General features: G+C 64.7%; 117 protein-coding genes (2 of these 117 only partly in view). 64 read left to right on the top strand and 53 right to left on the bottom strand.

All coding sequences use genetic code 11. The features are described from left to right. A protein-coding gene (locus SE92_RS08915) for a sigma 54-interacting transcriptional regulator (protein ID WP_063195366.1) crosses the window boundary here: on the bottom strand, nucleotides 1–1804 show its 5' portion. The gene continues 131 nt to the left of window position 1, outside the view; only the first 1804 of its 1935 coding nucleotides appear in the window; its start codon is at nucleotides 1802–1804; its stop codon lies beyond the left edge, outside the window. Nucleotides 1805–1961: 157 nt separating this feature from the next. On the opposite strand from SE92_RS08915, the gene SE92_RS08910 reads away from it, so the two are divergent. From SE92_RS08910 to cynS, 4 genes are all read left to right on the top strand, one after another. Then, a complete protein-coding gene (locus tag SE92_RS08910) occupies nucleotides 1962–3341 on the top strand; it encodes a CmpA/NrtA family ABC transporter substrate-binding protein (RefSeq protein WP_063195365.1) in 1380 nt (459 codons plus the stop codon). A 154-nt stretch (nucleotides 3342–3495) separates the two neighbouring features. After that, complete coding sequence (gene ntrB / locus SE92_RS08905) at nucleotides 3496–4338, top strand: nitrate ABC transporter permease (protein ID WP_063195364.1); 843 nt, start codon at nucleotides 3496–3498, stop codon at nucleotides 4336–4338. A gap of 5 nt (nucleotides 4339–4343) precedes the next feature. Then, complete coding sequence (locus SE92_RS08900; RefSeq protein WP_063195363.1) at nucleotides 4344–5267, top strand: ABC transporter ATP-binding protein; 924 nt, start codon at nucleotides 4344–4346, stop codon at nucleotides 5265–5267. 15 nt (nucleotides 5268–5282) lie between these two features. After that, a complete protein-coding gene (gene cynS / locus SE92_RS08895; RefSeq protein ID WP_050991028.1) occupies nucleotides 5283–5765 on the top strand; it encodes a cyanase in 483 nt (160 codons plus the stop codon). A 120-nt stretch (nucleotides 5766–5885) separates the two neighbouring features. On the opposite strand, the gene SE92_RS08890 is transcribed toward cynS, so the two are convergent. Continuing rightward, nucleotides 5886–6209: a DUF1476 domain-containing protein gene (locus tag SE92_RS08890; RefSeq protein ID WP_063195362.1), complete on the bottom strand. Its 324-nt coding sequence runs from the start codon at nucleotides 6207–6209 to the stop codon at nucleotides 5886–5888. 322 nt (nucleotides 6210–6531) lie between these two features. On the opposite strand from SE92_RS08890, the gene purC reads away from it, so the two are divergent. Both purC and purS read left to right on the top strand, forming a co-directional pair. After that, complete coding sequence (gene purC / locus SE92_RS08885) at nucleotides 6532–7299, top strand: phosphoribosylaminoimidazolesuccinocarboxamide synthase (RefSeq protein ID WP_173015815.1); 768 nt, start codon at nucleotides 6532–6534, stop codon at nucleotides 7297–7299. 11 nt (nucleotides 7300–7310) lie between these two features. Beyond that, nucleotides 7311–7553 carry a phosphoribosylformylglycinamidine synthase subunit PurS gene (gene purS / locus SE92_RS08880; protein ID WP_063195361.1) on the top strand — a complete coding sequence of 81 codons (243 nt, stop codon included), beginning with the start codon at nucleotides 7311–7313 and terminating at the stop codon, nucleotides 7551–7553. Nucleotides 7554–7662: 109 nt separating this feature from the next. Here purS and SE92_RS08875 read toward each other — a convergent pair whose 3' ends face one another. Continuing rightward, entirely contained in the window at nucleotides 7663–8679 is a 1017-nt protein-coding gene (locus tag SE92_RS08875) for a magnesium and cobalt transport protein CorA (protein ID WP_063195360.1), read from the bottom strand. Nucleotides 8680–8845: 166 nt separating this feature from the next. Between SE92_RS08875 and purQ the strand changes: the two genes are divergently transcribed. From purQ to SE92_RS08860, 3 genes are all read left to right on the top strand, one after another. After that, on the top strand, nucleotides 8846–9547 hold the full coding sequence (gene purQ / locus SE92_RS08870; RefSeq protein ID WP_063195359.1) for a phosphoribosylformylglycinamidine synthase subunit PurQ: 702 nt from the start codon (nucleotides 8846–8848) through the stop codon (nucleotides 9545–9547). Next, nucleotides 9544–10515, top strand: a complete 972-nt coding sequence (locus tag SE92_RS08865) for a tripartite tricarboxylate transporter substrate binding protein BugD (protein WP_063195358.1) — start codon at nucleotides 9544–9546, stop codon at nucleotides 10513–10515. Before purQ ends, SE92_RS08865 begins: the two co-directional genes overlap by 4 nt. A gap of 184 nt (nucleotides 10516–10699) precedes the next feature. Further along, nucleotides 10700–11437 (top strand): tetratricopeptide repeat protein, encoded by a 738-nt coding sequence (locus SE92_RS08860; RefSeq protein ID WP_063195357.1) that lies wholly within the window; start codon nucleotides 10700–10702, stop codon nucleotides 11435–11437. 94 nt (nucleotides 11438–11531) lie between these two features. Here the strand turns inward: SE92_RS08860 and SE92_RS08855 are convergent, their stop codons facing one another. Both SE92_RS08855 and SE92_RS08850 read right to left on the bottom strand, forming a co-directional pair. Then, entirely contained in the window at nucleotides 11532–12497 is a 966-nt protein-coding gene (locus SE92_RS08855) for a DMT family transporter (RefSeq protein ID WP_063195356.1), read from the bottom strand. Nucleotides 12498–12573: 76 nt separating this feature from the next. After that, nucleotides 12574–13053, bottom strand: coding sequence for a PaaI family thioesterase (locus tag SE92_RS08850; protein ID WP_063195355.1), 480 nt, complete (start codon nucleotides 13051–13053; stop codon nucleotides 12574–12576). Between the two features lie 186 nt (nucleotides 13054–13239). Between SE92_RS08850 and purL the strand changes: the two genes are divergently transcribed. Continuing rightward, complete coding sequence (gene purL / locus SE92_RS08845) at nucleotides 13240–15450, top strand: phosphoribosylformylglycinamidine synthase subunit PurL (RefSeq protein WP_063195354.1); 2211 nt, start codon at nucleotides 13240–13242, stop codon at nucleotides 15448–15450. A gap of 159 nt (nucleotides 15451–15609) precedes the next feature. Here the strand turns inward: purL and SE92_RS08840 are convergent, their stop codons facing one another. Beyond that, entirely contained in the window at nucleotides 15610–16797 is a 1188-nt protein-coding gene (locus SE92_RS08840) for an acyltransferase family protein (protein ID WP_063195353.1), read from the bottom strand. Between the two features lie 180 nt (nucleotides 16798–16977). Between SE92_RS08840 and SE92_RS34865 the strand changes: the two genes are divergently transcribed. Beyond that, a complete protein-coding gene (locus SE92_RS34865; protein WP_084251776.1) occupies nucleotides 16978–17151 on the top strand; it encodes a DUF1328 domain-containing protein in 174 nt (57 codons plus the stop codon). 30 nt (nucleotides 17152–17181) lie between these two features. Here the strand turns inward: SE92_RS34865 and SE92_RS08835 are convergent, their stop codons facing one another. Both SE92_RS08835 and SE92_RS08830 read right to left on the bottom strand, forming a co-directional pair. Continuing rightward, nucleotides 17182–18285 carry an alpha/beta fold hydrolase gene (locus SE92_RS08835; protein WP_063195352.1) on the bottom strand — a complete coding sequence of 368 codons (1104 nt, stop codon included), beginning with the start codon at nucleotides 18283–18285 and terminating at the stop codon, nucleotides 17182–17184. A gap of 63 nt (nucleotides 18286–18348) precedes the next feature. Continuing rightward, complete coding sequence (locus SE92_RS08830) at nucleotides 18349–18708, bottom strand: DUF427 domain-containing protein (protein ID WP_063195351.1); 360 nt, start codon at nucleotides 18706–18708, stop codon at nucleotides 18349–18351. Nucleotides 18709–18885: 177 nt separating this feature from the next. On the opposite strand from SE92_RS08830, the gene SE92_RS08825 reads away from it, so the two are divergent. Then, nucleotides 18886–19122 (top strand): BolA family protein, encoded by a 237-nt coding sequence (locus SE92_RS08825; RefSeq protein WP_018316584.1) that lies wholly within the window; start codon nucleotides 18886–18888, stop codon nucleotides 19120–19122. A gap of 43 nt (nucleotides 19123–19165) precedes the next feature. Then, nucleotides 19166–20347, top strand: a complete 1182-nt coding sequence (locus SE92_RS08820) for a low temperature requirement protein A (protein ID WP_063203411.1) — start codon at nucleotides 19166–19168, stop codon at nucleotides 20345–20347. A gap of 11 nt (nucleotides 20348–20358) precedes the next feature. Here the strand turns inward: SE92_RS08820 and egtD are convergent, their stop codons facing one another. Next, nucleotides 20359–21330 (bottom strand): L-histidine N(alpha)-methyltransferase, encoded by a 972-nt coding sequence (gene egtD / locus SE92_RS08815; RefSeq protein ID WP_063203410.1) that lies wholly within the window; start codon nucleotides 21328–21330, stop codon nucleotides 20359–20361. Between the two features lie 51 nt (nucleotides 21331–21381). Then, the gene (egtB, locus tag SE92_RS08810) at nucleotides 21382–22677 is read right to left on the bottom strand and encodes an ergothioneine biosynthesis protein EgtB (protein WP_063195350.1); all 1296 of its coding nucleotides are present in this window, start codon (nucleotides 22675–22677) and stop codon (nucleotides 21382–21384) included. Between the two features lie 239 nt (nucleotides 22678–22916). On the opposite strand from egtB, the gene grxD reads away from it, so the two are divergent. From grxD to SE92_RS08790, 4 genes are read left to right on the top strand one after another with little or no spacing between them, the layout of a single operon-like run. Continuing rightward, nucleotides 22917–23243, top strand: coding sequence for a Grx4 family monothiol glutaredoxin (grxD, locus tag SE92_RS08805; RefSeq protein WP_018316580.1), 327 nt, complete (start codon nucleotides 22917–22919; stop codon nucleotides 23241–23243). 3 nt (nucleotides 23244–23246) lie between these two features. Next, complete coding sequence (locus SE92_RS08800) at nucleotides 23247–23798, top strand: O-acetyl-ADP-ribose deacetylase (protein ID WP_063195349.1); 552 nt, start codon at nucleotides 23247–23249, stop codon at nucleotides 23796–23798. Between the two features lie 46 nt (nucleotides 23799–23844). Next, on the top strand, nucleotides 23845–25131 hold the full coding sequence (locus SE92_RS08795) for a serine hydrolase domain-containing protein (RefSeq protein WP_063195348.1): 1287 nt from the start codon (nucleotides 23845–23847) through the stop codon (nucleotides 25129–25131). A 1-nt stretch (nucleotide 25132) separates the two neighbouring features. Continuing rightward, entirely contained in the window at nucleotides 25133–26395 is a 1263-nt protein-coding gene (locus tag SE92_RS08790; RefSeq protein WP_063195347.1) for a serine hydrolase domain-containing protein, read from the top strand. Between the two features lie 110 nt (nucleotides 26396–26505). Here SE92_RS08790 and SE92_RS08785 read toward each other — a convergent pair whose 3' ends face one another. The 6 genes from SE92_RS08785 to murI form a co-directional block, all read right to left on the bottom strand. After that, entirely contained in the window at nucleotides 26506–27573 is a 1068-nt protein-coding gene (locus SE92_RS08785; RefSeq protein ID WP_063195346.1) for a threonine aldolase family protein, read from the bottom strand. Nucleotides 27574–27661: 88 nt separating this feature from the next. Further along, entirely contained in the window at nucleotides 27662–28279 is a 618-nt protein-coding gene (gene rpsD / locus SE92_RS08780) for a 30S ribosomal protein S4 (RefSeq protein WP_063195345.1), read from the bottom strand. Between the two features lie 209 nt (nucleotides 28280–28488). Next, on the bottom strand, nucleotides 28489–29256 hold the full coding sequence (locus SE92_RS08775; protein ID WP_063195344.1) for a hypothetical protein: 768 nt from the start codon (nucleotides 29254–29256) through the stop codon (nucleotides 28489–28491). Between the two features lie 105 nt (nucleotides 29257–29361). After that, nucleotides 29362–29745 carry a cupin domain-containing protein gene (locus tag SE92_RS08770; protein ID WP_063195343.1) on the bottom strand — a complete coding sequence of 128 codons (384 nt, stop codon included), beginning with the start codon at nucleotides 29743–29745 and terminating at the stop codon, nucleotides 29362–29364. Between the two features lie 65 nt (nucleotides 29746–29810). Next, nucleotides 29811–30584 (bottom strand): HpcH/HpaI aldolase family protein, encoded by a 774-nt coding sequence (locus tag SE92_RS08765; protein ID WP_063195342.1) that lies wholly within the window; start codon nucleotides 30582–30584, stop codon nucleotides 29811–29813. 62 nt (nucleotides 30585–30646) lie between these two features. Beyond that, nucleotides 30647–31444: a glutamate racemase gene (gene murI, locus SE92_RS08760; RefSeq protein WP_063195341.1), complete on the bottom strand. Its 798-nt coding sequence runs from the start codon at nucleotides 31442–31444 to the stop codon at nucleotides 30647–30649. 209 nt (nucleotides 31445–31653) lie between these two features. On the opposite strand from murI, the gene SE92_RS08755 reads away from it, so the two are divergent. Next, nucleotides 31654–32295: a glutathione S-transferase family protein gene (locus SE92_RS08755; protein ID WP_063203409.1), complete on the top strand. Its 642-nt coding sequence runs from the start codon at nucleotides 31654–31656 to the stop codon at nucleotides 32293–32295. Nucleotides 32296–32303: 8 nt separating this feature from the next. On the opposite strand, the gene SE92_RS08750 is transcribed toward SE92_RS08755, so the two are convergent. Both SE92_RS08750 and SE92_RS08745 read right to left on the bottom strand, forming a co-directional pair. Further along, a complete protein-coding gene (locus tag SE92_RS08750; RefSeq protein WP_063195340.1) occupies nucleotides 32304–33110 on the bottom strand; it encodes a Crp/Fnr family transcriptional regulator in 807 nt (268 codons plus the stop codon). 246 nt (nucleotides 33111–33356) lie between these two features. Beyond that, nucleotides 33357–34436 carry a SecDF P1 head subdomain-containing protein gene (locus SE92_RS08745; protein WP_063195339.1) on the bottom strand — a complete coding sequence of 360 codons (1080 nt, stop codon included), beginning with the start codon at nucleotides 34434–34436 and terminating at the stop codon, nucleotides 33357–33359. 236 nt (nucleotides 34437–34672) lie between these two features. Between SE92_RS08745 and SE92_RS08740 the strand changes: the two genes are divergently transcribed. The 3 genes from SE92_RS08740 (at nucleotide 34673) to SE92_RS08730 (ending at nucleotide 40414) form a co-directional block, all read left to right on the top strand. Beyond that, on the top strand, nucleotides 34673–36580 hold the full coding sequence (locus SE92_RS08740) for an acyl-CoA synthetase (protein WP_063195338.1): 1908 nt from the start codon (nucleotides 34673–34675) through the stop codon (nucleotides 36578–36580). Nucleotides 36581–36755: 175 nt separating this feature from the next. Further along, entirely contained in the window at nucleotides 36756–38594 is a 1839-nt protein-coding gene (locus tag SE92_RS08735) for a caspase family protein (protein WP_063195337.1), read from the top strand. After that, nucleotides 38594–40414 carry a caspase family protein gene (locus SE92_RS08730; RefSeq protein WP_084251774.1) on the top strand — a complete coding sequence of 607 codons (1821 nt, stop codon included), beginning with the start codon at nucleotides 38594–38596 and terminating at the stop codon, nucleotides 40412–40414. The genes SE92_RS08735 and SE92_RS08730 overlap by 1 nt, the downstream gene beginning before the upstream one ends. A 105-nt stretch (nucleotides 40415–40519) precedes the next feature. On the opposite strand, the gene SE92_RS08725 is transcribed toward SE92_RS08730, so the two are convergent. Continuing rightward, entirely contained in the window at nucleotides 40520–41692 is a 1173-nt protein-coding gene (locus SE92_RS08725) for a M20 aminoacylase family protein (protein ID WP_063195336.1), read from the bottom strand. A gap of 150 nt (nucleotides 41693–41842) precedes the next feature. Between SE92_RS08725 and SE92_RS08720 the strand changes: the two genes are divergently transcribed. Beyond that, a complete protein-coding gene (locus SE92_RS08720) occupies nucleotides 41843–42337 on the top strand; it encodes a hypothetical protein (protein ID WP_063195335.1) in 495 nt (164 codons plus the stop codon). A gap of 116 nt (nucleotides 42338–42453) precedes the next feature. On the opposite strand, the gene purB is transcribed toward SE92_RS08720, so the two are convergent. Then, nucleotides 42454–43761: an adenylosuccinate lyase gene (gene purB / locus SE92_RS08715; protein ID WP_063195334.1), complete on the bottom strand. Its 1308-nt coding sequence runs from the start codon at nucleotides 43759–43761 to the stop codon at nucleotides 42454–42456. Nucleotides 43762–44321: 560 nt separating this feature from the next. Between purB and SE92_RS08710 the strand changes: the two genes are divergently transcribed. Next, nucleotides 44322–44909: a TetR/AcrR family transcriptional regulator gene (locus SE92_RS08710; RefSeq protein ID WP_063195333.1), complete on the top strand. Its 588-nt coding sequence runs from the start codon at nucleotides 44322–44324 to the stop codon at nucleotides 44907–44909. A 32-nt stretch (nucleotides 44910–44941) separates the two neighbouring features. Here the strand turns inward: SE92_RS08710 and SE92_RS08705 are convergent, their stop codons facing one another. The 3 genes from SE92_RS08705 to SE92_RS08695 form a co-directional block, all read right to left on the bottom strand. After that, nucleotides 44942–45238, bottom strand: a complete 297-nt coding sequence (locus tag SE92_RS08705; protein WP_063195332.1) for a hypothetical protein — start codon at nucleotides 45236–45238, stop codon at nucleotides 44942–44944. 112 nt (nucleotides 45239–45350) lie between these two features. Further along, a complete protein-coding gene (locus SE92_RS08700; protein WP_063195331.1) occupies nucleotides 45351–46001 on the bottom strand; it encodes a response regulator in 651 nt (216 codons plus the stop codon). Between the two features lie 7 nt (nucleotides 46002–46008). Continuing rightward, the gene (locus tag SE92_RS08695; protein WP_063195330.1) at nucleotides 46009–47379 is read right to left on the bottom strand and encodes a sensor histidine kinase; all 1371 of its coding nucleotides are present in this window, start codon (nucleotides 47377–47379) and stop codon (nucleotides 46009–46011) included. Between the two features lie 199 nt (nucleotides 47380–47578). Between SE92_RS08695 and SE92_RS08690 the strand changes: the two genes are divergently transcribed. From SE92_RS08690 to SE92_RS08670, 5 genes are all read left to right on the top strand, one after another. Continuing rightward, the gene (locus tag SE92_RS08690) at nucleotides 47579–48349 is read left to right on the top strand and encodes a MotA/TolQ/ExbB proton channel family protein (protein ID WP_063195329.1); all 771 of its coding nucleotides are present in this window, start codon (nucleotides 47579–47581) and stop codon (nucleotides 48347–48349) included. Continuing rightward, complete coding sequence (locus SE92_RS08685; protein ID WP_063195328.1) at nucleotides 48346–49032, top strand: DUF2135 domain-containing protein; 687 nt, start codon at nucleotides 48346–48348, stop codon at nucleotides 49030–49032. The genes SE92_RS08690 and SE92_RS08685 overlap by 4 nt, the downstream gene beginning before the upstream one ends. After that, a complete protein-coding gene (locus SE92_RS08680; RefSeq protein ID WP_063195327.1) occupies nucleotides 49025–49630 on the top strand; it encodes a hypothetical protein in 606 nt (201 codons plus the stop codon). The genes SE92_RS08685 and SE92_RS08680 overlap by 8 nt, the downstream gene beginning before the upstream one ends. Before the next feature lie 115 nt (nucleotides 49631–49745). Continuing rightward, entirely contained in the window at nucleotides 49746–50486 is a 741-nt protein-coding gene (locus SE92_RS08675) for a metallophosphoesterase family protein (protein ID WP_063195326.1), read from the top strand. A 5-nt stretch (nucleotides 50487–50491) separates the two neighbouring features. Continuing rightward, nucleotides 50492–51931 (top strand): serine/threonine protein kinase, encoded by a 1440-nt coding sequence (locus SE92_RS08670; RefSeq protein ID WP_063195325.1) that lies wholly within the window; start codon nucleotides 50492–50494, stop codon nucleotides 51929–51931. 21 nt (nucleotides 51932–51952) lie between these two features. On the opposite strand, the gene SE92_RS08665 is transcribed toward SE92_RS08670, so the two are convergent. The 5 genes from SE92_RS08665 to rpe all read right to left on the bottom strand — a co-directional run bounded on the left by SE92_RS08665 (nucleotide 51953) and on the right by rpe (nucleotide 53934). After that, nucleotides 51953–52111: a hypothetical protein gene (locus tag SE92_RS08665; protein ID WP_245324506.1), complete on the bottom strand. Its 159-nt coding sequence runs from the start codon at nucleotides 52109–52111 to the stop codon at nucleotides 51953–51955. Between the two features lie 53 nt (nucleotides 52112–52164). Beyond that, nucleotides 52165–52344: a hypothetical protein gene (locus SE92_RS08660; protein ID WP_063195323.1), complete on the bottom strand. Its 180-nt coding sequence runs from the start codon at nucleotides 52342–52344 to the stop codon at nucleotides 52165–52167. 5 nt (nucleotides 52345–52349) lie between these two features. Then, complete coding sequence (locus SE92_RS36555) at nucleotides 52350–52493, bottom strand: hypothetical protein (RefSeq protein WP_198172586.1); 144 nt, start codon at nucleotides 52491–52493, stop codon at nucleotides 52350–52352. 91 nt (nucleotides 52494–52584) lie between these two features. Next, nucleotides 52585–53022, bottom strand: coding sequence for a hypothetical protein (locus tag SE92_RS08655; RefSeq protein ID WP_245324505.1), 438 nt, complete (start codon nucleotides 53020–53022; stop codon nucleotides 52585–52587). A 210-nt stretch (nucleotides 53023–53232) separates the two neighbouring features. Next, on the bottom strand, nucleotides 53233–53934 hold the full coding sequence (rpe, locus tag SE92_RS08650) for a ribulose-phosphate 3-epimerase (RefSeq protein ID WP_063195321.1): 702 nt from the start codon (nucleotides 53932–53934) through the stop codon (nucleotides 53233–53235). Between the two features lie 253 nt (nucleotides 53935–54187). Here rpe and SE92_RS08645 point away from each other — a divergent pair, with 253 nt between their 5' ends. Continuing rightward, on the top strand, nucleotides 54188–54973 hold the full coding sequence (locus tag SE92_RS08645) for an EF-hand domain-containing protein (RefSeq protein WP_063195320.1): 786 nt from the start codon (nucleotides 54188–54190) through the stop codon (nucleotides 54971–54973). Nucleotides 54974–54985: 12 nt separating this feature from the next. Here the strand turns inward: SE92_RS08645 and SE92_RS08640 are convergent, their stop codons facing one another. From SE92_RS08640 to SE92_RS08630, 3 genes are read right to left on the bottom strand one after another with little or no spacing between them, the layout of a single operon-like run. Continuing rightward, a complete protein-coding gene (locus SE92_RS08640; RefSeq protein ID WP_063195319.1) occupies nucleotides 54986–55198 on the bottom strand; it encodes a KTSC domain-containing protein in 213 nt (70 codons plus the stop codon). Between the two features lie 50 nt (nucleotides 55199–55248). Further along, a complete protein-coding gene (locus SE92_RS08635) occupies nucleotides 55249–56244 on the bottom strand; it encodes a P1 family peptidase (protein WP_063195318.1) in 996 nt (331 codons plus the stop codon). A gap of 58 nt (nucleotides 56245–56302) precedes the next feature. Continuing rightward, nucleotides 56303–59110 (bottom strand): PAS domain S-box protein, encoded by a 2808-nt coding sequence (locus SE92_RS08630; RefSeq protein ID WP_063195317.1) that lies wholly within the window; start codon nucleotides 59108–59110, stop codon nucleotides 56303–56305. A 243-nt stretch (nucleotides 59111–59353) separates the two neighbouring features. On the opposite strand from SE92_RS08630, the gene SE92_RS08625 reads away from it, so the two are divergent. Next, nucleotides 59354–59740 carry a response regulator gene (locus SE92_RS08625; protein ID WP_063195316.1) on the top strand — a complete coding sequence of 129 codons (387 nt, stop codon included), beginning with the start codon at nucleotides 59354–59356 and terminating at the stop codon, nucleotides 59738–59740. Nucleotides 59741–59825: 85 nt separating this feature from the next. On the opposite strand, the gene SE92_RS08620 is transcribed toward SE92_RS08625, so the two are convergent. The 5 genes from SE92_RS08620 to SE92_RS08600 form a co-directional block, all read right to left on the bottom strand. Next, nucleotides 59826–60944, bottom strand: coding sequence for a branched-chain amino acid ABC transporter substrate-binding protein (locus SE92_RS08620; protein ID WP_063195315.1), 1119 nt, complete (start codon nucleotides 60942–60944; stop codon nucleotides 59826–59828). Nucleotides 60945–61104: 160 nt separating this feature from the next. Further along, complete coding sequence (locus tag SE92_RS08615; RefSeq protein ID WP_063195314.1) at nucleotides 61105–61848, bottom strand: ABC transporter ATP-binding protein; 744 nt, start codon at nucleotides 61846–61848, stop codon at nucleotides 61105–61107. Beyond that, nucleotides 61845–62678 (bottom strand): ABC transporter ATP-binding protein, encoded by an 834-nt coding sequence (locus SE92_RS08610; RefSeq protein WP_063195313.1) that lies wholly within the window; start codon nucleotides 62676–62678, stop codon nucleotides 61845–61847. Before SE92_RS08610 ends, SE92_RS08615 begins: the two co-directional genes overlap by 4 nt. Then, nucleotides 62675–63970: a high-affinity branched-chain amino acid ABC transporter permease LivM gene (gene livM / locus SE92_RS08605; protein ID WP_063195312.1), complete on the bottom strand. Its 1296-nt coding sequence runs from the start codon at nucleotides 63968–63970 to the stop codon at nucleotides 62675–62677. Before livM ends, SE92_RS08610 begins: the two co-directional genes overlap by 4 nt. Nucleotides 63971–63997: 27 nt before the next feature. After that, entirely contained in the window at nucleotides 63998–64915 is a 918-nt protein-coding gene (locus SE92_RS08600; RefSeq protein WP_063195311.1) for an ABC transporter permease subunit, read from the bottom strand. Nucleotides 64916–65195: 280 nt separating this feature from the next. Here SE92_RS08600 and SE92_RS36550 point away from each other — a divergent pair, with 280 nt between their 5' ends. Both SE92_RS36550 and SE92_RS08590 read left to right on the top strand, forming a co-directional pair. Next, nucleotides 65196–65381, top strand: coding sequence for a hypothetical protein (locus SE92_RS36550; protein WP_063195310.1), 186 nt, complete (start codon nucleotides 65196–65198; stop codon nucleotides 65379–65381). A gap of 230 nt (nucleotides 65382–65611) precedes the next feature. Continuing rightward, complete coding sequence (locus SE92_RS08590; RefSeq protein ID WP_063195309.1) at nucleotides 65612–66172, top strand: hypothetical protein; 561 nt, start codon at nucleotides 65612–65614, stop codon at nucleotides 66170–66172. On the opposite strand, the gene SE92_RS08585 is transcribed toward SE92_RS08590, so the two are convergent. From SE92_RS08585 to SE92_RS08575, 3 genes are all read right to left on the bottom strand, one after another. Further along, nucleotides 66134–66526, bottom strand: a complete 393-nt coding sequence (locus SE92_RS08585; RefSeq protein WP_028142897.1) for a carboxymuconolactone decarboxylase family protein — start codon at nucleotides 66524–66526, stop codon at nucleotides 66134–66136. The two genes, SE92_RS08590 and SE92_RS08585, sit on opposite strands and share 39 nt — an antisense overlap. Before the next feature lie 29 nt (nucleotides 66527–66555). After that, entirely contained in the window at nucleotides 66556–67338 is a 783-nt protein-coding gene (gene pcaD, locus SE92_RS08580; RefSeq protein WP_063203407.1) for a 3-oxoadipate enol-lactonase, read from the bottom strand. Between the two features lie 96 nt (nucleotides 67339–67434). Next, nucleotides 67435–68790: a 3-carboxy-cis,cis-muconate cycloisomerase gene (locus SE92_RS08575; protein WP_063195308.1), complete on the bottom strand. Its 1356-nt coding sequence runs from the start codon at nucleotides 68788–68790 to the stop codon at nucleotides 67435–67437. Between the two features lie 171 nt (nucleotides 68791–68961). Here SE92_RS08575 and SE92_RS08570 point away from each other — a divergent pair, with 171 nt between their 5' ends. The 8 genes from SE92_RS08570 (at nucleotide 68962) to SE92_RS08535 (ending at nucleotide 75815) form a co-directional block, all read left to right on the top strand. Then, nucleotides 68962–69408 (top strand): SRPBCC family protein, encoded by a 447-nt coding sequence (locus tag SE92_RS08570; RefSeq protein WP_063195307.1) that lies wholly within the window; start codon nucleotides 68962–68964, stop codon nucleotides 69406–69408. Nucleotides 69409–69543: 135 nt separating this feature from the next. Then, the gene (locus tag SE92_RS08565; RefSeq protein WP_063195306.1) at nucleotides 69544–70029 is read left to right on the top strand and encodes a (2Fe-2S)-binding protein; all 486 of its coding nucleotides are present in this window, start codon (nucleotides 69544–69546) and stop codon (nucleotides 70027–70029) included. A 27-nt stretch (nucleotides 70030–70056) separates the two neighbouring features. Further along, a complete protein-coding gene (locus SE92_RS08560) occupies nucleotides 70057–70863 on the top strand; it encodes an FAD binding domain-containing protein (protein ID WP_063195305.1) in 807 nt (268 codons plus the stop codon). 60 nt (nucleotides 70864–70923) lie between these two features. Further along, nucleotides 70924–71832: an AAA family ATPase gene (locus SE92_RS08555; protein WP_063195304.1), complete on the top strand. Its 909-nt coding sequence runs from the start codon at nucleotides 70924–70926 to the stop codon at nucleotides 71830–71832. A gap of 141 nt (nucleotides 71833–71973) precedes the next feature. After that, a complete protein-coding gene (locus SE92_RS08550; protein WP_063195303.1) occupies nucleotides 71974–73176 on the top strand; it encodes a vWA domain-containing protein in 1203 nt (400 codons plus the stop codon). Between the two features lie 10 nt (nucleotides 73177–73186). Beyond that, the gene (locus tag SE92_RS08545) at nucleotides 73187–73510 is read left to right on the top strand and encodes an XdhC family protein (RefSeq protein ID WP_008564652.1); all 324 of its coding nucleotides are present in this window, start codon (nucleotides 73187–73189) and stop codon (nucleotides 73508–73510) included. 2 nt (nucleotides 73511–73512) lie between these two features. Continuing rightward, entirely contained in the window at nucleotides 73513–74214 is a 702-nt protein-coding gene (locus SE92_RS08540) for an XdhC family protein (protein WP_063195302.1), read from the top strand. Then, nucleotides 74211–75815 (top strand): NTP transferase domain-containing protein, encoded by a 1605-nt coding sequence (locus SE92_RS08535; RefSeq protein ID WP_063195301.1) that lies wholly within the window; start codon nucleotides 74211–74213, stop codon nucleotides 75813–75815. The genes SE92_RS08540 and SE92_RS08535 overlap by 4 nt, the downstream gene beginning before the upstream one ends. A 63-nt stretch (nucleotides 75816–75878) precedes the next feature. On the opposite strand, the gene SE92_RS08530 is transcribed toward SE92_RS08535, so the two are convergent. After that, nucleotides 75879–76373 (bottom strand): avidin/streptavidin family protein, encoded by a 495-nt coding sequence (locus SE92_RS08530; RefSeq protein WP_063195300.1) that lies wholly within the window; start codon nucleotides 76371–76373, stop codon nucleotides 75879–75881. A gap of 188 nt (nucleotides 76374–76561) precedes the next feature. Between SE92_RS08530 and SE92_RS08525 the strand changes: the two genes are divergently transcribed. The 3 genes from SE92_RS08525 to adhP all read left to right on the top strand — a co-directional run bounded on the left by SE92_RS08525 (nucleotide 76562) and on the right by adhP (nucleotide 78590). Then, nucleotides 76562–76951, top strand: coding sequence for a DUF4189 domain-containing protein (locus tag SE92_RS08525; RefSeq protein ID WP_063195299.1), 390 nt, complete (start codon nucleotides 76562–76564; stop codon nucleotides 76949–76951). 65 nt (nucleotides 76952–77016) lie between these two features. Beyond that, nucleotides 77017–77427, top strand: coding sequence for a DUF2000 family protein (locus SE92_RS08520; RefSeq protein WP_063195298.1), 411 nt, complete (start codon nucleotides 77017–77019; stop codon nucleotides 77425–77427). 137 nt (nucleotides 77428–77564) lie between these two features. Next, the gene (gene adhP, locus SE92_RS08515; protein ID WP_063195297.1) at nucleotides 77565–78590 is read left to right on the top strand and encodes an alcohol dehydrogenase AdhP; all 1026 of its coding nucleotides are present in this window, start codon (nucleotides 77565–77567) and stop codon (nucleotides 78588–78590) included. Between the two features lie 4 nt (nucleotides 78591–78594). Here adhP and SE92_RS08510 read toward each other — a convergent pair whose 3' ends face one another. From SE92_RS08510 to SE92_RS08500, 3 genes are read right to left on the bottom strand one after another with little or no spacing between them, the layout of a single operon-like run. Further along, nucleotides 78595–79008, bottom strand: coding sequence for a GFA family protein (locus tag SE92_RS08510; protein ID WP_063195296.1), 414 nt, complete (start codon nucleotides 79006–79008; stop codon nucleotides 78595–78597). A gap of 12 nt (nucleotides 79009–79020) precedes the next feature. Next, nucleotides 79021–79485 (bottom strand): SRPBCC family protein, encoded by a 465-nt coding sequence (locus SE92_RS08505; RefSeq protein WP_063195295.1) that lies wholly within the window; start codon nucleotides 79483–79485, stop codon nucleotides 79021–79023. Next, nucleotides 79482–79817, bottom strand: a complete 336-nt coding sequence (locus SE92_RS08500) for an ArsR/SmtB family transcription factor (protein WP_063195294.1) — start codon at nucleotides 79815–79817, stop codon at nucleotides 79482–79484. The genes SE92_RS08505 and SE92_RS08500 overlap by 4 nt, the downstream gene beginning before the upstream one ends. 96 nt (nucleotides 79818–79913) lie before the next feature. Here SE92_RS08500 and SE92_RS08495 point away from each other — a divergent pair, with 96 nt between their 5' ends. From SE92_RS08495 to SE92_RS08470, 7 genes are all read left to right on the top strand, one after another. Then, complete coding sequence (locus SE92_RS08495; RefSeq protein WP_157095212.1) at nucleotides 79914–80600, top strand: TetR/AcrR family transcriptional regulator; 687 nt, start codon at nucleotides 79914–79916, stop codon at nucleotides 80598–80600. Further along, nucleotides 80597–81385, top strand: a complete 789-nt coding sequence (locus SE92_RS08490) for an HlyD family secretion protein (protein ID WP_063195292.1) — start codon at nucleotides 80597–80599, stop codon at nucleotides 81383–81385. The genes SE92_RS08495 and SE92_RS08490 overlap by 4 nt, the downstream gene beginning before the upstream one ends. Next, nucleotides 81382–82314 carry an ABC transporter ATP-binding protein gene (locus SE92_RS08485; protein ID WP_063195291.1) on the top strand — a complete coding sequence of 311 codons (933 nt, stop codon included), beginning with the start codon at nucleotides 81382–81384 and terminating at the stop codon, nucleotides 82312–82314. The genes SE92_RS08490 and SE92_RS08485 overlap by 4 nt, the downstream gene beginning before the upstream one ends. Further along, nucleotides 82311–83474: an ABC transporter permease gene (locus tag SE92_RS08480; protein ID WP_063195290.1), complete on the top strand. Its 1164-nt coding sequence runs from the start codon at nucleotides 82311–82313 to the stop codon at nucleotides 83472–83474. Before SE92_RS08485 ends, SE92_RS08480 begins: the two co-directional genes overlap by 4 nt. A 29-nt stretch (nucleotides 83475–83503) precedes the next feature. After that, nucleotides 83504–84811, top strand: a complete 1308-nt coding sequence (locus tag SE92_RS08475; protein ID WP_063195289.1) for an adenylate/guanylate cyclase domain-containing protein — start codon at nucleotides 83504–83506, stop codon at nucleotides 84809–84811. 142 nt (nucleotides 84812–84953) lie between these two features. Then, nucleotides 84954–85169: a hypothetical protein gene (locus SE92_RS34860; protein ID WP_084251773.1), complete on the top strand. Its 216-nt coding sequence runs from the start codon at nucleotides 84954–84956 to the stop codon at nucleotides 85167–85169. 189 nt (nucleotides 85170–85358) lie between these two features. Then, nucleotides 85359–86273, top strand: coding sequence for a PhzF family phenazine biosynthesis protein (locus SE92_RS08470; RefSeq protein WP_063195288.1), 915 nt, complete (start codon nucleotides 85359–85361; stop codon nucleotides 86271–86273). Nucleotides 86274–86388: 115 nt separating this feature from the next. Here SE92_RS08470 and SE92_RS08465 read toward each other — a convergent pair whose 3' ends face one another. Continuing rightward, on the bottom strand, nucleotides 86389–86850 hold the full coding sequence (locus SE92_RS08465; RefSeq protein WP_063195287.1) for a DUF488 domain-containing protein: 462 nt from the start codon (nucleotides 86848–86850) through the stop codon (nucleotides 86389–86391). 8 nt (nucleotides 86851–86858) lie between these two features. Continuing rightward, nucleotides 86859–87680: a DUF72 domain-containing protein gene (locus SE92_RS08460; protein WP_063195286.1), complete on the bottom strand. Its 822-nt coding sequence runs from the start codon at nucleotides 87678–87680 to the stop codon at nucleotides 86859–86861. A gap of 119 nt (nucleotides 87681–87799) precedes the next feature. On the opposite strand from SE92_RS08460, the gene SE92_RS08455 reads away from it, so the two are divergent. From SE92_RS08455 to SE92_RS08440, 4 genes are all read left to right on the top strand, one after another. Next, a complete protein-coding gene (locus SE92_RS08455) occupies nucleotides 87800–88180 on the top strand; it encodes a hypothetical protein (protein ID WP_063195285.1) in 381 nt (126 codons plus the stop codon). 116 nt (nucleotides 88181–88296) lie between these two features. After that, nucleotides 88297–88500: a hypothetical protein gene (locus tag SE92_RS08450; protein WP_063195284.1), complete on the top strand. Its 204-nt coding sequence runs from the start codon at nucleotides 88297–88299 to the stop codon at nucleotides 88498–88500. Nucleotides 88501–88805: 305 nt separating this feature from the next. Next, nucleotides 88806–89939: a glycosyltransferase family 2 protein gene (locus tag SE92_RS08445; RefSeq protein WP_063195283.1), complete on the top strand. Its 1134-nt coding sequence runs from the start codon at nucleotides 88806–88808 to the stop codon at nucleotides 89937–89939. A 7-nt stretch (nucleotides 89940–89946) separates the two neighbouring features. Beyond that, nucleotides 89947–91449 (top strand): glycosyltransferase family 39 protein, encoded by a 1503-nt coding sequence (locus tag SE92_RS08440; protein ID WP_063195282.1) that lies wholly within the window; start codon nucleotides 89947–89949, stop codon nucleotides 91447–91449. 188 nt (nucleotides 91450–91637) lie between these two features. On the opposite strand, the gene SE92_RS08435 is transcribed toward SE92_RS08440, so the two are convergent. Further along, nucleotides 91638–93524, bottom strand: a complete 1887-nt coding sequence (locus SE92_RS08435; RefSeq protein ID WP_063195281.1) for a CHASE2 domain-containing protein — start codon at nucleotides 93522–93524, stop codon at nucleotides 91638–91640. Between the two features lie 60 nt (nucleotides 93525–93584). Continuing rightward, nucleotides 93585–94109: a FecR domain-containing protein gene (locus SE92_RS08430; RefSeq protein WP_063195280.1), complete on the bottom strand. Its 525-nt coding sequence runs from the start codon at nucleotides 94107–94109 to the stop codon at nucleotides 93585–93587. Between the two features lie 601 nt (nucleotides 94110–94710). Here SE92_RS08430 and SE92_RS08425 point away from each other — a divergent pair. After that, on the top strand, nucleotides 94711–95808 hold the full coding sequence (locus SE92_RS08425) for a DUF2778 domain-containing protein (RefSeq protein ID WP_063195279.1): 1098 nt from the start codon (nucleotides 94711–94713) through the stop codon (nucleotides 95806–95808). 61 nt (nucleotides 95809–95869) lie between these two features. Here the strand turns inward: SE92_RS08425 and SE92_RS08420 are convergent, their stop codons facing one another. Both SE92_RS08420 and SE92_RS08415 read right to left on the bottom strand, forming a co-directional pair. Further along, nucleotides 95870–96691 carry an SDR family NAD(P)-dependent oxidoreductase gene (locus SE92_RS08420; RefSeq protein WP_063195278.1) on the bottom strand — a complete coding sequence of 274 codons (822 nt, stop codon included), beginning with the start codon at nucleotides 96689–96691 and terminating at the stop codon, nucleotides 95870–95872. A 21-nt stretch (nucleotides 96692–96712) separates the two neighbouring features. Beyond that, the gene (locus tag SE92_RS08415) at nucleotides 96713–97546 is read right to left on the bottom strand and encodes a MurR/RpiR family transcriptional regulator (protein WP_063195277.1); all 834 of its coding nucleotides are present in this window, start codon (nucleotides 97544–97546) and stop codon (nucleotides 96713–96715) included. 137 nt (nucleotides 97547–97683) lie between these two features. On the opposite strand from SE92_RS08415, the gene SE92_RS08410 reads away from it, so the two are divergent. The 7 genes from SE92_RS08410 to SE92_RS08380 all read left to right on the top strand — a co-directional run bounded on the left by SE92_RS08410 (nucleotide 97684) and on the right by SE92_RS08380 (nucleotide 104579). Next, entirely contained in the window at nucleotides 97684–98973 is a 1290-nt protein-coding gene (locus SE92_RS08410) for an ABC transporter substrate-binding protein (protein ID WP_245324504.1), read from the top strand. 106 nt (nucleotides 98974–99079) lie between these two features. After that, nucleotides 99080–100000 (top strand): branched-chain amino acid ABC transporter permease, encoded by a 921-nt coding sequence (locus tag SE92_RS08405; RefSeq protein WP_063195275.1) that lies wholly within the window; start codon nucleotides 99080–99082, stop codon nucleotides 99998–100000. A 3-nt stretch (nucleotides 100001–100003) separates the two neighbouring features. Next, nucleotides 100004–101047, top strand: a complete 1044-nt coding sequence (locus tag SE92_RS08400; RefSeq protein WP_063195274.1) for a branched-chain amino acid ABC transporter permease — start codon at nucleotides 100004–100006, stop codon at nucleotides 101045–101047. Continuing rightward, entirely contained in the window at nucleotides 101044–101787 is a 744-nt protein-coding gene (locus SE92_RS08395) for an ABC transporter ATP-binding protein (RefSeq protein WP_063195273.1), read from the top strand. Before SE92_RS08400 ends, SE92_RS08395 begins: the two co-directional genes overlap by 4 nt. Continuing rightward, a complete protein-coding gene (locus tag SE92_RS08390; protein WP_063195272.1) occupies nucleotides 101784–102485 on the top strand; it encodes an ABC transporter ATP-binding protein in 702 nt (233 codons plus the stop codon). Before SE92_RS08395 ends, SE92_RS08390 begins: the two co-directional genes overlap by 4 nt. Further along, on the top strand, nucleotides 102486–103130 hold the full coding sequence (locus tag SE92_RS08385) for an ATP-binding cassette domain-containing protein (RefSeq protein WP_063195271.1): 645 nt from the start codon (nucleotides 102486–102488) through the stop codon (nucleotides 103128–103130). 12 nt (nucleotides 103131–103142) lie between these two features. Beyond that, nucleotides 103143–104579 carry an NAD-dependent succinate-semialdehyde dehydrogenase gene (locus SE92_RS08380; protein ID WP_063195270.1) on the top strand — a complete coding sequence of 479 codons (1437 nt, stop codon included), beginning with the start codon at nucleotides 103143–103145 and terminating at the stop codon, nucleotides 104577–104579. Between the two features lie 6 nt (nucleotides 104580–104585). Here SE92_RS08380 and SE92_RS08375 read toward each other — a convergent pair whose 3' ends face one another. From SE92_RS08375 to SE92_RS08365, 3 genes are all read right to left on the bottom strand, one after another. Continuing rightward, nucleotides 104586–105932: a caspase family protein gene (locus SE92_RS08375; protein WP_063195269.1), complete on the bottom strand. Its 1347-nt coding sequence runs from the start codon at nucleotides 105930–105932 to the stop codon at nucleotides 104586–104588. A gap of 110 nt (nucleotides 105933–106042) precedes the next feature. After that, entirely contained in the window at nucleotides 106043–106672 is a 630-nt protein-coding gene (locus SE92_RS08370; RefSeq protein WP_063195268.1) for a glutathione S-transferase N-terminal domain-containing protein, read from the bottom strand. Between the two features lie 11 nt (nucleotides 106673–106683). Next, nucleotides 106684–107277, bottom strand: a complete 594-nt coding sequence (locus SE92_RS08365; protein ID WP_063203406.1) for a cysteine hydrolase family protein — start codon at nucleotides 107275–107277, stop codon at nucleotides 106684–106686. Between the two features lie 130 nt (nucleotides 107278–107407). Here SE92_RS08365 and SE92_RS08360 point away from each other — a divergent pair, with 130 nt between their 5' ends. Together SE92_RS08360 and lepB are read left to right on the top strand one after the other, a co-directional pair. Then, entirely contained in the window at nucleotides 107408–108247 is an 840-nt protein-coding gene (locus tag SE92_RS08360; RefSeq protein WP_063195267.1) for a LysR family transcriptional regulator, read from the top strand. Nucleotides 108248–108374: 127 nt separating this feature from the next. Next, complete coding sequence (lepB, locus tag SE92_RS08355; protein ID WP_063195266.1) at nucleotides 108375–109124, top strand: signal peptidase I; 750 nt, start codon at nucleotides 108375–108377, stop codon at nucleotides 109122–109124. 196 nt (nucleotides 109125–109320) lie between these two features. Here lepB and groL read toward each other — a convergent pair whose 3' ends face one another. After that, on the bottom strand, nucleotides 109321–110000 hold the end of the coding sequence (groL, locus tag SE92_RS08350) for a chaperonin GroEL (protein ID WP_063195265.1). Its footprint extends 961 nt past the window's final position; 680 of the gene's 1641 nt are visible here — the last part of the coding sequence; the start codon falls outside the window, past its right edge; it ends in the stop codon at nucleotides 109321–109323.

The following is a 110000-nucleotide window of genomic DNA, read 5'->3' as shown; positions in this document are numbered from 1 at the left end:
CGAGTGCGGCCAGGATGTTGGTGCGCTCGTGGTCGCGCATTTCCGCTGACGTCATGACCGCTGGGCGTGCGTCGTTCTTCTGGCGCGCGGCGCTAGCTATGGGCTGTGTGCCTGATGGATCCGGCAGGTCGATCCGCAGGCGACCGTTCTGCGACAGGATCGCGGCGCGTTCGATCACGTTCTGCAATTCGCGGACATTGCCGGGCCAGTCATAGCGGGTCAGCCGGCGCGCATCGCCTTCCGACAAGCGCAAATTCGACTTCAGCGCCTTGCTCTCGCGTGTCAAAAAATGCTGGGCAAGAAGGGGAATGTCCTCGCGGCGTTCGCGCAAGGGCACTGTCTCGATCGGAAACACGTTGAGACGGAAGTAGAGGTCCTCGCGAAAACGGCCGCGCTGCACCTCCTGCTTGAGATCGCGATTGGTCGCGGCGATGACGCGCACGTCCACGGTGCGCGTGCGCTCCTGGCCGACGCGTTCGAAATTGCCTTCCTGCAACACGCGCAGCAGCTTGCCCTGGAGCTCGAGCGGGATCTCGCCGACCTCGTCGAGGAACAGCGTACCGCCGTCGGCGAGCTCGAAGCGGCCGATGCGGTCGCGCATCGCGCCGGTGAAGGCGCCGCGGACGTGGCCGAAGAACTCGCTTTCGAACAATTCGCGCGGGATCGCCGCGCAGTTGACGCGGATCAGCGGCCGGTCGCTGCGACTTGAAGCCTCGTGGATGGCACGCGCGATCAGCTCCTTGCCGGTGCCGGACTCGCCGGTGATCATGACTGCCGCCGTCGTCGGCGCCACCAGCTTGACCTGGCGCAGCGTCTTCTGGATCGCCTCGCTTCCCCCGATGATGCCGCGCGGATTGGTCTCGATGCGGATTTCCTCCTGGAGATAGGCGTTTTCGAGCTCCAGCCGCTCGCGCAGGCGGTCGACTTCGGCGAGCGCTGCATGCAGCTTCTCGTCGGCATCGCGCCGCTGGCTGACGTCGCGAAACACGACGACGGCGCCGACCACCACGCCGCGGTCGCGGATCGGAGTGGAGGTGTATTCGACCCAGGCCGGCGAGCCGTCCTTGCGCCAGAACACCTCGCCATCGACCTGGTGCACCGCGCCGTCGCGGAACGCCGCGTAGATCGGGCAATCGTGGTCGGGATAGTGGCTGCCGTCGTGATGGGTGTGGTGGACGATCGGGTGGATCTCCTTGCCGACCAGCTCTTCGGCGGTCCAGCCCAGCATGCGCTCGGCCGCCGGGTTCACGAAGGTGGTCTTGCCCTCGGCATTGACGCCATAGATGCCTTCGCCGGCGGCGCGCAGGATCAGCTGGTTCTCACGCTCGATGTCCTGAAACACGCGCTCGACCCGCTGCCAGGTGGAGATGCCGCCGCGCATATGGTCTTCGGCGGCGGCGTCGACATTGCGCCTGCGCCGCGCTTCGAGATCGGTCAGCGTCAGCAGCAGCAGCGTGCGGCCGTCATGCGGCAGCAGGCAGCCGGCATATTCGAGCTGGAGATCTTGCCCGGTGGCGTGGCGGGGATTGAGTGCCGTGGTCCAATAGGCGCCCTTGTGCAGCACGGCCTGGGTGAAGACGGTGAGGGCGGCAAGCTCGCCGGCGTGGAGTGTGCTGGCCCTGGTCTGCCGCAGCAGGGCGCGGTCATAGCCGAGCAGGGCGCAGGCGGCAGGATTGGCATCGACGATCTGATCGCCATAGGGATCGACCAGCAGTGTCGCCTCGACCGAGGATTCGAAGGCGGCGATGCGCGGGTCGATGGGGGGAGCCACATCGTCGTGGACGGGCATTGGCGTCGTTGCCATTGCGAGATCTCGTAATTGAGCTACGAAATCTCGTTTATCACGAGTTTTCGTAGCGGCCAAGCGGGGGCGAAAGTGCTGCGTCATCAAGGCACTGGCAGCTGAAGAGGCGTGGCATGCTCCTTGCGTAATTCTTCACTGCAATGACGCAGGAGGGCCGATGTCCACGTTCGACAATCCGTTTGATCCCGATCGCAATCTTCGAGCCCGCTGTGTTTGCGGCCAGCACCAATCGGCGGCGGAGCATGAGCGGGCCACCGCGCTGGCTTGCGAGCCGGTCGAGAGCGAGGAGAAGCGTTACGAGGGCGTCGTCGCCTCGGCCGTCATGCGCGCGATGTTTCCGCAGGACGTGGCGCGGCGCGCGTTCCTGAAATCGGTCGGCGCCTCGACGGCGCTCGCAGCTCTCTCGCAGTTTTTCCCGCTCCAGACCGCGACGGAAGTGTTCGCGCAAGCCGGCGCGCCCGAGAAGAAGGACCTCAAGGTCGGGTTCATCCCGATCACTTGCGCGACGCCGATCATCATGGCGGCGCCGATGGGTTTCTATTCCAAGCACGGCCTCAATGTCGAAGTGGTCAAGACCGCCGGCTGGGCGGTGATCCGCGACAAGACCATCAACAAGGAATACGACGCCGCACACATGCTGGCGCCGATGCCGCTCGCGATCTCGCTGGGCCTGGGTGCCAACGCCATCCCGTTCGCCGTTCCCGCGATCGAGAACATCAACGGGCAGGGCATCACGCTTGCGATGAAGCACAAGGACAAGCGGGATCCGAAGGATTGGAAGGGAATGAAGTTCGCAATTCCCTTCGACTATTCCATGCACAATTACCTGCTGCGATACTATCTCGCCGAGCACGGCATCGACCCCGACACCGACGTGCAGCTGCGCTCGGTGCCGCCGCCGGAGATGGTCGCGAATTTGCGCGCCGACAACATCGACGGCTTCCTCGCGCCCGACAACATCTGCCAGCGCGCTATCTACGATGGGGTCGGCTTCATGCACATCCTGTCCAAGGAAATCTGGGACGGCCATCCCTGCTGCAGCTTCGCCGCCAGCCGCGAGTTCATCACGACCGCGCCGAACAGTTTTGCGGCGCTGACGCGGGCCATCGTCGATGCCACCGCCTATGCCTCGAAAGCGGAGAACCGCAAGCAGATCGCGGAAGCCATTGCGCCCGCCAATTACATCAACGCGCCCGTCACGGTGCTCGAGCAGGTGTTGACCGGCACCTATGCCGACGGGCTCGGCGGCGTGAAGACCGACGCCAAGCGCGTCGATTTCGATCCGTTCCCCTGGCAGTCCTTTGCGGTGTGGATGCTGACGCAGATGAAGCGCTGGGGCCAGATCAAGGGCGACGTCGATTACAAGGCGGTCGCCGAGCAAGTCTATCTCGCCACCGACACCAAGAAGCTGATGACGGAGATGGGCCTGTCGCCGCCTGCGACTGCCTACAAGTCGTTCGCGGTGATGGGCAAGACTTTCGATCCGGCCAAGCCGGAGGATTATGTGGCCAGCTTCAAGATCAAGAAGGCGTCGTGATGAGGTGGGCTCTTTCTTTACCTCGCCCCGCTTGCGGGGAGTGGTCGATCGCGAAGCGATCGGGTGAGGGGGACTCTCCGCGAGTCCAATTCTCACCTCTCTTGCGGAGAGTCCCCCTCACCCCAACCCTCTCCCCGCAAGCGGGGAGAGGGAGATGACTTCATCTTCCCTCCGCCTCCGTGCCGGCCTCGTTTCCATCGTGCTGCTCGCCGCGTTCCTCGGCATCTGGCATCTGGCCACGCGCTCGACCGGCGCCACCACGACGATGAGCCCGGAATACGCCAAGCTGATGGGCCTGACGGCGACGCAGGGCAAGTCGGCGATGCCGGGCCCGGTCGACGTCGGCGCCAAGCTCTGGGAGCATGTGCGGCGGCCGTTCTACGACAACGGACCGAACGACAAGGGCCTCGGCATCCAGCTCGGCTATTCCATCGCGCGCGTCGGCACCGGCTATCTGCTCGCCGTGCTGGTCGCGATCCCGCTCGGTTTCCTGATCGGCATGTCGCCGCTGCTCAGCAAGGCGCTGGATCCCTTCATCCAGGTGCTGAAGCCGATCTCGCCGCTGGCCTGGATGCCGCTCGCGCTCTACACCATCAAGGATTCCTCGATCTCCGCGATCTTCGTCATCTTCATCTGCTCGATCTGGCCGATGCTGCTCAACACGGTGTTCGGCGTCGCCAGCGTGCGCAAGGAATGGATCAACGTCGCGCGCACGCTCGAGGTCGGCACCGTCAGGCGCGCCTTCACCGTGATCCTTCCCGCGGCAGCACCGACGATCCTGACCGGCATGCGCATTTCCATCGGCATCGCCTGGCTCGTCATCGTCGCTGCCGAGATGCTCGTCGGCGGCACCGGCATCGGCTATTTCGTCTGGAACGAGTGGAATAACCTCTCGATCACCAACGTCATCATCGCGATCCTGCTGATCGGGGTCGTCGGCATGCTGCTCGACCAGATCCTGGCGCGCTTCACGCGCATGGTCACCTTTCCGGAGTAGGAGCGATGACCGACAAGTTCATCTCCATCGAGGGCATCGCAAAGCGCTATCCCGGCGCCAGCGGCGCGACGACCACCATCTTCGAGAATTTGTGGCTGTCGATGGCGCGCGGCGAGTTTGCCTGCGTGATCGGCCATTCCGGCTGCGGCAAGACCACCGTGCTCAACATCCTCGCCGGCCTCGATGCGCCGAGCGAAGGCGCCGTCATCGTCGACGGGCAGGCGATCTCCGGCACCAGCCTCGACCGCGCGGTGATCTTCCAGAGCCATGCGCTGCTGCCCTGGCGCACCGTGCTTGGCAACGTCGGCTATGCCGTCAGCTCGAAATGGCGGAGCTGGGACCGCGCCAAGGTGAGGGCGCATGCGCAAACCTTCATCGATCTCGTCGGTCTCACCGGCTCCGAGCACAAGCGGCCATCGGAACTGTCGGGCGGCATGAAGCAGCGTGTCGGCATCGCGCGGGCGCTGTCGATCACGCCGAAGATGATGCTGATGGACGAGCCGTTCTCGGCGCTGGATGCATTGACGCGCGGCACGCTGCAGGACGAAGTCCGCCGCATCTGCCTGGAGACCGGGCAGACCGCGTTCATGATCACGCACGACGTGGATGAAGCGATCTACCTTGCCGACAAGATCTTCCTGATGACCAACGGACCCGGCGCGGTACTGGCGGAGGTCGTCGAGAACCCGTTGCCGCGGGATCGCGGCCGCATCGATCTGCATCGCCACCCGCTCTACTACGCGCTGCGCAACCACATCATCGATTTCCTGGTGACACGCAGCAAGACCTTCACGACCGAGACTCCCCACCATGACCCGCGCGACGTGCCGCTGGTGCAGATCGGCAAGCCGGGACTGACGCTCGCGGCGGGCAGCGACGAGCTACGGCAAACGTGGATGCCCGAGACCAACCCCGGATTGAGTGCCTAACCAAGGAGACCCGACATGAAACGCGAAGACCTCACCGAAAAGCTGCTCGACATCAAGCGCGAGAAGGGATGGAGCTGGAAGCACATCTGCGAAAAGATCGGCGGCTATTCCGAGGTGCTCATCGTCGGCGCGATCCTCGGCCAGATGAAGCTGACGAAGCCGCAGGCCGCCAATGCCGGCGAGCTGTTCGGCCTGTCGAAGGCGGAAGTCGCCATGCTCAACGAGACACCGATGCGCGGCATGCCGATGCCCCCGACCGACCCCCTGATCTATCGCTTCTACGAGCTTGTGATGGTGAACGGCCCGGCCTGGAAGGCCTTGATCGAGGAGGAGTACGGCGACGGCATCATGTCCGCGATCGATTTCGATATGGTGATGGAGCGTCTACCCAACCCGAAGGGCGACCGCGTCAAGATCACCATGAGCGGCAAGTTCCTGCCGTATAAATATTACGGCGCCAGCGGCAACGTGCCGGAATACGGTTTCAAGGAGGAGTGACGACCCCTCCGTCGTTCCGGGTGCGGCTCGCAGAGCCGGACCCGGAATCTCGAGATTCTCAGGTGCGCAAGCGCGCACCATAGTTCGATGCTTCGCATCGCCCCGGAATGATACTTCGTCTCACTTCCCCGCCTTCACCTCGGCGGCGGCCACCGCGAGCAGCTCGCTCATCTTGGCGCGAATCGCCTGTTCGGTGACGGCGACGTTCTTGGCGGCGAAATCGGCCGTTAGCTTGCGCACGACGTCGGCATCGCCGGCCTCCTCGAAATCGGCCGCGACCACTTCCTTGGCATAGGCGGTGGCGGCATCGCCCGATATGCCGAGCTTTTCGGCCGCCCACAGCCCGAGCAGCCGGTTGCGGCGGGCCTCTGCCTTGAATTTCTGCTCCTCGTCGAGGGCAAACTTCTTCTCAAAGCCTTCCTCGCGCTTGTTGATCTCGCTCATACCTTGTTCCAAATCCCCTGCTGAATGGAGCGGGAGCCTTCCGTTGCGGCGACCCGGCTGCATGCCTACATAGATAGCACGAATCGGCAAAACAACGGGCCGTTAAGCCGCAGGCGAGACGGTATAAGTTGGTGCCGGACGGCCGGATCGATTGTGCTCGGACAGCCAATCGGATAGGTTGCCTAAAGGCTTGGTTCCTGTTCTGTTTCCAAGGGTTCCAGACGGGTACCGGGCCGTTCACGGCAGCTCCGCTGTGGGTCTCAAATCCTAGTAATCGGAGCACACCAAATACATGGATTTCAACAAAACACGGTACATCCCCATGAGCCGTCGGCGTCGTATTTATGAAGGCAAGGCAAAGGTTCTGTATGAAGGCCCGGAGCCCGGTACCCTGATCCAGCACTTCAAGGACGACGCCACCGCGTTCAATGCGAAAAAGCATCAGGTGATCGAGGGCAAGGGTGTCCTCAACAACCGGATCTCGGAGTACCTGTTTCAGCACCTCAACGACATCGGGGTGCCGACCCACTTCATTCGCCGCCTCAACATGCGCGAGCAGTTGATTCGCGAGGTCGAGATCGTGCCGCTGGAAGTGGTGGTGCGGAACGTTGCCGCCGGCTCGCTGTCGCAGCGCCTCGGCATCGAGGAGGGCACCCAGCTGCCCCGTTCGATCATCGAGTTCTATTACAAGAACGACCAGCTCAACGACCCCATGGTGTCGGAAGAGCACATCACGGCCTTCGGCTGGGCGACGCCGCAGGAGATCGACGACATCATGGCGCTCGCCATCCGTGTCAACGACTTCCTCACCGGCCTCTTCCTGGGCATCGGCATCCGCCTCGTCGACTTCAAGATGGAATGCGGGCGCCTGTTCGAGAACGAGATGATGCGCATCATCGTCGCCGACGAGATTTCGCCGGACTCTTGCCGTCTGTGGGACATCAAGTCGAACGAGAAGCTCGACAAGGATCGTTTCCGCAGGGACCTCGGCGGCCTGCTCGAGGCCTATACCGAAGTTGCAAAGCGCCTCGGCATCCTCATGGAGAACGAGCGTCCGCAGGGCTCCGGCCCGGTGCTGGTGAAGAGCTGAGGGGATTTGACGTGAAGGCACGTGTCACCGTTACCTTGAAGACGGGTATCCTCGATCCGCAAGGCAAGGCCATCGAAGGCGCCCTGAAATCGCTCGGCGTCGACGGCGTCGCCAGCGTCCGCCAGGGCAAGGTGTTCGACATCGAGCTCGCCGGCGCCGACAAGGCCAAGGCGGAGGCGGCGTTGAAGGACGCCGCCGACAAGCTGCTGGCGAACACCGTGATCGAGAATTACCGGGTCGAACTGCTGAGCTAGGTCAGCCCGTCCGCGCAACCTTGTAGCCCGGATGGAGCGCAGCGAAATCCGGGTTTTGTCTGCGGATTGCGCTGCGCTCCATCCGGGCTATTAAGCCGGAGGCATTCGCTCACAACCACCCCGCCCGGCGAAACCGCCAGTACAGCGCGGTGCATGCCGTCAGCATCACGCCGAGCAGCATGTAATAGCCGTAGTCCCATTCCAGCTCCGGCATGTGCTTGAAGTTCATGCCGTAGATGCCGGCGAGCGCGGTTGGGATGGCGATGATCGCAAGCCAGGAGGCGAGCTTCTTGGAGACCGCCGTCTCCTGCGCCTGGCCGACCAACAGGCTCGCCTCGAAGGCGAAGGCCAGCACCTCGCGCATGGAATCGATCCGCTCCTGGATGTTGCGGACGTGGTCGGTAACGTCGCGGAACAGCGGCTGCATGGCCTGCCGCACCATCGCCAGCTCGTCGTGCTCCAGCCGGCGGCAGACCTCCACCAGCGGCCCGATCGCATTGCGCAGCCGGAGCAGGTCGCGGCGCAGCATGTAGAGCCGCTCGATCTGCGTCTTGCTGATCGGCTTGGACAGCACGTCGTCTTCGATGCCCTCGACCTCGTCGTGAATGCTCTCGAGCACGGGCGAGTAATTGTCGACGATGAAATCGAGGATCGCATAGAGGATGTAATCCTCGCCGCGGGCGAGCGCCCGCGGGCAGCTTTCGCAGCGTTCGCGCACCGGCGTGTAGGACGTCGAGGCGCCGTGGCGCACCGAGACCAGATAGCCTTCGCCGACGAAGATGTGGGTCTCGCCGAAGGCGATGCGGCCCTCGATCAATTGCGCGGTGCGCGCCACGATGAACAGGGCCTCACCATATTGCTCGATCTTGGGCCGCTGGTGGGCGTGGTTGGCGTCCTCGATCGCGAGCTCGTGCAGGTCAAACTGCTTCTGCACCGCGCTGAGCAGCGCCATGTCGGGCTCGTGCAGGCCGATCCACACCACGTGGCCGGGCTTGGCCCGCCAGCTCGAGGCCTCGCTGATCGCGATATTGGCAACACGCCGGCCGTCGACATAGGCACCGGCCGCGACGACGCCCTCGGCGGATACCGGCTCGGCAAGGGAGGTGGGCAGCGACGGGACGTTCATGGCTCCAATCCCGGGCTAGATCGCCGGGCAAAAGTGCTCGGCTATGGCCTGTGTACAAGGCGGTCCAGCAAGGCTAGCACTGGTAAAATTCCCGTCAAATGGCTATGTCTCTTCACGAATTGGCCTCTCTGGCCAGCCCGATTCCCGTCACCGCCGGAACCTTGACATGAAAGCCGCCATCCTCGTCTTTCCCGGAATCAACCGTGAGCGCGACATGGCGCGCGCCTTGAGGCTGATCTCCGGCAGCGAGCCGGCGATGGTCTGGCATGCCGAGACCTCGTTGCCCGCGGGCACCGACCTCGTCGTGGTGCCCGGCGGCTTCTCCTACGGCGATTACCTGCGCTGCGGCGCAATCGCCGCGCGTGCGCCGGTGATGGACGCAGTGCGCGACTATGCGGCCAAGGGCGGCTTCGTGCTCGGCGTCTGCAACGGGTTTCAGATCCTCTGCGAGTCCGGCCTGCTGCCGGGCGTTTTGATGCGCAACGCGCGGCTGAAATTCATCTGTCACGACGTGCATCTGCGCGTCGAGCGTTCCGACACCCCGTTCACCCGCGGCTACAATGCCGGCCAGGTGATCCGCGTGCCGGTCGCCCATGGCGAAGGCAATTACGAGGCGGATGAAGAGACCATCAAGCGGCTCGAAGGCGAGGGGCGGGTGCTCTATCGCTATTGCTCCGCCGAGGGCCTCGTGGACGAAGCCCACAACATCAATGGCGCGGCGCATTCGATCGCCGGCATCGTCAACGACAAGGGCAACGTGCTCGGCATGATGCCGCATCCGGAAAACCACGTCGAAGACATCATGGGCTGCACCGACGGCCGCGGCCTGTTCGCCGGCCTCGTCCAGCATCTGGAAAAAGCCGCGTGATTTCGTTTGTGTTGAAGCGGCTGTCGATCGCGGTCGCCGCAATTGCTTTCGCGACGGCCGCGTTCGGCCAAGACTATCCCAAGCGTCCGATCACCATGATCGTGCCGTTCGCGGCCGGCGGCACCTCGGACGTGATCGCGCGTGCGGTCGCCGAGCAGATGGGCATCGCGCTCGGCCAGACCATCGTGATCGAGAACGTTGCCGGTGCCGGCGGCTCGACCGCGCTGGCGCGCGCCTCCCGTGCCGAGCCCGACGGCTACACCATCGCGATCGGCAATGCCGGCACCAATGCGGCGACCTACACGATCTATCCGAAACTGCCGTTCACGCCTGAGTCCTTCGTGCCGATCGCCATGGTGGCGAAGACGTTCGGCATCATCGCGCTGCGCAAGGATTTTCCGGCCAAGGACCTGAAAGAGTTCATCGCCTACGCCAAGGCCAATCCGGGCAAGATCAATCTCGGCCATGCCGGCGTCGGCTCGTCGAACTATCTGATCTGCAAGAGCTTCGTCACCGCTGCCGGCATCGACGCGACGCTGGTCGGCTACCGCGGTGCTGCGCCTGCGCTGACCGATGCGGTCGGCAGCCAGATCGACGGCGTCTGCGATGCGGCGGCCTCGGTCTCGCAGTCGATCAACGAGAAGCTGGTGAAGGGACTCGTGGTCGGCTCAACCGTGCGCCTCGCCACGCTGCCCGATCTGCCGACGTCCGCGGAAGCCGGCCTGCCGGAATTCGAGGCACAGGGCTGGAACGGCCTGTTCGCGCCCAAGGGCACGCCGCCCGCCGTGATCGCCAAGCTCAACGCCGCGGCGCGCACGGCGGTCGAGACCGATGCCGTGAAGAAGCGTTTTGCCGATCTCTCGACCGTCGCGCCCGATGCCGACGAGCATGCACCGGAAGTGCTGCAAAAGCTCGTGACGCGCGACGTGGAAAAATACCGGAAGATGCTGGCGGACGACGCCAAGTAACCGCAGCATTTGGCTGCGGCTTCATGAACCTCCATCCAATTTGAAGCGACTGAATCCTCGTCGCCATCAAAGATGAGCGTCCCGGGTCGCCGATTCCATCCGGAGGCGGGCAACTCAAAGTTGTTTCATCGCTTCGGTTGCGATATCAGGAAGCCTGTGCTGTCGTTGTTCTCCCGGATGTCACATGCCCGTTGCTTTGGTCGTTCTGCTGCTCGATATCACTCTGATCTATCATGCATCGCGAACAGGGCGGTTGCAGCCCTGGGCCTTCATCATCCTGATGGTGCCGCTGATCGGCGCGCTCGCCTATATCGCGGTAGAGCTTATGCCGGAATGGTTTTCCAGTCCCGGCGCGCGTCAGGCCCGTCAGCGCGTCGCCAACCGGCTCGATCCCGAGAAGCGCTATCGTGAGCTGTCCGACCATTTGGCTGGCGCCGATACCATCGCCAACCGGGCCGCGCTTGCCGAAGAGTGCGCAAATATCGGCCGGTTCGGCGAAGCGGAAGCGCACTACGATCACATTCTGAAACTGCCTATGGGCCACGATCCCGCCTATGCGCTGCGCAAGGCGCAGGCGGAGTTTGCCGCCAAACGCCCCACCGACGCGCTCACGACGCTGGACGATCTCCAGAAACAATGGCCGGACTTTGATTCCGCCGACGCGCATCTGCTCTATGCCCGCGCACTTACGGAGGTCGGCCGGCTCGACGAGGCGCTCGAGGAATATCACGCGCTCGCCAGCTACTTCCCCGGCGCCGAGGCCCGCGTGCGCTACGGCATGCTGCTGCAAACGGTCGGCCGCAGCGCCGAAGCGCGCATGGTCTTCAACGAGCTCCTGATCCAGATGCGGCGCGCGCCGAAATATCTGCGCAAGGCGCAAGCCGAATGGCTGTCGATCGCGGAGAAGCAGATTTCGGCGTGAGCGGCGGCAGCGGGATTCGGCCCCCTCCCGCAAGCGGGAGAGGTGATTCGAGTGCCGGGCCAGCATCGATTCAATTAAAGCGCATCTGCGCTCGTTAGCGCAGCTTCAGCCGCTCCGCCGGCACCGTCATCGCCGCAACACCCGCCATCACCAGCAGCAGGCCGAGCGCGAGGTTCGACGGCACGCTCTCGCCGAGCAGCAGCACGGAGAGGCCGACGCCGATCGGGATGCGCAAATAGCCTTGCGCATTCGTGGTCAGCGTGCCGAGCCGGCCGAGGCAGACGTAGAACAGCATCAGGCCCAGCGCACTCGACACGATGCCCATGACGATGGTGGCGACGATCGCGGTCGATGTCGGCTGCAGCGTCCAGGGCTGGTCGATGATCAGCGAGGGCGGCAGCAGGATGAGGCCGCCGAACAGCAGCGAGCCGGCCGCCACCACCATCGGATCGTATTCGGACAGGCGCAGGCCGAAGATGGTCGCGCAGGCAAAGGAGATGGTAGCGAGCAGGATCGCGATCTCCGCGACGATCTCGCTGCCAAAGCCGTGCAGCGCATCGAGGCCGACGATGAGAACCGTGCCCGCAAGGCCGAGAATGGCACCGGCGAGCTTGAGCAGCGTGGCCGGCTCGTGACGCGTGATCAGCGAGGTGATCAGGAAGGCGAAGATCGGCGTGGTCGAGGCCAGCACCACCGTGTTCGACGCCGGCACATATTGCTGCGACCAGGTGATGATCAGGAAGGGGAAAGTCGAGTTGATCAGCTGCTGGGTCGCGAACAGCTTCCAGGCCTTTGCGTCCGTCGGCACCCTGATGCCGCGCATCCACAGGATCGCGAACAGGAAGGCGGCCGCGATCAGCGAGCGCGCCGAGATGAAGGTGATCGGCGGGATGGTGGGAAGAGCCAGCTTGGCCAGCGGGTAGGTCGAGCTCCAGCAGCAGGCGAGCGCGAGCAGCAGCGCATAGTCGCGCCAGTTGCGCGCACCGGTGGCGATGGATGGCAACGGCGATGATGCGGCCGCCGCCGTCGCGCGACCCGCCTCCGATGTGCTCTGCGGCACCTTGTTCCTGCTCCCCGGCGCGACAGCGCTTGCCGGGAAGTCTGGGCGAGGGCGCGCGAAAAGGGAAGGCGCCGAGCTATGCGTTTGGCTGAGGGAGCGCCTTCCGCTTCATCCGCTTGATCGTGCCGGAAAAGGTCAGCAGCACCCGGTCCGCGGACATCATCTTGCCGCGCAGGAAGATCAGCGAGCCGCCGGCGCGGGTCACCTCGCCGGTGCATTCGATCAGCTCGCCTTCCCGTGCCGCGTCGAGGAATTCGCATGCGAAATTGGTCGTCACCGCCCGGCTGTCCAGGACATGGGTGGCGATCGCGAACAGGGAGTAGTCGGCGAAGGCCATGTAGCAGCCGCCATGGACGTTGCCGGAGCCGTTGAGGTGCTTTTTCTCGACCCGGAAGGCGCTGCGGACACCGCCATCGGGCTCGATCCGGTGCCAGAAGGGGCCGACATGGGCCTCAAAACTGTCGCGAATCCAGGTCCGCCAGCCCACGAATTCGCCTTCCGTGGCGACGTGGAGGTCGGGACGGCGGGGCGGGGGCGCTTTGGTCAATTCGTGCAAGGAGATGGGCCTTCAATTGCGGGTCTTCCGACCTTAAATCCGATCTGTCCGCGCCGTGCAATTCCTGTTCCCGCAGGCGGCCTGCCGCAAAATGTGGGACAGCGGGAAAATGCGCCATAAAGGGCTTTTCGCGAGGCCCGGATGTTCCTAAGAACGGCCAAACCGCCGCCGAAAGCCCCTGAAGCCATGAAGAACGAACCCAAGATCACCCCCGAACTGGTTGCCGCCCATGGGCTCAAGCCCGACGAATATGAGCGCATCCTGAAGCTGATCGGGCGGGAGCCGACCTTCACCGAGCTCGGCATCTTCTCGGCGATGTGGAACGAGCACTGCTCGTACAAATCCTCCCGCATCCATCTGAAGGGCCTGCCGACCAAGGCACCCTGGGTGATCCAGGGTCCGGGCGAGAATGCCGGTGTGATCGACATCGGCGACGGCCAGGCCGTGGTCTTCAAGATGGAGAGCCACAATCACCCGAGCTATATCGAGCCGTATCAGGGGGCGACCACCGGCGTCGGCGGCATCTTGCGCGACGTCTTCACCATGGGTGCGCGCCCGATCGCCTGTCTCAATGCGCTGAGCTTCGGCGCGCCCGAGCACGCCAAGACCCGGCACCTCGTCTCCGGCGTCGTGGCCGGCGTCGGCGGCTACGGCAATTCCTTCGGCGTGCCGACGGTCGGCGGCCAGGTGCGCTTCCACACCCGCTATGACGGCAACATCCTGGTCAACGCGATGGCGGTCGGCCTCGCCGATGCCGACAAGATCTTCTATGCGGCGGCCTCCGGCGTGAACATGCCGATCGTCTATTTGGGCTCCAAGACCGGCCGCGACGGCATCCACGGCGCCTCGATGGCCTCGGCCGAGTTCGACGACAAGTCCGAAGAGAAGCGCCCCACGGTGCAGGTCGGCGATCCCTTCGCCGAGAAGCTGCTGCTGGAAGCCTGCCTCGAGATCATGGAGAAGGGCTGCGTCATCGCGATCCAGGACATGGGCGCGGCCGGCCTGACCTGCTCGGCGGTGGAGATGGGCGCCAAGGGTGATCTCGGCGTCGACCTCGATCTCGACGCGGTGCCGACGCGCGAGACCGGCATGAGCGCCTACGAGATGATGCTCTCGGAGAGCCAGGAGCGCATGCTTATGGTGCTCAAGCCCGAGAAGGAAAAGGAAGCCGAGGCGATCTTTGGGAAGTGGGGCCTCGACTTCGCCGTGGTCGGCTACACCACGCCGAGCAAGCGCTTCGTGGTCAAGCATGGCGGCGACGTCATGGCCGACTTGCCGATCAAGGAGCTCGGCGACGAGGCGCCGCTCTATGACCGCCCGCACGTGCCCTCCGCGGCACTGCCAGTCGTGCACGCCCGCGACGTGCCGGCTCCGATGGCGCTCGGCGCTGCGTTGGAGAAGCTGATCGGCACGCCCGACATGTGCAGCAAGCGCTGGGTCTGGGAGCAGTACGACCACGTCATTCTCGGCAACACCATGCAGCGCCCCGGCGGCGATGCTGCCGTCGTGCGCGTCGAGGACGGGCCGAAGGGGCTGGCGCTGACCGTCGACGTGACGCCGCGCTATTGCGAGGCCGATCCGTTCGAGGGCGGCAAGCAGGCGGTGGCCGAAGCCTGGCGCAACATCACCGCGGTCGGCGGCAAGCCGCTCGCGATCACCGACAATCTCAATTTCGGCAACCCTGAGCGGCCCGAAATCATGGGTCAATTCGTCGGCTGCCTGAAGGGTATCTCGGAAGCCTGCCGCACGCTCGACTTCCCAGTCGTCTCCGGCAACGTCTCGCTCTACAACGAGACCAATGGCCGGGCGATCCTGCCGACCCCCTCGATCGGCGGCGTCGGCCTGCTCGACGATTTCACCAAATCCGCTTCGCTCGCCTTCAAGGCCGAGGGCGAGGCGATCCTCCTGGTCGGTGAGACCCATGGCTGGCTCGGCCAGTCGGTCTACCTGCGCGACATCTGCGGTCGCGAGGAGGGCGCGCCGCCGCCGGTCGATCTCGCTGCTGAGAAGCGCAATGGCGATTGCGTGCGCGGCATGATCCACGCGGGCACCGCGACAGCCGTGCACGACCTCTCCGACGGCGGTCTCTTGATCGCGCTTGCCGAGATGGCCATGGCGGGCGGCATCGGCGCCAAGCTGCTGGCCGCGCCGACCTCGCTGGTTGCGCAGGCCTATTGGTTCGGCGAGGACCAGGCGCGCTATCTCGTCACCGTGCCGGAAACCGAAGCCGGCCGCGTGCTCGCCAAGATGCGCGGTTGCGAGGTGCCCTGCGTGCGGATCGGCACCACCGGCGGCGACGCGATTGCGATTGCCGGCGAAGCGCCTGTCACGATCGACAGCTTGCGGATCTCGCACGAGCGCTGGCTGCCGGACTATATGGGCGGCAAGGCGGCGTAAGGCGCTTCCACAAACTCAGAGCCGTAGCCCGGATGGAGCGAAAGCGTAATCCGGGACCGCTATCGCGTGTGGCAACACTCTCGGATTGCGCTGCGCTCCATCCGGGCTACGATTCCGTCGTCGCAAGGGCTCCTTGACGAGCCGAGAGACCGCGCGCTCTCACAACACCGACGACGCCCCCGGGATCTTTCGCAACGCCGCCGTCAGGCCCCAGCTCAGGATCACCGTGAGCACGAATCCGACCGCCGCTTTCACGATCGCGGGCAGCTCGTAGTCGAACAGCGCGTACTGGATCCACAGCGCGATCGGGTAGTGCACCAGGAAGATGCCGTAGGCGTCCGCCTGCATGCGGTCGAGCAGGGTGGGCCCCGGTGCTTTCGAATGCAGGAAGAAGGCGAGGATCGCGAGCAGGATCGAGGCCGAGAACAGCACCAGGAAGGTGCCGTAGAACACGTGGTACCAGTGCGGCAGCGGATCGGGATTCCCGAGGATCTCGCGCTTGATGTAGATCATGCCCCACATCAGGCAGTACGGCACTAGCGTGATGAACACCCATAGCCATCGCTGCTTCGGTAACTGGCCGTCGGCGCTGAGGATGCCGCGATCGAAGTTCGCCGAGCCGACGCTGGCGCCGATGAAGAAATAGCTGAAGTAGAGCAGGATGCGGCTCGCCTGCACCGAGAACGGCCCGAACTCGAACCATTTGTTGGCGCCGAAATAGATCAGCGCGGGCACGTAGACCAACACGCTGATGCCTGCGAGCATCAGCCAGAACACGGCCGGCTGCTCGAAGCCGCGCAGCGAGACGCGGTTGCCGGGATCGACCAGATGCGCCGAGACCCGGTAGAGCAGGCTCGCGGTGAGATCGAAGGCGAGCAGCACCCAGACGAACCAGATCGGGCCGCTCGGCCACGGACCCGCCGTGACCGTCTTCCACCAGAACGCGCCGAAGGTCAGCTCGGGCTCGGCCCGCAGCGCGATCGCATAGTAGGCGAGCGGGATGACGGTGAAGGCCGCGATCGCGAACGGCAGCCCGAGCCGCAGCAGGCGGTCGCGCACAAAGACCTGTGGCGCCTTGCGCGCGATGCCGGGCCAGGTGAACAGGCCCGACAGGAAGAAGAACATCGCCATGAAGAAGCTGTCGGTGGCGAGCACGATCATGTCGAAGCCGGCAAAGGAGGCCGGATCGGTGTGACCGAAATGCGTATAGGGGATCACCGCGTGATGCAGCAGTACCACCAGCGTCAGGAAGGTACGGGCACGATCGAGCGAGAGATTGCGCGCCTTGCTCTTCGGCGCGGCGTGCGCCTGCGCGCCCATCGTCGCTGAATGTGACATCGTGGTCATGGTCGCCCCGCGTTCCTATCCCGCCGGGACTGTGCCGCTGGGAACGGGATTCAGCAAGCGCCGTCTGGGCAGGTTTTCCGGCCGAGCACGACTAGGAACCAGTTCCACGGAGCGAAGTTAGCATCCGCGAAAAGGGGCGTGTGAGGGCCGTGGGCAAGCCGAACGGTTGCGGAGCTGGCGATGACGATCTTGAAATGGGCGCTAATTTTCCTGCTGATCTCGATCGTGGCCGGCGTGCTCGGCTTCACCGGCATTTCGGCCGCCTCCGCCGATATCGCCCGCTTCCTGTTCTACGTGTTCGTGGTGATCTTCCTGGTGCTGCTGATATTGGGCCTCACGATCTTCAAGGCGTAGGCCCTGCCGGCCGCTCGGCGCCAGCCGCCATCAATCGCGCGCGAAGGGCATGACGCGGGCCATCAGCTCCGCCAAGAACTCATCGGGACGATCGAACGGAATAAAATGATCGCCGCCGGGCACCTGAACAAATTCCTTGTGCGGGGCGGTGATCTCTTTGAAGTACTGGGCGGCGGGCTCGCTCGGCGTCACCCCATCCGCATCGCCCTCGATGAAGAACATCGGGACGGAAAATTCGAATCCGATTGAGGCCATGTCGCTCTGGAACATCGGCCCGTTCCGTCCAGTCAGATACTGTGCGGAAAAGGCGGCGCCCTTGCGCCAATTGTAGAGATCCAGGAGCGAGACATCCGGCATGAAGAGCGGCTGGATGGGGCCGGCGAGCTGAAAGCCGTCGGCGGGCGGCAGACCCAACGTCTTGCTCCATCTGTCCGCAATCAGGCGATTTTCGGGGGTAAGGGCCGGCTGCAAAGCCATCGGCTCCAGTTCTGCCAATGCCTCGTTGTTGCCAGCGGATGTCGCAAGCCGATGCAGGCGCGCGATCGTGAGCGCGAATGCCTTCTCGAAGGTCGCCCTGCCGACCACCTGGCCAGTGCCGACGTAGGCCGAGAACAGGTCTGGACGTTGTTTGACCATGTGAATTCCCAGGAACGACCCCCAGGAATGTCCGACCAGAACGATCTTTTTCTTGTGCAAATGCGTGCGCAGATACTCGGCCAGCTCGATGCCGTCCTGCGTCATACGCGCGAGTGTCATTGTGGGGGCGAGTGCGTCTCCAGCAGCGCCATAAGTGCGGCCGGTGCCGCGCTGGTCCCACTGCACGACAACGAAATGCTTTTCCCAGGGGCGCCATCCCGACGAGATCGGCAAAGTCGTCCCGCCGGGGCCGCCGTGGACGAACAGGAGAACCGGATTATTCCGATCTTCACCGCGGATCTGAATCCACTGCTTGATGCCGCCGATCTCGATGAACTCTCCCTCCTGCACACCCGCAGGAGAACGGATCGCCAGAGTTTGGGCAGCAAGGCTCTGGCGATAGGCACGAAAACCCAGTGCGGCAGCGGCCACGACAACGAGGACGCCGACCAATCCCAGCAACGAGATTCCGATCCGTCTTGCGGCCTTGCGCGGCATCTCGTGCCTGTGGACTGGATTGGGCGATCCTGGATCGCCGCGGCGTCAGATTTGCTGGTGAGCCTATCCCACTTCTTCGATCTTCACCTTGTCCGGGTAGAAGGCGAGATGACCGGAAATCTCGGCCATCGCGGGGAAAGGCGTCTCATAGGTCCAGATCGCGTTGTCCAGGGTCTTGCCCTCGGCCTTGACACTGAAATAGCTGGCGTCGCCCTTATACGGGCAGTGGGTGGTGCGCTCGGTGCGCTCCAGCAGGGCCATGTTGGTGTCCTCCCGCGGCACATATTGCACCGCCGGGTATTTGGCCTCCTTCAGGGTCAGCGCCTTGCTGGTCTCGGCAATCACGATGTCGCCCGCGGTCACGCGGACGCGCCGGGGATTTGGGGTGATGGTGATGGGGTGGTCGGGCCCTGGAAGCTTCATGATTTCACGCCTTTTCGATCGATCTGCCATGCGCGGCACTTTGCCGTGCCTTTATCCCGATAGGATCACGGATATAATGCCGGAAAGCGTGACGCAGAAGGCCGTTCACGCTAAGTTTGAGCCTGCCGGCGAGGGGACCTCCGGCACCGATTCGAGACCAGAAGGAGCGAGACCCGAATGCCCATGGACGCCCACGATATCGAGGCGATGATCAAGGCGGCGATCCCCGATGCCGAGGTGACCATCCGTGACCTCGCCGGTGACGGCGACCACTATGCCGCGACCGTGATCTCCGAATCCTTCCGCGGCAAGTCCCGCGTCCAGCAGCACCAGATCGTCTATCAGTCCCTGCGCGGCCAGATGGGCGGCGTCTTGCACGCCCTGGCGCTGCAAACCGGCGTACCGGGCGCTTGATCTGACCGGCCACCTGATCTGATCGCGTGACGGGGGAAGGATGATGGCTGCGGACAATCCTCGCGGCGCGATGTTTCGTGTCATCGTGCCGAACCAGCACAGCCGCGTCACCAATGTCGAGCTGTTCTTCGACCTTGTATTCGTCTTCGCGGTCACGCAGGTCTCGCACACGCTGCTGCACCATTTCACGGCGCTCGGCGCGGTGCACGTCACGGTGCTGTTTCTCGCGGTGTGGTGGGTGTGGGTCTACACCGCCTGGGTCACCAACTGGCTCAATCCCGAGCTGACGCCTGTTCGCGTCATGCTCTTCCTGATGATGCTGGGCGGCCTCGTGCTGTCGACGACGATCCCGACCGCCTTCGAAGGCCGGGGCCTGTGGTTTGCAATCGCCTATGCGGCGATGCAGCTCGGGCGAACCTCGTTCTGGCTGTTCGCAACCCCGCGGCACCGGACGGCGGTGCGGCACAACGCGATCCGCATTCTGACTTGGCTCGCGATTTCCGCGGTGTTGTGGATCGCAGGCGGCCTGTCCGAGGGCGAGACGCGGCTATGGCTATGGATTGCGGCCGTCGCCTGGGAGTACATCTCGCCGGCGGCGCGGTTCTGGGTCCCGAAGCTCGGTTTCTCCTCGGTCGAGGCCTGGGCTGTCGAAGGCGGCCACATGGCCGAGCGCTGCTCGCTCTTTGTGATCATCGCGCTGGGCGAGGCCGTCGTCGTCAATGGCGCGACCTTTGCCGAGCTGGAATGGACCTCGGCCAACATCCTTGCCTTCGTCTCCGCGCTGGTTGGCGCCATCGCCATGTGGTGGATCTATTTCCACAAGGGAGCCGAGGCTGGCGCCGAGCGGATCTCGAAGTCCGCCGAATCCGGCCGGCTGGCGCGGCTCGCCTATACCTATCTGCACATGCCGATCATTGCCGGCATCATCCTGACCGCGGTGTCGGATGAGCTGGTGCTGAAGCATCCGACCGGCCATTCCGACTTCAGGACCATCGTGAGCACGATTGGCGGGCCTTTGGTGTTCCTGATCGGCACCATCCTGTTCAAGCACGCGATCCGCGGCTTCCTCCAGCTTTCGCACGGCATCGGCATCATCCTGCTGCTCGTGCTGTGGTGGTTCGCCGCCGATCTCTCGCCACTCTGGCTGTCGGTCGCGACGACAATGATCATGATCGTCGTTGCGGTGTGGGAGTCGGTGTCGCTGGGGTCGGCGCCGGAGGAGTAGGCGCGGGACGCCTACTCCGCGACCTCCAGCGCGTGCACCGAGAACATCTTCGCGGCATCCGTCCAGCTTTCGCGCACGCGCCAGCCAGCGCCTTGCGCCAGCGCGGCAAAACGCTCGATGCTGTATTTGTAGCTGTTCTCGGTGTGGATGCTCTCGCCGGTCCGGAACGAGAAGGTCGTACCCAGGAGGCGCACTGTCTGGTTCTTCTTGCTGAACAGATGCATCTCGATCCGGTGCCGCTCGCGGTTGTAGATCGCGCGATGGGTGAAGGCGGATAGGTCGAAATTGCCGCCCAGCTCGCGGTTGATGCGCACGAGAACATTGAGATTGAAGCGCGCGGTGACGCCGGCGGCATCGTTGTAGGCGTCATGGAGCACGCGCTCGTCCTTCTCGAGGTCGGCACCGATGATCATCTGCGCGCCCCGACCTAGGATCTCGCGCGCACTCTTCAGGAAGGCCTGGGCTTCATGCGGCTCGAAATTGCCGATGGTAGAGCCCGGGAAGAAGCCGACCTTGGGCATGGAGGCGACCTGCCTGGGCAGCTCGAACGGCGTGGTGAAGTCGGCCGCGACCGGATAGATGCCAAGCGAGGGGAAGTCCCGCTTCAGGCCATTCGCCTGCGCTTTCAGGAAATCGCCGGAGATGTCGACGGGGACATAGGCGGCGAACTTGCAATGGCTCAGCAGCAGGCGAACCTTCGTGGTCGCGCCGGCGCCGAACTCGACCAGTGCGGCGTGCTCGGGGATGATCTTTGCAATCTCGCTGCCGCGCTCCTTCAGGATCGATAGCTCGGTGCGTGTCGGATAATATTCCGGCAGCTTGGTGATCGCCTCGAACAGCTCCGAGCCGGTCGCGTCGTAAAAATATTTCGGCGACAGCTTTTTCGGCTGCTGCGAGAGGTCCTCGATCGCCTCGCGGGCGAAGGCGGTGGTCTGCTCGTCGGGAAGATGGGCTTCGGCCAAAGCGCTGGCGTGCACATTCATGATACTCTCCTGAACGCGCTGTCCGGCGCGCATCTGTCGTCGGATAAGAATTTACTCGTAGTCGGCGAGCCGCAGCCCCGTGAATTGCCAGCGGTGGTGCGGATAGAAGAAGTTCCGATAGGTGATACGGCTGTGGCCTTCCGGAGTTGCAAGCGAGGAGCCGCGCAGCACCAATTGGTTGACCATGAACTTGCCGTTGTATTCGCCGAGCGCGCCTTCGACGGCGCGGTAGCCGGGATAGGGTGAGTAGGAGCTGCGGGTCCACTGCCAGACGATGCCGAAGGCGTCGTTGAGCTGGCCGGCGCGGGCTGCGACCTCCCATTCCATTTCGGTCGGCAGGTGCTTGCCGGCCCAGCGCGCATAGGCGTCGGCCTCGTAATAGCTGACATGGCAGACCGGCGCGTCGGGATCGACCGGCTTGAGGCCGGCCAGCGTCATCACGTGCCAGGCGCCCTCGACCTCGCGCCAATAGCCGGGAGCCTGCCAGTCGTCCTTGCTGGCGGCGGCAAAGCCGTCCATCAGCCACAGCGTCGCGGTCCGGTAGCCGCCGTCGCGCATGAAGGCGAGCCATTCGGCGTTGGTGACCAGATTGCGGGCGACCTTGACCGGGCCGACCAGGGCACGATGCGCCGGCCTCTCGTTGTCGAAATGGAAGCTGTCCTCGACATGGCCGACGGTGTGGATGCCTTCGTTAAGCGTCAGCCAATCCTCGCCGGCGCGCGTTGTCGGTGGGAAGCACCAGTCCGGGTCGTAGGCCGGATAGACCGGGTTCTGCGCAAAAGCGTGCAGGATGTCGGTGAACATCAATTCCTGATGCTGCTGCTCGTGGTTGAGCCCGACCTCGACCAGCGGCGCGATCTCGCGCAGCTTGTTCGCATCGGCCTCGCGGAAGAATTTGACGACGGCCGCATCGACGTGTCTGCGATAGGTACCGACCTCATCGGCGCTGGGACGGGTGATGTCGCCGCGATGGTTGCGGGCATGGCGCGGGCCGGCGCTGACGTAATAGGAATTGAACAGGAACGCGAAATCGGGGTGGAAGAGCTGGTAGCCGGCCGCGTGCTCGCCGAGCAAAAATTGCTCCCAGAACCATGTGGTGTGGGCCCGGTGCCATTTCGTCGGGCTCGCATCGGGCATGGACTGGATCTGCTGGTCTTCGGGCGAGAGCGACGCGGCCCGGCGCTCGGTCTCATTGCGGACGGTGATGAACGCGTCCTGAAGCCTCTGGGCGAGGCCGCCCTGACCGGACGGTGACGAAAGCGAGGCGGTGGCCGTAGCGGAGGCTTGTTTCGTCACGTTTTTCTCCAGACAGGACAAGAGAACGTTGTTGGCGTTGCCCGGTTCCAAAACCAGGGTTCGTCCTAGATAGGGGCTCCGTTACGGTATGAAAGTCCTCTCCGGCGATGATATTGATGTCATCAGCCTATGGACCGGCTGGGATCAAACCGGCTGCCGGGGGCTCCGTCGCCGCCATTTTACTTTGGATGCACAACGGTTTGGGCTACATATATAGGCAGGTATCGGGTTAGATCGGCTGAGCCGGCCCGAGATGATCGGTGAGGGCTCTGCCCCAGAAGGACATGGATATGAGCATCGAGGAATTCATCGCCAACGAAGTGAAGTCGAACGACGTGGTTCTGTTCATGAAGGGCACGCCGCAATTTCCGCAGTGCGGTTTCTCCGGCCAGGTCGTCCAGATCCTCGACCATATCGGCGTCGGCTATAAGGGCCTCAACGTCCTGGAATCCGCCGAACTGCGCAACGGCATCAAGACCTTCTCCAACTGGCCGACCATCCCGCAGCTCTACGTGAAGGGTGAGTTCGTCGGCGGCTGCGACATCGTCCGCGAGATGTTCCAGGCTGGCGAATTGCAGCAGCTCTTCACCGAGAAGGGCGTCGTCGTCGCCGCTTGACCCGTGACCCGGCTGTCGCGCCGGATCGGCAATGTCGAGCTCGAGATCATCGTTGCCGACATCACCACTCTGAGCGTTGACGCCATCGTCAACGCGGCCAACACGTCGCTCCTTGGCGGGGGCGGCGTGGACGGTGCGATCCATCGGGCCGCCGGGCCCGATCTGGTCGCCGAATGTCGTATGCTTCACGGCTGCCAAACCGGCGATGCCAAGATCACCAAAGGTTACCGGCTCAAGGCCGGCCATGTGATCCACACCGTCGGGCCGGTCTGGAACGGCGGTGCGCTGGGCGAGGACGATCTGCTCGCCTCTTGTTATCGCCGCGCGATGGAGCTGTGTGGAAAGCACGGGCTGACCTCGGTGGCGTTTCCTGCGATCTCGACCGGCATTTTTCGCTTTCCCGCCGACCGGGCCGCCGACATCGCCGTGCGCATGACGATCGAAGGGCTCCCTGCCGCGCCGTCCGTGACCCGGGTCGTGTTCTGCTGCTTCGCCGAACCCAGCGCGAAGCTGCATGCCGAGGCGCTCGAGCGACACAGCGGCCCTTGTGCCTGATCATGTGGTCGGTACACTCCGCCGGACCATGTTCCGGGGAGGGGATATGATTTTACAGTCTGGACTGCGTGCGCTGCTCTGCGGCGCGCTGGTGTCACTCGGCGCAGTATCGCTGGCGCGTGCCGAAGGCACCTACGAGATTCCGGCCGGTGCGCATTTCAATCCGGACAAGCTCGCCAAGGTGAGCGAGTTCTTCAAGAACGAGGTCGCGACCGGAAAGATCGCCGGTGCGACCGTTCTGATCAAGCAGCACGGCAAGCCAGTCTATCACGAAGCCTTCGGCGTGCAGGACGTCGTCAGCAAGGCACCGATCACGGACAAGACGATCTTCCGCCTGTTCTCGATGAGCAAGGCGATCACCTCGGTGGTCGCGGTGCGGATGATCGAGGACGGCAAGATCAAACTGGATGATCCCGTCTCGAAATACATTCCGTCGTTCGCCAATGTAAAGGTCGGCGTCGAGAAGAAAGCCGAGGACGGCACCAAATCGCTCGAACTGGTGCCGCCGAACCGGCCGATGACGGTGCACGATCTGATGACGCACACCTCGGGCATCACCTATGGCTTCTATGGCGACAGCCTGGTGCGCAAAGCCTATCGCGAGGCCAACATCTATGCTGGCGATTTCGACCTCGCCGAGTTTGCCGAGCGCATCGCGAAACTGCCGCTGCACAACCAGCCGGGTGCGCTCTGGCAATACGGCCATTCCACCGACGTCCTGGCGCGCGTGATGGAGATCGCGGCCGGCAAGCCGCTGATCGACATCATGCGCGAGAAGCTGCTCGATCCGCTCGGCATGGTCGATACCGGCTTCTTCGTCACCGCCCCGGAAAAACAGAAGCTGCTGGCGCAGCCGGTGCCGAACGATGCCGATTTCCGGGTTGGGCGCATCAACGATCCGACTGTGGTCAAGAAGATCCAGTTCGCCAGCGGCGGCATGGTGACAACCATGGCCGACTATGAGCGCTTCGCGCAGATGCTGCTCAATGGCGGCAGCCTCGACGGCAAGATCATCCTCAAGCCCGACTCGTTCAAGCTGATGACGACCGATCAGATCGGCCCGGGCTCTGGCGTCGACCGCGATTATTTCTACTTCCCTGGCGACGGATTTGGCTTCGGCCTCGGGCTCGCGGTCCGCACTGATCCCGGCAACGCAAAACCGCCGCCGCCCGGCGATCTCGGCGAGCTGAAATGGGATGGCGCCTCCGGCTGCTATTTCGTGATCGACCCGAAGCAGGACATGTTCTTCGTGCTGCTGGAGCAGACCCCGACCGAGCGCCAGCGCGTGCAGCGGACATTGAAGCAGTTGGTCTATGAAGCCATGGAGAAATGATATGAACGGGCGCCGCGCGTTTCTCGCGGCGCTCGTTGTTCTGGTCGGAGTGGTCGGAGCGAAAGCCGGCTCCGAAGTACGTGCGGCCCGCACCCTCTCGGCCGAAGGGCTGGCGAAGGTCTCGGACTACATCAGGAACGAGGTCGCGACCGGGAAGATTCCCGGCGCCATCCTGCTGCTGCAGCAGCACGGCAAGCCGGTCTATTACGAGAATTTCGGCGTCCGCGACGTCGCTACCGCGATCCCGATGAGCGCGGATACGATCTTCCGCCTCTATTCGATGTCGAAGCCGATCACCTCAGTCATGGCGATGATGCTGGTCGAAGATGGCAGGCTCGCGCTCGAGGATCCCGTCGCAAAGTACATTCCGGCCTTTGCCGACATGAAGGTCGGCGTCGAGAGGAGGGGCACGGCGGACAAGGTTGCGCTGACGCTGGAGCCGCAACAGCGTCCCGTCACGATCAAGGACCTGCTGCGTCATACCGCGGGCCTGCCCTACGGCGCCACGGGCGGCAGTGCGGTGCGCGAGCTCTATGCTGCGGCCAACCTCTTCAATAGCGATCTGTCCAATGCCGACTTCGTCGCGAAGCTCGCCGCGCTGCCGCTCGCCGAGCAGCCGGGCACGGTGTGGGACTACGGCTTTGCCACCGACGTGCTCGGTCGCGTCGTCGAGATCGTCTCGGGAAAGACGCTGCTGCAGTTCGAGAAGGAGCGGCTGCTCGATCCGCTCGGCATGAGCGAGACCGCGTTCTACGTCGCCGAAGCCGCCAAGTTTCCGCGCATCGCCGAGCCGATGCCGGAGGACCGCAACATCAGCCCGACGACTGAGGTTCGCGATATCAGACGCCCGATGACATGGGAATCCGGCGGTGCCGGCATGGTCGGCACCATCGGCGACTACGCCCGTTTCGCCCAGATGCTGCTGAACGGCGGCACCTACGAAGGTCGGCGCTATCTCAAGACCGAGACCATTGCGCTGATGGCGTCGGATCATGTCGGCCCTGAAACCGGGATCGGGCGCGACCAGAACTATTATCCCGGCGCCAGCTCCGGCTTCGGCCTCGGCTTCGCCGTGCGCACGTCGGTGCCGCCGGGAACGTCGTGGCCGCTGGGCGAATATCGCTGGGACGGCGTCGGCGGCACGTTCTTCTTCATCGATCCCGAGGACGATCTGATCGGGATCTTCATGGTGCAGACGCCCTCGCAGCGCGGCCGGATTCAGCTGGCGTTGAAGACGCTGATCTATCGGGCGATGGGGCGGTGAGACGTTGATTTCTTCGTAGCCCGGATGGAGCGAAGCGAAATCCGGGATTCTTGCCGCATAGATAGATTCCCGGATTACGCTTCGCTCCATCCGGGCTACGGGATCGAGTGTTACGCTCCGCGCACGATCTCGCGCACGTATCCGATCGTCTCCTCGACCTGAGCCGCATTGACGTCGAGATGGGTGCAGGCGCGGATGCGGCCGTCCATCATGGCCAGCGTCACGCCGCGCTGGCGCAGCGCCGCGACCATCTTGTCGCCGGCAATGCCGGCGCCGTCGGGTTTGAAGAACACCAGGTTGGTCTCGGGCTCCTGCACCTCGATCCCTGCGATCTGCGACAGCCCGCGGGCGAGCGCGCGCGCATTGGCGTGGTCGTCGGCGAGGCGGTCGACGTGGTGGTCGAGCGCGTAGATGCAGGCGGCGGCGCAGATGCCGGCCTGGCGCATCGAGCCGCCGAGCCGCTGCTTCCATTGCCACACCGCGTCGATGAAGGCGCGCGAACCCGCCAGCACGCCGCCGATCGGCGCGCCCAGGCCCTTTGAGAAGTCGATCCAGGCCGAATCCCAGCCCGCGGTCATGTCGCGCGGGGAGATGCCGCTGGCCACCGTGGCGTTGAGCAGGCGCGCCCCGTCCATATGGGTGACGAGGCCGTGCTGCTTGGCGATCGCGACGATCTCGTCGAGCGCGGCTTTCTTCCAGATCGTGCCGCCGCCGATATTGGCGGTCTGCTCGACGCTGACGACGGTCTGCGGCGGCTGGTAGCGCGTGCGCGGATGCAGCGCCTTGCGAAAAGTCTCCGGCGTGAACTGGCCGTCGGGGCCCTTGAGCTGCGTCACCTGAAAACCGCCGATCGCGGCATGCGCACCGCCTTCGCGGGCGATGATGTGCGCGGTCTCGTGGGCCAGGATCTCGTCGCCGGGACGGCAATGCACCAGCGTCGCGGTGACGTTGCACATCGTGCCCGAGGGCATGTAGACAGCGGCTTCCTTGCCGAGCAGATCCGCCCCGCGCTCGCAGAGCGCGTTTACGGTCGGATCATCGCCGACCTGCTCGTCGCCAACCTCCGCCCGGGCCATTGCCTCGCGCATTCCCGCGGTCGGCCTGGTCTGCGTGTCCGAGAGCAGATTGATGCGCACCGGCGGCGCCTTGGGATCGATGGGGGGAGGGGTGTAGAGCATGCGACGGCTCCTAACGCGTTGCGGCCACTGAAGTGTGGCTCTTAAGCAAAAAGGCCCCGGCGAACCGGGGCCTTTCTATATTCAGATCTTAGCGCGAATAGAATTCGACGACCAGATGGGGCTCCATCTGTACCGGGAACGGCACGTCGGAGAGCGCGGGGATACGGATGTACTTCGCGGTCATCTTGCCGTGGTCGACTTCGAGATAGTCGGGCGTGTCGCGCTCAGGGAGCTGGCTGGCTTCGAGCACGTGAGCGAGCTGCTTGGAGGCTTCCTTGACCTCGATCACGTCGCCGACCTTGAGCTGGTAGCTCGAGATGTTGACCTTGCGGCCGTTCACCTTGATGTGGCCGTGGTTGATGAACTGGCGGGCGGCGAAGATCGTCGAGACGAACTTGGCGCGGTACACGACTGCGTCGAGACGACGCTCGAGCAGGCCGATCAGGTTCTCGCCGGTGTCACCCTTGAGGCGGCTCGCCTCGACATAGATGCCGTGGAACTGGCGCTCGCTGATGTTGGCGTAGTAGCCCTTCAGCTTCTGCTTGGCGCGCAGCTGCACGCCGAAGTCCGAGAGCTTGCCCTTGCGGCGCTGGCCGTGCTGGCCGGGGCCGTATTCCCTGCGGTTGACGGGGCTCTTCGGGCGGCCCCAGATGTTCTGGCCCATACGGCGATCGAGTTTGTACTTCGCCTCACTGCGCTTAGTCATCGCGTCCTCTTAGGTTGCATGGTTTGAGGAAACGCGCCCTCCTGTGTGACGGGCTAGCCCGGCACTGACAGGTCCGATCCCCAAAGCTAAAGGGAAAGGACCACGGGTCGCGAAACGCTTCGCGGGCCGAAATCGGCCCGCGAGCAAGCGGCTTTTAGGGGAGTTTGGGGTTCGCTGTCAATTCTTTAGCCGTCATGACCGCCGGGCGATCAGGTCCCCACCGCCCGAATCGGCTTCGACCCCGCTGCCCGCAATTCGGCAGCGATTTCAGTGTTCAGGACCTGTTCCAGCCGGGTCAGGACCCGGGCGATCGGGGCGGCGTCGGTGACCCTGTGATCCCAGCGGATGACGACATGAATGGTCTGGTCCGCCTCGACGGTCCCATAGCTGACGATAAACGGGCCTGGCGTAATCGGATGGAGCTCGCCGCCGCCATAGGCCGCCACCGAGCTCACCGCGAAGCTGCCGAACCAATTGCCGCGCTGCCGGCCGAAATTCAGGCCGATCGCCCAGGACAGGCGGCGCAGCGGAAATGGAAGGCGGGTCGCCCGCATGATCTTGCGGAACATGGGAACATCCTCGACCGGCGCCGTCTTGGCGCGCCGGATCTCGGCATCGACGGCCGCTAGAGCCATCGCATCGGGGGCTGCGATTCGTTGCGGGATCACGCATTCCTCGCCGTCGTCGACCCGGGCGATCGCCACCAGCGCCACACTCTTGGGCAACTCATAGAGCATCGGCCACGGCCATTTGGCGTAGACGGTTCGCAGGATCGGCTCGTCTCTGGCCACCAGGGCAAAGGCCTTGACGAACATCGCGGCCCAGCCGGCAGGCGCAGTGGCGCCCGCGCGGGCTTCCAGCACGGGTCGGATGTTGAGCGAGCGGGATAGTGAAACGAATGGCACGCCCATCGAGGCATGCATGAGGTCGCAAATCAAACGGCGCCGCAGCGAGATGGTTTTGGACGTCCCGCGCATTGGTCTTTCGGTTCCGTATCAAAGATTAAAATATGTGCAGCGAGCGGGGCTCGCCCGCTCGCTCTAGCATGATCCAACCCGCTTGGGGCCGGTCGGTTCGCCGCATCAGGGCGCTGGAGACGCCAGCGGCTTGGTTTTGTCGACGACGTAAACTCCCAGCACTTTCATGGCCTTATCGCCGTGAGCCTTGGCGTCATGCACGACGCCGGCCGGAATCTGGTAGGAATCGCCGGCTTTCAGGGTTTTCTCTGGCTGCCCGTCGATGAAGAGGTTCAGCTCGCCTTCGAGCACGTAGCCGGTCTCGATGCCGGGATGGGTATGGCGTCCGGCGGCCCCGCCTGCCGGAACTTCCGCAATGGCGGTGATGGTATTATAGCCCTCCGGAAATTCGACTTTCTGAAGCGGGGTGCGCTTGATGCCGGGCTGCTGGGCGAAGGCCGCAAAGGCAAGGCCTGCAAAGGTGAGAGCGAGCAAAGTCTTTTTGAGCATGGTTTTTCCTCCCTGGAACGACCCTAGCAGCGCGTCAGTTCCCGGCAAGGTGGCAATTGGCCTGTTCAGCGCCTGATTCCCTCGAAGGCCGCCATGATGCCGCGCTGGAATAGCGACCAGTCGAAGCCGAGCGCGATCGCGCGGTAGCCGCGGTCGACGAGGGCATTGGCCTGGTCGGCGGTGCGCGCAACGCCGCCGATCGGAACGCCGCTTCTGAGGATGCCGGCTTCGGCGCGCGCGACCAGCTCCAGCAGCTCCGGGTCGTCCATCTGGCCGCGTTTGTTGATGGAGGTCGCGAGGTCGCCGGGCCCGATCACCGCGACGTCGATGCCCGGCGTCGCCATGATCTCGTCGATACGGTTGACGGCGTCGACATGCTCGATGGTGATCATGCAGATCATCTCGTCATCGGCGGATGCCATGTAGTCCGGCATCGACTGGCCCCAGCGGAACGGTGCGTGGAACGGTCCCCAGAGGCGGTCGCCGCGCGGCGGGTAGCGCACGCTGCGCACCGCCTTCTCGGCCTCAGCGCGGTTCGTGATCATTGGAAAGTTGATGCCGAAGGCCCCGATGTCCATCGGCGCCTTCGCAAGCCAGGGCTCGTTCGCCGCGATCCGAACCAGGGGCGTGCACGGCGTGCCCGTCGTCGCGGCGATCATCGCGTGCGCTTCGGTGAGCCCGATCGGCCCATGCTCGAGATCGACGATGATCCAGTCGAGCGAGCGGGCCATGATCTGCACGGTCTGCACGCTCGGGATGGTCGCGATGGCGCCGAAGGCGGGACGGCCTTCGCGCCAAAGCTGGCGGAGACGGTTGAGCGGCGTGGTCGGGACCGTCATGGAAAAGGCCTGCGGCTAGGTGGCGACGGCAAAACCTAGCAGCGCCGCGGCGCCGCGCAAAGTCAGGCCAAAGCGCGACCGCCGAAGAATGGCGTCAGCATGGTCGAAAGGCCATGCACGCGGTTCGAGGTGAAGATCATCTCGGCGCTGTCCTGCGCGATGCCGCCGACCCGCGGGCCAAGCAGATCCGAGACGCGGCGGGCAATCGCCGGCGCCGGATCGATCCAGTCGACCGGCCAGGGCGCCAGCCGCTTCAGCCGGTCGAGCAGCAGCGGATAATGCGTGCAGGCGAGCACGACGGTGTCGGTGCGTGATGTCACATTCCCGGCGTCGCCGACGAAGCATGGAGTGAGTTCGGTGAGGATCGCCTCGTCGCTGATCGGAGCGCCGCTGAGCTCGGCTTCCGCCAGCGAGGCGAGCTCGGGCGAGCCGACCAATGTCACCTCGCAGCCTTGCGCGAAATCGCGGATCAAGGCTTTGGTATATTCGCGCTTCACCGTGCCCTTGGTGCCGAGCACCGAGACGCGGCGGGTTCTCGATTGCGCGCAGGCCGGCTTGATCGCCGGCACCGTGCCGACAAAGGGCACGGAATAAGCGGAGCGCAGGTGCGACAGGACCAGGGTGGAAGCCGTGTTGCAGGCGATGACGATGAGGTCGGGATCATGCGTGCCGATCAGTTCCCCCATCAGCGGTACGACACGGGCGATGATCTCGTCCTCGCCGTGGTGGCCGTAAGGGAAGAAGGCGTCGTCGGCGACGTAGACAAAGTGCGCATCCGGCCGCGCAGCCACGACCTCGCGGAGCACCGTGAGCCCGCCAAGGCCGGAATCGAACACCAGGATCGTCGGAGAATTGGTCACGTCGTTACCTTAGGGCGCCATGGTTACCATTCGGTTTTTAGGGCGATTTTGCGGCGCCGTCCCTCAAACTTCCTTGGATCGGCTCAATGGGCGTTTCGCCTCCTAACATCCGCAAAATCCCGGGGAAGGGGGACGTGCGACGCTCATCTTCTTCCCACCACGCGGTAAGATGCTTGCCGCTCGCCCAATTCGCGCTCGCAGGAGGCCTCATGCTCACCGTCCATCATCTCGGCAAGTCCCAGTCCGAGCGTATCGTCTGGCTGTGCGAGGAGCTCGGGATCCCATATGAGCTGAAGCGCTACACGCGCGATGCCGCGACCATGCTGGCACCGGCTGAGTACAAGGCGCTGCATCCGATCGGGGCAGCGCCGGTGATCACCGACGGCGATCTCGTGCTTGCCGAATCCGGCGCCGTCGTCGATTACATCGTTGCAAAATACGGCAACGGCCGGCTCGTGCTCGGCCCCAATGATCCCGCCTTCGCGCAGTTTCTGTATTGGCTGCATTTTGCCAATGGCACGCTGCAACCCGGCATGGGCCGGATGATGATCCTGGGCCGGCTCGATCTCGCCAACGACAATCCGATCCTGCGCGCGATGAAGGGGCGCCTCGATCGCGCTTACGACCTTCTCGACGCCAGGCTTGGCGAGGCCGAATATCTGGCGGGCAGAGCCTTCACCACCGCCGATATCATGACGGTGTTCTCGCTCACCACCATGCGTTACTTCCAGCCCTATGATCTCCAGCGCTGTCCGAACGTGGTCAGCTATCTCGGCCGCATCGGTGACCGTCCGGCCTACCGGCGCGCGATGGAGAAGGGCGATCCGGGCATGGCGCTGCTGCTCAGCTGAGCTTGCGGTCACGCGATCCTGTTCGTCGTGGCCGACTGCGCCGTCGCCAGCTGCTTCTGCAGCCGATCGATGTTCTGCAGCAGGCGCTGGCTGGTCAGCACCAGGAAGTAATAGCCGAACTGCGGATCCTGGAAATAGATCTCGAGCAGGCGGTCATAGGTGATCGTCAGCACCTGGCCGTCCTCGACGCATTCGATCGTTCCGGTGCGGCGGTTGTCCGGCGTCAGGAAGCCGAGCTCGCCCATCAGCGCACCGGGCCCGATCTCGACGTTGATCTCCTTGACCAGGAATTTTCCGGTGACCGTGAGCAGCATCTCCTTGGCGGGATCGCCGAGCTTGAACAGCGTATCGCCGCGGCGATATTTGCGCTCGGTCATGAACGGCTTGAGCCACTCGATCGACATGTCGCCTTCGGCCGCATGACGCGCCTTCTTGACCAGCTTGAGCATCTGGCGCAACCGAAGCGCATTGATCGGAAGCATCAGCAGATAGAGCAGGAACGTCGCGACGTTGGCGGAGAGCGCGCCGAAAATGGCGAAGAAGGCGCAGCCGATCATGTTGGCGACGCGGAGCGGCACCATCGTGCGCATCAGCAGGGTGGCGACGAAGAAGCCGGCGCCGATGGTCGCGAACAGATTGGCCAGTGTGATGTTGTGGACGAAGATCTCCAGCAGCCGGTTGAAGATCGCGTCATAGGTGACGTTGTTGGGATCGAGGCCCATTTGCACCAGGATCTTCGCGATCCTGAGATTGTCCGTGGCCGCGTCGAGAATGCGGTCGAGGATCGAGGAAATGTCTGCGCTGCCGGACGGCATGGTACTAACCCCGCGTAAGGCCTTCAGTCCTGGTCGGTGTGCTCGGCACGTATAGCCGAAATCGCATGACGACCGCCTGAAATGAAGCCTTCGGCCGCCATGTCGCAGGGCAAATTTTAGCCCGATCGGGCGTTTCGGCAATTGCCCGTTGGTCGTCCAGCTGGGCGCGGCGCGGCCGTGATTCGGGCGGGATCGGCGCCGCGGAGGGGCTGCATGCCTCAGGCGGGGCGCCGGACGATCGTCGCCTTATGGCTTGGCGGCGGCTTGCACGACCTGCTGCTCGATGAGGTCAAGGTGTCCGGGCAGGGAGCCGGCGCGCAGCATCATGGCGACGCTGCTCGCTTCCTCCAGGGTGAAATTGCCGGAGATCTGGCCGGAGCCGCCGGTGATGGGCTCGCGGATCACCGGGGCCGAGATCACCTTGTCGTCGAGCACGATGGCGAAGGGCCTTCCGACGTTCTCCGCCGTGATGTGGGCGAAGCGCCGCGTGCCGCGGCCGTTGAAGCGGAACGAGGCGATCGGCTCCTTCGTGCTGCTCGCGAATCCCGGGCCCGCATAGCTGATGTCGCTGCCGTCGAGTGCGCTATCCTTGGCCACCAAATAGGGAATGTTGTCCTTGAAGCCGAGCAGGACTTCGGTGCCTTCGGGCGGGTTGCCGGATTGTGCCTGAGCGCCCGGCATCGAAACGTCGATGAGGCGGAAGCTGACCTTGACCTTTCGGGCAAAGATTGCCGTCACGCGCTCAGGGTCCATTTCGCCCGGCACGAAGATCCGGAGGCGGTCGGCGCCGGCGGGCTGGACGCTGGCGAGTTTGACGCCGGAATCCTTGAGACGCTGCTCGATCATGTCAATGCAATCGTCGACAAGTTCGCGCAGCCGTGCCGCGGACGCAGCCTCGGTCGGTGCGATCCGCATCATTCCATCGCCGCCGTCGGTCACGGTGAGCGCATGCGACGGCAATCCTTCCGCGGCTGAGGCAAGCTTGCGCGCGAGCTGCTCGCGGCCCTTGGCGTCCGCGATCTTCAGTTCGACGCCGCCATCGCGAATCCCAAGTCCGGCGAAGCCGATCTTGCTCTCGCGCAGGGTCTTGTAAACGTCGTCGCGCAGATCCGTGACCACGCTCTCGCGCAGGCCGTCGCCATCGACCTTGTAGACGACGCGCGAACCGCCGAGCTTTTCCATCTTGTCGCCGACGAAAGCAGCGATTTTGGCACGCATCTTGTCGAGCTGGCTGTCGGCAAACGCGGCATGGGGTAGGGCGATCACGGCCGCCACGGCAAGCGTGACAATCAGCGCAAGATTGTGTTTTCGCTGATGCCTCGTCATTGATCACCTCGTGTCTTGCGGTAGGACGCTGCTAGGCGGATCCGATGCCTGTTCTTGGTCCCGGGACTCGGTACGGAGGTTCAAAGGGGCCTTTAGGCGCACTTGGCCGCAGGGCCATGGACGAACGGCTAATCATCCATCATTCTGTCGGCTACCGACGCCATTGGTCGGGGCCTTGCCGAAGAATGTCAAAAGACAGCCGGCCGGGACATGCATCTGAGGGAGGACGGAATTCCATGGCGGGCATCCACGCGCTCGATCGCCTTATCGGCAACGACTATCCGGAACTGTTGACGGACGCGGAAGTCCGGGCCTTCGAGCAGGTCCCTTACGCCGATCGCATCGCGGCCGAGAGCACCTATGACGCCATCAAATTGGGCGCTGCACGCAATCCCGACGGGGCGGCGATCCAGTTTCTGCAAAACGCTGATCCCGCCGACACGCCGCAGGTCGTCACCTACCGCGATTTCATCGCGCGCGTCACGCAGGCCGCCAACATGTTTCATGCGCTTGGCGCAGAGAAGGGCGACGTCATCAGCTTCATGCTGCCGCTGGTGCCCGATGCGTTCGTGACGCTGTTCGGCGCGGAGGCCGCCGGCATCGCCAATCCCGTCAATCCGCTGCTCGAGCCGCACCAGATCGCGGAAATCCTGGAAGCTGCAAACACGAAAATCCTGGTGGCGCTCGGGCCGATGCCGGGCACCGATATCTGGCAGAAGGTCGAGCAGATCCGCCCGCAGCTCAAGCACCTCAAGGCGATCGTGCAGGTGTTCGGCGGCGGCGATCCCGCCAAGGGCATCTTTGCGTTCGGCGACCTGATCAAGCAGCAGCCGTCCGACCGGCTCGTCAGTGGGCGCAAGATTTCGGGTGCCGACATCGCTGCCTATTTCCACACCGGCGGCACCACCGGCACTCCGAAGCTGGTGCGGCACACTCACACCAATCAGGTCTATCAGGCCTGGGCGCTCAATCTTCTGTTGAAGTCGAAGCCCGGCGCCAATCTGCTGTTCGGCATGCCGCTGTTTCACGTCGGGGGCTCCTTGACGCAGGTGCTGCTGACGCTGTCGGCCGGTGGCTCGCTGGTCGTGCTGTCGCCGAGCGGCTGGCGCAATCCGAATGCGGTGAAGAACATCTGGGGACTGGTCGAACGCTTCAAGCCCGAGGCGCTGTCGAGCGTGCCGACGGTGCTGGCCGCGACGCTCGGGGTGCCGCCTGGCAATGCCGACATCTCCAGCCTGAAATATGCCGCTGGCGGCGGCTCGGCGATCCCCGTCGCCGTGGGCTCGGCAATCCAGGAGAAGCTGAAGCTGCGCGTGATCGAGGTCTACGGCATGACCGAGACCTCGAGCGTGCACACGCTTGCCTATCCGGGGCGGCCGATCCGGCTCGGCTCCGTCGGTTTGCCGATGCCTTATGCGCGCGTGCGCATCGTGCAGCTCGACGCCGACGGCCGGCTGATCCGCGATTGCAAGCCGGACGAAATCGGTGTCGTCATCATGGCCGGGCCGGGCGTGTTCGGCGGCTACCTCAACGACGAGCACAACAAAGGCGCCTTCGTCGACGAGGTCTGGGTCAATTCAGGCGATCTCGGCCGTCTCGACGCCGATGGCTATCTTTGGATCACCGGCCGCGCCAAGGACCTCGTGATCCGCGGCGGCCACAACATCGATCCGGCGCCGATCGAGGAGATCATGTTCCGCCATCCCGCCGTCGGCTTCGCTGCCGTGGTCGGCCAGCCCGACGCCTATGCCGGTGAGCTGCCGGTAGGATACGTGCAACTGAAACCGGGCGCCAAGGTCGAGCCGGGCGAATTGGAGACATGGGTGCGCGAGCGCACACCGGAGCGCGCCGCCGTCCCGGTGCAGGTCATTCCGATCGATCCGATGCCGGTGACAGGTGTCGGCAAGGTGTTCAAGCCGCAGCTGCGCTGGGACGCAGCGCAGCGCGTCTTTACCCAGGTGCTGGCGCCGCTGGTCGAGCGCGGCATCGACTGCAAGGTCAAGGTGGGTGCGCACGGCAGCCACGGCTCGATCGCCACCGTGACGCTTACGGGACTGCGGCCGGACCAGCGCGAGGTGATTGCGGGCGAGGTGCACACACTTCTCGCGCCGTTCGTGATGCGGCATGAGGTGGTGCAAATGTAGCAAACCCGCAGACCGGATCCGGCTGTGTTCCACACGGCCCGTTAGCGGGGCGACGCTTCGCCGCATGATCCTTAGCACAGCTGAAAGCCCCTGTGTGACAAGCATCACATAGGAAGAATTGGCATTCGGCGAAGCTAGCGAATAGGCTCGTGGAATTGCATCCGGGGGGACGCAAGTGATTCCGTTTCGGCTATTTGCAGCGTTGATATTTGCGATTGGATTGGCCTGCGGACCGGCGCATGCCGACCGCCGGGTTGCGCTCGTTATCGGCAATTCTGCCTACAAGAGCGCACCCAAGCTCGGCAATCCCGTGAACGATGCCACGCTGGTCGGTGGCATGTTCAAGAAGGCGGGCTTTGATTCCGTCGACGTCCGGCTGGACCTCAGTGCCAGCGAGATGCGGCGCATGCTGCGCGAGTTTGCCGGCAGGTCGCGTGATGCGGACATGGCGGTGATCTACTACGCGGGCCATGGCATCGAGCTCGACGGAACCAACTATCTCATTCCGACCGACGCCACGCTGGAGACGGATGGCGACGTGCTCGACGAAACCATCCCGGTCGAACGTGCGCTATTCGCGGTCGAGCCGGCCAAGCAGCTGCGCTTGATCATTCTCGACGCCTGCCGGGACAACCCGTTCTCCAAGACGATGAAGCGCACGCTGGCCTCGCGCGCCATCGGTCGGGGATTGGCCAAAGTCGAGCCGACCAGCCCGAACACGATGATCGCCTTTGCGGCCAAGGCAGGATCGACGGCTTCCGATGGCGATTCCAGAAACAGCCCGTTCGCCACCGCGTTGGTCGAGCACCTGCCGAAGCCCGGCCTCGATCTGCGCAAGGCCTTCGGCTTCGTGCGCGACGACGTGCTCAAGGCTACCGGCTACAAGCAGGAGCCCTATGTCTACGGCTCGCTCGGCGGCGACGACGTTCCCCTCGTGGTGAAGCCGCCGGCAACCGGTCCCCAGGCCAACCCGCAGGAAGCTATCCGCAGGGACTACGAGCTCGCGCTCCAGCTTGCGACACGCGATGGCTGGGAAGCATTCCTGGCACAATACCCCGACGGTTTCTACGCCAACCTCGCCAAGGGCCAGCTGAACAAGATCGGCGCCGAAGAGACGCGCGCTTCGGCTGAACAAAAGGCCAAGGCGGCCGAGCAGGAAAAGACGAGGCTCATCGCCGAGCGCGCCCAGAAGGCCGAGCAGGAAAAGGCGGCCGCGGCTGCCAAGGCCGCGGAAGAGGCTCGGATCGCCGCCGACAAGCAGAAGCAGATCGAGCAGGCGAAGGCGGAAGCGGCCGAACGGCAGCGCAAGGCGGCCGAGGCGGCGGCGGCGAAAGCGCTGGCCGAGAAGCAGGCGGCGGAGAAGGCCAAGACCGAACTCGCCGCCAAGCAGGCGGCCGAGAAGGCGGAGCAGGCCGCAAAGCCAGCGGCCGATCGGCAGATGCCGGAAGCAGACCAGAAAGTGGCGGCCCTCTCCCCTGCGCCGACATCCACATTGTCGGCGGTGGACCTCGCGAAATCCGTACAGTCCGAATTGCGCCGCGTGGGTTGCCTGTCCGGTGGCGCCGACGGCGACTGGAGCGCCGCCGCGCAGCGCTCGCTGACGCTGTTCAACAAATATGCCGGCACCCAGCTCGACGTGAAGCTCGCGAGCGTGGACGCGCTCGATGCGCTGAAGGCAAAGCCGGGACGAGTCTGCCCCCTGGTGTGCAATTTCGGCTTCAAGGCCGATGGTGATCAATGCGTGAAGATCACCTGCCGTGCGGGCTTTCGCGTCGGTGACGACAATGAATGCGAGAAGATCCAGGAAAAGAAACCCGTCGCGACGCGCGAGGATTCGAGACGGCGTGACCAGGATCGCAAACAGAGCGATGCGGCACCGTCAGCGCCTCAGGCGAGCGGGCAAATGATTTGCAATGCGGCCGGATGCAGGGCGATTGCCAAGGGATGCCGCCTCGGGACGGTTAGCCATCCTTCGAATCCCAGCGTTAAAATTCCCGGCGAAGTCTGCAATTGATGGCAAATCATGGCGTTCGGGACCACCAAAGTGTCGTGCTGAGGCTCATTGTTTTCTGCGCTTTTGCGATATGGTTCGGCTGCGTCCCGGCGTACGCCGACAAGCGCGTCGCGCTCGTGCTCGGCAATTCCGCCTACAAGAGCGTGCCGAAGCTGGCCAATCCGGCGAGCGACGCCGGCTTGATCGGCGGCATGTTGAGGAAAGCCGGCTTCGATTCGGTCGACATCAGGCAGGACCTGAACGCGTCTGAGATGCGCAAGGCGCTGCGCGAATTCGGCGGACGGACCCGGGATGCCGATGTCGCGGTGATCTACTATGCGGGCCACGGCATGGAGGTGGACGGCACCAACTACCTGATCCCGACCGATGCCGCGCTCGAGACCGACACCGACGTCTACGACGAGGCGTTGCCGATCGATCGCGTGCTGGTGAGCATCGGGCCTGCCAAACAGCTTCGTCTCGTCATTCTCGATGCGTGTCGTGACAATCCGTTTGCGAAGACGATGCGGCGCGCCGTGGCCTCGCGCGCGATCGGGCGCGGGCTTGCCAAGGTCGAGCCGACCAGTCCGAACACGATGATCGCGTTCGCGGCCAAGGCGGGATCAACGGCGTCGGACGGCGATTCCCGGAACAGCCCGTTCGCCATGGCACTGGTCGAGCACCTGCCGAAGCCGGGGCTTGATCTGCGCAAGGCGTTCGGCTTCGTGCGGGACGACGTCCTGAAGAACACTGGCGGCAGGCAGGAGCCCTATGTCTACGGCTCGCTCGGCGGCGACGACGTGCCGCTGGTGCCGGCGAAGCCGGCCGCTGTCGCGGGGCCGCAGGCCAATCCGCAAGACAGCGTGCGCAGGGACTATGAGCTTGCGCTTCAGGCCGGCCTGCGCGAGGCATGGGAAGCTTTCCTGCAGACTTATCCGGACGGTTTCTACGCCAACCTCGCCCGCGTGCAGTTGAAGAAGATTGCGGCTGAGGAGGAGCGCGCGACGGCAACCGAAAAGGCCCGGCTGGCCGAGCAGGAGAAGGTGAAGCTCGCCGCCGAACGAGCCCACAAGGTGGAGCTGGAAAAGGCCGCGGCCGCTGCCAAGGCCGCCGAGGACGCGCGGATCGCTGCGGACAAGCAAAGGCAGATCGAGCTGGCGAAGGCCGAGGCGGCCGAACGGGACCGCAAGGCGGCGGAGGCCGCGGCTGCCAAGGCGCTCGCGGAGAAGCAGGCGATCGAGAAGGGGGCGGCTGAAGCTGCGGCGAAGCAGTCGGCGGACAGGCCGGCCGTTGAGGCCGAGAGCAAGAAGGTTGCTGGCCTGTCGCCGCCGCCGAGCGCCCCGCTGGCGGTCGACGTGTCGAGATCGGTTCAGCTCGAGTTGCGCCGCGTCGGCTGCATGAAAGCAGAGCCGAACGGGGACTGGAGCGAAACGGCGCAACGCTCGCTGGCGTTGTTCAACAAGTACGCCGGTACCAAATTCGATGCGAAGCTTGCGAATGTGGACGTGCTCGACGCGCTGAAGGCTAAGCCCGGACGCATTTGTCCGCTGGTCTGCGAGCGCGGCTTCAGGGCTGATGGAGATGCCTGCGTCAAGATCACGTGCCGCGCCGGATACCGTATCAACGAGGACAACGAATGCGAGAAGGTCCAAGACAAGAAGCCGGTTGCGCGCCAAGTTCCAAAGGCGCCGGACGAGAGCCGGAAGAGCGCCGAGACGGCGCCAACCAAGCCGCAAGCCGCGGGGCAAATCTTGTGTACATCAGCAGCCGGGTGCCGGCCCGTTCGCAAGGGATGTCATCTCAGCTCCGGCGGAGTGGGGCAGTCTGAGATATGCCCCTGAAGGTCGGTCCGCAGCAACGCGCCGGGTAGAGTAGCCGACGCGGCTTACCTCTGACCTCGGTGCGCGAACTGTGGCGAATTGCGCCTGCGAACCCTCCGTCCTGTCCTAACCCGCCGGCATCCGCGTTTCGACCAGACGTGCCCAGAATGACGCGCCGTGGCCGAGGATGTTGTCGTTGAACACGTAGCCCGGGTGATGGCATTCGTTGCCGTCGCCCATGCCGACCAGCACCATCGCGCCGGGACGCGCCTCCAGCATGAAGGAGAAGTCCTCGGCGCCCATCATCGGGATGAACTTGTCGTTGACGCGCTCAGTGCCGACGATGTCGCGGGCGACGTCTGCGGCAAGGCCGGCCTCGCGCGCATGGTTCATGGTCACCGGATACATCCGCGAGTATTTCGTCTCGGCCGAGCCGCCATAGGCGCGCGCGACGCTGTCGGCGACTTCGCCGATGCGGCGCTCGACGAGATCGCGCACCTCGGGATCGAGCGTGCGAACGGTGCCGCCGAGCTCGGCGATTTCAGGGATAATGTTGAAGGCCGTGCCGGAGTGGAACTGCGTGATCGAGATGACCGCCGACTTCAGCGGATCGACGTTGCGCGCGACGATCGATTGCAGCGCATTGACGATCTGCGAGCCGATCAGCACGCTGTCGACGGATTTGTGCGGACCCGCGCCGGCGTGACCGCCCTTGCCGTGGACCGTGATCTGGATGTTGTCGGAGGAGGCGAGCATCGCGCCGGGTGTGGTGGCGAAATGGCCTTCCGGCAGGCCCGGCATGTTGTGCATGCCGTAGACTTCCTGGATGTTCCAGCGCGTCATCAGCCCGTCCTCGACCATGGCCTTGCCGCCGCCGCCGCCTTCCTCGGCTGGCTGGAAGATCATGATCGCGGTGCCGTCGAAATTGCGCGTCTCGGTGAGATATTTGGCCGCGCCGAGCAGCATCGCGGTGTGGCCGTCATGACCGCAGGCGTGCATCTTGCCGGGGACCTTCGAGGCATAAGGCACGCCCGAGGTTTCCATGATCGGCAGAGCGTCCATGTCGGCGCGAAGGCCAATGGTCTTGCCGGAAGCCGATTTGCGGCCGCGGATCACGCCGACGACGCCGGTGCGGCCGATGCCGGTCACCACCTCGTCGCAGCCGAACTCGCGCAAGCGATCGGCGACGATGCCGGCGGTGCGGTGGACCTCGTAGAGCAACTCAGGGTTCTCATGGAAGTCATGGCGCCAGGCGGCCATTTCGTCGGAGAGGGCGGCAACGCGGTTGACGATGGGCATGGGGTGGGTCCGTTTCTTCTGTGTTCGCAGGGGCGATGGGTCGGAAGCGTACTCCGCGGCTTGGCAGTCCGCAAATGGTCGCCGGGCTTTCGTCGCCCCGTTCGGTGGCTATAAGGTGAGGCAGCGATGCGCCGGGGACGAGGGCAGGCGATGAAGTTCGGACGCGATATTCTCCTGCTGGCGGGCTGTCTCTGGATTATGGTCAGCCCGGCCGTCGCCTGCGGTGTCAGCTCCGCAGCGGTCGCGATCGCATCGGTCAGTCAGAAGATCCAGGCCGGTCAGATCAAGCGGATCGATCTTCTAAAGATCTCCGATCGCCTGCTTGCCGGCATTCCGATCTCGCCGGAGCATTTTGCGAGCTATGCGAGTGAACGCAAGACGCTGGTCCTGACCGCGGGCGAGGCGACCGAACTGGCGGCAGCCGTCAAGGCGCTGGCGCCGGTACCGTTGTCTTATCAGCCCGATTTGCGCTGGCAGCTCGTTTTCCTCGATGAGGCCGGCAACAAGCTGCACACGATCTTCTTCAGCAAGCGCTATGTGCAGGGGCGCGGCCGCGCCGGCTATGTCGATGGCAACATGTGCAGCTTCAGCACCGCCGCCGTCGGCAGCCCGGCCCTCATCAAATGGCTGCAGAAGCGGCTGTAGCTCGTCGTTCCGCGGCGGTGGCGTAGCCCGGATGGAGCGCAGCGCAATCCGGGGCTCGTGCCGCGTGGAAGGAATCCCGGATTGCGCTGCGCTCCATCCGGGCTACGAACCTGTGCTCAGCTCTCGCCGAACACGCGCTTGAAGATCGTGTCGACGTGCTTGAGGTGGTAACCGAGGTCGAACAGCTCCTCGAGCTCGGCATCGGTGAGATATTTCTTCACCTCGGTGTCCTTCTTCAGCAGCTGCAGGAAGTCGCCTTCGCCGCGCCAGACCGGCATCGCATTGCGTTGCACGAGCTTGTAGGAATCCTCGCGGCTCGCGCCCTTCTGCGTCAGCGCCAGCAGCACGCGCTGCGAGTGCACGAGGCCGCCGAGACGGTCGAGGTTCTTCTGCATGTTGGCGGGATAGACCAGCAGCTTGTCGATCAGGCCGGCGAGGCGCACCAGCGCGAAGTCGAGCGTGACGGTGGCGTCCGGACCCATCATGCGCTCGGCAGAGGAGTGCGAGATGTCGCGCTCATGCCAGAGCACGACGTTCTCCAGCGCCGGCGTCACATAGGCGCGCACCATGCGGGAGAGGCCGGTGAGGTTCTCCGACAGCACGGGATTGCGCTTGTGCGGCATGGCGGACGAACCCTTCTGCCCCTCGGAGAAGAATTCTTCGGCCTCCAGCACCTCGGTGCGCTGCATGTGGCGGATCTCCACCGCGATCCGCTCGACGGAAGAGGCGATCACGCCGAGGGTCGAGAAGTACATCGCGTGACGGTCGCGCGGGATCACCTGGGTCGAGATCGGTTCGGGGACGAGGCCCATGGCTTTCGCGACGTGCTCTTCGACGCGCGGATCGATCTGCGCGAAGGTGCCGACCGCGCCCGAGATGGCGCAGGTCGCGACCTCCTTGCGCGCCGCGATCAGGCGCTCCTTGGCACGCGAGAATTCGGCATAGGCATAAGCGAGCTTGAGGCCGAACGTCACCGGCTCGGCGTGGATGCCGTGGCTGCGGCCGATGGTCGGCGTCATCTTGTGCTCGAAGGCGCGCTTCTTCAGCGCGGCCAGCACCTTGTCGAGGTCGGCCAGCAAGAGGTCGGCGGCGCGGGTGAGCTGGACGTTGAGGCAGGTGTCGAGCACGTCGGAGGAGGTCATGCCCTGGTGCACGAAGCGCGCCTCGGGGCCGACGATCTCGGCGAGGTGGGTGAGGAAGGCGATGACGTCGTGCTTGGTCTCGCGCTCGATCTCGTCGATGCGGGCGACGTCGAAAGTGGCGTTCTTGGCCTTGGCCCAGACCGTCTTGGCGGCCTCCTTGGGGATGGTCCCGAGCTCGGCGAGGGCGTCCGCCGCATGCGCCTCGATCTCGAACCAGATCTTGAACCGGGTCTGCGGCTCCCAGATCGAGGCCATTTCCGGGCGGGTATAGCGGGGGATCATTGGCGGCTCCAGGAAGGTGGGCGGGCGGGTCCGCAAAGCGGCAAGCGCCGGCCAAAATGCTTTTTACGCCGTGATTTAACAGAGCAGGCAGGGCGAAACAAACGGTCTGGGCCGCAGCAGAGGGGGATCGCCGAGCTATCCACCGGGCTGGTTGCCGGGGAGGGGCGGCGCCGGCCTCTAATATTAACTGTCAATCACGGATCATTGACTGACAGATATTGAAATCTGTCAGCGGGACGTGTATATCCGTTCCCGGACGCTCCGATTGGGCGTCCCGCGACAAGCCCCGGAAAGCCTGACATCCGAAAGCGGATCGGAAGGCGGATTGAAGAACGGGGACCCGCGGACGAATGGAGACTTAAGACGATGACGACCGAAATCCTCAATTTGACCGGCGTGATTGGGCATTGGCTCAATTTGCTGGTCGCGCGCCAGATCGCGGCGCAGGCTGCAAAACTGCCTCATTAAGGCATAGGCTTTCCGAAACGACCGGCCAGGGCGCTTCGGAAGCGGCCCTACTGCCGGAGTAACTGAGCCCTCAACGGGAACATGGTGCTGGCATGAATGAAGCTGTTGTCTTGACGCCGGAGCGGATCCTCGAAGTCACCGAGGATGTGCTCAGGCGTTTCGGACTTGCCAAGGCCACCGTGGTTGACGTTGCCCGTGCACTCGATGTGAGCCACGGCAGCGTCTATCGCCATTTCCCGAGCAAGGCCTCGCTGCGCGAGGCCGTTGCCAAACGCTGGCTGGACCGCATCGATGCGCCGCTCCGCCAGATCGCCGAGGAGCGGGGCCCGGCGGCGGACAGGCTCGATCGATGGCTGCGGACGCTGTTCGCTGCCAAGCGGTCGCGCGTGCTCGACGACCCCGAGATGTTCGAGACTTATCTGACCCTGGCGCGCGAGGCCTGCGCGGCTGTCAAATGCCACAAGGACACCCTGACCGACCAGGTCGTGGCTATTTTATCGGACGGTGTGGCGCAGGGCGTCTTCGCCATTGACGACGTCAAGGCCACCGCGCGCGCGATTTACGATGCGACCAGCCGCTTCCACCATCCGGCCCATGCCGACGAGTGGAAGGATGCCGATCTTCCTGCCCGCGTCGATGCGACGCTCGCGCTGCTGCTGCGCGGCTTGAAAGCCTGCTAAGCCGCCGCCGCTGTTCAATACGCCGCGACCGATCAACCTCTCCCCTTGTGAAGAAGGGCGCCATCGCCAAGCGACGGCGACGACGATCGCGTGCGGAAAGTGCCGTCGGACGAGGGTACGACCGGCGGAGCCTCCGGATAGACATTGATCGCGATCTCGACGTCGTCCTTTGAGCGCTTTCGAAGGCGCTCGAATGCCAGCTCCTGATCGAGCATGGAGCAGCGGAAATGGACGATCGCGGTATCCGGCAGGCGGCAGAGTTCGTCGATGAGCTCGCCTACGGTGATGATCGAGGGAGCGACGACTGCCTTGTGATGACCCTTACTCATGACCTTTGACTCCTTCGCTCTGCTGCTAACCGGAACGGAATAGGCTCTGTTCCAATCAGCCCGGCAGATTGAGAAATTTCACGCCATTCGAAGCAATGCGGCAGTCCTGCTGCTAAATCCTCGTCAGCCCGCACGTCGCGGCGAGCCGCACCAGCTGCGCATCGGTGCGAGCGCCGGTCTTTGTCTTGATCAGGTAGTGATAGTTCTGCACCGTCTTCACACTGAGGTTGAGGTGCGCCGCAATCTGCTCTGTGGTGGCACCGCCGGCGAACTGGCGCAAAATCTCGATCTCGCGTTCGCCCAGATGATCCAGCACTGATCCTGCGGACAAGCTGTCTTCGGCGAGGATGTGGGCGATGTCGTCGCTCATGGCTCGCTCGCCACGGGCGACGGCGCGGATGGCGCCGACCACGGCGGACGGCTCGCTGCTCTTGGTGACGAAGCCGCTGGCGCCGGCGCTGAAGGCGGCTTTCACCAGCACGGCCTCGTTGTGCATGGTGAAGACGAGGATCCGCGCCCGCGGGCTGCGCGCGCGGATGTTGCGGATCGCCTCCAGCCCGCTCGCGCCCGGCATCGAGATGTCGAGCAGGACGACATCGGGGTCATGCGCCTTGAAGGCGCCGTAGGCGTCTGCGGCATTGTCCGCTTCCGCCACGACATGGAGGTCGCCCTGGCTCTCCAGCACGCGGCGGTAGCCTTGCCGGACGATCGGATGGTCGTCGACCAGCAGCACGGAGATGCCTGTTGCCGCCACCTCGCTCATGCCGGCCTCACGCGGCGAGCGGGATGGTGGCGGCGACGCTGAGGCCGCCACGGGCAGGCAGGATCGACAGCGATCCGCCGGCCGCCTTGACGCGCTCGCGGATGCCGGTGAGGCCGAAGCCGGCCGATTGCGCGACGCGCTCCGCATCGCCGCCGCCATCATCCTCGACGCGGATCAGCAACGCGTCGTCATCACCCGCGCGCCGCTCGATGCGCAAGGTGATCTCGCTCGCCGCGCCGTGACGCAGCGCGTTGGTCAGGCATTCCTGTGCGACGCGATAGGCGGTGGTGGCGGCCGGGCCGCTGATGTCGGCGAGGTCGCCCCTGAGGTCGAGCTGGATCGTCGGCCGCGCCGCACTCTGCGAGCGCCAGCTGTCGACGAGATTGACGAGGCTCGCCTCGAGCCCGAGCTCCTCGGGCAGGGGATTGCGCAGGCGCTTCAGCGCATCACGCAGCGAGGCCATCAGGTGATGGGTGGCCTGCGAGATCATGCGCGCATCCTGAGCGGCGCCGTTGTCGGCATTTCCCTTCGCGCTCGCCGTCTCGATCGTGTTGGCGAAAGCGAGGATGGCGGAGAGATTCTGCCCGAATTCGTCATGCAGCTCGCGGGCGAGGGCGCGGCGCTCGTCGTCGCGGATCTCGATCAGGCGCCGCGTCAGGGCGGCGCGCTGCTCGGTGGCTTCCTCCAGGCGGGTGCCGAGCTCGCCGACGGCGTTGCCGATCATCGCCAGCTCCATCGAACGGAAGCGTGGCAGTTTGGTGCGATACTGTCCGCGCGCCATGCGCTGCAGCGCGGTCACGATTGTGCGCGCTGGGGCCAGCGCATGCGCGATCGCGAGCGATGCCAGCAGCGCGATCGCTGCCGCCATCAACAACGCGACGTCGATCACGTTGAGAATGTACTCCCAGGCGAGCGAGATCGCGGCTGCGGCGTCCGGCGTTGCAACCACGGTGCCGGCCGAGGCGGCGCGGGGGCTGACCGGCCGCACCACTTCGGCGTGGCTGCCGAGGAAGATCGGCACGATCGATGCGAACCAGCGCGGCGGTGTCTTGCCCAGCCCCTCGCTCTGGCCGCAGAGCGGCTTTTCGAATGCGATGGCCGGTTGGAACTCGACGCACACGCCCGGCGAAATCAGCTTCATCGTCTCCAGTGTGCGCCATTCCGGAACCGGCAGAAGCTGCTCGCGCGTTCTGCTGCTGCGCAACAAGAACTCATGCCAGTACAAGGCCTGGAGGGCCTGCGCGACCCGCTGCGCGGAGGCCGCGGTTGCCCGGTCGACGCTGCGATAGGCGTCGAACGTGGCCCATACGGTCGCGGCTCCGAGGCAAAGCGCCACGATGAGCAGCAGACGGGCGACGAGCTGAAGCACGAGGCGCATGCGATCACCCTCAACGTTTGATAAGGTCAGCCTAACAACACCGCCGCGCCTTGCCAATCGCAGGGTTCTGCACGATCGCAGTTCGGGCAAATTTCCCAAGCCGGATTGGGCATGGGTCTTTGGACCTGGGACAGCGGCTTTGATCTAATCGGGTGGAAATCTTGATGGGCCGATCGTTGCGGCCGAGGAGCGGTGCAGCATGAGTTCGATGACGATTGGACCGATCGCGCCTGTCACGACCGACCCATCCGAGCGCAGTGCGCTCCTGTTCTGGATGATCTTCACCGGGCTCTCGATCTTCGCCGTCGTGCTGCTGTGGCGGTTCGGCCTGATCCATCTGATGCTGACCTCGGACCGCACCTACATTTCGAGCGTCATCGCGGTGCTCTATATCCTCACCTGCGGCCACTGCTTCCTGCGCACGCGGGCGATCGCGCGGGAGGGCGCGGCGGCGCGGCGCTGCCGTGCAGCGCTCGCGGCGCCCGATGGCGGCAAGGTGCTCGATGCGCGTGCGACGTCGCTGCCGCGCGGGCTCGTGCGGGATCACATCGAAAGCCTCGTCACCAAGGCCGCCGCGCAGGACTATCGCCCGGTGGATCAGACGCTGCTGCTGCGAACGCTCGCCGACCGCCTGCGCGGCTCCAACGGGTTTGGCGCCTTCGTTTCCGACACGCTGATGAAGCTCGGCCTGCTCGGTACCATCGTCGGTTTCATCATCATGCTGGCGCCGATCGCGGGGCTGGATGCCGCCGACAAGGTCGCGATGCGCTCCTCGATGGGGCTGATGAGCGACGGCATGGCGGTCGCGATGTACACGACGCTTGCCGGTCTCGTCGGCTCGATCCTCGTCCGGATCCAGTATTACATGCTGGATGCCGCGACCCAGAGGGTGTTCTCCGACGCGGTTGTGCTGACCGAGACCTATGTGACGCCGGCGCTGGAGCGCAAAGGCGCCGGAACCCCGTCATGATGGATGATTTCGGTCTCTATCCGCGCGAGGAGCCGTTCGATCCGCTGGGCGTGATGCTGTTCAAGGCGCTCCAGGTGATCGCGTTCCTGTTCTTCCTGGCGCTGCTCGCGGTCTCTCCGGACGCCAAGGACGGCAAGATCGACTCCAAGGCGGAGTTCATCATCACGCTGGACTGGCCGGACAACCACCCCGACGATCTCGACCTGTTCGTGCAGGATCCCGCCGGCAACATCGCCTGGTATCGCCACCGCGAGGCCGGTTTCCTTACGCTCGACCGCGACGACCGCGGCGGGGCCAACGACTTCATCATGGTCGCCGGCAAGAAGATTGCCTCGCCCATCCGCGAGGAGATCGTCACGCTGCGCGGCATCGTCGCCGGCGAATACACCGTCAACGTCTCGCATTTCGTCGCCACCACCGGCGAGCCCGTGACGGCGAATGTGAAGGTGCAGAAACTCAATCCGACAGCTCAGGTCGTGTTCGACAACAAGTTCACGCTCGACCACACCGGCGACGAGAAGACCGCGGTGCGATTCCGGCTCGACACAGAGGGCAAGGTCGTCGATGTGAATCAGCGGCCGAAATCGCTGCTCGAGACGTTCCGCAGCAGCTGGCGCAACGGGGCCGATCTCGACCCGAGGACGGGTGTGAGCAGCAACGCCAAGAGGATACGCCGTGACTAGTCTGCAAACGGTCATCCTCACGCTATCGGTCGCCTATGCCGTCATCGGTGCGCTGCTGCTGGTCGTGCTGGTCTATGCGCGGCTGCACTGGTCGCTGAAGGCGGTCGCGGTGGTCGTGACCAGCGCCTTCTATGTCGTCAGCTTCACCGAGATGCGCGGGCTGCTCGGATGGGCCAGCACGGACAGGTTGCCGACCTCCTTCAAGCTCCTGAAGTCCCGCATCGTCGAGCCGCATTCGCTTCAGGGCGATCCCGGCTCGATCTATCTCTGGGTCGAGCAGCTCGACGAGGACAATCGTCCGAGCGGTATCCCGCGCGCCTTCCGTGTGCCCTACAACGACGGGCTCGCCGACAAGACCCATGCCGCGGAAAACGAGATCGCTCTGGGACATCCGCAAGGCGGTCGCGCCGCGGATTTCGGCGGCGGCGATGGCAGCCTCCTCGACATGGTCCGCGAATATGTGACGCCCAAGACGATCATGGAGACCACCGGCGGCGATTCCTCGACCGGCGAATTCATGGCCCCGCCAGCCGGCGCGCAAGGCGCCGTATTCACACCGATCCCACCGCCCCGGATGCCGCCAAAGGACGAGCAATAGGCTCTTCGCTATCGTCCGCGGGGCGCTGGTAATCGGCGCGGCGCTGGCGCATGTTCTTGACCTCCCTCAATTTGGCCGTATCGGGCTTCAATAAGAATTGAAGGGTGGAGGGTGCGTGCTTCTCGCTGTCTTTTCGGATATCCACGGCAACCGGCAAGCCTTCGAGGCCTGCCTGAAGGTCGCCCGTGCGAAGGGCGCGGAGCAGTTCGTGCTGCTCGGCGACTTCGTCGGCTATGGCGCCGATCCGGAATGGGTGGTGGATGCCGCGATGGAGCTGGTTGCCAACGGTGCCCTGGCCGTGCGCGGCAATCACGACCAAGCCGTCAATTCCTCGGCGGAGACGATGAACGCCGAGGCGCAGGTCGCAATCGAATGGACGCGGGGCCGGCTCGACGCCGCGCAGCGGCGGTTCCTGGCCGAGTTGCCGATGCTGGTGCAGGACAGCGATCGTCTCTTCGTGCACTCGGAAGCCTCTCACCCGCAGCGCTGGCACTATGTTCGCTCCACCGTGGACGCCGCCAAGAGCCTGATTGCGACGCCCGCCCATGTCACGTTCTGCGGTCATATCCATCGCCCAGCGCTCTATTCGATGTCGGTGACGGCGAAGATGACGAGCTTCACACCGAAGACTGACGTCCCGGTGCAGCTGCTGCGCGGGCGGCAATGGCTCGCCGTGCTCGGCTCGGTCGGCCAGCCCCGCGACGGCGATCCGTCGGCTGCCTTCGTCCTGTTCGACACCGAATCGTGCCAGATCACCTATTGCCGCGCGCCCTATGACGTCGCGAGCGCGGCGGGCAGGATCCGCGACAACGGCCTGCCGCACTGGCTCGCCGACCGCCTGTCGCAGGGGCGCTGACGGCAATGCCGAAGCCTCTGGTCAAATCCGGCGCGGTGATCGATGGCTACACCATCGGTGAATGCGTTCATGCCGGCGGTATGGCAACGCTCTGGACCGTCACCCATCCCGGCATCGACGTGCCGCTCCTGATGAAGATCCCGCGGGTGGCTGAGGGCGAAGACCCCGCCGCGATCGTCTCCTTCGAGATGGAAATGATGATCCTGCCGCGGCTCGCGGGTCCGCACGTCCCGACCTGCTTCGGCACCGGCGATTTCGCGCACCAGGCCTATGTCGTGATCGAGCGAATCGGTGGCACCACGCTCTACAAGCGGCTGCCCGACCTGCCGCTGCCTTATGACGAAGCGCGGCTGCTCGTGGCCAGGATCGCAACCGCGCTGGCCGATCTGCACCGGCAGAACGTGATCCATCACGACATCAAGCCGAGCAGCATCATGTTCCGCGAGAGCGGCGAGGCGGTGCTGATCGATTACGGCCTGTCGCATCACAACCACCTGCCGGACCTTTTGCAGGAGGAATTCCGCCTGCCTTACGGCACCGCGCCGTACATGGCGCCCGAACGGCTGTCGGGGGTGCGCGACGATCCGCGCAGCGACCTGTTTTCGCTCGGCGTGCTGCTGTATTTCTTCACCACCGGCGAGCGTCCGTTCGGCGAGGGCGAGACGCTGCGTGCGATGCGGCGCCGGCTGTGGCGGGATCCGTATCCGCCGCGGAGCTTGCGCGCCGACTATCCGCCCTGGCTGCAGGAGGTGGTGCTGCGGTGTCTCGAGATCGAGCCGGTGTGGCGCTATCCGACGGCGTCCCAGCTCGCCTTCGATCTCGCCCATCCCGATCAGGTCAAGCTCACAACGCGCTCGGAGCGGATCAAGCGCGACCCGCTCAGCGTCGCCTGGCGTCGCCGCTTCAATCTGGGCGTCATGGCGCCGCGCGCGAAATCGGATGTCGCCGCCCAAATCGCGTCGAGCCCAATCCTCGCCGTCGCGCTCGACACCGTGGAAGGCGCGCCGGAGCTGAACGAGGCGCTGCGCGTGACCACCGAGCGCATCCTCGCCACCTTGCCGTCAGCGCGGCTCGCCTGCGTCAACGTGCTCAAGCTGAACCGGATCGCGATCGACCGGACGCTCGACGAGCAGGGGTCCAACAAGCATATCGACCGTCTGGTGGCGCTCAGGCATTGGGCGACGCCGCTCAAATTGGATGAGAGCCGGCTGTCGGCTCACGTGCTGGAGGCGGTCGATCCCGCCGCCGCGATCCTGGAGTTTGCCGAGGTCAACCAGGTCGACCATGTCATCATCGGCGCGCGGCAGAACTCGTTCAGACGCTCGCTGCTCGGCAGCGTCTCGGCCAAGGTGGCCTCGGAAGCGAGTTGCACCGTCACCGTGGTCCGGCCGCCGCGGATGGCGGGGGATATCGGTGAGACTGAGGCCGGCGAGGCAGCCGGATAAGGCTGCGCTTTTTCGGGCTGATCAGGCCGCGTGAGCGGTGTGGGCGACGCGCTTGCGGCGGATCGGCCAGGAGAATTGCGGGCCGGGCTCGCCGTGATCCGCGCTGCCGCCAAAATACTGGATGATCTCGCGGCAGGGTTCGCAATTGAACAGGTTACGCGAGGCGGATGCCTTGGTCATTTCCTTCAGGCAATTCGGGCAGTGCGGTTTCATGGGCGGTCCGGAAGGTAAATCTAGTGTCGGCGTTGAGAAGGAAAGGAGTGGTCGAGGTCGGTCGTGTCGAGCCCCGCATCGTCGTCCAGCGTGCCCTCGGTGCGATCGAGGCGGCCGAAGAAGTAATCGAGGCTCGGATGCGGGCGGCGCGGAATGCGGCACCTGCGTTTCGGCTGACGCTTCACGAGGGCGATCTGCATCACACTCAGCCCCGGCGACGATGGAAGTGGATGACGCGGGCAGAAGCCCCGGCCTTCACCGGTCGCGCCACGTAGAGGCTGCGTGCCGCAATCGCCGCATTGAACGCCAACCACAACGCTACGCCGGTCCAGAGCAGAGTCGCCGTCATGATGTCCTCCCGTCAAAAGCAGGCAGGAATCACTTGTGGTGATTTGCGCGAATCAGTGAAGTCCGGATGAGTACGGATCAAGGTTGCAATTTTAGGCATTGCGCGTCGCAACACCCGTAAAAGCCGCGATGTTTTTCCCGTGCTGCCGCATCGCGCCCGTGCGTGCGCGTTCGAGGATCTCCCGTATGCGCGGTGCATCTCGAAGACAGCGAAATCCGTAGCGTCCAGTGTAGTCGGTATCGGGCGAGCGGGTCGATCTTCCCGACGCGAAATTGAGGTGACCGGCGCCACGGCCGATGTCGAGGATTTCGAAATCGGGGTCCATCGCCTGGAATGGTGTTCGGCTCACCGTCCGTCTGCCCCAGGCCGTTCGCAAGATGAGCGCGCGGCGATCGGTAATGAGATAGAGCGTCTGCAGGTCCTGCAGCAGCATCACCAGCGGGGTCGCAACCATCGCAACGCCGAGCATCGCGAGAGGCTGGGCCGCGCCGCCGATCCAATCGAAGCCGATGGCGATGACGGCCAGCAACAGCCAGGGAAATCCGATCCACCAAAGATGCCGCCACATCATCATGTGGGCGACGCCGTCGGGCTGGCCCTGCCAGATCACCCGCTCTCCGTCCTGCAGGGATTCGGCGCGCAGGCGTTGCAAGCCCGCGGAAAACGGAGTGGCGCGAATTCCATTCATTGTCTTTGGTCGCGGCGGCGGTGGCGCCGGTTCGGGACCCGCGAATGGTTCTCAGATGGCTTCGCCGCGGGCTCCCAGTGCCGCGTTGCGGATCGCGGCGATGTTGGTCTTGTAGGCTTCCTGCGTGCCGCCCTTGAACACGGATGTGCCGGCAACGAAAGCGTTGGCACCGGCTGCGGCAAGCGCGCCCGCAACGTCAGGGCCGACGCCGCCGTCGACCTCGATGTCGATCGGGCGTCCCGCGGTCATCGCGCGGATGTCGCGGATCTTGCCGATCGCGGAGGGGATGAAGGCCTGGCCGCCGAAGCCGGGATTGACCGACATCACCAGCACGAGGTCGACGAGATCGAGCACATATTCGAGCGCGCTGATCGGCGTGCCTGGGTTGAGCGAGACGCCGGCCTTCTTGCCGAGCGCGCGGATCGCCTGGAGCGAGCGGTGCAAATGGGGGCCGGCCTCCGCATGCACAGTGATGTGGTCGCAGCCGGCTTTCGCGAAGGCCTCGAGATAGGGGTCGCAGGGCGAGATCATCAGATGCGCGTCGAACACCTTCTTGGTGTGCGGCCGCATCGCCTTGATGACGTCGGGGCCGTACGAGATGTTGGGAACGAAGTGTCCGTCCATCACGTCGAGATGGATCCAGTCGGCGCCGGCGGCGTCGACGCTGCGCACCTCCTCGCCGAGCCTGGAAAAATCCGAAGCCAGGATCGAGGGCGCGATGGCCAGGGGGCGGGGGGCGAAGGCTTGGGTCATGGCGCGGTTTCCCGGAGGCGGGGCGTGAAAGATGGCCTCGCCTAACATGGGCCTCCACGGCGGGCAATGCACGGCCGGCGTGCTTCCTGTGGGCGGAAATTTCTGCCGCGACCGGCATGAATTGCCGGTGTTTCCGGGTGCTGCGAGGCGCACGAAGGGCGGATTTCATTGAGCTTTTTGCGCTGGCACGACGCTTGCTGACATCACCTGCAGAGCATTGGCCGCGGCATGCCGCATCGGTTGGAGTTGTGCAATGTTGTTCGCCCTTGGCGCCGTCTCGAGCGCACTCGACGCGATCCAGTCGCTGACGAACTCGAAATCGTCCTCCTCGACGCACAAGACGGGGTCCGCGCAGGGCGCGAGCAATCCGTTCTCGATCGACAGCGGCAGCAAGTCCAGCGGCGCGGCCTCTTCGGTCAACGCCGGTCAATATCCGCAGATCTCGCCGGAGACGATGAATGCGCTGTTCGCGGCGCAGAGCCAGTCGTCGGACGCCGCCAGCACTGCGACGACCTCGACCTCGTCCTCGTCGAGTTCGACTTCCTCGACGTCGACGCGCCGGGATGCTGCGCTCAAGGATCTGTTCTCGCAGATCGATGCGGACGGCGACGGCAGCATCACCAAGTCCGAGTTCGAGGACGCGCTGGGCGCTGGCGGAACCAACCTCGCGAAGGCCGATGACGTGTTCTCGAAACTCGATGCGAACGCGGACGGCAATGTCAGTCTCGACGAGATGTCGAAGGCCCTGAAGAGCGGACACGGCCACCATCACGCGCAAGGTGCTGGCGGCTCGGGCGATGGAGCGGATTCCTCGTCGAAGTCCGGCGGCGGGTCGACCTCGACGACGACGACCGCAGCCGATGGCTCGACCACCACCACCGTCACCTATGCCGACGGCTTCAAGATGTCGACGACGGTGCCGGGCGCCTCCAGCCCGCGGAATTCGGCTTATGATCTGTTCGCGCAGTTGATGCAGCGGCAAGGCGGGCAGGGGCAAAGCGCCCCGGCGGCCGGCTCGTCCATGTCGATGAGCGTCTGAGCGAAGCCGAAATCAGCCGGCATATTCGTGCGTGATGTCACGATAGGCATACCGGTCGCGGATTTCGTGGTTGAAGAACGTCCCCTTGGAGCGCGCGTCCTTGAACGCGGCGACGACCTCGGGCGGAACGTCCTCGTAGACATAGAGGCGTCCGCTGACGAACGTCACCTTCAGCTCGCGTGTGTCGGGCGCATAGCGAAAGAACCGGATCACGGAAGACGGCATGGCGGTGCACCTTGGCCCGCCAGGATAACGCCATATCCGCCGTTTCGTTTCTAACCGAACCGGTCCTTCCACGCCGGCAGCGCTCCCGGGAACGGCAGCGCGGTGGCGTTGTAAACGCCGCTTGCGATCGCGCGCGCGACGACATTGGCGGCGACCATGCCGAGCTCGGTGAGCTCCACCAGCGGCTCGATCGGCTTCTCGCAGGTGGCCGCGGCGAACAGCACGTCGCCGTCGAGCGGCGCGTGCACCGGGTAGATCGCGCGGGCAAATCCGGTCTGAGCGATCATCGCGAGCCGCTTGGCCTGTGCCTTGCTCAGGATCGCGTCGGTGAGGACGAGGCCGATCGTCGTGTTCTCGCGCTCACTCGCGGCCGGGCCGCCCTTGATCCGCATCGCCAGCATGTCGGGCGTGAAGGTGGGCGGCAGGCCGCGTCCGCCGAACTCGCCGTTCTGCTCGAATGGCGCGGCCCAGAACCAGGGGCCGTTGCTGACGGTGACGCTGCCGACCGCATTCACCACCATGATCGCGCCGACCTTGATGCCGTTGGCGGTCACGGCCGACGCCGAGCCGATGCCGCCCTTGAAGGTGGCGGTGGTGGCACCGAGGCCCGCGCCGACGCTGCCGAGCGCGAAGTCGGGTCCAGCGGAGGCCGCGGCGGCGTAGCCGAGGTCGCGATAGGGCGAAAAGCGGCCCCAGGCCTTGTCGCCGCCATTGAGCAGATCGAACACGATCGCGCCGGGGACGACGGGGATCACGGCCTCCCTCACCCTGAACCCGCGGCCCTGTTCGGCGAGCCAGGCCTGTACGCCGCCACCGGCATCGAGACCGAAGGCGGAGCCGCCGGAGAGGGCGATCGCGTCGATCCGCTCGACCGTATTGGCGACGTCGAGCAGCGAAACCTCACGCGTGCCGGGACCGCCGCCTCGCACATCGATCGCCGCGACCGCTGGCTGGTCGAAGACGATCGCGGTCGTGCCGGAGGCGACTTTGGCATCCTCGGCATGTCCGACGCGGACACCGGCGATATCGGTGAGGAGGTTGTTCAAACTGGCCTCGCGAGCTCGAGGGATTTCGCCTCTGCGATAGCGCAGAGCGGCCGCGGGCTCAACTGGCCAGGGCCGTTCTGAGCATCTTGGCGAGCTCGGACTTGCGATAGGGCTTTGCCAGCAGCAACACGCCGGAATCGAGCCGGCCATGATGCACGATGGCATTCTCGGTGTAGCCTGAGGTGAACAGCGTCTTGAGATCAGGGCGGCGGCGCGCCGCTTCGTCGGCAAGCTGGCGACCGTTCATGTTGCCCGGCATGATGATGTCGGTGAACAGCAGGTCGATGGCGTTGTCGCTGTCGATGATGGTGAGGGCCTCCGCGCCGTTGGCCGCCTCGAGCGCGGTATAGCCGAGGCTCTTGACCTGCGTCACAACATATTGCCGCACCAGCGCGTCGTCCTCGACGATCAGGATCTTCTCGTTGCCACCGGTGATGGGCGCGTTCTGCTGCACCTCGAACTCGGTCTCCTGCACCCCGGTCGAGCGCGGCAGGTAGATCTTCACGCTCGTGCCGTGGCCGACCTCGCTGTAGATCTTGATGTGGCCGCCGGACTGCTTGACGAAGCCGAACACCATGCTGAGGCCGAGGCCTGTGCCCTTGCCGACCTCCTTGGTGGTGAAGAACGGGTCGAACACCCGTTCGATCAGGTCCGGCGGAATTCCGCTGCCGGTGTCACTGACCGCAATCATCACGTAATTGCCGGCGACGACATCGGGGTTCATGCTGGCATAGCCGTCGTCGAGGAAGATGTTGCGGGTCTCCAGCACCAAGGTGCCGCCGTCGGGCATGGCATCGCGCGCGTTCAATGCGAGATTGAGGATCGCGGTGGAGAGCTGGCCGGGATCGACCAGCGTCGGCCAGGCGTCCTCGGTGAGCTGCGGCATGATCGTGATCTGCTCGCCCAGCGTCGGGTGCAGCAGCTTGGCGGCTTCGAGCGCCAGCGCGTTGACGTCGATCTCGCGCGGCTGAAGCGGCTGTTTGCGGGCGAAGGCGAGCAGATGCTTGGTCAACTGCGCGCCGCGCTCGGCGGCGTCGTCGATCAGCTTGGTGATCGCAGCCAGCTCGGGCCGGTCGGCGACGGCATCGCTGAGAATGCCGATCGTGCCCGTGATGACGGTCAGCACGTTGTTGAAGTCGTGCGCGACGCCGCCGGTCAACTGGCCGATGGAATCCATCTTCTGGACCTGCCGGAACTGGGCTTCGGCGGCCTGCTTCTCCGTGAGATCCCGGCCGATGAAGAAATGGCGCTTCACCGGCTCGGACCAGGTGCCCATCCAGTTCAGCGTGACCTCGTGACCGTCGTAATGATAGTAGCGCGCCTCGAAGCTGCGCTTGACCGCGCCGCGCCGCGCCGCGCGCATCTCCTCCCGCGTCTTCTCGAGGTCGTCGGGGTGGATGAACTCGGTCGCGCTGTGCCCGATCATGTCGTCCGGGCTGAAGCCGAGAATGTCCTTCACGCTCGGGCTGACCTGGATGAAATTGCCGAAACCATCGGTGACCAGGATCAGGTCCTGCGAGGTCTCGAAGATGCGCTGGCGCTCCTCGGTCTCGCGGCGCAGCTTCTCGCGCGCCTGTTTCTCCTCCGTGATGTCATGGGCGATTTTGGAGGCCCCGATGATCTCTCCGTTGTCCGATCTCAAGGGTGACACGTTCAGGACGACGTCGAGCGCGCGGCCATCCTTTCGAATCCGCACGGTCTCGTGCTGGGCGATCGACTCATTGCCGGCGATCTGGTTGAGGATGCTCCTGACTTCGCCCTTGCGGTCCGGTGGTACGATGATGTCGATCGACCTGCCGACGGCTTCCGCGGCGGAATAGCCGAACAAGTGCTCTGCCGCCTTGTTCCACCCGGTGATAATGCCGTCGAGCGTCTTGGTGATGATAGCGTCGTTGGAGGATTCGACGACGGCGCCGTACAGCGCGAGGCGCTTGCCGTAGAAGTCGCGATCCGATGCCGATTGTTCGCGCAGCCTGCCGACGAGACCCACTGTCCGGGCCTGAAGGCGGACGTTCTCGATCAGCAGTACCGCGAGCACGAAGCTCGACGCGCCGAGGCCATAGAGGCGGCCGGCGTAGAAACCGAGATCGAAGCGCACGACATTGACGATTGCGGACAGCGCGATGTCGAACAGCCATGCGCACATCACGACCATGAGCCAGACGTCGATCACCGAATGCGGGCGGCGGAACCACAGCGATACGAGCGCGGCGAAGCTCAGCGACCACACGAAGGACACGACCCCGATCATGGTCGGCGTGTAACGGGCGTCCCGGAGCAGGACCGGCAACAGATCGTGCTGGGCGGTGACGATCCAGGTGAAGGCACCCATGGTCGCGACGACGCCGAGCACGATGGCGTAGATCGGGCCGCTTGTGGCGCCCCGGATTCTGGGACCGCCGTCCTTTTCCTTCAGCCAGGCATAGCCCAGCACGAACAGCGGGAAACCGCCGTGCCAGATCATGTAGAGCCAGACGGTGGTCTGGCTGCCGGCGCCTAACAGCCCGGTCGGCGCGAACAGGCCGGGGAAGGTGAGGGCATGGACGAGCGCAGCCGCGGCGGTGAACAGGTAACCAGCTGACAGCCACAGCAGCGCGCGGGTCCGCAGCACCGAAAACTGCGACAGCAGCAGCACTGCCGTGATGATATCGCTCACCGCCAGGGCGGACTGGTAGCTCGCGACGAAGGCGGGGACCGGCGGCAGCTGGATACCTGCGAACGGAACGGCCAGGGCGAACAGGATCGAAGAGACGCCGATGATCCACAAGGCCGCAGTGCGGTCGGCCGATGTTGCCGGCAGCGTTGAAAGAAATGTGCTTCGGTCGATCGCAGGCGCGTTCATCTCGTGCAGACCCGTTTTGAGCATCTCCGCAGTTCCAAGATCCGGCAGACTGACCTTTCGACCTCCACGGTAGCCCGTTCCGGGCGCGTGTCGTGAACTGTTGCCGCGACGACTCAACCGAAGGTTACAGCTTACTTAATTTGAGGGGGAACGCGGAATGGGGATCAGGTAAGATGCGCTTTACTGGGTGGTGTCATAATGCCCTGCCACGGTGTCGGGTTCCAGGTTTGAATCATATCATTTGATCGATCTGCGGGAGTTGTTCCCATGCCTCGCGTTCTCATCATCGACGACCAGAAGGACGTGCGCGCAATGATCGCGATCGTGCTTCGGGTCAACCATTACGAGGTTGCGGAGGCCGACAGCGGTACGGCCGGGCTGAAAACCTTCGCGGAAAGCGCCTTCGACGCGGCAATCGTCGATATCTTCCTTGGCGATATCAGCGGTGTCGACGTCATTGCGTCCCTGCGCGAGCGTGCGCCGGCACTCCCCGTCATCGCGGTGTCCGGAATGACGGCGCTGGATTTCATGGAGCAGTCGCCGCACCTCGCCAACGTGATCTGCCTGCAGAAGCCGTTTCGGCCGAACGACCTCTTGCAGGCGCTTCGGAAGGCCCAGGCGGCGGCCGCCGGCGAGCTGCCCGCAGCCGTTTGATCCTGCCACAAAGAAAACGCCCCGGGGCAAGCCGGGGCGTGGTGATGATCGCATGGCGGGCGGGATTTGAGTCCCGGAGCCGTGCTCAGGTGCCGTTGCCCTTGATCTCGGCGTAGCCGCCCTTGGCGTCCCATTTGTAGACGACGTAGTCGATCTGCTTGATGTCGCCCTTGGCGTCATACTCGATCGGGCCGATCACGGTGTCCCACTTGCCGGCCTTCATCGCCTCCATGACCTTCTTGGCGTCGGTGGTGCCGGCCTTCTTGGCCGCCTGCGACCAGACCTGCATCGCCGCATAGGTGTAGAGGGTGTAGCCCTCCGGATCGATGTTCTTGGCCTTGAAGGCGTCGACGATCTTCTTGGCGGTCGGCTTGTTGCGCGGATCGGGGCCGAAGGTGAACAGGGTGCCTTCGCCGGCAGGGCCGGTGATCGAGGCGTACTCCTTGTCGGCGAGCGCGTCGCCGGCCATCAGCACGGTCTTGAGTCCCTGGTCGCGCATCTGGCGCAGGATGAGACCGCTCTCCTGGTGGTAACCGCCGACATAGACGAGGTCGATGTTGTCGCGTTTCAGGCGCGAGACGATCGCGTTGAAGTCCTTGTCGCCCTTGTTGTAGGACTCGTACATCTTCTCGGTGACGCCGGCCTTGTTGAGCGCCTTCTTGGTCTCGTCGGCAAGACCCTTGCCGTAGGTGGTCTTGTCGTTGAGGATCGCGATGTTCTTGCCCTTGTAGTTCTTGGCGATGTACTGCGCCGCGATCAGGCCCTGCTGGTCGTCACGGCCGCAGACGCGTGCCACGTTCCACAGCTTGCGCTCGGTGAACAGCGGGTTGGTCGAGGCGGGGGTGATCTGCAGGACATTGCCGTCCGCATAGGCCTCCGAGGCGGGAATCGACGACGAGGAGCAGTAATGCCCGGCGACGAACGGCATCTTGGCGCCGGCGATCTTTTCGGCGATCGAGCGCGCCTGCTTCGGGTCGCACGCGTCGTCCTCGACCGACAGTGCGAGCTTCTTGCCGTTGACACCGCCGGCGGCATTGATATCGGCCACGGCCATTTCGGCGCCGTTCTTCATCTGGCGGCCGAAGGCGGACTCGCCGCCGGTCATCGGACCTGCGACTGCGACGGTGACATCCTGCGCGAATGCCGCGCTCGACAGCGCGATCGATACGCCGAATGCCAGACCGATGAGCTTCAGTGATTTCATGAGATACCTCGCGGGTGGTCGCCTGTGGACGTTGCCGGGCATGCCCGGTTCAAACCGGCGCCATTCTTGAATGAATTCGAGGAGAAGTCACCGGCAAAATACGGGCATTGGCGCAGATATCTCGCCATATTCGGCCGCTCGTGTTGGCTGTCGGCCTTGGTCAGCCGTGCCGGCCGCCTTCCAGATAGGCGGCGCGAATCTCGGGGCGCTGCAACAATTCGGCGCCGGTGCCCGCCAGCGTGATCAGGCCATTGACCATGACATAGCCGCGATGGGCGAGCTTGAGGGCATGGTTGGCGTTCTGCTCGACGATCAGCACGGTCAGGCCGTCCTGCCGGTTCAGGGTGCGGATCGCATCGAAGATCTGGCGCGCGATCAGCGGCGCGAGGCCCAGCGAGGGCTCGTCGAGCAGCAGCAGGCGGGGACGGCTCATCAAGGCGCGGCCGATCGCCAGCATCTGCTGCTCGCCGCCGGACAGGGTTCCGCCGCGCTGGGCGTAGCGTTCCTTCAGCCGCGGAAACAGCGTGAAGACGCGCTGCAGCGTCGCCTCGCGCTCGGCCTCGGTGCATTCGGTGGCGTCCGCCCCCATCTGGAGGTTTTCCGCCACGCTCATGCGCGGGAAGATGCGGCGGCCCTCGGGCGATTGCGCGATGCGCAGATGCGCGATCTCGTGGGTGGGGACGTCAGTGATGTCGCGGCCTTCATACAGGATCTGGCCGGCGCGGGCGCGCGGCTTCCCGAAGATCGTCATCATCAGCGTCGACTTGCCGGCGCCGTTGGCGCCGATCAGCGCCACGATCTCGCCGGCGTTGATCTCGACGTCGACGCCCTTCAGCGCCTCGATCTTGCCGTAGGCGGCGCGCAAGCCCCGGATGGCGAGCAGAGGAGAGGGCGCCGCCGTCACGAGCCGCCCTCCATCACAGCTGCCGCCTCTTCCTCGTCGGCGCCGAGATAGGCCGCGATCACCTTGGGATCGTCGCGGACCTCGCGCGGCGTGCCCTCGGCGATCTTGACGCCATGGTCCATCACCACGATGTGGTCGGAAATCTCCATCACCACCGACATGTCGTGCTCGATCAGGAGGATCGAGGTGCCGAGTTCGTCGCGGATCGAGAGCAGGAGCTCGCTCAAGGCCGCGCTTTCGCGCGCATTGAGGCCGGCCGCGGGCTCGTCCAGGCACAACAGCGCAGGCTCGGTGCACATCGCGCGCGCGATCTCGAGCCGGCGCTGGTCGCCATAGGCGAAATTGCCGGCGGCATCGTCGGCGCGGTCGAGCAAATTGACCCGCTTGAGCCAGTCGGTGGCGAGATCGATCGCGCGCTTCTCGGCCTCACGGTAGACGGGCGCGCCGACGAGGCCGAGCAAAGTGAAGCCTGAGGCGCGCATCAATGCATTGTGCTGCGCCACCATCAGGTTTTCCAGCGCGGTCATGCCGGGAAACAGCCGGATGTTCTGGAAGGTGCGGGCGACCTTGGCTTGCTTGGCGATGCGGAAATCGTTCAGCCGCTCCAGCGCGATCGTCCTGCCGTCGTCATGGGTGAGGCGAATGGCTCCGCCGCTCGGTTTGTAGAAGCCGGTGATGCAGTTGAACACGGTGGTCTTGCCGGCGCCGTTCGGCCCGATCAGCGCGGTGATCTGCTTCCGTGTCGCCGAGAAGGACAGGTCTTGCACGGCAACGATGCCCCCGAAGCGCATGGCGAGCCGGTCGACGTTGAGAATCTTGTCGCCGCTCATCCGTGCCCTTCCTTGACGAGGTCCGAGGAGATCGCCTGTGCCTTGGTCAGATACACGGTCGGAGCGCGATGGCCGATCAGGCCGCGCGGCCGCCAGATCATGATCAGCACCATGGCCATGCCGAACACCAGCATGCGGTAGGTCTCGAGGCTCCGGAACAATTCGAAGCCACCGATCATGGTGAGCGCGGCCAGCGCGACGCCGAGCTGCGAGCCCATGCCGCCGAGCACGACGATGGCGAGCACCAGCGCCGATTCCTGGAAGGTGAAGGATTCCGGGCTGATGAAGCCCTGGCGGGTGGCGAAGAACGCGCCGGCAAAGCCGCCGAACATCGCTCCTGTCGCGAATGCCGTGAGCTTGGTGGTCGTCGTGTTGATGCCGAGCGCGCGGCAGGCGACCTCGTCCTCGCGCAAGGCTTCCCAGGCCCGCCCGATCGGCAGGCGGCGAAGGCGGATCGTCGCCCAGTTGGTGAGCAGCGCCAGGGCCAGGATCAGATAGAACAGAAACACGATGCGATGCGTCGTCGAATATTCGATGTGCAGCCAGGCCGCGAGCCCGTCGTCGCTGTTGTCGAGCGGGATGCCGAAGAAGGAGGGGCGGGGAATGCCGGAAACGCCGTTGGGGCCGCCGGTGAGCTCCTGCCAGTTGATGATGACGAGGCGGATGATCTCACCGAAGGCCAGCGTCACGATGGCGAGATAGTCGCCGCGCAGGCGGAGAACGGGAAAGCCGAGCAGGACGCCCCAGAACGCTGCGAGGATGCCGGCGAGCGGCAGGCAGACCCAGAACGACCAGCCGAAATTGGTTGCAAGCAGTGCGTAGGAATAAGCGCCGACCGCATAGAAGGCGACGTAGCCGAGATCGAGCAGGCCGGCGAGCCCGACCACGACGTTCAGTCCCCAGCCCAGCATGACATAGGTGAGCACGAGGATCGCCAGGTCGAGGATGTAGCGCTGGTTATAGAAGATCACCGGCACCAGCAGCGTGAAGATCAGAAGAGCGGGGGCGACGTAGCGGCCGATGAACGACATGCCGCTCTTCACCGCCGGCGGCACCAGTTTCTCGGCGCCGCTCGGGCCGATCCATTGCCGCAGCAGCTCGATCACGATCGAGCCGCCGAAGACCGCAGCGACGAGGGAGGCGAGTTCGCCGAAGCGCGTCCAATAAGTGAGCTGGCCCGAGGCGCCCGCCTCGGTGCGGATGCCGACCATCAACGAGAACAGCACCAGCGCGATCAGCGCGTTGACGAAGGCCGTCTTCAGGATGGAAGGGACGCCCGGTTTGGCCTTCATGGGTGAGGGAGCTGCCACGCGCGACCGTCAGACTTTTTCGACTTCGGGACGGCCGAGCAGGCCGGTCGGCATGAAGATCAGCACGACGATCAGGATCGAGAACGCCGCGACGTCCTTGTATTCGACCGAGAAATAGGCCGACCAGAGCGTCTCGATCAGGCCGATCGCAAGGCCGCCGAGCATGGCGCCCGGCAGCGAGCCGATGCCGCCGAGCACGGCAGCGGTGAACGCCTTGATGCCGGCGACGAAGCCCATGAAGAAATCGACGAGGCCGTAATAGAGCAGGTACATCAGGCCCGCGACCGCGGCGAGCGCGGCACCGATCACGAAGGTCATGGAGATGGTGCGGTCGACGTCGACGCCGAGCAGCGCCGCCATGGTCTGGTCCTGCTCGCAGGCGCGCATGTCGCGTCCGAGCCGGGTGCGCGACACCAGCCAGGTGAAGATCGCCAGCAGCACGATCGTGGTGATGACCACGATGATCTGGATGTTGGAGAGTTGGATCACGAAGCCGTCCGCGCTCTCATGCAGCGTATAGCCGCCGGTGATGACGGGCGGGATCGGCTTGACGCGCGCGCCTTGCGCCACCTGCGAATAGTTGGTCAGCACGAAGGACATGCCGATCGCCGACAGCATCGGGGCGAGGCGAAAGGAATGGCGCAGCGGCCGGTAGGCGATGCGCTCGATGGTCCAGCCGTAGAGCGCCGTGATCGCCATCGAAACCAGCAGCACCACCAGCAGGATCAGGGGGATCGCGGTCAGCCCGAGCGAGATCAGGATCAGGAAGGTGATCAGGGCAATGAAGCCGCCGATCATGAAGACATCGCCATGGGCGAAGTTGATCATGCCGACGATGCCGTAGACCATCGTGTAGCCGATCGCGATCAGGCCGTAGATCGAGCCCAGGACGAGACCGTTGATGAGCTGCTGGGTGAAATAATCCATGCGCTGCCGTACCAAACCTGACGCGGGCTCAAGGTGAGCTCTGAGGAGAGTGGGTTGGAGTGTGGTTTTCTTGGGCCCCGGCAGCCGCTTAGCATTCTTCCCGATTTGTAACAGGAGGGAACTGGCGGCTGCAACTGGGCAAGCCTCGGTTGTACAGAGGTCATTTCGTGACGGATGTAGCTGGGGGGTCCGCAACTGCGAGGAACCGGGTTCCGCAGGGCAACCAAAACGGCCGCCGTCCGTTGTCTCGACTCTGACGTCCAACAAGGGAGTTCCCCGAATGACGAAGCAGCAGAACCAGAACCCGGGTCAGCAGAGTCAGAACCCCGGCCAGCAGCGCCCAGGTCAGCAGCCGGGCCAGCAGCAGGGCGGTGGTCAGAAACCCGGCCAGCAGCAGCAGAACGACCCGATGCGTCAGGGCGATCGCCCCGGCCAGCAGCAGGGCGGCCAGCGCGGCCAGGAATAGTGAGTTTGAGAGCCGAGGAGCAGGAGGCCCCGCCGAAAGGCGGGGCCTTTTTCTTGTTGAAGAGTCATTCCGGGGCGGCTCGGCCTGATGCTGGCGCACGACCCGGGAATGATCGCGTCCGGGCCAGTTAAGGTAAACAAAGGGTTTAAATTGCCGCCACAGTCCGATGCGAGTTAGCTCCCCGCAAAGCCTTCGACCGAAGTCGAACGGCAGGCGAAGCGGGAAGCGGCATGTTCACAAATTGGCGGATCGGCTCGGTCAACGGCGCGCTGCTGGCGGCCTATTTCATCCCGGCCTGGGCCCTTGTCGCCTTCAATATCATTGTTGCACCTGTGCACGGCCTCTACGAGCGGCCGAGCGTGGCGGTCGCGCTGTACCTGAGCGACCATCTCCAGATGGCTGGCATGGAAACGGTGCGCGCCGCGTGGCTGCTTGCGCTGGGCCGGCTGACGGTCGTGGCGTTCTTTGCGATCTATCTCGTGCTGCTCTGCATTCCTCGCATCCGCAGGAACGGCGGCAGCGACGAGGCGCTCGGCATTGCCCTTGCGATCGGCAGCCTGATCTCGTTTGCCAGCATGGTGATGGCTTCGAAGGTCGGCGAGATGGCCGCGCTGCGGCTGCACGCCACCGAGCTGCTGCTGCTGCTCGGCGCTGCCATCGTGGTGGTGATCGAACGGCCTGAGACCGCGCCCAAGACAGTCCACACGACGGTCCACAAGACGGTTCAAGAGACCGTCGAGATCGCAGCTCCGCTAGGTCTTGAGCAGGCCGAGCTCCTGCACAATCGCTGAGGCTTCCTTCACGGCGTGGTTTGCCGCCGGCACGCCGCAATAGATCGCCTGCTGGAGCAGGATTTCCTTGATGTCGTCGGGCGTGAAGCCGCCTTCGGCGAGCGCCGCGCGCACGTGCAGGCGGAATTCGTCCCATTGCCCGAGTGCGACCATGGTGCCGATCACCAGCACCCGCCGCGTGCGCTCGTCGAAATGCGGCCGCGTCCAGATCTCGCCCCAGGCGTAGCGCGTGATCATGTCCTGGAAATCGGTGTTGAAGGCGTTGCGGTTCGCGATCGACTTGTCGACCCAGGCATTGCCCAGCACCTTGCGGCGAACGTTCATGCCGGCATCGCGGCGCTTCTGGTCGTCCATTCTGTCCTCCGGGATGACGAAGATGGTGGCTAGCGCTGCGTCAAGAATCCCACCACCGCATCCGTGAACGCGTGCGGCTGCTCGATGTTGGAAATATGTGCGGCGTCGATGATGGTCATGCTCGCGCCGGGAATCTTCGAGCGGATCAATTCACCTGCCGAGATCGGCGTCGCCATGTCGTGGCGGCCGGCGATCACCAACGTCGGACTCTTGATCTTGGGCAGTAGCTCGCGCTGGTCCAGCGTCGACAGCGCTTCGCAGCAGGCGAGATAACCTTCGACCGGGGACGCCAGCAGCATCGACTTCATCCTGGCGGTGATGTCGGGCTCGCGCTCGCGAAAATCCTGCGTCAGCCATCCCGCGATCACGGCATCGGCGACCGCGGCGATGCCGCCCTTCTTCACGGCGTCGATACGCTCCAGCCATTTGGTTGGCTCGGCATAGTAGCAGGAGGTGTTGGCGAGGATGAGCTTGCCGAAGCGCTCCGGCGCATTGGCGCCGAGCCATTGCCCGACCATGCCGCCCATCGACAGGCCGCACCAATGCACCTTCTCGATGTTGAGGTCGTCGAGGATCGCGAGCACATCGCGGCCGAAGCGCTCCATCGTGTAGGGGCCGGGCGGAACGTTGGACCGGCCATGGCCGCGGCGGTCGTAACGGATGACGCGGAACACCTGCGTCAGCGCCTTCATTTGCGGCTCCCACATCTGAAGCGTGCAGCCGAGCGAATTGGAGAGCATCAAGGTCGGCCCACCGTCGCGGCCCTCGACGGAGACGTTGAGCAGGCATCCGTCGGCATCGATCATGGGCATGGCATGTTCCTCGTCATGCGCGGGCTTGACGCGCGCATCCATCTAACAATCAGTCTTCCCAGATGATGGATTGCCGGGTCAAGCCCGGCAATGACATCAGGAAAGGTCCAGGGAAGCGAGCAACCGGTCGATCAGGGCCTGGGAAGCCCCTTGATAGGCCATCGGCTCGAACAATGCCGCAATTTTCTCGGGCGTCAGGTGCGCAGTGACCTGCGAATCGGCCGACAGCACCTCGCGCAGATGTTTCTTCTCGGCGACCGCGCGCTTGCTGGCGGCCTCGATGAGATGATGCGCATCGCTCTTGCCGATCTTGTCGGCCAGCGCAAAGGTGACCGCTTCCGCCATGATCAAGCCTTGCGTCGTATCGAGATTGCTGCGCATGCGCGCGGCGTCGACGTCCAATCCCTCCGCGATGTCGACGATGGCGGCAAGTGCCCCGGAGGTGACCAGCATCAATTGCGGCAGCGTCGGCCACTCCGCGTGCCAGGGACCGGCGCTGCGCTCGTGGTCCTGCACTTGAGCCGCAAAGATCGTGGCGGCCAGCTGCGGAGCCATGGTGGCGGCGCCGAGCGCGCTGGCAGAGGCGACCGGGTTGCGCTTGTGCGGCATGGTCGAGGACCCGCCGCGGCCTTCGCCGGCCGGTTCGAACGCTTCGGCGACGTCGGTCTGCATCATCAAAGAGACGTCGCGCGCGATCTTGCCGCAGCTTCCAGCCAGAATGGCGAAACAGGACGCTGCCTCCGCGATCCGGTCGCGATGGGTGTGCCAGGGCGCTTCCGGCAGCGGCAGGTTCAGCTCCTGCGCCAGCCGTTCGGCGACCACGAGCCCCTTGTCGCCGAGGGCGGCGAGCGTGCCGGCCGCGCCACCGAATTGCAGGGCGAGGCCCTCGCGCCGCAGCCGCCGCAGGCGGCAGCGGGCGCGGGCGAGGCTTGACGCATACTCGGCGGCCTTCAGGCCAAACGGCATCGGCAGCGCGTGCTGGAGCCAGGTCCGTGCCACCATCGCGGTGTTGCGATGATCGCGCGCCAGCGCGGCAAAGCCCTTGATGGCGCGGCTGAGGTCGGCGTCCAGCGCGTCGATGCCGGCGCGAAGCGTCAGCATGGTCGCGGTGTCGATGACATCCTGGCTGGTTGCGCCCCAATGCACGTAGCGCGCGGCCTCCGTGTCGGCCTTGCCGACATTGGCCGTGAGGGTCTTGACCAGGGGAATCGCGAGATTGCCCGATCGTGTCGCGGCCTCCGCCAGTGCGGCCATGTCAATGGAATCGGCGTTGCACGCGGCCTCGATGTGACCCACGGCGGTTGCCGGGATCACATCCGTGGCGGCCTCGGCGCGTGCCAGGGCTGCCTCGAAATCTAGCATGTTCTGCAGGGTCGACCGATCGTCGCAGACCGCGCGCATGGCGGCGCTCGACAGCATCGGTGCGAGCAGGGGGGAGAGGGATGTGCTCATATTGCGCGCGACCTAATCATCATGGCCCTTCTGTGCCAATCCCCAACCGCCCGCCCACGTCTTTTTGCAGTTGCGAACATGCATTGCAGTTGACCTTGCGCCGCCCTTTCCTTTGCCGCGTCCCTGCGTTACTTGATCAGCACTATAGTTGCGCGATTTGGGAGACACCTCATGGCCATGACGATGACCGGCGAAGTCCAGCTTGCGGCGCCGCGCGAGGCTGTGTGGACCAAGCTCAACGATCCCGAGGTGCTGAAGGCCTGCATCCCCGGTTGCGAGGAGCTCGAGAGGACCGAGGATGGCGGCTTTCGCGCAACAGCGAAAATGAAGGTCGGCCCGGTCTCGGCGCGCTTCAAGGGCAAGGTCACGCTCTCCGATCTCGACCCGCCGAACGGCTATAGGATCTCGGGTGAGGGCGAGGGCGGGGTCGCTGGCTTCGCCAAGGGGGGCGCTGTGGTCAAGCTGGCGGAGAAGGACGGCGGCACGCTGCTCTCCTACGACGTCGAGGCGCAGATCGGCGGCAAGTTGGCGCAGCTCGGCCAGCGCCTCATCAATGGCGCCGCCAAGAAACTTGCCGACGAGTTTTTCGCGAATTTTGCCAAGGCGGTACAAGGCTGAAGGCTATCGCCTTTCGGCATGGCGCCTTGCGTCCGAGGCGATGTTGCCCCCAGGCATAATGGCCCATATGATGGGTTGGAATAATTATAAGAACCGCTTCGACGGGACCCGTCGGGGCGCTGATAGAGAGTGCTTATGGCAAAAATCTCCCTCATCGTGAACGGCAATCCTGTCACGGCCAACGTCGATCCGCGCACCCTGCTGGTGCAGTTCCTGCGCGAGAATCTGCACCTGACCGGCACCCATGTCGGCTGCGACACCTCGCAGTGCGGCGCCTGTGTCGTGCATCTCGACGGCAAGGCCGTGAAGTCCTGCACCACGCTCGCGGTGATGGCCGATGGCCACGAGGTCAAGACGATCGAGGGGCTGGCCGCTGACGGGGCGCCGCTGCATCCGATGCAGGAGGCCTTCCGTGAGCACCATGGCCTGCAATGCGGCTTCTGCACGCCCGGCATGATCATGACCGCGATCGACATCGTCCACCGCAAGGGCCACGAGATCGACGACCATACGATCCGGGAAGAGCTGGAAGGCAATCTCTGCCGCTGCACCGGCTACCAGAACATCGTCGCCTCGATCTCCGCCGGCGCCAAGGCGATGGCGAAATCCGACCTCGCGTAACGCGCATCCCGCGATCAGGACATTCAGATGTACGAATTTAGATATCATCGCCCCGGCACCGTGCGCCAGGCCGCCAACCTCCTGGTGAAGAACGAAGACGCCAAGCTCATCGCCGGCGGCCACACGCTGATTCCCGTCATGAAGCAGCGCCTCGCCAGCCCCCCGCATCTGGTCGATCTCTCCCATATCGAGGGGCTCAACACGATCGAGATGAAGGGCCGCTCGCTGGTGATCGGCGCCACCGCCAAGCACGCCGAGGTCGCTGGCTCCGCGATCGTCGGCGAGGCGATCCCGGCGCTGGCGAATCTCGCGAGCCAGATCGGCGACCCCGCCGTGCGCCACAAGGGCACGATCGGCGGCTCGCTCGCCAATAACGATCCGACCGCGGACTATTCGGCTGCCGTGCTCGCGCTTGGCGCGACCATCGTCACCAACAAGCGCCGCCTCAAGGCCGAAGAGTTTTTTCAGGGCCTGTTCACGACCGCGCTGGAAGCCGATGAGATCATCACCAAGGTGATGTTCCCGCTGCCGAAAAAGGCGGCCTACGTCAAATTCCGCAACCAGGCCTCGCGCTATGCGCTGGTCGGCGTGTTCGTGGCACGGCGTCCTTCCGATGTGCGGGTCGCTGTCACTGGTGCCGGCTCCGAAGGCGTGTTCCGCGTCGAGGCGTTCGAGGAAGCCCTGAAAAAGCGCTTCGCGTCGAAAGCGATCGAAGGCATTGAGGTGCCGGCCGAGGGGCTCAACAGCGACATCCACGGCAGTGCCGAATACCGCGCGCATCTCATCGGTGTGCTGACGCGGCGCGCCCTCGATGCAGCCAATGCCAAGGAGTGAGTGAACCTCACGCCTCGGCCAAACTTGTCCCGGTGAGGGCGTAGCGAGACTGGCTTTTTCATGACTTCAGCGACCCTGCCGGCATCGGTCGATGCGATGCTCGAACTCCTGACGTCGCGCGGCTATCTCGCCGAGCGATCTTTGGCGACGGTGACGTACCTGTCGCTGCGCATGGGCCGGCCGCTGTTTCTGGAAGGCGAGGCCGGCGTCGGCAAGACCGAGATCGCGAAGGTGCTGTCGGCCGCGCTGGGGCGGAAGCTGATTCGCCTGCAGTGCTATGAAGGCCTCGACGTCTCCTCCGCGGTCTATGAGTGGAATAGCGCCGCGCAGATGATCGCGATCCGCATGGCCGAAGCCGCCGGCGATACCGATCGCGACCAGCTCTCTTCGGACATCTTCGCCGACCGCTACATGATCAAGCGGCCGCTGCTCCAGGCGCTCGAGCCCGACGTCGCCGGTCCGCCAGTCCTCTTGATCGACGAGCTCGACCGCGCCGACGAAGCGTTCGAGGCGTATCTCCTCGAAATCCTCAGCGACTTCCAGGTGACGATCCCCGAATTCGGCACCGTGAAGGCGCCGAGTCCGCCGATCGTCATCATTACCTCCAACCGGACCCGCGAGATCCACGACGCGCTGAAACGGCGCTGCCTCTATCATTGGGTCGACTATCCCGCGGCCGAGCGCGAGCTTGCGATCGTCAAGTCGCGTGTGCCCGGCATTTCCGCAAAGTTGTCGCAGCAGGTCGTGCGCTTCGTGCAGGCGCTGCGCGACCAGGACTTCTACAAATCGCCGGGTGTCGCCGAGACCATTGACTGGGCCACCGCATTGTCCGAGCTCGATGCCCGCTCGCTGACCCCGCAAGTGGTCGGCGATACGCTGGGCGCGCTGCTGAAGTACCAGGACGACATCACCCGGATGCAGGGCGACACCCTGCAGAAGGTGCTGAAGGAAGCGACGAGCGAGAATTGACGCGAGTGCGTCATAACAACTCGTCATTCCGGGGCGCGCGAAGCGCGAGCCCGGAATCCATCGGGCTTCAGAGATGGTGGACGAATGGATTCCGGGTTCACGCTTCGCGTGCCCCGGAATGACGACCGAGAGTGTTGACCCATGGCCATCAACCACCTTGCCCCCGAGCAAACCGAGCAGTTCGCCGACAACATCGTCGGCTTCGCTCGCGCGCTGCGTTCGGCGGGCATGCCGGTTGGGCCGGGCGCGGTCATCGACGCCATGAGCGCGCTGCAGGTGATCGACATCGGCAACCGCGCCGACGTCTTCACCACGCTGGAGGCGATCTTCGTCAAGCGCCACGAGCACGCGCTGATCTTCAAGCAGGCCTTCAATCTGTTCTTCCGCGCCTCGGAAGAGTGGAAGCACATGCTGGATTCGGTGCCGCTGCCGGACGAGGCCAAGAAGAAGCCGCAGGCCGGCTCCCGCCGCGTGCAGGAGGCGATGTCGCGGCCGCGCATGACCGAGACGCCGCAGCATCAGGAGCAGGATCTGCGCCTGTCGGTCTCCGACAAGGAGATCCTGCAGAAGAAGGATTTTGCGCAGATGAGCGCGGCCGAAATCACCGAGGCGCTACGTGCCGTCGAGCGGATGCGGCTGCCGCAGGCGGAGTTGCTGACACGCCGCCATCGGCCTGATCCGCGGGGCTTGCGCCTCGACCTGCGCCGCACGCTGCGCGCCTCCTTGCGCACCGGCGGCGACATCATCGACATCCATCGGCTCGGGCGGATCGAGAAGCCGGCGCCGATCGTGGCGTTGCTCGATATCTCGGGCTCGATGAGCGAATACACCCGCCTGTTCCTGCATTTCCTCCATGCCATCGGCGATGCGCGCAAGCGTGTCTCGGTGTTTCTGTTCGGTACGCGTCTCACCAACGTTACCCGTGCGCTGCGCCAGCGCGACCCCGACGAGGCGCTGGCGAGCTGCTCGGCCTCGGTCGAGGACTGGGCCGGTGGCACGCGGATCTCGGCCTCGCTGCACAACTTCAACAAATTGTGGGCGCGGCGGGCGCTGAGCCAGGGCGCCATCGTGCTGTTGATCTCGGACGGGCTGGAGCGCGAGGCCGATTCCAAGCTCGCCTTCGAGATGGACCGGCTGCACCGCTCCTGCCGGCGCCTGATCTGGCTGAACCCGCTGCTCCGGTTCGGCGGCTTCGAGGCCAAGGCCCAGGGCATCAAAATGATGCTCCCGCACGTTGACGAATTCCGCCCGGTGCATAATTTGAGTTCAATCCAGGAGCTGATCACCACGCTCTCCCGGCCGCTGCCGCCGCATCACCGCAGCCTGATCCGCTCCGCAGCTTGAGAGGTCAACCATGCTCGATCGCGACGAGGATATTCTGAAGGCGGCAGAGGACTGGCAGAAGGCCGGCCGCGGCGTCGCGCTGGCGACGGTCGTGGAGACCTGGGGCTCGGCCCCGCGCCCGGCGGGCTCGAGCCTCGTCATCAACGACGAGGGTACGTTCCTAGGGTCGGTCTCCGGCGGTTGCGTCGAGGGCGCCGTGGTCACCGAGGCCATGGACGTGATCGAGAGCGGCAAGCCCAAAATGCTGGAGTTCGGCGTCGCCGACGAGACCGCCTGGAATGTCGGTCTGTCCTGTGGCGGCACCATCCGCGTCTTCGTCGAGAAGGTCGGCTAGCCGTGAAGCTCGCAATCCTGCACGAACTCAATGCCGAGCGGGCCGCGCGCCGGCCGGCAATCCTGGTGACGGACACCGAAAGCGGCGAGCAGCGCCTAGTGAAGGCTGCGGATTTCGCCAGGGATCCGCTGCGCGCCGAGCTGGAAAAGCAGCTTCGCATGGGCAAGAGCGCCAGTGTCGAAGCCGGCGGCAAGAAGCTGTTCCTGAACGTCTACGCGCCGACCGCAAAGCTCGTCATCGTCGGCGCGGTCCATATCAGCCAGGCCTTGGCGCCGCTGGCGCGCTCGCTCGGTTATGACGTCACGGTGGTCGATCCGCGCACGGCTTTTGCGAGCCCCGAGCGGTTCCCCGACATTCCGCTGGTGGCCGAATGGCCGGACACCGCGCTGCCGCCGCTCAATGTCGATGCCTATACTGCGTTCGTCGCGGTGACGCACGACCCGAAGATCGACGATCCCGCGTTGCTGCACGCCTTCGAGCGTGGCTGCTTCTATATCGGCGCGCTCGGCTCGCGAAAGACGCATGCCAAGCGCGGCGACCGGTTGCGGGCGCAGGGCGCCAAGGAAAGCGACATTGCGCGCATTCACGCGCCGATCGGGCTTGCGATCGGCGCTGTCTCGCCGTCCGAGATCGCGGTCGCGATCATGGCCGAGATTACGGCGGTGCTCCGCTTGCCTCCCAAACAAAAAGAAGAAGCGGCATGAAATTCGGCCCAGCGAGCCCGAGGGATGCGATCGGCGGGGTGACCGTCCACACCCTGCGCCAGGGACCGCTAGTGCTGAAGAAAGGAACGACGATCGGCCCCACTGAGGTCGAGCAGCTCGAGCGCGCCGGCATCAAGGACATCGTCGTGGTGCGCATGGAGGCGGGCGACGTCTCCGAGGACGTCGCGGCCGCCAGCATTGCGCTCGCCGTCGGCGGCGATGGCATCCATGTCGAGCGTGCCTTCACCGGCCGCGCCAATCTGTTCGCCGCGCGCGCGGGCGTGCTGGTGATCGACCGCGCCGCGGTCGACCGCATCAACAACATCGACGAGGCCATTACCTTCGCGACGCTCGCCGCTTACAAGCCGGTGGTCGAGGGCGAGATGGTCGGCACCGTCAAGATCATCCCGTTCGGCGTCGAAGGCAATTTGCGCGACGCCGCGGTGAGGGCGGCGGGCAAGGACGCGTTGAAGATTGCGCCTTACGTGATCAAGCGCGTCGGTGTCGTTTCGACGCTGCTGCCGGGCCTGTCCTCCAAAGTGATCGACAAGACCCTCCGTGTCACCGCCGAGCGGCTCGCGCCGGCCGGTGCCGGCATCGTTGCCGAACGTCGGGTCCAGCACGACGAGCAGGCGCTGTCGGCGGCGATCAAGGAATTGCTTGCGCTCGGCGCCGAGCTTGTCATCGTGTTCGGGGCGTCCGCGATCGCCGATCGCCGCGACGTGATCCCGGCGGCCGTCACCGGCATTGGCGGCGAGATCGAGCATTTCGGCATGCCGGTCGATCCCGGCAATCTGCTGCTGATTGCCCGCGCCGGCAATGTGCCGGTGCTGGGCGCGCCGGGCTGCGCCCGCTCGCCGGTCGAGAACGGGTTTGACTGGGTGCTGATGCGGCTTCTTGCCGGCATCAAGGTGACGCGGTCCGAGCTGATGGGCATGGGCGTCGGCGGCCTCCTGATGGAGATCGTGACGCGGCCGCAGCCGCGCGCCAAACCAGAGACCGAGGGCAACAGCCGGGTCGCCGCCATCGTCCTTGCGGCGGGGCGCTCGACCCGGATGGGCGGGCCGAACAAGCTGCTCGCCGAGCTCGACGGCAAGAAGCTGGTGCGCCTCGCCGCCGAGCAGGCGCTGGCCTCGAAGGCGTCCGAGGTGATCGTTGTCACCGGCCATCAGGCCGAGCTGGTCGAGCAGGCCCTGCAAGGCCTGAAGGTGCGGTTCGTCCGCAACCCGGATTTTGCCGACGGCATCGCCAGCTCGGTCAAGGCGGGCATCGCCGCCGTGCCGGAGGCCTGCGACGGCGCTCTGGTCTGTCTTGGCGACATGCCGCTGATCGATGCCGGCCTGATCGACCGCCTCATCGACGGCTTCGCGCCGGACCGCGGCAATCTCATCGTCGTTCCCGTCAGCGAAGGTCGCCGCGGCAATCCCGTGCTGTGGTCGCGTCGGTTCTTCAAGGAATTGATGACGCTCGACGGTGACGTCGGCGCGCGGCATCTGATCGCCAAGCACGCCGAGGCCGTTGCCGACGTGCCGGTGGACGGCGAGAGCGCCTTCCTCGACATCGACACGCCGCAGGCGCTGGAAGCGGTCCGGCGGGGGTGACGGTGGCGTAGGGTGGATTAGCCGAAGGCGTAATCCACCTCACGCATCACGTTCGTGGCTCGCCTATTTCCTGGTGTTCGACAGCTTCTCGGTCCCGCCGGCTTTCAGCTCGACGCCTTGCTTTGTCAGCTGCGCCTTGTCGCCGCTGCTGAACGTGAATGTATCGGCTCCGGCACTGATGCCGTTCCATGCGACCGCTTCGCCGAGGGAGAGATACCACAGTCCCTGAAAGCCGGTGGCGCCGTTGAGCTGTCCGGTCCAGACCGTGGTCGAACCACAACCGAGGAAATTCACCGAGAAGCTGATCGCAGTGCCGGTGTTGCCATAGGCCAGCCAACCCGTCACGGGCAGCGGTTTGCCCTCATCGCAGCTGTTGGCTGCGTTGTTGGTGTAGGTCCCCGTCATCGCGCCCGTGTTCTGGTTGAAGTTGGTGATGGCGAGGATCGAGCCGTACTGGTTGGTCCAGGTCCAGTTCACCGATTGCGCACGTGCCGGCGAGGGTCCGATCAAGGACGCCGACGCAATCATTGCCAAGAGCATTCCGTTGATTTGACGCATGGTCGTTTCCTCCGGCCCTCTGCTGGGGGCTTGCAGCTCAACTACTTTAAATGAAGCGATTGAATAACACAACTAAAAGATGTGTGCCGCGACTCGTTCGTCCGCGCCGCTTTTCAATCACCCGTTCACCAAGTGGAAACGACCGCCGCTTAGAGTTCCTCCACCTGCCTTGGGGGGAGGGGTTTTCCATGGTTTCGAACGTCGTCGCGCGCCGTTGCGCGATGTTTTTCTTTGCACTGTCCGTTTGTGTTTCCGGCGCCCGCTACATCACCGAAGCCCACGCCGCGGGTGCCATCGCGGTCGGCAAGTGCGGCGCCTATGGCCAGGCCTTTGATTATGGCCACGAGCACGAGGCGCGTGCCGCCGCGCAGAAGCAATGCAAGGGCGATTGCACCACCGTGACGATGAAGCGCGCCTGCGCCGCGATGTCGGTCGATCTCACCAACCCCTGCGGCGCCTATGGCTACGCCGTCAAGCCGAAGATCTCGGCCTCGCTCAATGCCGCCACGCGTGAATGCTACAAATACGGCGGCAAGGAATGCGTGATCCGCGCCTGGGCCTGTGACGCGAAAGGCTGATTTTTCTTGCTGTCAGTCTGCGGCGATGCGTAGCATCTCACTTGGAATGACAGTCGAGGAATTGCATGCAGTTCGACACCAAGATCGCCGTCGTGATCCGCACCGATCTTCAGGCCTGGCAGAAGCTCAACGTCGCGTCCTTTCTCACCAGCGGTATCGCCGCAGCCTTCCCCGAATGCATCGGCGAAGCCTATGAGGACGCCTCGGGCACCAAATATCATGCGTTGATCGGCCAACCGATCCTGATCTATGGCGCCGACGGTCCGGCGTTGTCGCGCGCGCTGGACCGTGCGCTCGCGCGCAATGTCAAGCCGGCGGTCTATACCGAGGACATGTTCAGCACCACGCACGATGCCGCCAATCGCGAGGCGGTGAGGGCCGTGGCGCGCAACGATCTCAATCTCGTCGGCATCGCCATGCGCGCCGAGCGCAAGGTGATCGACAAGGTTGTCGACGGCCTCAAGTTCCATAGCTGACAATTCGACATTCCGCGGTGTCATCGTGGTGTCACGATGGAGCCGGCTTTGCGCAAACTTTGTGCTGTTTGACCCCTATCAAAGGGCAGCAGGGCGGCGTCGCTATTCTGCTTCACAACACGCAGAGGAGCAGTCAGATGCCGACCATGAAAGCCGCGATCGTCAAGCAATTCGGCAAGCCATTGGTGATCGAGGATGTGCCGGTGCCGCAGCCGGGTCCTGGCGAGGTTTTGGTCAAGGTCAAGGCCTGCGGCGTATGTCACACCGATTTGCACGCGGCTTCCGGCGACTGGCCGGTGAAGCCGGTTCCGCCTTTCATTCCCGGCCACGAGGTCGCCGGCACCGTCGCCGCGCTCGGAACTGGCGTGAAAAATCTGAAAGTTGGCGATGCCGTCGGCGTCGCTTGGCTGCACGACGCCTGCATGGCTTGCGAATATTGCGAGACCGGCTGGGAGACGCTGTGCGAGCACCAGCACAATACCGGTTACAGCGTCAACGGCGGCTTCGCCGAATATGTCATCGCTTCGGCGGCCTTTGCCGCAAAGCTGCCGGCGACGGTCGATTTCGCCGCGATTGCGCCGATCCTGTGCGCCGGGGTCACCACCTACAAGGGCTTGAAGGAGACCGAGGCCAGGCCCGGCGAGTGGGTGGTGATCTCGGGCGTCGGCGGGCTCGGCCACGTCGCGGTCCAGTATGCCAAGGCGATGGGCCTCAAGGTCGTCGCGGTCGACATCGCCGAAGACAAGCTCGCGCTCGCGCGTGAGACCGGCGCTGATCTCGCGGTCAACGCGCTCGAAGCCGGCGCAGTCGATAAGGTTCTTGCGGCAACGGGCGGCGGAGCTCACGGCGTGCTGGTGACGGCGGTCTCGACCCCGGCATTCGCCCAGGCGCTGAAGATGGTGCGCCGGAAGGGCACTGTCAGCCTCGTCGGCCTGCCGCCGGGCGAATTCCCGACGCCGATCTTCGACGTCGTGCTCAAGCGCATCACGGTGCGCGGCTCGATCGTCGGCACGCGGCGCGACCTCGACGAAGCCGTCGCATTCGCCACGGACGGCAAGGTGAAGGCCGAAGTGACGAAGGTGCCGCTCGCGCAAATCAACGAGGTCTTCGACCGGATGAAGGCCGGCAAGATCGACGGCCGCATGGTGCTGGATTTCGGCTAGAGCTTCATCCAGGCGGCATGCAAGCGAACTTCGGGAGGCTGGGATCGAGTTGATCCCAGTCGTGCCCGCGTGCTGCATAGGTCACAACTTGCGGCTGGTAGCGCGCCGGTTCGTCGAGGCTCGCGGCGCGAATGGTGAAGATGTCGGGCATGGCCGCGAAGGTCATGTAAACCGCCACCCCGCACAGCGGGCAGAATCCACGCGTCTTCACATTGCCGCTGTCGCCGACCATGTCCCAACGCCCGGCCTCGCCAGTGACCGTGACACCGGCCCGCGCAAACGTCGCGTACGAGCCATGGCCGGTGCCGCTTTCGCGTTGGCAGTCCCGGCACTGGCAATGATTGCTGAACAGGGGCTCGCCGGCGATCGAATAACGGATCGCGCCGCAGGCGCAGCCGCCGGTATAGGGCTTGTCCATCGCGACGTGTCCTTACTTGTCTTCGCCGGAGATGGCATCGAGGCGCTGCAGCACCTTGACCCAGCCATCGCTCATATTGCGATAAGCCGTGTCGTTCGTCGGCGTCACAAAGCCGGAATGCACCACGCGCACGCGCGTGCCGGCTTCGACCGGCGTGAGGGACCAGGTGACGACGGTGTCGAGCGCCGAGCCGTAGCCGGTATTGCCTGCGTCGCCGCCCTTCCAGGCATAGGCAAAGCGCTGGTTGGGCACGACCTCCAGAACGCGGCAATGGATCGTGCCGTCCCACGCGCCGGCCGGATTGGTCTTGAACGTGAAGGTGTTGCCTTCGACGGCCTCGAAACCGGTAGGTGGCATCAGCCAGCGCGCGATCAACTGGGCGCTCGTCAGCGCCTTCCAGATCGTTGCGACGGCGTGAGGGAAGATCTCGTCGATGACGATGTCTTGAGTTTGGACTTTGGAAGCAACAGCACTCACGGATCGATCTCCTTCAAGAGGTCACGCAGGTTCTGGAAGCGCTCGCGCCAGAACACGCCGTAATGGTCCATCCAGGTGACCAGCGGCTCGAGCCCTTGCGGCGCGGCGCGGTAGTAGACGTTGCGGCCCTCGGCACGCTCGGCGACGAGGCCGGCCTGCTTCAGGGACTTCAAATGCTGCGAGATCGCGCCCTGGGTCACGCCGCTGCCGCGCGTCAGCTCGGCGACGGTGATCTCCTTGCTCTCGAAGACGCGCTCGAACACGGCGCGCCGGGTTGGGTCGGCGAGGGCGCGCATCACGGTGGTGACAGGGTTTGGTGCGGCTTCGATCATGCCGTCGAATTAGCATTCGCTAATGAATTAGTCAACGCTAATTCGTCTCGTGTCGTCCAGCTTGACTCTGACTGACTAGTCAGTCATAAATATCCCATGATAAAGAAGTCCACCAGGCACGCCAAACCGTCTGCAGAGAGCGGGGGAGACGCGTCTGCGCCCCTTGGCGAGGTGCCTGTGTCGAACCGCGCTGCGCGCGCTCTGGAGCGGCGGGCGGCGATCGTGGAGGCGGCGATGGAGGAGTTCATCGCCCGCGGTTTCGCCGCAACGCGCCTCGACGACATTGCCAAACGTGCCGGTGTCGCCAAGGGCACGATCTACCTGCACTTCAAGGACAAGGAATCGATGTTCGAGGAGTTGGTGCGCATCGTGATCGTGCCGGTGGTGGAGCGGCTGACCGCGCTGCCGCCGCCCACGGGGACCGTGCGCGAACTCGTCGAGACGTTCGCCGGCACCTTCCTGAAAGAGGTCATCAACACCAGACGCGGCGACCTGGTGCGGCTGATCGTGGCGGAGGGGCCGCGCTTTCCGGCCGTCGCCGACTTCTACTACCGTGAGGTCGTCTCGCGCGGGATCGCCGCCATGCGCGCCCTGATCGAGCTCGGCATCGCCCGCGGCGAGATCCAACAGAAGAACCTCGCGCGCTATCCGCAGATCCTGGTCGCGCCCGCGATGATCGCGGTGATCTGGCAGAGCCTGTTTGCGCGGCATGCGCCGCTCGACGCGCAGGAGATGCTGCGCGTCCATCTCGATTTGATTTTTGGTGAACGGAGGACGACATGAGGTCGTCGCAAGCAATTTTCAGCGTTGCCTTGACGATCCTGCTTGCAACCGGCCTTGCCGGCTGCAACGAGAAGCGAGATCCCGGCTTCCAGGGCTGGGTCGAGGCCGACATGATCTTTGTCAGCCCGGACGAAGCCGGACGGGTGACGAAGCTCAATGTCCGCGAAGGCGACGAGGTCAAGGTCGGCGATCACCTCTATTCCGTCGACGACGATCTCCAGCTTGCCGATCTCAACCAGAACAAGGCGACGCTCGCCAACGCCCAGCAGACCTATGATCGGGCGGCTTCGCTGAGCAAGACAGGCTCAGGCACACAGGCCAATCTCGATTCCGCGGTGTCATCCTTGCGCGTCGCGGAGGCGCGGGTGGCGACGTCGGAGACGCGGATGGCGCGTCGCAAGGGCTTTGCGCCCGTGGCCGGCACCATTCAGCAGATCTATTTCCGCGAGGGCGAGATGGTGGCGGCGCAACGGCCGGTGCTGTCGATCATGCCGCCCGGCAACATGAAGCTGCGCTTCTTCGTGCCGGAGACCGCACTGCCGAAGCTCGCGATCGGCGATACGGTGCGCATCTTCTGCGACAATTGCGCGGCCGACCTCACCGCGAAGATCTATTTCATCGCGACCTCGGCCGAATACACCCCGCCTGTCATCTACAGTCTCGATGAGCGCAACAAGCTGGTCTATCTCATCCAGGCGCGGCCCTCACGCCCCGACGCGCTGCGGGTCGGACAGCCCATCGACGTCTTTCTCAACCCAAAAACCCCGATGGCTGACAAGCGATGAACGGCGGCAACGGCATCGCGATCGACGTCAAGGGCCTGACCAAGTCGTTCGGGGGCCGCGAGGTCGTGCACGATTTGTCGATGCAGGTGAAGCGCGGGTCGATCTACGGCTTCCTCGGGCCCAACGGCTCCGGCAAGACCACGACCATCCGTATCCTCTGCGGACTGCTCACGCCCGACAGCGGCGAGGGCACCTGTCTCGGCTACGATATTCTGCGCGATGCCGAGAAGATCAAGCGCCAGGTCGGCTACATGACCCAGCGCTTCAGCCTGTACCAGGATCTGTCCGTCCGCGAGAACCTCGAATTCGTAGCGCGGCTCTATGGCCTAGTCGATGCACGAGGTGCCGCGCGCGAGATGATCAAGCGGATCGGCCTCTCCGGGCGCGAGGAGCAGCTTGCGGGTGAGCTGTCCGGCGGCTGGAAGCAGCGGCTGGCGCTCGGGGCCTGCACGCTGCCCAATCCGCAACTCCTGCTGCTCGACGAGCCCACCGCCGGCGTCGATCCCAAGGCGCGGCGCGACTTCTGGAACGAGATCCACGCGCTGGCCGCCGAGGGCCTCACCGTGCTGGTATCGACCCATTACATGGACGAGGCCGAGCGCTGTCATGAGATCGCCTATATCGCCTATGGCCATCTGCTTGCGCACGGCACGGTGGAGGAGGTGATCGCGAAATCGGCGCTGACGACCTACACGGTGACGGGCGAGGGCCTCAACGCACTCGCGGCCGAGCTTACCGGCAAGCCGGGAATTGACATGGTGGCGCCGTTCGGCACATCGCTGCACGTGTCGGGGCGCGAGGTTGCGGCACTGGAAGCCAGCATCGCGCCGTGGCGGGAAAGAAGCGACCTGCACTGGCACAAATCGTCGCCGTCGCTGGAGGATGTGTTCATCGAGCTGATGGGGCGCTCCAAGGACAATTTCCAATGAGCGCTGTGGATCATCCCGCACCACGCCATGAAACCCGCGAGCGCTTCGGCTTCCTGCGGCGCTCCTATGCGATGCTGATCAAGGAGTTCATTCAGCTCAAGCGCGATCGGGTGTCGTTCGCGATGATCGTGATGCTGCCGGTGATGCAACTCATGCTGTTCGGCTATGCCATCAACACCACGCCTCACCATCTGCCGAGCGCGGTGCTGCTGCAGGAGGACTCAGATCTCGCCCGCTCGATCTTGAAGGCACTGGAGAACACGGCCTATTTCCGCTTTCTTTATGAAGTGCACGACGTCGACGATTTCGACAATCTCCTGAAATCCGGCAAGGTGCTGTTCGGCGTCGAGATCCCGCGCGGATTCGAGCGCGCGGTGCGGCGCGGCGACAGGCCGGCGCTGCTGGTGGCGGCCGACGCCACCGATCCCGTGGCGGCGAGCGCGGCGATCGGCTCCCTCGGCATGGTGGTGCAGACCGCGCTCAAGCACGATCTCTATATCGGCGATCCCCCGGAGATGCCGTTCGAGATCCGCGCGCATGCCCGCTACAATCCGGCAGCTAGCTCCAGCCTCAACATCGTGCCGGGTCTCGTCGGCACCATCCTCACCATGACCATGCTGATCTTCACCGCGCTGTCGGTGACGCGCGAGGTCGAGCGCGGCACCATGGAGAGCCTGTTGTCGATGCCGATCAAGCCGGTCGAGGTGATGTTCGGCAAGATCGTGCCTTACGTGCTGGTCGGCTTCGTCCAGGCCTTCCTCATCATCGGCATCGGCGTCGGCCTGTTCGGCGTCCCCGTGCTCGGCAATCTGTTCCTGCTGGCGCTGCTGTCGACATTGTTCATCACCACCAATCTATCGATCGGCTACACGATCTCGACCGTGGTGCAGAACCAGCTCCAGGCCATGCAGATGTCGATGATGTTCTTCCTGCCCAGCATCCTGCTGTCCGGCTTCATGTTCCCGTTCGCGGGAATGCCGACCTGGGCGCAATATGTCGGTGAATGCCTGCCGCTGACGCACTATCTGCGGATCGTCCGCGCCATCATGCTCAAGGGCGCGACCATGCAGAACCTCCGCTTCGACACGCTGGCGCTGGCGGCCCTGATGTTGCTCGCCATGACCATCGCCGTAACGCGCTTCCGCCGCACGCTGGATTGAGGCACAATGCTTCCGGAATCGAGGGGCAAATGGTCAGGTTTGCGAGCAGGAAGACGCGGCACCAAGCCGTGCTGTCGGAGGATTTCGAGCGCGAGCTGACGCGGGAGGTGTTGCGCACCGAGCTGTTGCGGGTGCGGGCACTGATCCTGACGGGCTGCATCATGATGCTGTTGCTCACCTCGATCTATTTGATCGACCCCGGCGTGGTGAACCGGGTGTGGCGCGGAACGGACGGGATCATCGCGGTCTATGCTCTGCTCGCCGGCTTCATTCTGTTCGAGGTCTGGGTCCACACCCAGATCAGAAAGAACCTGCGGCTCGATCGCGATGTGCCGGTGATCCGGCGCTATATCGGCACGCTGATCGAGACGTCGCTGCCGACCGTGATCCTGATCCTGCAAACCCGCACCATGGGCGCAAGCCAGGCGCTCGGTTTCGCCGTGCCGCTGATGTATTTCATCTTCGTTATCCTCTCGACCCTGCGGCTCGATTTCTGGCTCTCCGCATTCACCGGTTTCGTGGCTGCAGCCGGGCTTCTGTCCGTCGCGCTGTACTACAATTCGGCGGATGAGGCTGGCGATCCCCTGATCTATTTCCACGCCGTGCGCAGCGTCGTCATCCTGATCTGTGGCGTGCTGGCAGGCGCCGTCGGTGCGCAACTGCGGCGACAATTCGCTGCGAGCATTGCGGCAGCGACCGCGCGCGACCGGGTGACGAACCTGTTCGGCCAGCACGTCTCTCCGCAGGTGGTGGAGCGGCTGATGGCGGCGGGAACCAGCGCGGGCGGTGACGTCCGCCGCGTCGCGGTGATGTTCGTCGATTTCCGAGGCTTCACCGCCGGTGCGCAGTCGCGCACGCCACAGGAGGTGGTCGACCGGCTCGACGGCGCCTTCGCAGTGCTGGTCGACGTCCTCGACCGCCACGGCGGCATCGTCAACAAGTTTCTCGGCGATGGTTTCCTCGCCCTGTTCGGCGCGCCGCTGGAGGCCTCCGACGCCGCGCAGCGTGCGGTCGCCGCAGGCCGGGAGATGTTGAATGCGATGGATCGCATCAATGCGCAGACGAGCTGGCCGCTGCGCATCGGCATCGGCATTCATTTCGGCGAGGTCGTCGCCGGCAATATCGGCTCGCCCCGGCGCAAGGAATACACTGTGATCGGCGACACTGTGAACTTCGCCTCGCGGCTCGAAGCGCTGAACAAGGAGTTCGGCTCGCAGCTGCTGATCTCCGCGACGGTGCGCGAGGCGTTGGGCGACGATGGCAGTGATGCCGTCGCGCTCGGCGAGGTCGAGGTGCGCGGTTATGACCGGCCGGTGGCAGTGTTTCAACTGGGCTAGTGCCTTCACACGTGAGTCGCGTTTCGTTGAAGCGGATCGCGCTTCGGTGAAAGCCCGTGATGAAATATCAGGGGTAGCTTTTGCGTATTGCATTGTGGACGCCGAGACGTCTCGGCTTCCACTTGTAATACGGAGAAAGCCAATGACTCGATTGACCCTTGTTGCGGCCGCCATGATCGCCGCAGCTGCCACCCAGACTCAGGCCGCATCGTTGCGCCACGCTGCCTCGCCGCGCGCTGCCGTCACTCAGGCGGTGACCGACTCCTGCGTCAGGGCCCCGGCGGAGGGTGCCTATGCCTCCGCGCCCTACACGCAGCCGCCGTGTCTGCCGAGCACGGGCGCATCATATGGCTACTGACGATTACACAGTGCCGGGCCGGTGAAAGCTTGCCGGCCCGGCGTTGCGTCTCTGCAGCGTCATCTTCCGACGCGTCATTGCGATTGCTCCGATTGCTCCGAATTTTGGGGCATGACGCGCGATGTCGCCGGCTTGTAGACTGCCGGCGATGCGGCCGGTTGCGGCCGCCTTTTGCATGGGGAAGTGACGATGCAGCGCCGCTACATCACCGTTGACGTGTTCACCGATCGCGCCTTCGGCGGCAACCAGCTCGCCGTGGTGCTCGACGCCGGTGGGCTCACGACGGCGCAGATGCAGGCGATCGCCACCGAGTTCAACTATTCCGAGACCACCTTCGTGCTGCCGCCGCGCGACAAGGCCAATGATGCAGAGGTGCGCATCTTTACCCCGGTGAGGGAGATGCCGTTCGCAGGCCATCCCAATATCGGCACCTCCTTCGTGCTGGCGAGTCTTGCGAAGGAGCCGAAGCCGCGCCTGCTGTTCGAGGAGTTAGCGGGCATCGTGCCGGTCGAGATTTTTCGCGAGCAGGGCAGGGTCATCAGCACCGAGCTCACTGCCCCGCAGCCGCTGTCGCGGCTGGCGGAGGTTTCCGCCGCTGACGTTGCAGCCTGCATCTCGTTGAGCGCTGAAGACATCCGGACTGATCACCATGCGCCGCAAGTCGTCGGCGTCGGAACACCGTTCCTGGTGGCGGAGGTACATTCGCGCGATGCCCTCAAACGAGCGAGGCCAGATGCGGCCGCGTTCGGCAGGGTCTTGCCGCGCGATGACGCCCGCTCGGTGTGGTTCTATACGCGCGACGTGGCTGTATCGGAGGCGCCTTCCGAACGCCAGGCGCGAATGTTCATGCGCGGCGCCGGCGGCCTTGCCGAAGATCCCGCAACCGGTAGCGCGACGGTGGCCGCCGCTGCGCTGTTTGCCGACCTCGACCCCACGCGAGACGGCGAGCTCAAGCTCACCGTCGGCCAGGGCTTTGACATGGGCCGGCCGAGCATCCTGTTGACGCGCGTCCTCAAGCGGGACGGCAAGATCGTCTCCGCTCATGTCGGCGGCAGCTGCGTGAAGATGATGGAAGGGACGTTTCGGCTGGGGGGAGAGGGATAGCCGTCATTCCGGGGCGCGCGTAGCGCAAGCCCGGAATCCATTCATCCACCAACTCTGCCGCGCAATGGATTCCGGGCTCGCGACTTCGTCGCGCCCCGGAATGACGAGAATGTGGCTACACCTGCCGCCCCGCCAAATTCTTCACCGTCACCCCATCGCGCTCCTCGATGATCTCTGCGATCATCTGGCGGTGGCAATGGGTGTGGTCGCGCTCGTAGCAGAGCAGGCACACGGGTCCGGCCTTCTTCACCAGTGCCGAGAGCTCGTCCATCGCTTCCCTGGCCTCGGGCGCCTTCAGGTGCTTCGAGAAGATCTTCTCGAGCACGTCGTACTGTCCGCTGCGCGCGGCGAGGCGGCCTTCCTTCGGCGTGCCGAGGGCGGCGAGGTGGACATAGGCGATGCCGCGTTCGTCGAGCCCGGCCGACAACTGCTTCTTGGAAAAGCCCGGACGACGCGACGACGTCACCGCGCGCACGTCGACCACGAGCTTGACGCCGGACTGTTCCAGCTCGTCGAGCACCGCCTTGGGCGGCGTCTGCTCATAGCCGATGGTGAACAGCTTTTTCGCCTTTGCCATAGATCACCTCAACTCACCCGCGCGATCAGTTCCATGGCGCCGGCCGGTGCGCGCACCTTGCCCTCGTGGATGACATAGGCGAACACGTCGCGTGGCTCTTTCTTCGGCTTGGCCTTGTCAACTTTCGGCAGGTCGTCCGGTTCGCCGCCCGACGCCCAGGCCTGAAAGCGCTCGGCCCAGGCATCGAGCTGCTTCGGCGGGTAGCAGGTCTTGATCTCGTCATTGCCCTTCTGCAAGCGCGCATAGACGAAATCGCCAGCGACGTCGGCAATGGCCGGATATTTGCCGTGTTCGGCGAACACCACGGGCGTCTCGAATTCGCGGATCAACGCCACGAAGTCCGGCGTGCAGAAGCTGTCGTGGCGGACTTCGACGACATGGCGGAGTGCGCGTCCCTCGAGCTTGCGCGGCAGCAGCTCGAGGAACTTGCCGAAATCGGCGCCGTCGAACTTTTTCGTCGGCGCGAACTGCCAGAGTACCGGTCCGAGATGGTCGCCGAGTTCCAGCACGCCTGAATCATAGAATCGCTTGATGGAATCGCCGGCCTCGGCGAGCACGCGGCGGTTGGTGGCGAAGCGCGGTCCTTTCACCGAGAACACAAAGCCGTCGGGCACCTCGCTCGCCCATTTGCGAAAGCTCTCCGGCTTCTGCGAGCCGTAATAGGTGCCGTTGATCTCGATCGAGGTCAGCTTCGAGGCTGCGTAGGACAGCTCCTTCGCCTGAGTCAGCTTCTCCGGATAGAACACGCCGCGCCAGGGCTCGAAGGTCCAGCCGCCGATGCCGATGAAGATGTTGCCTGATTTTTTGGACGCGGTTTTTGCTTTGGCCACGGGAGGATCTCACATCGACGGGGGAGGGGAGACGTCATCCTAGTCAAACGAGATGTGATTGGCCAGTTCTCGCCGCCCGTCTAAGCTTGGCACCGCGATCTGCGACAAGGGAGAACAAGATGCGGATGCGAATGCTGGGAGCGGCGCTCGTCATGATGACATCTGCTGCCATGATGTCCTCAGTCATGGCGGATGACGATGATGCCAAGGGCGCGCAGAAGCTCGCACAGCAGGGCCGCGACGATTACTGGCATTGTCTGGCGCGGGAATATTCGCGCGACAGCAATCAGGGAATGACGGAACGGGATTTCGGCCGCTCGGTCGCGAGCGCCTGTCCGTCGGAGCGGCAATATTACCGGGTGGCGCTGCTCGACTATCTCACCACGCAATACCCTGAGATCGATGCCGGCGCCCATCTCGCGACTGCGAACAGGGCAGTGGAGTCCGCGCAGAAGGACATCGTGACGGCCTTCGTCAAGCACAGGCCGCCGTCGAAATAGCGAGTGGGCAGGAGCGGCCGACTTTCGCCACTCGCGATTCGCAACTCACCCCAGGCCCTTCCGGCTCCGCGCGCATCCGTGGTATCACGGGCCGCATCTGGAGAAGGGATGGTTTCATGTCGTCTGAGTCGATGGGGGGCATTTTGGGCGCGATCGTCGCCGCGATCGTGCTTGCGATGGCCGTCGTGTTCGGGCCGATCGGTCAGTACGGCAAGCCGCCCAGACCGGCGAAGGTCGAGCCGGCCCCTTCTGCCGCCCCCGCAGCCCCCGTCGCGCCGGCGCCGCGCGGCCCGATCATCCGGGAAGTGCCCAACCAATAGGGCAGAAAATCGTGGTTTTCGCCCCTTGCGAACCAATCCCATCGTTCCTATCTAGTCTCTAACGGCGACGTTGAGCTAAAACTCCGGCGCTGGGACGACCTTGGAATAGCTTAAGGCTCGCGCCGGATGTACGCGCGGCCCGCCGTTCCGGGGTCGTTGGCATTTTAGGGCCCCTTTTGCGGCATTTCCCACAGATCCTCCGGCCCGGCAGCGCAAGAACTTGGCAGCGCAAAAGCTTGGCAGCGCAAAAGCTTGGCAGCGCAAAAGCTTGGCAGCGTAAGACGCGGCGGATATACGCTGCCGTCATGAATGAAGCGATCAGACCGGGCTCCGACCATCCACCGCAGGCTCAAGAGGGCCCGGAACTGTCGGTTATCGTCCCGACCTTCAACGAGCGCGACAATGTCACGGTGCTGTACCGGCGGCTGGAGGCGACCCTCGCCAACGTCGCCTGGGAGGTCGTGTTCGTCGACGACAATTCGCCGGACGGTACCTGGGACGTCGTGCGCGCACTCGCGCAGCAGGATAGCCGCGTGCGCTGTGTCCGCCGCATCGGCCGCCGCGGCCTGTCGGGCGCGTGTATCGAGGGCATCCTGGCGTCCAGCGCGCCTTATGCGGCGGTGATCGACGCCGACCTCCAGCACGACGAGACGCAACTGCCGAAGATGCTGCTCTTGCTCGCGAGCGATCAGGCCGACCTCGTGGTCGGCAGTCGCTACATCGAGGGCTACAAGAGCGAAGGCTTCAACAAGCAGCGCGCGGGCGCCAGCGCGCTGGCCACCGAGTTCGCCAGGAAGATGCTGCGGGTCGAGATCGCCGATCCCATGAGCGGTTTCTTCATGATCCGGCGCGATCGTTTCGAGCAGCTCGCGCCGAAGCTTTCCGTGCACGGCTTCAAGATCCTGCTCGACGTCGTCGCGACCGCGCACGGCTCCTTGCGGGCGGTCGAGATTCCCTACACTTTCGGCGCCCGCCAGCACGGCGAGAGCAAGCTCGATTCTATGGTCGCGCTCGACTTCCTCGGTCTGGTCCTCGCCAAGCTGAGCAACGACATCGTCTCGCTGCGCTTCATCCTGTTCGCGATGGTCGGCGGCATCGGCCTCGTGGTGCACCTCACCACGCTGTTCATCGGACTTCAGCTGTTCAAGGCACCGTTCGCGGAGGCGCAGGCCGCCGGCGCCATCGTCGCCATGACCAGCAATTTCATCCTCAACAACTTCCTCACCTATCGTGACCAGCGGCTGAAAGGCTTTGCGCTGCTGCGCGGCCTGATCGCCTTCTACATCGTGTGCAGCGTCGGTCTGCTCGCCAATGTCGGCGTCGCCTTCTCGGTGTACGACCAGGAGCCGATCTGGTGGCTGGCCGGCATGGCCGGAGCGCTGATGGGCGTGGTGTGGAACTACGCGATGTCAGGCCTGTTCGTCTGGCGCAAGAAATAGCCGCACGATGGGCGGAGCTGATGCGCGGATCGTCCGCAACACCGCGCTGCTGATTCTGGCGTTGGTGGCCATGCGGCTCGTTGCGGCCGCGGTCACGCCGATCACCTTCGACGAAGCCTATTACTGGATGTGGTCGAAGAATCTGGCGGGCGGCTACTACGACCACCCGCCGATGGTCGCCTATGTGATCCGCGCCGGCACCATGATTGCCGGCGATACCGAGCTCGGCGTCCGGCTCGTTTCGATCCTGCTGGCGCTGCCGATGAGCTATGCGGTCTATCGCTCCGCTGCGATCCTGTTCGGCGGCGCGCGCGTGGCGGCGACCAGCGCCATCCTGCTCAACGTCACCATGATGGCGTCCGTCGGCACGCTGATCGTGACGCCGGACGCACCGCTCCTGGTCGCATCCAGCTTCGTGCTGTTCTTTCTCGCAAAAGTGCTGGAGACCGGCCGCGGCATCTGGTGGCTCGCGGTCGGCGCGGCCGTCGGCGCGGCGCTGTTGTCGAAATACACGACCATGTTCTTTGGCGCGGGCATCCTGATCTGGCTTGCGGCCGTGCCGAAGCTCAGGCGCTGGTTTCTGTCGCCCTGGCCCTATCTCGGCGGTCTCGTTGCCCTCTCGCTGTTCTCGCCGGTGATCCTTTGGAATGCGGACCACCAATGGGTCTCGTTCACAAAGCAGCTTGGGCGCGCGAAGATCGAGGACTTCCGCCCCGTCTTCATCGCCGAGCTGATCCCGACCCAGATCGCGTTCGCGACCCCACTGGTGTTCATCCTCGGCGCGATGGGCCTGCATGCGCTGACCTGGCGCAGGGCAGGCGCGCTGGCCTCGCGGGTGCTGATCGAGACGATGTTCTGGACCATCGTCGCCTATTTCGTCTGGCATTCGCTGCATGCCCGCGTCGAGGCCAACTGGTTTGCGCCGGTCTATCCGCCCTTCGTCGTCGCAGCTGCGGCCGCCGCCAATCTCGTCCAATGGAAGCCGCGCCAGCGCCGTCTGGTGGATTTTTGTCTGCGCTGGGCCGCCCCTGTCGGCATCGTGATGTTTGCAGCGCTCATCGTGCAGGCCAACACCGGCTGGCTCTCCGGATACCGCCGCGATGCCACCGTGCGCAGCGTCGGCGTCGGCTGGCGCGAGCTTGCCGCGGGCATCGAAGCGGAGCGCGCACGGCATGGCGCGACCTGCGTGCTCGCGCAGGACTACGGGACCACGGGCTGGCTCGCCTTCTACCTGCCGCGCGGCACCTGCGTAGTGCAGCAGAACCAGCGCATCCGCTGGGTCAACATGGGCGAGCCGGATCCAAAGCTGCTGGCGGGCAAGCTGCTCTCTGTCGACGAGCTGCGCCCCGAGGGTCATCCAGTTCTCAACGATCTCTTTGCGAAGGTCACGCAGGTCGCGCAATTGCAGCGCAAGCGCGGGCCACTCGTGGTCGAGACCTACGGCATCGATCTGCTCGAAGGCGCCAAGGGTGACGTGCTGGACCGTTCGCCGCCGCCGGAGGCGAGGTAGAACTCATTCTCTTTGCTGTCGTCCCTGCGAACGCAGGGACCCATACCGCGTGATCTATTGATGGACGGCGGTGTCCGTACCGCGCGAAGGCATGCTCACGACGAGTCTCGCCAAAAATCTCCCTGGGGGTATGGGTCCCTGCGTTCGCAGGGACGGACAGCGGAGTGTTGGGCCGCTAGCAACGATGATCAGTCGATCATCTCGGCCTTTGCAGCGTCCTGGTCCGGTCCGCCCCGATCCCGCCAGAACCATACCGTCACGACGCCTGAACGGCCTCGGACCTGGGCGAGGAGGGGGCCCGACAGGATGCCGTCGGGAGCCCCGTGGAAGTCGGCCGCATCGAGCAGCGTATCGCTCAGCGCGAGCCGGGCGCCGTTCTGAACGGCGACTTCCATCAGCCGGCTCGCGACGTTGACCGTGTCCCCCGTCGCCGTGATGTGCTGGTGAGTTTCGCCGAGGCGGGAGGCGACGATCTCGCCGAAATGCGCGCCGATCTTGAATCCGAGCCGGTCCCCGATGGCCGGCGGCAACGAGGCGATCCAGCGTTCGACGCCGCGATGCAGGTCGGTCGCACATTTCACCGCGCGCGCCGCATCATCGGGCATCGCGCGCGGCAGTCCGAACAGGATCATGGCGCCGTCGCCGAGAAAGCCGGTAATCGTGCCACCGCAATCGACCGCGGTCTTGTCGATCAGCGCGTGAAATTCCTTCAGGATTTCCTGGATGGCATCCGGATCGGTCCGTTCGCTGAGGGCCGTGAAGCCGGACAGATCGATGAAGACGACGGCCGCGTTTTGCCGGACGGGTTTTGACAGAAAATCCGGATCGCGCGCCAACCATTCCTGCACCGCTGGCGCCTGGAACCGGGCGAGCGACCGGCTCTTGGCCGCGAGATATTGCGTGCGGCGGCCTCCGGCCCACAATTGGAAACCGGCGAAGATCGCCAGCGGGGGCACTGCGGCGACAAGCGTGGTTGCCGCATTCAGCCAGACGCCCTGCGTGAACGCGAACGTATTGAGCCCGGCCCAGGCGATCATCACTGCGGCCGCCGCCATGATGCCGAGTGTGCTGCGCCGCCAAGCCAGCAAGCCGACCAGCAACATCGGCAGCAGGATCGCAGCAAGCGCGTCGGCGATACGAACCCTGCGGTCGCGCACGACGCCGTCGCCGGCAACCAGATGTGTGATCGCGGTCGAGACCACCTCGACGCCGGGCATCAGGGAATCGAACGGTGTGGGGTAGAAGTCGCCGCCGCCGGCGACCGAGGCGCCGATCACGACGATCCGGTTCTCGATCGCCGCGCGATTGAGCGTGCCGTCGAAGATGCTCTGCGCGCTGACGGTGCGGATGGTACGCCTTGGACCGTAATAGGTGATCGGCAGCGCGAAATCGGCGTCGGTCGGCACCGCGCGATCGCCGAGCATGAGATGATCCGGCGCGATCGTCAGCGGCTGGTCGAGCGCGCGGCTGGCGACGCGCAAGGGGAATGACAGCTCGACCTTGTCGTGCGTCCGGAACAGCATCGGCACCGAGAGCGGCGAGCCCGACTGTCCGGTCGCGACATTGACGACGCCGACCTCGGCGTGGTCGGCGAACGCCGGCAGCGGCAGCAGGAAGCGTTCGGCCTGCGGCAGCACCGCGAGGGGGCCTTGGCTGCTGGCCTCGACGGTCTCGCTGGCGCTGGGAAAGATCGCCGCGGCGGCGAGCACCATCGGTCCGGTGGCGAGCGTGTTGGCGAGCGTCGCGTCGCCGATCGCGGCGCTGCGGTCGACCAGCAGGAGGTCGATCGCAACGACCTTCGGCTTGAACGACACGATGGTGTCGACGACGCGGGCGAGATCGGCGCGCGGCAGCGGATAGCTGCCGCCGCGCTTGACCACGGTGTCGTCGATCGCAACGATCGTGACGAGATCGGGCGGACGCTGCACGCCGCGAACCTGGGTCCGCCAGTCGGTCAGCGTGGCCTCGAGGCGGTCGAGAAAGCGCAGATGGCCGCCTGCGTGCGCGGCATAGATGCCCGCGCCCCACAGCGCGGTGAGGGTGAGGGCTATCAGGATCCGAACGCGTCTCGTCACTACGTGCTGCAATCTTCTTTGTTCTAAGTTCTATTGACCCAAGTTCTACTGAACCAAGTCCTATTGACCGAGCCTTGCCATCAGCGCATCGACGCGCGGCTGACCCCATGTCTTGACGGTCAACGGGCCGGTCGCTTCCACGTCGACGCCTTCGCCGGGGCCGAGAACGACGCCGCGCCCGCGCGACCTGCGGCTGACGCCGACACGGCCGTCAGCGACGAAGACGGAGGTCTTGGCCTCGGCGACATCGACAGCCCATCTGGTGCCGCGCACCGCGGCGATCGCCTGCGGCGTCAACACCTTGAAGGGATTGCCGCCCGGCTTTTTGGGCACCTCGACCAGCAGCGCTTTGCTGCTCAATTCGACGGAGTCTATATGTCCGTCGCGGTTGGCGTCCTTTAGTTCAAATCGGGCGCCGTTTTCCGCGACGATGGTGATGCCGTTGTCGCAGCGCCAGATTTGCGTTCCTGCCGCGGCTGGCGATGCCGTGCAGCCCGCATTGGCGGCAGGCTGTGCGACGGCACAGCCGATCAACAGAAACGACGACGCCAGAGCCAAGCATCCAGCGCGCGCGAACCTTCTCATGCCAGCCTCCGTTTGCGTGCCCGGCACAGTTCAAGGCGATGTTGATACGGTACCGTATCACACGCAGAGGCTGCTGAAAAGTGCCGCTCCCGCACCTATTCCCTCTCTGCGGCATCTTCCAGTCCGGCGCGATCAACTTTCGCTCACGCTGACGTGGCGCGCTGCGGGCGGGCACCAGCCTCGCACAATGCTTCCCCGGTATCGTGCGGGCATTGAAGACCACGAAAAGGACTTGGTTGGCGGGTCCAAGGAAGGCGGCCGGCGACGTCCTCTGAAGGCACTGACCCGGCCGAGAATTATAGTTAACAGACGCGCCTAAGTCCGTAGTTCTGCGGGCTTTTTTCTCAGAATGAGACAGCGTTAACGAGCTGCCCTACATCCGCCCGAACTTAATCCGCATTTAACTAAAAGTCGCCTTAATGACGCTCCGACCCTCTGCGAGATGCTGTTCCCGGATCGTGACCAGCGGCACTTTGAAGGGGGACTGAGTGACACCGTCCTGGACGCAAGGCGAATGAGTAAGAGTATCGCTGCGCATAGTAACGCGGCACGGAAGTCCAAGAATCCTGGCAAGAGTTCTCCTCGGAAGCCTTCCCGGAAAATGACCACGACCAATTGGCTTGGCGCCGCGGCGATCGGCTGCGTCGTGATGGGCGCCGGCTGGACCATCTACAGCAACGTCTTCGGCGCCAGCGTCTATCCGAGCGTCGGCAGCACCGGCTACGACGAGCCGGTGATCAAGCGTGCGCCCAAGGTCGCGCTGCGCGAGGCCGGCGACGCCATCAAGGAAGCTTTTGCGCTCCTGCCCGACCGGCTGCAGGTGGCCGCGCCGATCTCGCGCGAGATGTTCAACGAACGCTTTGCCGCGGCTGCGACCCAGGGCGTGGCCTCGAACGCGGGCAGCGCCGCGCCCGCAACCCAGGTTGCGGTAGCTAAAGACCCGCCGAAGCAGAGCGTAATCGCGAAGGTCGCGGAAGCGCTGAAGCCGGCGGCCAAGACTGCTGACAAGTCCTCTGACAAGCCGACCGACAAGGCTGCGGACAAGGCCAAGCGCGCTCCGGATGCCCAGATCCAGCTCGCCTCGGCCGATCCGGCTCAGATCGTGCCGGCCCCCGAAGCCAAGAAGTCGTTCGCGGACCGCGCCAAGGCCGCGGTGATGTCGATCACCGGGCCGCGCCAGTCGATGGTGGAGAAGCTTTGGGGCAAGCGTGAGCCGTCAGGCGGGCTCTTGGCCTACGCCTCGGCCGATGCCAACATCACCGCCTCCATCGCGCCGAAGGAGCAGAATCCGATGTTCGGCGGCGCGCCGCCTTATGAGCGCGATACCGCGGTCTACGACATCACCGCCAAGACGGTCTATCTGCCCGACGGCACCAAGCTCGAGGCACATTCCGGCCTCGGCTCCAATCTCGACGATCCGCGCTCCCAGCGCACCCGCATGCGCGGCGTGACACCGCCGCACATCTACACGCTGAAGCCGCGCGAGGCGCTGTTCCATGGCGTGCCCGCGCTGCGTCTGACCCCGATCGGCGGCGAGAGCGCGATCTACGGCCGCGACGGCCTGCTCGCCCACACCTTCATGCTCGGACCGAACGGCGATTCCAACGGCTGCGTGTCGTTCAAGGACTATTACGCGTTCCTCGACGCCTACCGCAACAAGGGCATCCGCAAGCTCGCGGTGCTGGCGCGGGTCGAGTAAGCTCAATCAATCGAGACGACGCAAAAGGGCCGCTCGCAGCGGCCCTTTTTCTTCTTGTGCGTCAGCCCGGCCAGCATTGTCCGCCGCCGTCGATCCGCAGCACCTGGCCGGAGACGAAGGCGCCCATGGGACCTGCGAAGAACTCGACGACGCGCGCGACCTCATCGACGGCGGCGATGCGGTCGAGCGTGCCAGTCTCGACCATCCTGTCGGGATCGACCGCGCGCGTGCCGAGGAAGCGGCCGGTGCGGGTGTCGCCGGGCGCGATGCAGTTGACGGCGATGTCGTAGGGGCGCAACTGGTCGGCGAGGCATCGCGTGTAATGCGTCACGCCGGCCTTCGACACCGCATAGATCGAGCCCTGGGTGCGTCCCTTGAAAGCGGCGACCGAGCCGAGCGTGACGATGCGGCCGCGCCGCCGCTCCATCATGCCCTTGGCGACCGCCTGGCAAGTCAGGATGGTCGAGAGCAGATTGCGCTCCAGCACCGCGCGCACATCGGCCTCCTTGATGTGGACTGCGTCGTTCGGATCGGGTTTGCCGCCCGCGGCCGCGATGTCACCGCCGGCATTGTGCACGAGGATGTCGATCGGGCCCAGCGCGGCTTCCGTCTCGGCAATCACGCGCGCGATGTCCTCGCCCTTGGTGAGATCGCCGAGCACGCGCTGGCTGCGGACGCCGAATTGCCGGCCGATCTCCTCGGCGACCGCAGTCAGCGTGGTGCCCTCGCCATATTCCGCCGGCCCGTTCTCGCGCATGCCGTGAATGCCGACGTCGGCGCCGAGGGCGGCGAGCTTCTCCGCGAAGGCGCGGCCGAGCCCGCGCCCGGCGCCGGTCACCAGCGCCACTTGTCCTGCCAATACCTTCCCGTCATGTGCTGCCATGATCTTCTCCTGTTTTGAATCCTAATCGGCCGCGAGGTCGAGGCCGATCGCCATGGCCTGCACGAGACACATCGGCGCGACCAGCGTGCGTAGCGCCGGCTCTGGCATGTCCTGGATTTCGAACACGACGCGTGCTCCCTCGACGATCGGGCTCAACAGGCTGTCGGTGATCGAGATCGTGGGGACGCCGCGCGCGACCAGTTCGGGAAACAGCCGCGCCGTATCCGGGTAGTAATTCCGGAAGCTGATCGCGACCAGTGCATCCTCCCCGGTTGCGGCATGCGACTGCTCGTGGATGCTGCCGCCGGTGCCGTCGAGCAGGACGACGCGCCTTCCGAGCTTGCGCAGCACGTAGGCGAGGTGGGTTGCCACCGGAAACGAGCCGCCGAGGCCGAGCAGATAGATGTCACGCGCCTTCGCAAGGATCGCGGTTGCCGCGTCGAGCTCGCGCGCATGGACGGACTGGCTCAGCGTGACCAGCGACGATTGCGCTTCCGAGACGAAGCGCGACAGCACCGCGGCCGGCTGGCGGCCGAGCACCGATTTCTCCTCGCTCTTCATACGGGCGAGCCGCGCCTTGTAGCTCGGCGCAACGCCGGCAACGAGGCGTGAGCGGAACACCTGCTGCATTTCGGTGAAGCCGCCGAAGCCGAGCGCATGGGCGAAGCGAACGATCGCCGACGGCGGCACGCCCGAGCGTTGCGCCACCTCCGCGACCGTGCCCAGGGCGACATCAGTCGGGTGATCGAGCACGAATTCCGCGATCTGCTGCAACCGGCCGGATAGCGCCCGGTGCCGCTGCGCAATCGCGCCGCGCAGCTCGTCGTAACTCATGGCGCCCTGTGCCTTGTTCATCGTTTCGGGTCTCCCGGATCGGTCGCCTGTTTAACGGCATTTCGTCGTTTAGATCAAATATTCCACTTTACATAACAAATGGAATGAATATTCTAATCGCACAAAAAAGCAAAAGACTTCGAAAACGGGAGGAAACGATGAGGCGTCAGATCTCACGGCGAAGCGTTTTGAAGGGCAGCTTGATGGCGAGCGTCATCGGCGGCACCGGCAGCTTCTTTGGGCCGTGGAAGGAGAATCACGCGTGGGCGCAAGGTGCCAAGCCGATCAAGCTCGGCCTGACCTGCGATGCCAGCGGCCAATACGGCAACAGCGGCCAGGATGATTTCCGCGGCATCAAAATGGCGATCGACGAGTTCAACGCCAAAGGCGGCGTGCTCGGGCGCCAGATCACCTTCATCACCGCGGATACTGAGACCACGCCGGCCACCGGCAGCCGCGTCGCCGAGCGCTTCATCACCCGCGAGGACTGCACCATCCTGATCGGCGCGCTGCATTCCGGCGTCGCCAACGCCATCACGCAGGTCGCCAGCAAATACGGCGTGATCTACATGAATACCAACTCCTCGGCGCCGAGCGAGGCCGGGGAGAACTGCTCGCGCGTGAAATTCGTCTGGGACGGCAACGGCACCAATTTCTCCAAGGCATCGGTCAAGAACGCGGTCGATTCCATCGGCAAGAGCTGGATGCTGCTGACCAACGACTATGTCTGGGGCCACACCACGTCGGCCGCGACCAAGGCACAGGTCGAGGCAGCCGGCGGCAAGATCGTCGACAATCTCCTGGTGCCGCAGAACACGCGCGACTTCACCGCTTATCTCCTGAAGATCCAGCAGGCAAAGCCCGACGTCGTCGCGACCGCGATCGGCGGCGACGACATCAAGGCATTGCGCGAGCAGGTGGCGCAGCTCAAGCTCGACGGCAAGCCGGCCTGGATCAACAACCAGCAGGACTGGCCCGACGTCTGGGGCGCGCCCGACAGCCTGTTCGGCGTGTTCGGCACCACCTGGTATCACAAGCTGCAGCTGCCGGGTGTCGCCGACTTCGTCAAGAAATGGCAGGCCGCCAACAAGGACGGTCCAATCCCGGTGCCGGGCAACGTGTCTTACAACGGCTACATGTCGACGCGCGAATTGCTCCGCGCGATCGAGCGGGCAGGGTCGACGAACAACGTCAAGATCATCAAGGAACTCGAGAACCTCAAGGTCTCGGCGACCGACCGCATGCAGCATTTCGACGCCTACATGGATCCGATGACGCATCAGATGCAGCAGACGATCTATTTGGCGCGGCGCAACGTAAAGCCGGCCGACAACACCGACCTGTTCGAGATCATCAGCTGGACCGAGCCAAAAGCGGCGGCGGATGACGCCGCACCTGGCAAGTGCAAGCTCGCGCCCTACGAGCAAGTGCCGACCGTCGATTCCTAGAGACGGTGCGTCATATCGCAGAACGAGCGGCGCGCAAATCGCGCGCCGCGCGCCCCGGCCATCCGTGTCCCGGGTGTGAGCAAATGTCAGTTGCGAGACCCAAACCTTGTTCGACCTTCTTCCGCATCTCCTCAATGGCCTGACGCTCGGCCTGTTGTTCGCGCTGATCGCGCTCGGATTCATGCTCATCGTCGGGCTGATGGAGCAGATCAACCTTGCGCACGGATCTCTGTTCGCGCTCGGCGCCTATGTCGCCATGCAACTCACCGGTCCGCGTCCGCCATTGCCGGCCGATCTTGCCAAGATGTGGCTCGCACTGCCGCTCGGCTGGCGCTACGCCGCGACGCTGGTCATCGCGCCCGTGATCGTAAGCCTGGTCGGTATGCTGATCGAGGTCTGCATGCGTCGCACCTACGGCAAGGATCCGCTTTACGGGCTGCTCCTGACCTTCGGTGCGGCGATGGTGATCGAGGAATTGATCCGCCTGGTTTGGGGCACGCGCGACTATGTGCTGCAGGTGCCGTCCGCCATCAATGGCGGCTTTCTGTTCGGCGATCTGATCTGGTCGACTTATCGCTTCTACGCCGCGGCCATCGCCGCCGGGATCATCGGCCTGGTCTGGCTGCTGATCGAAAAGACCTCGTTCGGCGCGACCGTCAAGGCTGGTGCCCATGACAGCGAGATCGTTCGCGCGCTCGGCATCAACCTGTCGCGGTTGCGCCTGCTGGTGTTCGTGTTCGGCACCATGCTGGCCGCGATCGCCGGCATCATCGTCGCGCCGATCTGGGGCATCCGTCCGCATATGGGGGTCGATGCCGTCATCCCGGCATTCCTCGTGATCGTGCTTGGCGGCGTCGGCAGTTTCTGGGGCGCGGTCGTGGCGGGGCTTCTGGTCGGACTGTGTGTCGGTCTTGCCGGCGCCTACGCGTCCGAATGGTCGCTGTTGTCGATGTACATCCTCCTGGTTGCCGTCGTGACCTTCCGTGCGCGCGGCCTGTGGGGCAAGAAAAGCGTGCTCGAGGCTTGAGGAATGATTGTGGGATCAAAATCGTCATCCGACGCCGCGCGCCTCGTCACGCCGACGATGCTGGTGCTCTGGCTGGTGCTGGCAACGGTACCGCTCTGGATCACGCGGATTGGGCTCTATCCCTATCTGGGAATCGAAATCCTGATCTGGTCGCTGTATGCGCTGGCGTTCAACCTGGTGCTGGGCACGGCCGGACTTCCGTCTTTCGGGCATGGCGCCTATTTTGGCATCGGGGCCTATGCGTTCGGGCTGTGCCAGCTCGATATCGTCGCCAATCTCTGGATATGTCTTGCCGCCGCAGCCGCGGTGGCCGGGCTAGCCGGGGTGCTGGTGGCGCTGTTCATCTCGCATCGGCGCGGCATCTACTATGCGTTCATGACGATCGCCTTTGGCCAGATCTTCTGGACGCTGGCGATCAAGTCGCACCGGATCACTGGCGGCGAGGATGGACTCCTCAAGATCAAGCGGCTGCCGGCCGATTTCGGGCTGGTGTCGTTCGACCTCGCTGACAATGTCGCATTCTACTATTTCGTGCTCGCCGTGTTCGCGGTCGGGACAGCCGCCTTGTGGCGACTTGTGCACTCGCCCTATGGCCGCGTCGTCGCTGCGATCAAGCAGAGCGAGGTGCGCGCGGCCCATCTCGGTTACAATGTGTGGCTCTACAAGGCATCGGTCTTCGCGCTGTCGGCTGCCGTGTCCGGCTTTGCCGGCGGATTGTTCGCGATGGCGCAGCTCGCCGCCTTTCCTGACGTGATGAGCCTGCATCAATCCGGTTACGTCGTGATGATGACTCTGGTCGGCGGCGGGCTCGTCAGCTTCTGGGGCCCGGTCATTGGCGTGTTTCTCTTCCTCACGGCCCGCGACGTGATCGGTGCGTTGACCAATGCCTGGATGCTCTATTTCGGTCTGTTGTTCATCGCCATCGTGCTGTTCCGTCCCGAAGGCATCGCCGGCGCGCTCTCGGCCGCCGTGCAGCGGCATTCGCTCGACGCGCTGCGCCGCCGCAGCACGTCAGCGATGCGGCTGTTGGTCGGAGGCGGGCAATGAGCATGATCGAGGCCGCAGGCGTGCACGTCCGTTTCGGCGATCGCGTCGTGCTGGAAAGCGTCGATCTCGCGGTTGCCGAGGGCGAGTTTCATGGCGTGATGGGGCCGAACGGCGCCGGCAAGACCACCTTCTTCAACGTCCTCACGGGCAGGGTGAAGCCGAGCCGCGGCAGGGTCCTGCTCGGCGGCGAGGACGTCACGGGATTGAGCCCGCACCGCATTGCCGCCAAGGGCATCGCCCGCTCGTTCCAGATCATGACGCTGTTCGACGAGTTCTCCGCCCGCGACAACGTCATGATGGGCCTGCCCGAGTTTCGCACCCGTGGCTTCGATATCGCCAATGCCGCAGCCGGCGATGGCCGGTTTGCGGCCAAGGCGTCCGAGGTGCTTGCGTCGGTGGGGCTCGCCGAGAGGGGGGACATCCGTGCCAAGGACCTCTCCTATGGCGACCGTCGCGCGCTGGAGATCGCCGTGGCACTGGCGCAGGCGCCGCGCGTGCTGTGCCTGGACGAGCCGACCTCTGGCCTCGGCTCCGACGGCGTGCAGCGCCTCGCCACGCTGGTCGCGCGCTTGAAGGGCAAGCTCACGATCGTCGCGATCGAGCATGACATGGAGTTCCTGTTCTCGCTCGCCGACCGCATCTCGGTGATCCATTGGGGCCAGGTGGTGGCGCGCGGCACGCCGCACAAATTGCAACAGAACGAATGGGTGCGCCGCTCCAATCTGGGGAAGTTCGCATGATCCTCGAAGTCGATGCGGTCGATACCTTCTACGGGGAGACCCAGGCGCTGTTCGGGGCCTCGCTCGCCATCGCCCAAGCCAAGGTGTTCGCGCTGCTCGGACCCAACGGCGCCGGCAAGACCACCATGCTGCGATCTATCCTCGGATTGACGCGCCCGCGCCGCGGCGCCGTCCGTTTCGACGGGCACGACGTGACGCACGATCCGACCCATGAGATCGCGCGCGCCGGCATCGGCTGGGTGCCGGACGACCGTCGGCTGTGCCCGACCTTGTCGGTGGCGCGCAACCTGTCGATCGCGCAGAAGCGCACGCGTTTTCGCAACTGGAGCGTCAAGGAAGCCGCAGCGATTTTCTCGCCGCTCGAATATCTCATGGAGCGCGATTGCGAGAACCTGTCGGGCGGCGAGATGCAGATGGTCGCCATTGCCCGTGCATTGGTCGGCTCGCCCGGGCTGGTGCTGTTCGACGAGCCGAGCCAGGGCCTGGCGCCAAAAATCGTCGGCGACGTGCTCGCCACGATCTTGCGCATGAAGGGTGAGGGCATCGCCTCACTCGTCGTGGAGCAGAATGCCGAGATCGCGCTGTCGGTCGCAGACCACGCCGCGGTGATCGACCGCGGCCGGATCGTCTGGACCGGCGAGGCTGCTGTCTTGCGCGATGATCGTTCGCTTCGGCAACGCTTGCTGGGAGTACAATGAGTGATACCGCTGCTCGTGCTCGATGATATCCGCAAGGTCTATACGAGGGGCCGTATCATCCGCCGTCCGACATTCACGCTTCAGGCAAACCTGTCGCTGGACGAGCCCGGTATCGTCGGCGTCGTCGGGCCGAACGGTGCCGGCAAGACGACCCTGTTCGAGATGATGACCGGCTCCAATGCGCCGACCTCGGGGCGCGTGCTGGTCGCAGGGACCGATATCCATGGGGTCAAGTATCGCGAGCGCGACCGGCTCGCGATCCATTATCACCAATCCTATCAGGTCAGGCGCTTCCGCAAGCGCGTTCCGTCCGCCTTGCTGGCGCCGTCGCCGACCCGGACGCCGCTGGTTCATCTGTTCGACGAGCCGCAGTTCAACCTGCAGGACGGCTATATCGGCTTCATGCTCGATTTCTTCCGCAAGCTGCGAGACGAGGGCAGGCTGGTCATCCTCTGCATGCACCCGACGGCGAGCTGGCACCTCGACATCCTGGCGGAGATCGCCGGGCAATTCCTGTTCGTGGCCGGCGGCGGGGTGACGCGGATGGCGGATTTCCGCAGCCTCACCGCCGAGCCGCGCTTCCGCACCTATCTCGGACCGGAGATGACGCGTGCCGCGGACGCTATCTGTCACCGATCGACGTAAAAGGAGGCTCCGTTGGCTTATTCGAATACCCAGCTTTTCATTGGCGGCACTTGGCGACCGGCCCATTCGGGCAACATCATCGAAGTCCGCAATCCCGCGACCGAGGAGGTGATCGGCACCGTCGCGCATGCCGGCCAATCCGACCTCGACGAGGCGCTGGCCGCCGCGGCTGCGGGCTTCAAGATCTGGCGCAATATCGCTCCATTCGAGCGCTGTCGCATCATGCGCAAGGCCGCCGCCATCATGCGCGAGCGTAACGACGAGATCGCGCCGCTGCTGACGATGGAGCAGGGCAAGACGCTGGGTGAAGCGAAGATGGAGGCGATGGCCGCCGCCGACGTGATCGAATGGTTCGCCGAGGAAGCCAAGCGCGCCTATGGCAGGCTGATTCCCGCACGCGGCCCCGGCATTTACCAGATCGCGATGAAGGAGCCGGTCGGCCCGGTCGCGGCGTTCACGCCGTGGAATTTTCCGATCAATCAGGTCGTGCGCAAGCTCTCCGCAGCGCTCGCTGCGGGCTGCTCGATCATCGTCAAGGCGCCGGAGGAGACACCTGCCTCGCCCGCGCAACTGATCCGTGCTTTTGCCGATGCCGGCGTTCCGGAGGGGGTCATCAACCTCGTCTATGGCGTGCCTTCGGAGATCTCCGAATATCTGATCCCGCATCCGGTGATCCGGAAGATCTCGTTCACGGGGTCGACGCATGTCGGCAAGCAGCTCAATGCGCTTGCGGGTCTGCACATGAAGCGCGCCACCATGGAGCTCGGCGGCCATGCCCCGGCGATCGTCTTCAAGGATGCCGATGTCGCGTCGGCAGCCAAGATTCTGGCGGCAGCAAAATATCGCAACGCCGGCCAGGTCTGCATCTCGCCGACGCGCATGCTGGTGCAGGACGACGTGTTCCGGCAATTCGTCGACCAGTTCGTCGACAGCGCCAAGGCGTTCAAGGTCGGCAACGGCCTCGATCCCGAGTCGAAAATGGGCTCGCTCGCCAATCCGCGCCGCGTCACCGCCATCGAGGGCATGGTGCAGGATGCCGTTGGCAGGGGTGCGAAGCTCGAGACCGGCGGCAAGCGCGTCGGCAACAAAGGCCATTTCTTCGAGCCGACCGTCGTGAGCGACGTGCCGAAGGATGCGCGCGCCATGAACGAAGAGCCGTTCGGCCCGCTCGCCCTGATCTCGCGCTTCCAGTCATTCGACGACGCGGTCGAGGAGGCGAACCGGCTGCCCTTCGGCCTGGCGTCCTACGCTTTCACAGGCTCCGCCAAGACTGCCGCCGCGGTCGGCGCGGCCGTGGAGGCCGGCATGATGTCGATCAACAGCTTCGGTCTCGCGCTGCCCGAAGTGCCGTTCGGCGGCATCAAGGATTCCGGCTACGGCTCGGAAGGGGGCACCGAGGCCATGGAGGGCTATTTCAACACCAAATTCATCAGCCAGACTGGCGTATAGCCGCGTCTAGCGCTTGACGAAGACCAGGTTGCAGGCACGCGCCTCGTTGCGTTTGCCGGTGCCACGGGTGCGATCGAACTGCGCATCGACCGTGAAGGCGTAGGGCGAGCCGGGCGCAACGTTATTGAGCGTGTATGCGCTTGCCCCGGTCGTGCCGCGCGCGCTCAAGGTCGTCTTGCCGTCGGCCGGGATCTGGCCGTCGATCTCCAGGCGGTTGGCGCCGTCCTTGCCCTGGACCTCGGCGTGAAACACGCCGTTGGTCACGGTGCCGGCCAGGGGCCGGGTGAAACCCTGCGCTTTGCCTGATGGCGGGCAGTTCAGCGTCACGTCCCAGTTGCCGTCGAATTCCTTGCTGCCGCCGGCCCGGGCGTTGGTCGCAGGCGCCAGCGCCACCTTCTGCTTCAGGCCGTCGATCCGGGCCTTGGCAAGGCTGGCGAAGCTGCAACTCGGAAACCGCGCCAGATGATCCTCGAAGGCGCTGAGGGTGCCGATGGTGTCGGCCGCCTTCCAGTGCGCCTCCGCGGATGCGCAAGGATCGACCTTCGGCGCGGCTTGCGGCGCGGCCGGCGCGACCGTGACCGACACCGGGCCGTTCAGGTAGAACTTGCCGATGATCGACAGCGACAGCTCCGGGAGCTGTGTCTTGCCGCTGGCGTCATAGACGTCGCTGCTGATGTCGCGAAAGATGTCGCCGATCTCGTGCGGCTCCTCGATGTGCTTGAGGAACGCCGTCGTGTAGGGGCTGTTGCGGCCGGTGCCGTCGGCTGCGACCTGGCCCGATTGCGTCGAGAACGAGACGATCGTGCCGCGCGGCGCTTCGACCTTCGACAGGCCGCGCCCGACCGAGGCCGCGCGCGTCGCAGAGCGCTTCAGCATGTCGGCCAGCGGATTGTCGCGGCAGGAATCGAGCACCAGGATGCGCAGGTTCTTGGCTTGCTGCAGGTCGTTCACGATGTCGTCGACCCGCACGAAACGCTTGAGGTCGGCCTCGTCGGTCAGCGTGGCGTCGACAGGCATCAGATAGTTCACGCCGTTGTACTGCATCGCATGGCCGCTGTAATAGAACACGGCGACGTCAGCCCTGCTCGCGGCGCGCGCGAAGCGGATGGTCAGGTCCTGCATGTCGGCCTGGCGCAGGTCGACGCCCTGGATCACCTCGAAGCCGCTGCGCTTGAGCGAGCTCGCGACGTCCTCGGCATCGTGCGATGGGTTGGGAAGTTGCGCCGTCGAGACATAAGCGCCGTTGCCGATCACCAATGCCACCCGCGTCTCCGCCGACGCAGGCCCGATGCAGAGCAAGGCGAAGAACGTCAGACAAAATCCGGTGGAGCAAAATCTGGAAAGAGCACTCATGAATGCCTTCCGAGGAAATATCGAAAATATCTCTCCAGATTAGCGCATGCGGCGCCGACTTCAATGCCCCCGCCGGGGAAACGCTCAGATTTCGCGACCGTGACGTTCCGTCACGCTGCCATCGCCTTGCGCAGGGCCATTTCGGTCGCAATCGCGTCCTGCACCGCCGGCCGCGTCTGCATGCGCGCGAGATAGGCCGACAAGGGCGGCCATTGCGCGATGTCGACACCCGCGGGTCGCAGCAGCAGCAAGGCCCAAATGAGGTGCGCATCGGCGACGGTGAAGCAATTGCCGACGAGGAATTCGCGCTCCGCCAGATGCGCTGACGGCACCGACAATGTCTGCGTGATCCTGGCGCGCGGCTTGGCGAGCGAGCCGTCGTCCTTGTACCAGAAGGTCGGAAACAGGAACGCCTTGTGGATCTCCGCGCCGACGAAGCTCAGCCATTCCTGGAGGCGATAGCGATCGGGATTGCCGAACTCCGGTGCAAGGCCTGCCTCCGGCTTCAGATCGGCGATGTATTGCAGCACCGCCGCGCTTTCCGTCAGGCGTTCGCCGTTCTCCAGCACCAGTACAGGCACCGCGCCCTTCGGCGACACATCGCGAAAATCGCTGCCGTCGTCCACGACCTGCTTGGTCCAGATATGGGCGAGGTGATAGTGCGCCTCGATCCCGGCCTCCATCAGCGCGATGTGGCTGGAGAGCGAGCAGGCCATCGGAAAGAAATAGAGTTGCAGCATCGCATGCTCCCTCAGACCAGCGCATCGCTTGGCGCGATGATCGCGAAGCGGTCCGACAGCTCGGCCAGCGCGACCTCGTGAATCGTCCGCGCGTCCAGCGTGCCACCGCGGCCGTCCGGCAGGTCGCGGGTGGCGCAAGCGTCGGCCGCGATCGTCGTCCGCAGGCCGAGATCGAGTGCCGCGCGGGCGGTCGAAGAGACGCACATATGGGTCATGAAGCCGGCCAGCACGATGTTCTTGCGCCCCGTAGCCGCAAGCCGGGCTTGCAGATCAGTGCCGGCGAACGAGTTCGGCAGCGCCTTCTCGATCACCGGCTCGCCTGCGAGCGGCGCCAGGCGATCGACGATCGCGCCGCGCGCAGCCTCGCGGTCGAACAGGCTGCCGGCGCGGCCCTTGTGCGCGACATGAAAGATCGCAGCGCCGCTCTCGCGTGCCCGCGCCAGCAGGCGCGCGGCCGCGGCGATCGCGGGCTGCGCATCGGGCAGGGCCAGCGGGCCGGCGCAATATTCGTTCTGGATGTCGATCAGCACGAGGCAGGCTTCATTGAGCTTCGGCGGATTGAGATCGGCGCCGGAGAGTTCGAGCAGGGTCTTGGGAGCGGTCATGCTGGTCAGGCCTTCCTGGGATGTCGGATGGCGTGACATTAGCGCGGCGGCGGCCTGCCATTGTGCAGGACTATTGCAGCAGGTGGCTGCAAATTTGCAGGAGGCGGTGCCGCCTGCTAAGCTCCCCTGGATGAATTGGGACGATCTGCGCATCATTGCCGCGGTGAGGGACGAGGGCACCTATGCCGGTGCCAGCGCGCGGTTGCGTGTCGACGAGACCACCGTCGGCCGCCGGCTGGCGCGGATCCAGCGCGATCTCGGCGTGCCGTTGTTCGACGCGGTGGACGGCCTACGGCGGCCGACACGGCATTGCGAGGCGGTGCTCGAACATGTCGGTGCGATGGCCGCCCATGTCGCGGCGATCGACCGCATCAAGGAGAACGAGGTGGGCCCGGTCGGCCGCCTGCGCATCGCCTCGACCAACGCGGTCGCCGAAGAGCTGCTGGCGCCCCGGGCCAGCAGCTTCCTGCGCGATCATCCCGGCCTGACCCTGCAATTCCTCACCTCCAGCGGCAACGTCAAATTCTCGCGGTGGCAGGCCGACCTCGCCATCCGGCTGCGCAAGCCGGAGAAAGGCGACTTCACCATCTCCAAGCTCGGCGATGTCAGGCTGTATTTCTTCGAGCCTGCCGACCGCAGCAGTGGCGAGCCGGTCGCCTGCGTCTATCCGGACGAGCTCGACACCATTCCCGAAGCGCAGTTCCTGCGCGCGAAGCGGCTGAAGAACGTGCGCTGCATCACCGACAATGTCCGTATCATCAGAACTATGATCCAGTCGCATCAGGCCGTCGGTGTGCTGCCTGAGCACAGCTGCGAAGGCTTGCTCGCCGACCGCAGCCTGCGCGCCACGCTGCTGTCGAAACGGCGCGACGTCTGGCTGCTGGTGCAGAACCATCTGAAGCGCGACGCGGCGACGCGTTTGACGATCGACTGGGTGAGGGCCTGCTTCAAGGATTTGTCGGCCGGCTGAGCGCTGGGGCATCCAGGCCTTCGGCTTGAACGCAGTCTGCGCGATCTGCGACCAAAATCACGGAACCCGGATTGCGCGCGCGCCAAGGTTGCGTAATCTTGCGGCGAGACTTGACCAGGGCAAGTGCATGACCACTCTTTCGGAATCGATCCAGCCCTCGAAGGCGCAATCGCGGGAATGGAAGGCCATTCTCGTCCTGATCCTGCTGGTGCCGGTGCTGTGGTCGCCGCTGATCCTGTTCCGTTTCGTCCTGTACCAGCCGTTCAGCATTCCCTCCAGTTCGATGGCGCCGACGCTGATGGTCGGCGACTACGTCTTGGCCGCGAAATATGCCTACGGCTACGGCCGCTATTCCCTGCCTTTCGCGCCGTCCTGGATTTCGGGGCGCGTCCTCGCCTCCGATCCGGACTACGGCGACATCGTCGTATTCCGCACGGCGAAGGACAATTCGGTCGACTACGTCAAGCGCGTGGTCGGGCTGCCCGGCGACCGCATCCAGATGCGGCAGGGCCGCCTCATCCTCAACGACCGTCCGGTGACGCGCACGGGGCTCGAAGACGGGCTCGCCGACAATGCCTGCGGCGGGGATGGCGGCGTCAAGGTCCATCGCTGGCGCGAGACGCTGCCGAACGGCGCCTCTTACATCACCAACGACTGCATCGATAACGGCTTCCTCGAAAATACCAACGTCTTCACGGTACCGCCCGGCCACTTCTTCGTGCTCGGTGACAACCGCGACAATTCCACCGACAGCCGCATGATGTCGAGCTTCGGCTTCGTGCCGATGGACAATCTCATCGGCAAGGTGACACGGATCTTCTGGTCGCTCGACGAAGACGGCGAGCCGCACATGGAGCGGCTGGGGAAGGTGAGGTGAGGCCTCGGAGTAATTGGGGTCTGTAGCCCGGATGGAGCGAAGCGTAATCCGGGACGACTGCCTGCGTCGCACGAGCTGTCCCGGATTGCGCTTCGCTCCATCCGGGCTACGGGCCACGTTTCCGCGTGAGGGTACCCCAAAACAAAAACCCCGGCATCGCTGCCGGGGTTTCGTAGGTCTCGAGAGGTCGCTGGACTTAGAAGTCCATGCCGCCCATGCCGCCGCCGGGGGGCATCGCCGGGCCGGCGCCGCCCTTCTTGGGCAGCTCGGCGACCATGGCTTCCGTGGTGATCAGGAGCGCGGCAACCGAGGCTGCGTTCTGGATCGCGGTGCGGACCACCTTGGTCGGGTCGATGATGCCCTTCTTGACGAGGTCGCCGTATTCACCGGTCTGGGAGTCGAAGCCGAAAGCGTACGACTTGTTCTCCAGGACCTTGCCGACGATCACCGAGCCGTCTTCACCGGCGTTGATCGCGATCTGGCGAGCGGGGGCCGACAGCGCCTTGCGCACGATCTCGACGCCGGTCTTCTGGTCGTCGTTCTTGGTGCGCAGGCCCTTGAGCTGCTCGGAGGCACGGAGCAGGGCGACGCCGCCGCCCGGGACGATGCCTTCTTCCACGGCCGCGCGGGTCGCATGCATCGCGTCATCAACGCGATCCTTGCGCTCCTTCACCTCGACCTCGGTCGCGCCGCCGACGCGGATCACCGCGACGCCGCCGGCGAGCTTGGCCAGACGCTCCTGGAGCTTCTCACGGTCGTAGTCCGAGGTGGTCTCCTCGATCTGCGCCTTGATCTGGGCCACGCGCGCCTCGATGTCGGCCTTCTTGCCGGCGCCGTTGACGATCGTGGTGTTCTCCTTGTCGATCATCACCTTCT

This window comes from Bradyrhizobium sp. AT1 (assembly GCF_001590795.1).
In the GTDB taxonomy this organism is placed as follows: domain Bacteria; phylum Pseudomonadota; class Alphaproteobacteria; order Rhizobiales; family Xanthobacteraceae; genus Bradyrhizobium.
This window is presented reverse-complemented; position numbering and strand designations above follow the sequence as displayed.

Excerpts from the sequence above, each read along its gene's own strand:
- SE92_RS08430 (WP_063195280.1), bottom strand. The coding sequence starts at position 94,109 with ATGAGAAGGTTCGCGCGCGCTGGATGCTTGGCTCTGGCGTCGTCGTTT.
- SE92_RS08475 (WP_063195289.1), top strand. The coding sequence starts at position 83,504 with ATGGTCAGGTTTGCGAGCAGGAAGACGCGGCACCAAGCCGTGCTGTCG.
- SE92_RS08825 (WP_018316584.1), top strand. The coding sequence starts at position 18,886 with ATGCCCATGGACGCCCACGATATCGAGGCGATGATCAAGGCGGCGATC.
- SE92_RS08750 (WP_063195340.1), bottom strand. The coding sequence starts at position 33,110 with ATGCCGTCCGGCAGCGCAGACATTTCCTCGATCCTCGACCGCATTCTC.
- SE92_RS08600 (WP_063195311.1), bottom strand. The coding sequence starts at position 64,915 with ATGGATTATTTCACCCAGCAGCTCATCAACGGTCTCGTCCTGGGCTCG.
- SE92_RS08775 (WP_063195344.1), bottom strand. The coding sequence starts at position 29,256 with ATGCGCGGGACGTCCAAAACCATCTCGCTGCGGCGCCGTTTGATTTGC.
- SE92_RS08730 (WP_084251774.1), top strand. The coding sequence starts at position 38,594 with ATGGCAAATCATGGCGTTCGGGACCACCAAAGTGTCGTGCTGAGGCTC.
- SE92_RS08755 (WP_063203409.1), top strand. The coding sequence starts at position 31,654 with ATGCTCACCGTCCATCATCTCGGCAAGTCCCAGTCCGAGCGTATCGTC.
- SE92_RS08555 (WP_063195304.1), top strand. The coding sequence starts at position 70,924 with ATGACTTCAGCGACCCTGCCGGCATCGGTCGATGCGATGCTCGAACTC.
- SE92_RS08530 (WP_063195300.1), bottom strand. The coding sequence starts at position 76,373 with ATGCGTCAAATCAACGGAATGCTCTTGGCAATGATTGCGTCGGCGTCC.
- SE92_RS08875 (WP_063195360.1), bottom strand. The coding sequence starts at position 8,679 with ATGAACGTCCCGTCGCTGCCCACCTCCCTTGCCGAGCCGGTATCCGCC.
- purC (WP_173015815.1), top strand. The coding sequence starts at position 6,532 with ATGAGCCGTCGGCGTCGTATTTATGAAGGCAAGGCAAAGGTTCTGTAT.
- purQ (WP_063195359.1), top strand. The coding sequence starts at position 8,846 with ATGAAAGCCGCCATCCTCGTCTTTCCCGGAATCAACCGTGAGCGCGAC.
- SE92_RS08575 (WP_063195308.1), bottom strand. The coding sequence starts at position 68,790 with ATGAGCACATCCCTCTCCCCCCTGCTCGCACCGATGCTGTCGAGCGCC.
- SE92_RS08485 (WP_063195291.1), top strand. The coding sequence starts at position 81,382 with ATGAACGGCGGCAACGGCATCGCGATCGACGTCAAGGGCCTGACCAAG.
- SE92_RS08725 (WP_063195336.1), bottom strand. The coding sequence starts at position 41,692 with ATGCCCATCGTCAACCGCGTTGCCGCCCTCTCCGACGAAATGGCCGCC.
- SE92_RS08400 (WP_063195274.1), top strand. The coding sequence starts at position 100,004 with ATGATTGTGGGATCAAAATCGTCATCCGACGCCGCGCGCCTCGTCACG.
- SE92_RS08645 (WP_063195320.1), top strand. The coding sequence starts at position 54,188 with ATGTTGTTCGCCCTTGGCGCCGTCTCGAGCGCACTCGACGCGATCCAG.
- SE92_RS08625 (WP_063195316.1), top strand. The coding sequence starts at position 59,354 with ATGCCTCGCGTTCTCATCATCGACGACCAGAAGGACGTGCGCGCAATG.
- livM (WP_063195312.1), bottom strand. The coding sequence starts at position 63,970 with ATGAAGGCCAAACCGGGCGTCCCTTCCATCCTGAAGACGGCCTTCGTC.
- SE92_RS34865 (WP_084251776.1), top strand. The coding sequence starts at position 16,978 with ATGACGATCTTGAAATGGGCGCTAATTTTCCTGCTGATCTCGATCGTG.
- SE92_RS08745 (WP_063195339.1), bottom strand. The coding sequence starts at position 34,436 with ATGACGAGGCATCAGCGAAAACACAATCTTGCGCTGATTGTCACGCTT.
- SE92_RS08480 (WP_063195290.1), top strand. The coding sequence starts at position 82,311 with ATGAGCGCTGTGGATCATCCCGCACCACGCCATGAAACCCGCGAGCGC.
- SE92_RS08590 (WP_063195309.1), top strand. The coding sequence starts at position 65,612 with ATGTTCACAAATTGGCGGATCGGCTCGGTCAACGGCGCGCTGCTGGCG.
- SE92_RS08620 (WP_063195315.1), bottom strand. The coding sequence starts at position 60,944 with ATGAAATCACTGAAGCTCATCGGTCTGGCATTCGGCGTATCGATCGCG.
- SE92_RS08710 (WP_063195333.1), top strand. The coding sequence starts at position 44,322 with ATGAATGAAGCTGTTGTCTTGACGCCGGAGCGGATCCTCGAAGTCACC.
- purL (WP_063195354.1), top strand. The coding sequence starts at position 13,240 with ATGAAGAACGAACCCAAGATCACCCCCGAACTGGTTGCCGCCCATGGG.
- SE92_RS08740 (WP_063195338.1), top strand. The coding sequence starts at position 34,673 with ATGGCGGGCATCCACGCGCTCGATCGCCTTATCGGCAACGACTATCCG.
- SE92_RS08425 (WP_063195279.1), top strand. The coding sequence starts at position 94,711 with ATGACCACGACCAATTGGCTTGGCGCCGCGGCGATCGGCTGCGTCGTG.
- SE92_RS08570 (WP_063195307.1), top strand. The coding sequence starts at position 68,962 with ATGGCCATGACGATGACCGGCGAAGTCCAGCTTGCGGCGCCGCGCGAG.
- SE92_RS08445 (WP_063195283.1), top strand. The coding sequence starts at position 88,806 with ATGAATGAAGCGATCAGACCGGGCTCCGACCATCCACCGCAGGCTCAA.
- SE92_RS08535 (WP_063195301.1), top strand. The coding sequence starts at position 74,211 with ATGAAATTCGGCCCAGCGAGCCCGAGGGATGCGATCGGCGGGGTGACC.
- SE92_RS08360 (WP_063195267.1), top strand. The coding sequence starts at position 107,408 with ATGAATTGGGACGATCTGCGCATCATTGCCGCGGTGAGGGACGAGGGC.
- SE92_RS08790 (WP_063195347.1), top strand. The coding sequence starts at position 25,133 with ATGAACGGGCGCCGCGCGTTTCTCGCGGCGCTCGTTGTTCTGGTCGGA.
- SE92_RS08495 (WP_157095212.1), top strand. The coding sequence starts at position 79,914 with ATGATAAAGAAGTCCACCAGGCACGCCAAACCGTCTGCAGAGAGCGGG.
- lepB (WP_063195266.1), top strand. The coding sequence starts at position 108,375 with ATGACCACTCTTTCGGAATCGATCCAGCCCTCGAAGGCGCAATCGCGG.
- SE92_RS08660 (WP_063195323.1), bottom strand. The coding sequence starts at position 52,344 with ATGCAGATCGCCCTCGTGAAGCGTCAGCCGAAACGCAGGTGCCGCATT.
- SE92_RS08500 (WP_063195294.1), bottom strand. The coding sequence starts at position 79,817 with ATGATCGAAGCCGCACCAAACCCTGTCACCACCGTGATGCGCGCCCTC.
- SE92_RS08390 (WP_063195272.1), top strand. The coding sequence starts at position 101,784 with ATGATCCTCGAAGTCGATGCGGTCGATACCTTCTACGGGGAGACCCAG.
- SE92_RS08525 (WP_063195299.1), top strand. The coding sequence starts at position 76,562 with ATGGTTTCGAACGTCGTCGCGCGCCGTTGCGCGATGTTTTTCTTTGCA.
- SE92_RS08835 (WP_063195352.1), bottom strand. The coding sequence starts at position 18,285 with ATGCCGCGCAAGGCCGCAAGACGGATCGGAATCTCGTTGCTGGGATTG.
- SE92_RS08785 (WP_063195346.1), bottom strand. The coding sequence starts at position 27,573 with ATGCTCTACACCCCTCCCCCCATCGATCCCAAGGCGCCGCCGGTGCGC.
- cynS (WP_050991028.1), top strand. The coding sequence starts at position 5,283 with ATGAAACGCGAAGACCTCACCGAAAAGCTGCTCGACATCAAGCGCGAG.
- SE92_RS08565 (WP_063195306.1), top strand. The coding sequence starts at position 69,544 with ATGGCAAAAATCTCCCTCATCGTGAACGGCAATCCTGTCACGGCCAAC.
- SE92_RS08900 (WP_063195363.1), top strand. The coding sequence starts at position 4,344 with ATGACCGACAAGTTCATCTCCATCGAGGGCATCGCAAAGCGCTATCCC.
- SE92_RS08830 (WP_063195351.1), bottom strand. The coding sequence starts at position 18,708 with ATGAAGCTTCCAGGGCCCGACCACCCCATCACCATCACCCCAAATCCC.
- grxD (WP_018316580.1), top strand. The coding sequence starts at position 22,917 with ATGAGCATCGAGGAATTCATCGCCAACGAAGTGAAGTCGAACGACGTG.
- SE92_RS08550 (WP_063195303.1), top strand. The coding sequence starts at position 71,974 with ATGGCCATCAACCACCTTGCCCCCGAGCAAACCGAGCAGTTCGCCGAC.
- SE92_RS08765 (WP_063195342.1), bottom strand. The coding sequence starts at position 30,584 with ATGACGGTCCCGACCACGCCGCTCAACCGTCTCCGCCAGCTTTGGCGC.
- SE92_RS08860 (WP_063195357.1), top strand. The coding sequence starts at position 10,700 with ATGCCCGTTGCTTTGGTCGTTCTGCTGCTCGATATCACTCTGATCTAT.
- SE92_RS08685 (WP_063195328.1), top strand. The coding sequence starts at position 48,346 with ATGATGGATGATTTCGGTCTCTATCCGCGCGAGGAGCCGTTCGATCCG.
- SE92_RS08700 (WP_063195331.1), bottom strand. The coding sequence starts at position 46,001 with ATGAGCGAGGTGGCGGCAACAGGCATCTCCGTGCTGCTGGTCGACGAC.
- rpe (WP_063195321.1), bottom strand. The coding sequence starts at position 53,934 with ATGACCCAAGCCTTCGCCCCCCGCCCCCTGGCCATCGCGCCCTCGATC.
- SE92_RS08470 (WP_063195288.1), top strand. The coding sequence starts at position 85,359 with ATGCAGCGCCGCTACATCACCGTTGACGTGTTCACCGATCGCGCCTTC.
- rpsD (WP_063195345.1), bottom strand. The coding sequence starts at position 28,279 with ATGACTAAGCGCAGTGAGGCGAAGTACAAACTCGATCGCCGTATGGGC.
- ntrB (WP_063195364.1), top strand. The coding sequence starts at position 3,496 with ATGACTTCATCTTCCCTCCGCCTCCGTGCCGGCCTCGTTTCCATCGTG.
- pcaD (WP_063203407.1), bottom strand. The coding sequence starts at position 67,338 with ATGCCCATGATCGATGCCGACGGATGCCTGCTCAACGTCTCCGTCGAG.
- purB (WP_063195334.1), bottom strand. The coding sequence starts at position 43,761 with ATGATCCCCCGCTATACCCGCCCGGAAATGGCCTCGATCTGGGAGCCG.
- SE92_RS08610 (WP_063195313.1), bottom strand. The coding sequence starts at position 62,678 with ATGAGCGGCGACAAGATTCTCAACGTCGACCGGCTCGCCATGCGCTTC.
- SE92_RS08840 (WP_063195353.1), bottom strand. The coding sequence starts at position 16,797 with ATGACCACGATGTCACATTCAGCGACGATGGGCGCGCAGGCGCACGCC.
- SE92_RS08465 (WP_063195287.1), bottom strand. The coding sequence starts at position 86,850 with ATGGCAAAGGCGAAAAAGCTGTTCACCATCGGCTATGAGCAGACGCCG.
- SE92_RS08695 (WP_063195330.1), bottom strand. The coding sequence starts at position 47,379 with ATGCGCCTCGTGCTTCAGCTCGTCGCCCGTCTGCTGCTCATCGTGGCG.
- SE92_RS08630 (WP_063195317.1), bottom strand. The coding sequence starts at position 59,110 with ATGCTCAAAACGGGTCTGCACGAGATGAACGCGCCTGCGATCGACCGA.
- SE92_RS08910 (WP_063195365.1), top strand. The coding sequence starts at position 1,962 with ATGTCCACGTTCGACAATCCGTTTGATCCCGATCGCAATCTTCGAGCC.
- SE92_RS08415 (WP_063195277.1), bottom strand. The coding sequence starts at position 97,546 with ATGAACAAGGCACAGGGCGCCATGAGTTACGACGAGCTGCGCGGCGCG.
- SE92_RS08670 (WP_063195325.1), top strand. The coding sequence starts at position 50,492 with ATGCCGAAGCCTCTGGTCAAATCCGGCGCGGTGATCGATGGCTACACC.
- SE92_RS08720 (WP_063195335.1), top strand. The coding sequence starts at position 41,843 with ATGAAGTTCGGACGCGATATTCTCCTGCTGGCGGGCTGTCTCTGGATT.
- adhP (WP_063195297.1), top strand. The coding sequence starts at position 77,565 with ATGCCGACCATGAAAGCCGCGATCGTCAAGCAATTCGGCAAGCCATTG.
- SE92_RS08770 (WP_063195343.1), bottom strand. The coding sequence starts at position 29,745 with ATGCTCAAAAAGACTTTGCTCGCTCTCACCTTTGCAGGCCTTGCCTTT.
- SE92_RS08820 (WP_063203411.1), top strand. The coding sequence starts at position 19,166 with ATGGCTGCGGACAATCCTCGCGGCGCGATGTTTCGTGTCATCGTGCCG.
- SE92_RS36550 (WP_063195310.1), top strand. The coding sequence starts at position 65,196 with ATGACGAAGCAGCAGAACCAGAACCCGGGTCAGCAGAGTCAGAACCCC.
- SE92_RS08705 (WP_063195332.1), bottom strand. The coding sequence starts at position 45,238 with ATGAGTAAGGGTCATCACAAGGCAGTCGTCGCTCCCTCGATCATCACC.
- SE92_RS08520 (WP_063195298.1), top strand. The coding sequence starts at position 77,017 with ATGCAGTTCGACACCAAGATCGCCGTCGTGATCCGCACCGATCTTCAG.
- SE92_RS08455 (WP_063195285.1), top strand. The coding sequence starts at position 87,800 with ATGCGGATGCGAATGCTGGGAGCGGCGCTCGTCATGATGACATCTGCT.
- SE92_RS08420 (WP_063195278.1), bottom strand. The coding sequence starts at position 96,691 with ATGGCAGCACATGACGGGAAGGTATTGGCAGGACAAGTGGCGCTGGTG.
- SE92_RS08545 (WP_008564652.1), top strand. The coding sequence starts at position 73,187 with ATGCTCGATCGCGACGAGGATATTCTGAAGGCGGCAGAGGACTGGCAG.
- SE92_RS08440 (WP_063195282.1), top strand. The coding sequence starts at position 89,947 with ATGGGCGGAGCTGATGCGCGGATCGTCCGCAACACCGCGCTGCTGATT.
- SE92_RS08395 (WP_063195273.1), top strand. The coding sequence starts at position 101,044 with ATGAGCATGATCGAGGCCGCAGGCGTGCACGTCCGTTTCGGCGATCGC.
- SE92_RS08510 (WP_063195296.1), bottom strand. The coding sequence starts at position 79,008 with ATGGACAAGCCCTATACCGGCGGCTGCGCCTGCGGCGCGATCCGTTAT.
- SE92_RS08490 (WP_063195292.1), top strand. The coding sequence starts at position 80,597 with ATGAGGTCGTCGCAAGCAATTTTCAGCGTTGCCTTGACGATCCTGCTT.
- SE92_RS08585 (WP_028142897.1), bottom strand. The coding sequence starts at position 66,526 with ATGGACGACCAGAAGCGCCGCGATGCCGGCATGAACGTTCGCCGCAAG.
- SE92_RS08370 (WP_063195268.1), bottom strand. The coding sequence starts at position 106,672 with ATGCTGCAACTCTATTTCTTTCCGATGGCCTGCTCGCTCTCCAGCCAC.
- SE92_RS08890 (WP_063195362.1), bottom strand. The coding sequence starts at position 6,209 with ATGAGCGAGATCAACAAGCGCGAGGAAGGCTTTGAGAAGAAGTTTGCC.
- SE92_RS08410 (WP_245324504.1), top strand. The coding sequence starts at position 97,684 with ATGAGGCGTCAGATCTCACGGCGAAGCGTTTTGAAGGGCAGCTTGATG.
- SE92_RS08560 (WP_063195305.1), top strand. The coding sequence starts at position 70,057 with ATGTACGAATTTAGATATCATCGCCCCGGCACCGTGCGCCAGGCCGCC.
- SE92_RS08795 (WP_063195348.1), top strand. The coding sequence starts at position 23,845 with ATGATTTTACAGTCTGGACTGCGTGCGCTGCTCTGCGGCGCGCTGGTG.
- SE92_RS08640 (WP_063195319.1), bottom strand. The coding sequence starts at position 55,198 with ATGCCGTCTTCCGTGATCCGGTTCTTTCGCTATGCGCCCGACACACGC.
- SE92_RS08365 (WP_063203406.1), bottom strand. The coding sequence starts at position 107,277 with ATGACCGCTCCCAAGACCCTGCTCGAACTCTCCGGCGCCGATCTCAAT.
- egtD (WP_063203410.1), bottom strand. The coding sequence starts at position 21,330 with ATGAATGTGCACGCCAGCGCTTTGGCCGAAGCCCATCTTCCCGACGAG.
- SE92_RS08375 (WP_063195269.1), bottom strand. The coding sequence starts at position 105,932 with ATGAGTGCTCTTTCCAGATTTTGCTCCACCGGATTTTGTCTGACGTTC.
- SE92_RS08450 (WP_063195284.1), top strand. The coding sequence starts at position 88,297 with ATGTCGTCTGAGTCGATGGGGGGCATTTTGGGCGCGATCGTCGCCGCG.
- SE92_RS34860 (WP_084251773.1), top strand. The coding sequence starts at position 84,954 with ATGACTCGATTGACCCTTGTTGCGGCCGCCATGATCGCCGCAGCTGCC.
- SE92_RS08665 (WP_245324506.1), bottom strand. The coding sequence starts at position 52,111 with ATGACCAAGGCATCCGCCTCGCGTAACCTGTTCAATTGCGAACCCTGC.
- SE92_RS08690 (WP_063195329.1), top strand. The coding sequence starts at position 47,579 with ATGAGTTCGATGACGATTGGACCGATCGCGCCTGTCACGACCGACCCA.
- SE92_RS36555 (WP_198172586.1), bottom strand. The coding sequence starts at position 52,493 with ATGACGGCGACTCTGCTCTGGACCGGCGTAGCGTTGTGGTTGGCGTTC.